Genomic DNA, 115343 nt, shown 5'->3' with positions numbered 1-115343 from the left:
CCGCCGGCACCGGGTGGCGGTACAAACGCGAAGCGTTCTCCCAGCTGAACTTGCGGATCACGTCGGGCGGGAGGTCGCCGATCTGCTCATGGATCGTCTCCTGGGTGTGCGGCCACGTCGAATCGCAGTGCGGGTAGTCAGCTTCCAGCATGATGTTGTCCACGCCGATGCGGTCCCGCTGGACGAACGACGACTTGTCCTCGACCGCGCAGAACCAGAAATTACGAATGAAAACCTCTGCGGGCGTCAAACTCTCACCCAGCGCCTGCCAGGTGCCATACATCTCGTGGTAGCTCAGCATATGGTCGAGCCGGTCCAGCAGACCGGCTACCCAGCCGATTCCGCCTTCCGACAAACAGATCTTCAGATCGGGGAACCTGCTGGGCAGTCCCGAGTACAACCAGTCGACCGCGGCCGAAATGGCGTAGGCGAAGAACAACACACCCTGGACGTCGGGCGGCGCGTCCGCGGTGGTGGACGGCGACGAACCCGAAGATCCGATGTGCAAATTCACCACAGTCCCGGTTTCCGCGCACGCAGCCATCATCGGGTCCCAATGCCCGGAATGAATACTCGGCAGTCCGAGCATTGCCGGGTTTTCGCTGAAAGTGATTGCGTGGAAGCCACGCTCGGCGTTCTCGTAGATCATGTTGGCGCCGACCTCGGGATCGAGCAGCCACGGCAACTGGCACGCGATGATCCGGTCCGGATACGAACCCGCCCAGACCTCAAGGTGCCAATCGTTCCATGCCCGCACCGAAGCCAGCGCGAGGTCGCGATCCTTGGTCACCTGCTGCAGCCGCTGGCCGGCAAAGCCCGGCAGGAACGACGGAAAGTTGAGTGAGGCGTAGATGCCGTTGAGATCCATGTCCTTGATGCGCGCATGGATATCCCAAGCGCCCCTGCGCATTTCGTCGAACCGAACCGGCTCGAAGCCGTACTCCGAAACCGGCCGCCCGACCACGGCGTTGAAGCCGACATTGGGCAGCTCCTGGCCGTCGTAGACCCACGTCTGTCCGCCCTCCCCGGTGTCCACGACCCTGGGGGCACGGTCGGCGAACTTTCGCGGCAGACGTCCGGTGAAGGTGTCCGGAGGTTCGACGATGTGGTCGTCGACGGAGATCACCGTGTAGCGGCGCCGCGCCCGCGGCGGATCGGGCAGGAAGGTGACCGAACGGTCCGCGCCGGTCTTGGCTGTGGTGAAGTTCAGGTTCGCGGCCAGCTCGTCAATCGATTTCATGGTCGGCAATCTCCCTCTGCTCGCGGTTCAGGTGAGCACATCGGGATCGGCTTTGATGGTCAGCCGCGCCGCCCCGGCCCAATAGACGTCGGCGGCACGTTCGACAAGCGACCTTTTCATCCCCGCCATGTCCGACCAATTCATCGCCACCGGCTCCTTGCCGGTCAGCATGACGTCATAGGCCAGCTTGCACACCCGCTCGATCGATGCCGCACGATAGACGGCTTCGGGCAGGTTGCGGCCGGTTGCGATAACGCCATGGTTGGCCAGGATTGTGAGGTTGGCGACGCCGATGCGGGCCGCGAGTTCGGCTGCGCGGGAAGCGCTGTCGATTTCGCCATCGTAGGTGTCGACCAGGCAGAGGTCGTCCAGGAACAGTGAACCGGTCTGATGCACCAACTCGGGCAGCCGGCCCAGGGCAGCAAGCACGCATACGTAGTACGGGTGATTGTGGATGACCACGCGGGCGTCATCGCGTACCCGGTGCAGTTCGGTGTGGATATGGATCGCCGGAGTGACGTCCCAACGACCACGAACGACGCGCGCGTCGCTGTCCACCACGCAGATGTCGGATGCGGTCAGTTCGGCCCACCACAGGCCCCATGGATTGACCAACATGTTCGTTTGCCCGTCGGGCTGCCAGGTGATGTGTCCGGCCATATTCTCCGCGAACCCGATCGCGGCGAGATGGCGGAAGGCCACTGCCAGCGCCTGCTCCTTCGACAGCTCGACTCCGATCGGCGGCACTAGCGATGGCGCCCACACCTCGAGGCCGCCTCGGCGTGCGTCAGGAGCTTTCACAATTGGCCTCCATCCTGTCTCGAATGTCTGCGCGCAGCGCGCCTTTGGCGACCTTGCCCCCGGACGATCGGGGTAGCTCGTCGACCACGATGAGTCGTTCGGGAAGCAGCTCCTTCGAAGTCCCCAGCGACAGCAGATGCTCGACGAGCTCCGCTAGGTTGATGGTGTGAGCGTCGACGACTTCGGCGTAGACGCAAACCTTTTCGCCGAACACTCGGTCCGGCATCGCGACCGCGGCAGCCACCGCGATCGCGGGATGCGTCGTGACCGCGTCCTCGACCTGTGCCGCGCTGATGTTCTTACCGCCGCGCAGGATGAAATCCGACGTTCGGCCGGTGACGCTCAGGTAGCCGTCGGCGTCGATCCGGCAGATATCGCCCATCCGCATCCACCCGTCGAGGGTGAACAGCTTGTCGTGGTCGGCACCGCCGAGGTAGCCGAGGCTGGTCGCCGGGCCGCGGCACACCGGCTGACCTTGCCCCGTCGCGGTGACGTCCGTGTCGCCGTCGAAGAGCCGGACCGACATCTCCGGCACGATCCGGCCGCTCGTGCGGAGGCGGCGCTCGCGGGAGTCATCCAGCGTGGTCGCGCTCAGCATTCCGGTCTCGTTGGAGCCGTAGAACTGCAGGATCTTGGCCCCAGTGAGTTCCTCGAATTCGGCGGCCGGCCGATACGGCAATGCCTCCCCGCCGGCGAATACGACACGCAACGAACTCAGGTCGAAATCCCGGGACGCACGGTCGGCCATCAACATCGTCAATTGCGTACTGACACAACATAGTACGGTCACCTGATGCCGAGTTATCGCCTCGCAGGCCGACCTCGCCGTGAACCTATCCAGGATCACCGCGGTGGCACCAAGGTAGATGGGGGTGGTATGGCTGGTCCAGATTCCGAAGCCGAACGGCATGGGTATGACGGGTAAGAAGATGTCGTCGCTGGTCAGTAGCCCGTTGGCGACGGCCTTCTGGTGAAAGTAGAACCAACGGGTCTGGGTGTGCACGACACATTTGGGCAACCCGGTGGTGCCCGAGGTGGAGTTGATCAGGAAGACATCGTCGGCGCCGAGCTGGGACTCGAGTGACGGCGCCCGGGGGTCGGCTTGAGTGTCCAGCCGCAGGACGCCTGCGTCGCGACTCAAGACTGATAGCGGCAGTTCGAGGTCGACAGCCACCTGCGTCGCGGCCGCGCTGCGCTGTTGATCGCTGATCAGGACCTTGGGCCGCGAACCGCGCAGGACCGCAGCGGCCTCTCGGGTACCGGCGCGCGCCCCGATGCCGACGACGACAGCGCCGCAGCGTTCGACCGCGACGAACAGCGCGTGGATGGCGGCGGAGTCGCCGTGCCAAACCGCTACCCGGTCGCCGCGCGCGACGCCAGACCCGGCCAGCTGTTGCGCCAGAGTGCTCGCCGCATAGTCGAATTCATTCCATGTCAGCAACATGCCCGGCTGGTCTACGTAGGCAGCCCGGCCGGGTGTGCGGGCGGCGTTGGCGCGTACCGCGTCGGACAGCGTGACGTCGGACCACCAGCCCTGCGCTCGATACCAGGCGGCGTCCTCGGCGGTGAAAGCCGGCGATCCCGCGGCCTCCAGTCCACCAACGCTCATCAACCGATGATAGGGAACGAGGTGACGGCATGCCCCCGCCGCAGCATATTGTCGGTCTGTGCTGATCGGTTTCGTGCTGGCCCTGGGCTGTTCGGTGTGCTACGGCACGGCTTCGGTATTGCAAGCCGTAGCGGCCCGATCGGTGCAAGGCGAGAGCAGGTCGGGTGTCGACGCTGCGTTGGTATTGCGCGCTGCCCGGCAATGGCGATACCTCGCCGGCATCGGTCTTGACGGCCTCGGATTTGTCCTGCAGGTGATAGCACTGCGCTTGGTACCGATCTATGTCGTCGCCGCTGCGCTCGCCGCTTCGATCGCGGTCACCGGCGTCGTGTCCGCGTGGGCCCTGTCTGCGCGACTGTCGCCGGCAGAGTGGACAGCGGTAGGCATTGTCTGTGTGAGCCTCGCCGTGCTCGCTTGCGCCGCCGGACCCGGGCACTTTCGGCGCGCACCGGCCGGCCTCGGCTGGGCCCTGTTGGGGGTGGTAGTCGCGATCCTCATCGCCGGTGTCGCCGCTGGTCGATTAAGTGATCGAGAGCGTGCGCTGGCCCTCGGCTTCGGCGCGGGCACCGGCTTCGGTGTGGTGGAAGTCGGCGTGCGCCTGATCGACGTTATCGCCCCGACCAAGGCCGCCTTTTACATCAATCCGGCCCTGTACGCCGCGATCGCAGGCGGCGCCATTGGATTTCTTTTGTTCACATCCGCGTTGCAGCGCGGATCCGTAACCACGACCGTCGCCGCGATGGTCGTCGGTGAAACTGTCGCACCGGCACTCGTCGGGGCGGTGTGGCTGGGTGACCGCGCACGCGAGGGGCTCGGCTGGCTGGTTGTGTTGGGATTTGCGATAGCGGTCGCCGGCACCCTGATGCTGGCCCGATTCGGGGAAGCGCCAACCCCCGCCGAAACAGACTGAGTGACGAGCCGGCTCAATCGTTGCCGCGCGGTGGCGGCTCCACCTCTACACCGCTCGACTCGTGCTCCGGGCCGGCGGCTGGGTGTTCGGCCGGAACACGCTCACGGAATCGAGTCGCCTCACCGTCGGTACGCGGCTCGGAACGCCGATCGTCGCTGCGGTACGGCCCGGGCTTTGGCCGGGGCTTGCCACCCGGGAAGGCCAATCGAAAGATGCTGCGGTGCACCGTGAACCATTGCTTGGAAAACCGGCCGGTGTTGTACGGCAGCTCGTAGCGTTCGCAGATGTCTTTGATCTTCGGGGCGATCTCCGAGTAGCGGCTGCTCGGCATGTCGGGATACAGGTGATGCTCGACTTGATAACCCAGATTGCCGCTGATGACGTGGAACAGCGGACTGCCCTCGATGTTGGCCGCACCGACGAGTTGTCGCAGATACCAGTCGCCACGCGTCTCGTTCTCGACTTCTTGTTCGGTGAACGTGTAGGTCTGGTCGGGGAAATGTCCGCAGAAGATGATGGCGTGCGCCCACACGTTGCGGATGACGTTGGCCGCGGCGTCGGCGGCCAGGGTGCGCAGATAGGTGCTTTCGACGCCGGGCAGTGTCCGGTCGAGGAACGTCGCCGCCGCCCCGACCCGCCCCCTGCCCGAAATCCTCCGGAGCCGCCTGCCGATACGCGACTCCGCCGGTTGCCCGAGCCGGCCGCGCGACACCAGCTGCACCAGCGCGAACGCGCCCGCACTGATCAGCGGCCAGCCCAGGTAGTCCTTGAAGATCTGCGAACGTGCCTTGCCACCAATACCTTTGAGGTCTTTGCGCACCTCCGACCACGGCTTCTCTCCGGCCCGGATGGCCTCGATGTCCATATCGTGGACGGCCACGCCCCACTCGAAGAGCGCCGTGAGGAGCAGGTTGTAGAGCGGTTGTCCAAGATAACGCGGATGCCACTTCTGGTTGGGATCGATCCGCATGATCTCGTAGCCGAGGTCTTTGTCCTTGCCCAGGATGTTGGTGTAGGTGTGGTGGATGTAATTGTGCGAGTGCTTCCACGCCTCCTTGGTCGACGCGGTGTCCCAGTCCCACACCGAAGAATGAATGTCAGGATCGTTCATCCAATCCCATTGGCCGTGCATGACGTTGTGGCCGATCTCCATGTTCTCCAAGATCTTGGCCATACCCAGGCACGCCGTGCCGAGGACCCATGCGGTTTTAGATCGCGATGCCAGCAATAACACCCGACCGACCACCACAATCTGCCGCTGCACCGAAATGACGGTTTTGATATAGCGACGGTCGCGCTCGCCGAGATCGGCGAACACCTCGTCGTGAATCGCGTCGAGTTCCTTCGCCAGCTTCTCCCGTTCTTGCTCGCCCAAATGAGCGAACGGGGATTCTGAGCGTTGCAAACTAGAAGTCACCCCAAATCCTTTCGTCACAGTTCGAGTTCGACGTCGCCTTCGGCGGTGTTGATACAGATCCGCACATCCTGCCCGGTAGGTTCGATGACGTCGCCGGAGCGCAAATCCCGCAGCTTGCCGGACTTCAGCGTGCCGACGCAGGTGTGGCAGATTCCGATGCGGCAGCCGAAGGCGAGGTTGAGACCGGCTTTCTCGCCGGCTTCCAAAATTGATGTGCCGCCGTCACATTCGACGGTCTTCTCGCTGTCCAGGAAGCAGATGTCGCCACCCTCACCGGTAGCGCCGTCACCACCGATCTTGGGCTGGAACCGTTCCATGTGCAGACGATCGCAATCGCCGTTGTTCTTCCAGTGCTCGGTCAGCGCATCGAGCATCTCCCCCGGCCCCGAACAGAAGGCCTCACGGTCGCGCCAGTCCGGGCAGACCTCGTCGAGGTCTGCCGGCTCAAGCCGGCCCCGCTCGGACGTCAGGCGCAGATCCAGCCGCAGCCCGTCGTGGCGGCGATCGAGGTCTTCGAGGACGGACAAAAACATGACCTGTTCGCGGGTCCGAGCCGAGTGGATGACGACGACGTCGTCCAGTTGGTCACGACGGTCGAGGCTGCGCAGCATGCTCATGATCGGTGTGATGCCGCTGCCGGCGCTGATGAACAACATCTTGGGTGGCAGCGGTTCGGGTAGCGTGAACACACCCTCGATTTCGCCGAGCCGCACCAAGTCACCGGACTGGATTTTCTGCACCAGATAGGGCGAGACCACGCCGCCGTCCACCTTTTTCGGGGTGACACTGATCAAGCCGTCTTCGGGCGATGGATCCGATGTCAGCGAATAGGCCCGCCAGTGGTAGACGCCGTCGATCACGACACCCAGGCGCACGTACTGACCGGGCTTGTGACCGGGCCACTCATACCCCGGCCGAATCAGAACGCTCGCCGCTTCAGAGCCTTGGGGCTCAACGCGATCGACCTTGCCGCGCAGCTCCTTCGTGGTCCAGAGCGGGTTGATCATCTCCAGGTAGTCGTCGGGCTGCAACGGGCTGAACAGCCGTCGCACGGCCCGCAGGAACAACCTGCGACCGCGTGGGACTTGGGGCTGCGCACCTCGCTCCGCCATAGTGCTATAGTACACAGTTGTTCACTCAATTCAACCGCAGCGATCAATCGCAGTGATCTATAAGCAAATCGAAATACGTTCTCACAGTTGAAATTGATACAGACGTTCACTCAAGTGAACTCGGCGGGGGCCGTCGGTTGAATATGCGCATGAATGCCGTCGACGACAACACCTATTGGCTTGCCCACCGGCGGCGCAGCGCAAACATCGACCCTCAGGTCACCCCCGCGGAGTTAGATGACCAGTGGTCAGCGGAGGGTCTTCAAGCCACCGGGCCTGTAGGTCCGGCCGCGAGCCGGCCGGGTCCACAACACGCCGCCTTGCGCATTGGCGCCGGCCTCGATCAGCCGACGTTTGAGGATTTTGTTGGTCGCCGTCACCGGTAGTTCGTCGTTGATCCGGACATAGCGCGGCCAGGCCTTTGGCGACAGGTCGGGTTGTGAAGCGAGGAAGTCCTCGAAGTCGGCGGCTTCCAAGCACGTCCCATCGCGCAGGACCAGGGCCGCCATCACCTGGTCCCCGACTCTGTCGTCGGGGACCGCATAGACCGCTGCCTGGCTGATCTGCGGCAGCCGCTCCAAAATGCGCTCCAGCGTCGCCGCGGCCATATTCTCGCCATCGACGCGCATCCAATCGGCGGTGCGACCCGCGAGGTAAATCCAGCCGGCAGCGTCGCGATAGGCCAGATCGCCGGACCAGTACATGCCGTGCCGCATCCGCTGGGCCGTTGCCGAGGGATCTTTGTAGTACCCGGTGAACGGCCCCGCGCCCTGGGTGTTGACGAGTTCGCCGACGGCTTCTTCGAAATTGGTCAGGGCGCCGTGTTCGTCGAACTGCGCGACCGCGCACTCGGTCAACATCTCCGGGTTGTAGATGCTCACTCCCGGGTAGGGCTTGCCAATCGACCCCGGAGGCGTGCCGTCCTCCCGCACGACGATCACCGCGAACTCGCTGGAGCCGAAACTGTCCACCACGCGGCATCCGAAACGCCTTGCGAATTCGGCGATATCGCGATCGGTCGCCTCGTTGCCGAACGCCACCCGGAGCGTATTCTTGGCGTCGTCGGGGCGTTCAGGGGTGTCGAGGATCAACGCGAGCGGTTTGCCGACGTAGTTCATGTACGTCACGTGATAGCGGCGTACGTCGTCGAGAAAACGTGACGGCGAGAACCGGGCCGGGACCATCGTCGCGCCGCTTCCAATGGCGACCGCCCAGCCTGCCGCAACGCCGTTGGAATGAAACAACGGCATCGACAGGTAGCAAACGTCGTCGGCGGTCACGTCGTACTGATAGATCAGGCTGGCACCGCACATGACAGCCATCCCGTGCGCGAACCGCACGGCCTTGGGATCGCCGCTGGTGCCGGAGGTGAAGATCATCATCAGCGTGTCGGGACCGGTGACCTCACGGTGCGCAACCAGCGGTGACGCCGTGGCCACCGCTTCGGTGTAACGCGCCTCGTCCACATTGAGCACCTGAATCCCGTTGAGCTCCAAGCTGTTCAGCAGAGACACGTGTTCGGTGTCGACGAGAAGGAGTTGACAGTCCGAGCGACGGAGGTCGGCGAGCAGTCCGGCTCCGCGCCGAGTGGTGTTGATGCCGCACAGCACATAGCCGCCCAGCGCCGCGGCGGCCATCGCGCGAAGCATCGCCGGGGAATTGGAGAGCAGCGCGCCGACGTGCAGCGGACGGGTTACGTCGGCGAGTCCGATCAGGGCGGCCGCTTCGGCCTCGGCCTCGGCGAGGTGTTCGCGCCAGGTCCAGGTGCGGTCGCCGTAGGCGATGGCAGGGGTGTCGTCGTCTCTGCGCTGCCGCAGTATCTGCTGAACGGTCTCCGGCACGGTCTCGCTTTCTGTCTACCTGGCCCTCGTCACTGGGTTGTCAGCACCAAGCCGGCATAGCCGCGCCGGGCTACCTCGTCGCAGTGGCGGCGGTAAGCGCCGAAGCCTCCCGCGTAGGGCATGAACATCCGTTTCTTGCCTTCGATATTGGCGCCCAGGTACCACGATGATGCCGCCCGGGGAAACAGCGTCTGCTCGGCGGCTGCTGCCACGTGGTCGGTCCATTCCCGGGCGGCGTCGAGGCGCGGTTCGACTTCGCTGACCCCGAGGCGGCGCGCGGTCACTATCAGGTCCATGACCCAGTCGACCTGAACCTCGGCGTGCAGCACCATGTTCGCCAGCACCGAAGGGGCGCCAGGTCCGCTGACACTGAACAGGTTTGCGAGGCCGGGCACCATCAGGCCCAGGAACGTCAGCGGGCCGTCGGCCCAGATGTCGCGTAATCGCTCTCCGCTCGGGCCGCTGGGGTCGATGCGGGTCAGGGCACCGGTCATCGCGTCGAAGCCGGTGGCGAAGATCAGTGCATCACACGGATAGCTGGTGCCGTAGGTTCTGACCCCCTCGGCGGTGATCGTCTCGATGGGCTCGCGGCGCAGGTTCACCAGCCGGACGTTGTCCCGGTTGAAGGTGGCGTAGTAACCGGCATCAGTGCAAATCCGTTTGGTGCCGATGGGGTGGTCGACCGGGATCAGATCGGCCGCTACGACTGGATCGTTGACGATTTCGCGAATCCGCTGCTCGGCGAACTCGCGAGCGATGTCGTTGGCTGCCAGATCGCTGGTCTGGTCGGGGAAGGTCTTGGCGAAAAGCACGCCGCCCTCCCGCCAGCGCCGCCACAATGCCTCTGTGCGCTCGGCGGGTTCGGTGTCGACGGCTTTCTTGTGATACGTACCGTGCGGAGTCCCCGCAGCCGCGTATGCCGATTTCCGCCGGCGTTCGGGATATTCCGCCTGAATCTGCCGTTGCTCCTCGGCCGACCATGGCCGGTTGGGCATGGGAATGCTGTAGTTCGCCGACCGCTGGAAGACCACCAGCGTCGCGGCCTGCTCGGCGACGATCGGAATCACTTGGATGCCAGACGAACCCGTGCCGATAACGCCGACGCGCTTGCCCCGCAGATCGGGATCCTCGCGCGGCCACGCCGCGGTGAAGTACACCTCGCCGGTGAAATCGTTGACGCCGGGAATGTCGGGGCGATTCAGGGCCGACAGGCAGCCCGTGGCGCACAACAGAAACCGCGCGGTATGGGTGTCACCCGCCGCGGTGCGAACACGCCAATGTGAGGAGTCCTGGTCGAACTCGGCGGCCACCACGTCGCAACCGAACCGGTAATGGCGGCGCAGGTCGTAGCGCTCGGCGACGTGCCGCAGGTAGGCCAGGATCTCCGGTTGCGCGGCGAACCGCTCGCTCCACTGCCAGCTCTGCTGCAGCGTTTCGTCGAATGAGTAAGAGTAGTCGACACTTTCGACGTCGCAGCGGGCGCCGGGATAGCGGTTCCAATACCAGGTTCCACCCACGTCGGGCGCCGCCTCGAGGGCGGTCACCGAAAGGCCCGCCGCCACCGCCCGGTGCACGGCGTAGAGTCCGGCGAACCCTGCGCCGATGACGATCACGTCGGTCGCCGACGTCACCGTGGCTCCAGGCTCGGAGACAGCAGCTGCCGCAAGTCGCGGCAGACCAGCTGCAGGGCCGACACTGCCGCGGGCAAGAGTTGAATGGTCATGAACCCGTGGAAGAGGCCGGGAAAATCACGGTGTATCACCCGCACCCCCGCGCTGCGCAACTGCCGTGCATAGCCGCACCCTTCGCTGTGCAACGTGTCCAGGCCGGCTGTGACGATCACCGCCGGTGGCAGCCCCGCATGGGATTCCGCGCGTGCCGGGGCCACCAGGTACGGCGGGTCGAAAAGCTCTTGCCCGCCTAGGTATTGGCGCCAGTACCAGATCATCGCCGCACGGGTGTTGACGTATCCACTGGCGTAGCGCTGATAGCTGTCGGTGTCGAACGAGGGGTCCATCGCGGGGTAGATGAGAAGTTGTGCGGCGGGTGCGCTGACTTCTCGTTCGCGGCAGAGAATGGCGGTGACCGCGGCGAGATTTCCGCCGGCGCTGTCGCCGCCGACCGCGATCCGCGCCGGATCGATCCCCAACTCGCGGGCGTTTTCCACCACCCAGCGAAACGCCGCGAAAGCGTCGAACGCCGCCGCGGGCGCGGGATGTTCGGGCGCAAGTCGATAGTCGATCGAAACCACGACGGTTTGGCTGCCGCGAGCCAGTGCCCGACAGAAGCCGTCGTGGGATTCGATGTCGCAGAAGACGAAACCTCCGCCATGGCAATACACGATCCCGGGGCGGTGTTCCGATGGGTCCCCGTGCGGGTAGTAGAACCGCGCCGGGATGTCGCCGGCGTCAGCTGGAATCGTGCGATCGACCGTGCAGCGAACATCTTCCAGGTTGGTTGCCGGAACCCGTCGCTCAGCCACTGCTGCGCGGGCCTGCGGGCCGGTCATGATTTCCACACGTGGAAATCCGGCATCCAGGTCACGCAGCATTGCCTGCACGGCATCGTCCATGTGCGCCTCCGACCGCACCATCGAGTCATTCCGGACGGTACTTCAGTAGGGTGATTCCGGCCTCGGGCAGATCGTAGAACACCGGCCTCACCCGCATTCCGACCCGGATGGCTTCGTGGCCTTCGGGATCGACACCGACCAATTCGGTGCTGATCCTGGGCCCGGCATCCCACTGCACCACCGCGAGTAACTGCGGCGTCGCGTCGGCCCAGGGTGGCCCGGTGGGCCGGCGAGCGATGGTGAAGGTGTACAGCGTTCCGGCACCATCGATTTCGCGCCATTCCAGGTCGTCGGCCAGCGTCCCGGGGGCCAGCGTTCGCGGGTAGAAGACGTAGCGCTGCAGCGAGGGCGAGTACTGCACCAGGATGCGGTGCTGCACCAGGCCGTCCCAGAATGGCCGCGAGACGGGCGTGGGTTCTGGAACAGGGCGGGGTTCGGTGCGGCTCACGGTCAGTCTCCCCGCATCAGCAGCGCCACCTGCTCGCTCATGATGCCGCCGTTTCCGGTCACGAACGCGGTGTGGCAGTCCCGAACCTGCGCGTCGCCCGCTCGACCCATGATCTGGCGGGCGCCGTCGACCACGTGGTGCATGCCGCCCGCCATCCCCGCCTGACCGAAAGACAGCTGTCCCCCGGCCGTGTTCACCGGAAAGTTGCCGCGATAAGTCAGGTCGTGTTCGTTAACCCAAGACATGCCTTGACCTTTGGTGCAGAAGCCGGCGTCCTCGAGGCTCATCAGCACGGTGATCGTGTAGCAGTCGTAGATCGAGGCGACGTCGACATCTGATCGGCTCAGGCCCGCCATCGCGAATGCTTTCTCCGCCGCCCGCGCGATCGGGGTGCGCAGCAGATCGTCCGCGTAGGTCGGGGTCTTGAACGCGATGTGCTCGCCGAACCCGGCGATCCACACCGGCCGGTGACGACCGCGACGCGCGATATCGGCGTTCGCAATCAGGACGCCGACTCCCCCATGTACCCGCATCACCGTTTCCAGCATGTGGATCGGGTCGGCGATCATCGGGCTGCCCAGCACGTCGTCGACGGTGATCGGGGTGCCGTGGAAAACCGCGCCCGGGTGCGCGCACGCGTTGGTGCGCTGGTCGACGGCGATCTTGGCGACCGCGGCGGGGTCATAGCCGAACTCCGCCGCGTACCGCTGTGCGATCTGCGCGTACGGCGCGTTCTGACCCACGTTGCCGTACGGGATTTCGAATTCCGCTTGGGGCGAACCGTAGTTGTTCGACGACGCCCCAAACCAATTCGGCGCGGAGGGCGGACGGTTTCCGGACTGGGGCACGGCGGAGGATCCGGGCACCACGGCCAGCACGGCGTCGCAGATGCCGAGTTCGACGGCGACAGCGGCCCGCCACACCATCCCCGCTGATGTCGCTCCACCCAGATCGACTCGCTCACCGAAATCCAAAGGCAGACCGAGATATTCAGCCAAGGTAGCCGGTGCGAACATCGTCGATTCGGCTATCCCGTGCGTCAGCAGTCCGTTGATACATGCCGGATCGACGCCGGCATCCTCGACGACCATCTTCGCCAGCAACGCGTATTGGTCGAGGGTGAACATCGGCGGTCGACTCGGGCGGCGTTCAGCGGGCAGCTCGGCGATGCCGACGATGGCCGCCTCACCACGTAAGCCGGTCACGACGGAGTTCCGCGCCGGGGCAGCTGGACGGTCGCCGTGCCCGGCATCAGCACGGTGGAGTCGCGGCGGCCGGCGATATCTAGATCGAGCAGTCCGGCCCCCGCGTCGGTGAGGCGCTTGCCGGTGACGATGCCGCCGAACAGGAGCTGCTGACCCGGATACGCGACCGCGCGGTTCTGCACCGAGAAGGAAACCAGGCGGCCGCGACCTCCGATCCACTCGCACACCGCACGGGCCAGTAGCGCCGCCTGAAGCGGACCCTGGACCAACACGTCGTCGTAGCCCTCGCTTTCAGCCCACTCTTTGTCGTAGTGAATCCGGTGACCGTTGTAGGTGGCGGCGCTGAAGAAGAACAGCTGGGTTTCGTCGACGGTCACGCTCAGGGTGGGAATCTGCTCGCCCACGCCGACATCCTCGTAAAACACCTGCGGTTCGGTCATTTGCGCCGCTCCTCCTCATCGCTACTCTCTGCATCGTCGCCGGCGCGCGTCATTACCGCCGCTCCTAGGGCCGCGCGATCATCGACGTCGACGCTTCGGCGATCAGCTCGCTGCGCTGGTTGCGATACACCGTATGCCAGGTAACGAGGACGAATCGTCCTGAGCGGCCCTGCTTTTCAACGATGGACTCGATGGTGCGGACCATCTCGATCTGATCTCGGTGATAGGCCGGCGAATGAAAGGTGAAACTCTCACCCCCGGCCATCCGTTTGGGAGCCCTCGGGAACGCGAGACTTCCCGAGGCCGCGCCGGAGGAACCGTCCGGCCGCAACCCGTCCAGCCGAGTGACACCGAGCACGGCATATTGCACGAACAGCGGCGGGCAGGTGATGTCCCGAAAGCCGTTGGCGCGGGCATAATCCGGATCAAACCATAGCGGGTTGTGGTCACCGACCGCCGCAGCCCACCGCTGCCAATCTCGTCGATTGACCTCGCCCGTCGCGGATGCGGCGACGGTGCCCACGCGGGACGCCGATTCGGCATCGATCAGGGACTGCTCAGTCGTCAATGCTCTCCTCCAGCCATGCCGCGGCGACGTCGGGCCCGCCGCCGATAGTCGAGCCGATGCGCGCTCTTTCGGACCACAAATGCAGATCGGTCTCGGTCACGTAGCCGATGCCGCCGTGCAGTTGATGGGCATCCAGGGTTGTCAGTCTGGCCGCGGTCGCCGCGTGCATGCGCGCGATGGCCGTTTCCCTGGTCGCCGTACGGCCACGCGCTATCCAGAAGACCGCCGAGTGTGCGGCCAATCGCGCTGCGGCCAAGGCGATGTGCATGTCTGCGACCAGATGCTGGGCCGCCTGGAACGACGCGATCGGCCGCCCGAACTGGTGGCGCAGTTTGATGTAGTCGACCGTGCGGTCAAGCACGGCCTGCCCCACCCCGACCAGGTCGAGTGATCCCAACGCCACCGCGGCGTTGGCCACCCGGCGCAGCGCCAACGGGGTGACCCGGTGGTCCACCAGCGCGTCGGATCCGACAACCACATCGTCGAATCGCACGGTGAATGCACGATGCCTACCGGCCATGGTGAGCGGCTCGATACTCACACCGGCGGCTCGCGTGTCGACGACGAAGACCGATGTGCCCTCCGGTGTCGCGGCGGATACCACGATGAGGTCGGCGAGGTCGGCGTCGGCGACATAGCCGACGACTCCGCTCACCCGCCAAGCACCGCTGGAGACAGGTTCGGCGCCCAGCACAGCCGAGACGACGGCGGCGTCGCGGGCGCTCCACAGTGCCGTCGTGCCGCGAGCCTCGCCGGTTGCCAGCGCCGGCAGCCACGCGGCGCGGGCATCGGCGGTGCCGAGTAGGTCGATCGCCAGTGCGGCCTGCACGGTGCTGTGCACCGTCGTCGGGCACAGCGCGCGGCCGGCCTCGGCGTAGAAGACGGCGAGCTCGTCAAGTGTGCCGCCAGATCCCCCGTACTCCTCGGCGATCGCGAGCCCGAACACGCCGGCGTCGGCGAGCGCCTTCCACAGCGCCGGAGTGCTCCGATCGGCGGCGGATTCATTCAGTGCCCGGATCAGGCTCACCGGACTCTCCGCGGCCAGCAGCGCACGCACACTCGCGCCGAACTCGCGTTGCACGGCGGTCGGTATGGCTCTCATCAGGCAGCGTCCATCTCAACGTCCATAAGTGGGCATCCCGTGGCCGCGCTGGGCAATGATGTCGCGCAACACCTCGTTGGTGCCGCCGCCGAACCGCATCAACGGCGCCGAGCGGTAGAGCCGTTCGAACTTGCCGCCCAGCGGCGCTTCTGCGCTGCGGTGTGCCAACAAGCCGTCCGGGCCGAGCAGATCGAGCGCGAGATCGGCGATGCGCTGACGAAGTTCACTGGTGAAGACCTTCTCGACGCTTACCTCCACGGTCGGGACGACGCCGGTGTCGAGAATCGAGGCTGCCTCGTAGCCCATCAACGTGGCCGCCTCCACGTCGGCCTCGGCCTGTGCCAGGCGGCGCCGAAGCACCGCGTTGCGAGCGGGCACCGTGCCGTCTCGCCGGGGGTGCACGGCGAGCTCACGCAAGTCGTCGACCGCCCGGCGCAGGTCGCCGGCGTTGGTCAGCGCCCCGCGTTCGAGATCGAGCGCTCCGGTGATGTACCTCCAGCCCCGGTTGACCTCGCCGATCAGGTTGGTCAGGGGCACCCGCACGTCGCGAAAATGCACCTCGTTGGTGCGATACCCCGACCACGCGTACAGCGGGCGGATCTCTACGCCCGGGCTGTCGACCGGGACGATGATCACCGAGATTCCGTGATGGCGCGTACTGGTCGGATCGGTGCGCACGCACAGCCATTCATGGGTGGCGCGCTGCGCCGCGCTATTCCAGATCTTGCTGCCGTTGATCACCCATTCCCGGCCGTCGCGCGTCGCCCGAGTGCGCAGGTTGGCCAAGTCGGTGCCGGCCTCAGGCTCGGAATACCCTACCGCGCAAACCATTTCACCTTTGGCGATCAGCGGCAGCCATTCGGATTTGTTCTGCTCGGTGCCGTGTCGCATGATCATCGGCGCCACCGAGGTGACCGTCAGGTCGGGTCCTGGCACTCCCCAATATTCGAACTCGCTCATCAGCAGGTGCTGATAGACAGCGCCAAGCCCTAAACCTCCGTATTCGGGCGGCCAGTTCAGTCCGAACCACCCTTTGTCGCCGATCTTGCGGCGAAATTGCGCGACCTCGCCGTCGGGAAATTCGAGATCATGCTCGGCAAGTTCGGCACGCAACTCCGCGGTCACGTTGGCATGGAGGAATTCGCGGACCTCGTCCAACCAGGCCCGTTGGCCGGCGTCGAGTTCGAAATCCATTCCGGCTCCCTTGCCGCGGCTGTCCGAACTTTTGGTGCAGAACGCTCGTACTAGTTGCTAACAGTTGCAAACCCTACTTGGCCGGGAAGACCATTGTCGGACGACGGAAGCTTGATGAATTCCGCCGGTGAGGCGCACGATGACCGAATGACCGAATCCGGTGCGGACCGTGTTGCGGTCTATTTCGATTTCGACAACATCGTCATTTCGCACTACGACCAGGTGCACGGCCGGAACGCGTTCCAACGGGACAAGGCCAAGGGCCTGGAGAATGAGCGGCTCGAGGCGGCGACCGTCGACCTCGGCGCCGTCATGGATTTCGCTTCCTCGTTCGGCACGCTGGTCCTCACCCGCGCGTACGCGGACTGGTCTACCGACGTCAATGCCCGGTATCACGGCCAGCTCGTGGGTCGCGCGGTGGATTTGGTCCAACTGTTTCCGGCGACCGTCTACGGCAAGAACGGGGCCGACATCCGCCTTGCCGTGGACGCCGTCGAAGACATGTTCCGGCTGCCCGACCTGACCCACGTCGTGATCGTCGGCGGCGACTCCGACTACATCGCCCTTGCCCAGCGCTGCAAACGGCTCGGCCGCTATGTGGTCGGCATCGGCGTGGCCGGTGCCAGCAGCCAGTCGCTGGCCGCCGCCTGCGACGAGTTCGTCACCTACGACACCCTGCCCGGAATACCCACCCAAAGCGCGCCGGTGCGCCAGCCCAAGAAGCGTGGCCGGCACGCGACCTCCGAACCCGAGGACGAGCCGCCGCCCCCGGATCCGCAAGCCGCGGCCACCAGCCTGCTCGAGCGTGCGCTGCGAATCAGTCAGGAGAAGGACGACGCCGACTGGCTGCACAACTCGGTGGTCAAGGCGCAGATGAAGCGGATGAACCCGTCGTTCAGCGAGAAGTCGCTGGGATTCAAGTCATTCAGCGATTTTCTGCGCTCGCGCAGCGACATCGTCGACCTCGACGAGAGCAGCACCACGCGTCTGGTGCGGCTGCATAGTGATGGAGAAACCCGATGATGACCGATTTACGCCGGCGCGCGTCCTGGCTCGCCGCGTCCCTGGTTGCTGCAGCGACGACGGCCTCGCCGGTCCCGGTCGCGTCCGCGCAGGCGTGCCCCGACATCGAGGTCATCTTCGCCCGCGGCACCGGCGAGCCACCCGGTGTCGGGGGGGTCGGAGGCGCATTCGTCAATGCAGTGCGCGGGCGGGCCGGCGGCAGATCCGTCGGCGAGTATGGCGTCAACTACCCGGCCAGCGGTGACTTCGGCAACCCCGGTTTCCGTGGGACCTTCAACGCCGGGGTCGGCGACGAACGCGGGCACATCCAATCCATGGCGGCCAGCTGCCCGAACACCAGAATGATCGTCGGAGGTTACTCCCAGGGCGCGGCCGTGACCGGCAACATGACGGCGGGCGGTGTATCGGCGGATGGGGCCAACCACGTCGCGGCCGTCGCGCTGTTCGGGAAACCGTCGCCGAATTGGTTGCGCACGTTCGGCTCGCCGCCGATCGTCATCGGCCCGCAGTTTGCTGGCAAGACCATCGACCTGTGCGCCCCCGGCGACAACATCTGCGACGGCGCTCCCGGCGGCCCGCCAGACCGACAGCACGGTGCGTATCCGTTCAACGGCATGGTCGGCCAGGCCGCGGATTTCGCCATCGGTCACCTGTGAGAAACCCGGAACCAACACCGGTGGCGCTGCTGGCCGACCGGGTCGCGGTGGTGACGGGCGGCGGAGGTGGCATCGGCGCGGCGACCGCGCGACTGTTCGCCCAGCACGGCGCCCGGGTGGTCGTCGCCGAGATCGACGCCGGACGTGGCCAGGCGATCGCCGACGAGATCGGCGGCTTGGCCGTCGCAGTCGATGTGCGGGAGTCCGAGCAGGTCAGCGCGTTGGCGCACACTGTGCTGGATCGCTACGGCCGGGTCGACGTGCTGGTCAACAACGTGGGGCATTGGCTGCGGCATCCGGGCAACTTCGTCGACACCGACCCGCAGCTGTGGGACGAGCTCTACCGGATCAACCTGCACCACGTATTCCTGGTGACCCGCGCGTTCCTGCCGGCGATGATCGGCCGACGCGCGGGAGCGATCGTCAACGTCTCGTCCGTCGAAGGGTTGCGCGGCTATCCGGAGGATCCGGTCTACGCCGCTTTCAAGGCGGCGGTCATCCACTTCACCCGCAGCCTCGCGGTCCAGGTGGGTCGCGATGGCGTGCGAATCAACGCGATCGGCCCAGACGTCACCGAGTCGCTGCAGGTGCCCTACTCGCAGTGGCTGTCGCCGGATGAGCAAGGGCAGTGGCCGCAATGGGTTCCGGTCGGACGGATGGGACTGCCGGAGGACCAGGCCCGGGTGATCCTGTTCCTGGCCTGCGAGCTGTCGGCCTTCGTGACCGGCCACACGATCCCGACCGACGGCGGTACCGGCGCCGCCGGCGGCTGGTTCCGCTCGGCGCGCCGGGCCGATCGGGAATGGACGAATCGGCCTGTCGCGCCGTGAGCCGACGCTGCTGGGCGCCAAGAAATTGCGGAGAATCTTTCAAGAGCAGCCCTGAACTGTGAAGTCGCCCGGGCAGAACCGGGGAATTGACATCACAGAGGGAGTCCAGCGCGCTCATGACTACCGTGCAATTGCCGGGGCACCAGCACCCGCCCGTTCCATATGTGGCACAACCCCATCGACACCCCTGGGAAATCGGACTTCTCGTCCTGGTCATCGCATCCAGCGTCGTGCTCTATCTGCTCGCTATCGCGGTGGTGATGTCGGGCCGTACGAGCACGCTGTGGCTTGGGATTCTGGCCTGGCCCGTGGTGGTGTATTTCGGCCGCGGCCTCACGTATGGCAGGCAGCGGGTGAGCGGCGTCAAGATGTCGCCCACCCAGTTCCCCGAGGGCTATTGGCTCGTCGTCGAGGCGGCCCAGCGGTTCGGCCTGCCCGAAGTACCCGACGCCTATGTCGTGCTGGGCAACGGCAAGATCAACGCCTTCGCGAGTGGACACGGCTTCCGCCGCTACGTGGCCGTTTACAGCGACCTGTTCGAGATCGGGGGCCAGGCCCGCGATCCCGAAGCGCTGGCATTCGTGATCGGCCACGAGGTGGGCCACATCGCTGCCGGCCACACGTCCTACTGGCGCCAACTGAGCCAGCTGGCGATGAGGATCCCACTCCTCGGCCAAACGCTGTCGCGGTCGATGGAGTACACGGCCGACAACTACGGGCACGCGTTTCGCCCGTCGGGAGCGGCCCGAGCCATCGGAGTCCTGAGCGCCGGAAAATATCTGCTCAGGCGGGTGGACTTCAACGGCATGGCCGACCGGGCCGCGACCGAGACCGGATTCTTCGTTTGGCTGGCCAACATGCTGGCATCGCATCCGGTGAACACTTGGCGGGCGGCGGCGCTGCGCAACCGCGCAGTCGCGGGTTCGCTGTTCTTCCGGCCCAGGCCGCTGGGACCCGCTCCGGTTGACCAGGGCTCCTGGATGCCCTGATCACGACATCGGAGCCGCGCCAATGGTGGGTGGTCAGTAGGGTGTCAGCCGACCAGCACTTACCATCCCATCAGTGACAACCACACCGGAACTGTTCTCGACCTACGGCCCCGGCGACGTTCGCATCGTGTGCGATCGCCTGGGCGATCCTGCGGCGCGAGCCGTGGTGTTCCTGCACGGGGGCGGGCAGACCCGCCGTTCGTGGGGCCGCGCGGCGGCAGCTGTTGCCGAGCGCGGCTGGCAGGCGGTCACCGTTGACCTGCGCGGGCACGGCGAATCGGACTGGTCTACCGACGGCGACTACCGCGTGGTGAGCTTCGCCAGCGACATCCAAGAGGTGCTGCGCCGTCTGCCGCCCAGGCCGGTGCTGGTCGGCGCGTCTTTGGGCGGATTCACTTCGATGCTCCTCGCAGGTGAGCTATCGCCCGGCATCGCCGGCGCGGTCGTCCTGGTAGACATCGTGCCCAACATGGACCCGTCCGGGGCGAGCCGCATTCACGCGTTCATGGCCGACCGGGTGGCCTCGGGATTCGACTCGTTGGACGAAGTCGCCGACATGATCGCCGAATACAACCCACATCGGCCGCGTCCCACTGATCTCGACGGCCTGCGCACCAACCTGCGCCGTCGCGGCGATCGCTGGTATTGGCACTGGGACCCGCAATTCATCAGTGGCACTTCGCCATTCCCGCCTATGGAGGTTACCGACACCGACCGCATGCACGCTGCCGTCGACGCAATTCTGCGCAACGGCGTGCCCATGCTCTTGGTACGAGGCCAGATGAGTGACCTCGTCAGTCAAGAGCGGGCCGACGAATTTCTCGAACGATTCCCCCAAGTCGAATTCGTCGATGTCCGCGGCGCGGGCCATATGGTCGCCGGGGACCGCAACGACATCTTCGCTCAGGCCGTCCTGGACTTCCTCTCCCGCCATGCGGACGCCGGCTGACCTTCCCGGACGCGGCATGGCAGGGTGGCATCCGTGATAGACACTTCTGGACGCAACCCGGTCTTCGAACAGAATCTTCGTGAAATCAGCACTCCGGCTGGCGTTTTGCGTTACTGCGACTGCGGGCCCGATTCCGCAGCACCGCCGGTGTTGCTGTTCCTGCACGGCTCGGGCCCCGGGGTCACGGGGTGGCGCAACTTCCGCGGCATCCTGCCGGCGTTCGCCGAGCATTTCCGTTGCCTGGTATTGGAATTCCCGGGCTTTGGCGTCAGCGACGACTTCGGCGGCCACCCGATGGTGACCGCGCAACGCACGGTGGTGCCGTTCCTGGACGCACTGAATGTGAACCGCGTCAGCATCGTCGGCAACTCGATGGGTGGCGGCGTGGGCATCAATTTCGCGATCCGCAATCCGGGCCGCCTCGATCGGCTGGTGACGATCGGCGGGGTCGGCACCAACATCTTCAGCCCCAGCCCCAGCGAAGGCATCCGACTGCTGCAGGAATTCACGGAGGACCCGACGCGGCAACGGCTTGTCGACTGGCTCAAGTCGATGGTGTACGACCAGTCGGTCATCACCGACGAATTGATCGAGGAGCGTTGGCAACTGGCTACCGACCCGGAAACATTGGCCGCCGCGCGCCGGATGTACGGAAAGGCGGCCTTCGCGGCGATGACGTCGGCGATGGAGGCCGCCGATACCCCGATGCCGTGGGCGGTGATGCACAAGGTGGCCGCGCCCACCCTGCTGACGTGGGGCCGTGACGACAGGGTAAGCCCGCCCGACATGGCGCTCATTCCGATGCGCACCATCCCCAACGCAGAACTCCACGTGTTCCCGAAATGCGGGCACTGGGCCATGATCGAGGCCAAAGAAGCGTTTGAGAGCACCGTTCTGGGTTTCCTGTTACGCAAATAGCACGAGCGCGCTTGCGCCTATTGCTCGTCCCGAGTGGCGTGCAGAATGTGCAGTTCGTGCAACTATGAATGTCATGATGAACCAGATCGGCCTGCGCGAGCGGCGTCGCCGTCAGACCAGCGCGGACATCCGCGGGGCGGCGGTGCGGCTGGCACAGGCGCGCGGCTGGGACAAGGTGACCATCGAGGAAATCTGCGTCCAGGCCGGAATCTCGACCCGCACGTTCTTCAACTACTTCCCCAACAAAGAGGCGGCGATCGCCTACGGCCCGTCGGACCTGCCCCCCGAGCTGGCCGCCGAATTCGTCGCCGCCGGACCCGCCCCCTATTCGGTGATCCTGGCCGAGCTGATCACGCTGGCCGCACACCATCTTCGCGACATGCCCCCGCAGCGCGAGCAGGCCGTTTGCATGCTGGACCTGGCAAAAACCACCCCGGCGGTGCTGGCGGCATTTCTGGCCGACCTGGAGCGCTTTCAGACCCAGCTGACCGATATCGTGGCCAAACGCCAGGGCATGCCATCCGATGACGAAATACCCGCGCTGATCTCCGCATTGGCGCTGACGGCGGTGCGCTCGGGCATCGAACGCTGGTCCAGCAGCGATCCCCAGGACGCCGACGACACGCCGATGCCCTATGTCGAGCGGGCCGCCGCGCTGGTCAACAGCATTTTCACGAAATGACGGCGTGACCGGAAACACATAAACTTGCATGGTGTGCAAAATATGCAGATCATGTACACATGGTCGGGCGGCGGCGGTTCTTCAGTGTGCCTCGGCGACACGAAGCATCTGCCGTTACCTCTCGAGCCAGATGGGGCTGGCTAGAGCCGTCCACACGCCTGACGTTCGACCGCGTTGAGCCGACAGCGCCAACACCATTCGTTGCCCCGCAACACTTCTCGACCCAGCAGTACATCACGACGACCGCGTTGGCATTTCGTGGCCGGGAAAGGATCGCGTAGGTACCGATGGCTAAGGTCTTGCGCAACGCCTGGCTGCCGCTGCTGATCGTTGCCGTGGTGGTGATCGGCGGCTTTGCGGTGGTACGGGTCAAGTCCTTCTACGGCGCCGACAACGCCGACACCCTGACCAGCGCAAAGGTTGACGACTCCAAACCGTTCAAACCCAAGGTCATCAAGTATGAGATCTTCGGCTCGGCGGCCCACGCGAATGTCAACTACCTGGATCTCAGCGCCGAGCCGCGGCGGTTGGACGGCGCGCCATTGCCCTGGACCTTGGTGCTCAGCACCACCGCGCCCTCGGTGTTTCCCAATATCTCGGCGCAAAGCGACGGTGATTACCTCGGTTGCCGCATCACCGTCGACGACGAAATCAAGGACGAGCAAACATCCACCGGCGTGCACGCCCTGACATCCTGCTTAGTGAAATCCGCATGAGCGCTCCCACTCAAGACGCGCCCACCGACGTCATCCCAGTCGCCAGGCATGCAGCGCGCCCGAAGATCGCACACTTCATCCGCACGTTCGCCGTGCCGATCATCCTTGGCTGGATCGCGCTCATCGCGGCGCTGAACGTCGTTGTGCCCCAGCTCGACGAGGTCGGGAAGATGCGCTCGGTCTCCATGAGTCCCGACGACGCGCAATCGGTGATCGCGACCAAACGCGTCGGCGAGGTGTTCAAGGAGTACAAGTCCAACAGCTCGGTGATGATCGTGCTGGAGGGCCAGAATGCGCTTGGCGCCGAGGCGCATGCCTACTACGACCAGATCGTCAAGAAGCTCGAGGCCGATACCAAACACGTTGAGCACGTTCAGGATTTCTGGAGCGATCCACTCACCGGGGCCGGCGCGCAGAGCAACGACGGCAAGGCGGCCTACGTTCAGGTCTACCTCGTCGGGAACATGGGTGAGACGAAGGCCAATGACTCGGTCGAGGCCGTCCAGACCATCGTGAAAGGCACCCCGGCCCCCAACGGGGTCAAGGCCTACGTCACCGGCCCTTCGGCGCTGGAAGCCGACCAGCATTTAGCCGGCGACCGCAGCCTGCAGATGATCGAGGCCGTGACGTTCCTGGTCATCATCGCAATGCTGCTGATGGTCTACCGGTCCATCGTCACGGTGCTGCTCACGTTGGCAATGGTCGTGTTCGAATTGGCCGCCGCCCGCGGCGCGGTCGCCTTCCTGGGCTATTACAAAATCATCGGACTGTCCACGTTCGCCTGCAACCTGCTGGTCACGTTGGCGATCGCGGCCGCCACTGATTACGCGATCTTCCTGATCGGCCGATATCAGGAAGCCAGGGCGGTCGGCGAATCGCGAGAAGACGCCTACTACACCATGTTTCACGGCACGGCACACGTCGTGCTCGGGTCGGGGTTGACCATCGCCGGTGCGACGTTCTGCCTGCACTTCACCAACCTGCCGTATTTCCAGACACTGGGAATCCCGCTTGCCATCGGCATGGTGGTCGTTGTGCTCGCCGCGTTGACGCTTGGCCCCGCAGTGATTTCGGTGGCATCGCGCTTCCGCCAGACACTCGAGCCCAGGCGCGCTCAGCGAATTCGCGGCTGGCGCAAGGTCGGCGCGCTCGTCGTCCGCTGGCCGGGCCCCGTCCTGGTGGTGACGATCGGAATTGCTCTGGTCGGTCTGCTTACTTTGCCCGGATACCGGACCAACTACAACGACCGCAACTACCTGCCCGCCGATCTGCCGGCGAACGCCGGCTACGCGGCCGCCGATCGGCACTTCTCGAAGGCCCGGATGAACCCCGAGCTGCTGATGATCGAAAGTGACCACGATCTGCGCAATTCATCGGACTTTCTGGTCATTGACAAGATCGCCAAAGCGATCTTCCGGGTCCCCGGGATCAGTCGCGTGCAGGCGATCACCCGGCCCCAGGGCACGCCGATCGAGCACACGTCGATTCCGTTCCAGATCAGCATGCAGGGCGTCAGCCAGCAGATGACGCAGAAGTACCAAGAAGATCAGATCGCTGACATGCAGCGCCAGTCCGACGAGATGCAGACGACGATCGACAGCATGGTCAAGATGCAGAGCATCACCAAACAGATGGCCGACGACATGCACGTGATGGTCGGCAAGATGCACGCCATGACGATCGACGTCGCCGAATTGCGCGATCACATGGCCGATTTCGAGGACTTCTTCCGGCCCATCCGCTCCTACTTCTACTGGGAGAAGCACTGCTTCGACATCCCGGTGTGCTGGTCGCTGCGCTCGGTCTTCGATGCCCTCGACGGCGTCGACACGATGACCGACGACATCCAGAGCCTGATGCCCATCATGGATCACCTCGACACGCTCATGCCGCAGATGGTGGCGCTGATGCCCGAAATGATCCAGAACATGAAGAACATGAAAACCATGATGCTGACCATGTATTCGACCCAGAAGGGTCTGCTGGAACAGCAGCAACGGGCACAGCGCGACTCCGCGGCCATGGGCAAAGCGTTCGACGCGTCGAAGAACGACGACTCGTTCTACCTGCCCCCGGAAACCTTCGATAACCCCGAATTCAAGCGGGGCATGAAGAACTTCCTCTCCCCCGACGGCCATGCCGTGCGCTTCATCATCAGCCACGACGGCGATCCGATGACACCAGAAGGCATTTCGCATATCGATGCGATCAAGAAGGCCACCTACGAGGCGCTCAAGGGCACCCCTATGGAGGGCTCCAAGATCTACCTCGGCGGGACCGCGGCGACCTTCAAAGACATGCAGGACGGCAGCAACTACGACCTGCTGATCGCCGGGATCGCCTCCATGTGCCTAATTTTCATCATCATGCTGATCATCACGCGTAGCGTGGTGGCCTCGGCTGTCATCGTGGGCACCGTATTGCTTTCCCTGGGTGCGTCTTTCGGGCTTTCGGTGCTGATCTGGCAGCACCTCATCGGCATCGAACTGCACTGGATGGTGCTGGCGATGTCGGTGATCATCCTGCTGGCCGTCGGCGCCGACTACAACCTGCTGTTGGTGTCCCGGTTCAAGGAGGAGATCCATGCCGGGCTGAACACCGGCATCATCCGGTCGATGGGTGGCACAGGTTCGGTGGTGACGTCGGCGGGGCTCGTGTTCGCCTTCACGATGATGACGATGGCGGTCAGCCAGCTGATCGTGATCGGGCAGGTCGGCACCACAATCGGGCTGGGTCTGCTGTTCGACACCCTGATCGTCCGATCGCTGATGACGCCGTCCATCGCCGCGTTGCTGGGCAAGTGGTTCTGGTGGCCGCAACGGGTTCGGCAGCGGCCGGTTCCTTCGCCGTGGCCTGATCCCGTGCAGCGGCCGGCTGAAAAGGCCGAATCCGTACCTACGGCTTGAACTTCTTGACCAGATCGAATCCCTTGTAGCCGGCAACGGCGACTTCGGCGCAGATGTCGTTGTACGTCGCGAATCCCCCGACGAACAACATGAAACCGCGCGGCTTTCCCGGGACGTTCGCGCCCATGTACCAGGAGTTCGCCTTGGTGAACAGGGTCGCCGCGGCCCGCTCGGCGCATTCCGCGCCCCATTCGTCGACGCTCTCCGCGGTGGCTTCGATTGCGGCGTAACCATGCTCGTCGAGGTAGGTGATGGCGTCCGCGATCCAGTTCACCTGTGCTTCCGCATGCAGCACCATGTTGGCCAGCACCGCCGGAGCTCCGGGACCCGAAATCATGAACATGTTCGGGAAGCCGTCGACACCCAATCCCAGATAGGTGCGCGGTCCGTGCGCCCAGTCGTCGCGCAGTCTAGCGCCGGCCCGGCCGACGATGTCGATCTTGGCCAGCGCTCCGGTCATCGCATCGAAACCCGTTGCCAGCACGATAGCGTCCAGATCGTAGTGCCTATCGGTGGTGTTGATGCCGGTGGCGTCCACGGACTTGATCGGAGTGCTGCGCACACTCACCAGTGAAACGTTGGGTTTGTTGAAGGTCTGAAAGTAGTTGCTGTCGGTGCAGATTCGCTTGGTGCCGATCGGGTGATCGTTCGGAATCAGTAATTCGGCTACCGCTGGGTCCTTGATGACGGCTCGGACTTTTTCTTCGTAGAACTTTCTGGCCTCTTCGTTGGCCGCCGGGTCGATCACCTGGTCCGGGAAGGTCTTGGAGAACAGCACACCGCCCAATTGCCAGCGGGTTTCGAACGCCGCGCGGCGTTCCTCCGGCGTGAACTCCAGCGTCGGCTTGGCGGCGGTGATGTGCGGCGACCCTCCGCCGCTGCGCCACGACAGTCGGCGCCGTTGGGCATACTGCGCCTTGATGTCGTCGAGTTCCTTGACAGACAAGGGTTTGTTGCCGGCCGGCACGCTGTAGTTGGGCGTGCGCTGGAAGACGTACAGATGTGCTGCCTGCTCGGCGATGATCGGAATCGACTGTATGCCAGACGATCCCGTGCCGATGACTGCCACCCGTTTACCCGTGAAGTCCACCGGCTCGTGCGGCCAGGCAGCCGTGTGGTAGATCTTGCCCGCGAAGGTGTCCAGGCCCGGGAAGTCCGGGGTCAGCGCGGCCGACAACGGGCCCGTCGCCATCAGGCAGAATCGCGCGGTGAGCCGTTTTCCACCGTCGGTGGACAGCGTCCAGCGCAGGGTCGTCTCGTCGAAGACCGCCGAGACCACGCGGGTGTTGAACGCGACGTCGCGGCGCAGGTCGAGTTTGTCGGCGACCCAGTTCAGGTATCTGAGGATTTCGGCTTGGGTGGCGTACTTCTCGGTCCAGTTCCACTCTTGCTGCAGCTCGTCGGAGAAGGAGTAGCAGTAGTCGACGCTTTCGACGTCACACCGCGCGCCGGGATAGCGGTTGTAGTACCAGGTGCCGCCCACCTCGGGCGCAGCCTCGAGCACCCGTACCCGCAGCCCTTGGCTGCGCAGTTTGTGCAGGGCATACAGGCCGGCGAACCCGGCGCCCACCACGACCACGTCCAACGGTGGATTTGAAACCTCGTCGCCGGCATTGCTCACAAGCACTCACCATAGGAGTTCTCTGATCGCGAGCCGTGCCCCGTCCCGGTGACCGGACGATCCGGTCCTGATTTCCCGGCCATTGGGCGCGCCGCCATGCCGCGAGCAGCCAATCAGCGACCATGCGCTCATGTCAGAGTTCATGCACGACGTCGAGGTTGACTTGGATGGCCAACGGCACCGGCTGCCCTGGCCGCCGGGCCAGAGCCTGGTCGACATGCTGATTGATGCCGGTATCGACGTGCCCCACTCGTGCCGGGAAGGCCGCTGCGGCTCGTGCGTGGCGACCGTGATCGAAGGAAACGTCGACATGCCGGCATGCGAAGTTCTCGAGCCCGAGGACCTGCGCGACGGCTTGATCCTCGCCTGTCAGGCTCGCCCGTTGAGCGGGTGGCTGCGTGTCGAATTCTGACCGGATTTCGCCCACTCACCGGGAGCGGTGGCAGGGCCGGAGGCGGACTGCGGTACACCATTAGGAAGCCCACACACGTAAGGACGACACCATGACCGAGCGGGTACTTGACCAGGTTGTAGCGATGGCCGACCAGCTGCGCGATCAGGCCCCGGAAGCAGAGCGGATCGGCCGGCTCACCGACGAGTCCGTCAAGATGATGAAAGGGGCCGGGCTGATCCGGCTTCTGCAAACCAAGCAGTACAGCGGGTTTGAAGCGCATCCCCGCGAGTTCGCGGAGACGGTGATGGCGACCGCGGCGCTGGACCCGGCCGCCGGCTGGATCGTCGGCGTGGTCGGAGTGCATCCCTACCAGTTGGCATACGCAGACCCGAAAGTTCCCGCCGAGGTCTGGGCCGACGACGTCGACACCTGGATGGCCTCGCCGTACGCGCCGCAAGGTGTGGCTACGCCTTTGGAAGGCGGGGACGGCGGCTATATCTTCAACGGGCGCTGGCAGTTCAGCTCGGGCACCGACCATTGCGACTGGATCATCCTGGGGGCGATGCTCGGCGACGCGAAGGGCGTTCCGCTGATGCCGCCGCAGATGCTGCACATGATCCTGCCGCGCAAGGACTACGAGATCGTCGAGGACTCGTGGAATGTGGTGGGGCTGCGCGGAACCGGCTCCAAGGACGTCATCGTCAAGGACGCGTTCGTCCCCGCCTATCGGACGATGGACGCGACGAAGGTCATGGACGGCACCGCGCAACGGGAGGCCGGCATGACCGAGCCGCTGTATCTGATGCCGTGGTCGACGATGTTCCCGCTGGGCATCTCGGCGGCCACCATCGGCATCGCCGAGGGGGCGCTGGCCGCGCACTTGGACTACCAGCGCGAGCGGGTCGGCGCTACCGGAACCGCGATCAAGGACGACCCTTACGTCATGCACGCCATCGGCGAGGCTGCTGCCGACATCAACGCCGCACGTCAAGAGCTGTTGGCCAACGCCGACCGCATCTATGACATCGTCGCGGCCGGCAAAGAGGTGTCATTCGCCGACCGGGCCGCGGGTCGTCGTACCCAGATACGCGCCGTCTGGCGCGCGGTGTCGGCCGTCGACGAGATCTTCGCCCGCTCCGGCGGCAACGCGGCCCGCATGGACAAGCCGCTACAACGGTATTGGCGGGACGTGCACGTCGGCCACCTGCACGCCATCCATGTGCCGGGCACCGTCTATCACGCGTCGGCACTGAGCTCGCTGGGCATCGATCCGCCGCAGGGTCCGCTGCGGGCCCTGATCTAAGGGTGGCCTGGTGTCAGACCTGAAAAGCCTTGGCTACATTACGATTTCGACGAACGACATCGAGCGTTGGCGGCAGTTCGCCTTCGGTGTGCTGGGTTTCGCGGAAGGCTCGCCCAATTTCAGGGGTGCCGACCCGTCGGCCCTGTACCTGCGGATGGACGAGCGGGCGGCCCGGATCATCGTCGTCCCCGGCGAGACCGACCGGGTGCGCACCGTCGGCTGGGAGGTGCGCGATCACGCTGCCCTGCAACGAGTCAAGGCGACTCTTGACGGCGCCGGAGTGGCTTTCAAGCAATTGTCCGTCGATGACGCCGAGGTGCGCCGCGTCGAAGAGGTGATCACCTTCGAGGACCCGGCCGGCATCACCGTCGAGGTTTTTCATGGTGCGGTGCTCGACCACAGCCCGGTGGTCACGCCGTTCGGCGCGAGATTCGTCACCGGCGATCAGGGGCTGGGACATGTGGTTTTGCCGGCCACCGATCCCGGCGGGCTGTTCGAGTTCTATACCGACGTACTTGGGTTCCGATCGCGCGGCGCTTTCCGGGTTCCGCTCCCGAAGGAGTTCGGCCCGGTGCGGGTCCGTTTCCTCGGCATCAATCAGCGGCACCACAGCCTGGCGATAGTCCCGGCCGCACATCAGCGCGACCCGCGGTTGGTCCACATCATGGTCGAGGTCGACACCCTCGACGCGGTGGGTCAGGCGCTGGACCGCGTCAACGCCGAAGGTTTCCAATTGTCGTCCACGCTGGGGCGCCACACCAACGACAAGATGGTGTCGTTCTATGTCCGCGCACCCGGCGACTGGGACATCGAGTTCGGCACCGACGGTATGCGAGTCGACGAAACCTATTACACCGCAGAGGAAATCACAGCGGACAGCTACTGGGGTCATCAATGGGTCGGTGAGATGCCCGCGGCAATGCGGCTGTAACTGGGCGGAAACTCGCGCCCGAGTGACACCCGGGAATCACAGCGAAAGCTATAGGCGCACAATGAAAGCCGTCACCGCACAGTGAACGCGCAGCATCGCGATCGAGAGCGCGGTGCCACCTCAGCGTAGATATCCGGCAAGCAGGTCGACGATCTCGTCTTCGAGCTGTTGCGGGTCCACCGGAGTCTCCGACGTGACGAGCCGGTGTACAAGCGATTCGATGGTTGCCACCACGATGCGCGCATTGAGCCTGCCGCCCGCGCGCACGTCGGATTGCTGTGCGAGCAGCCGGACTGCCGCGTCCACCGACAGTTGTTCTAATTCGTGCAGACGCGCGAGAAACGCCGGTGCGCGGGGCGCCTCTTCGAACAGCACCCGGTGCAGCCGGGGATTGTCCCGGTGATTGTCGATCGTCGCGCGCACGAACACCCGCAGGGTGTCTTCGAGCCCTTGCGGCAATCCCTGAGCCAGCCGCTCGCTGAGCAGACGAGCTCCGGTATCGACGTGGGCGTCCATCAGCCCCCGCAGGATGGCGTCCTTGTTCGGGAAATACTGATACAACGATCCGATCGATATTCCCGCCCGCTCGGCGATGCGATTGGTGGTTCCGGCGACGTAGCCGTGCTCTGCGAAAACGTGAGCCGCCGCATCCAGGATCCGTTGCCTGGTCTTCTCGGCACGTTCCTGTTTGGGCTGCTTGCGCGGCCGGAACCGATCCGTCGGGGCGATCGCGCGTCTCCTTCCAAAAGCGAGTAGTCAAGTGGGGCTGCGACCAGCAAAATTAGGGTACCCTAACCGCTGGCACAAGGAGGCCTCGTGCGAACGATCCACCTCGAAACCATCCTCCCCACCACCGCTGACCGAGTGTGGTCGGCAATGCTGTCACCGGTCACCTTCCTCTACGTGTGCAAGGGTCTATTCGGCTTTCCCGCCCTGGCCGGACGTTCGGAGCCGCTGCGCCTCGGCGAGCGCGGTACCGGATGGCTGGTCGCTTTCCACCTCATACCGGCCTACCGGCACACGATCGAGGTCATCGAGGTCGACGAGGCCACCAAGACAGTGCGCACGCACGAGCACGGCGGCATGCTCAAGGCCTGGAACCACACGCTGCACGCCGAAGCGCTCGATGAAGATTCCTGCCGCTACAGCGACACCATCGAGATAGACGCCGGCCCGGCCACCGTCATCGTGGCCGCTGTGGCCACCGGAATATTCCGCTACCGCCAACGGCGATGGCACAAGCTGGTGCGCCGGCATCTACTCGCCGAAGGGCCGGCGTACGCGAGCTGACCGCCGCGGCCGGCCCGCGTTACCGCCCCGGACGGGTGGTTTCTCAGTGAGATGCGTGACAATGCCGTCCCAGTGTGATACAAACTGTCATATTCCTATTAGGAATATAGCAGTCAGATACCCCAGTCTCTTGGAGGACCGATGTCAGGGACAACCGCCGCCGCCGTCGATTCAGGCACCCCTAGCGCAGTCATCGACCGGATCTCGCTGGTGCTGGACGCGTTCGAAGGGCCGGGACGGTTGACGCTGGCCCAGATCGTCCGTCGCACCGGGTTACCCCGTTCGTCGGCGCATCGAATGCTCGAGCGTCTGGTGCAGCTGCGCTGGCTGCGCCGAAACGGTCGCGACTACGAGCTCGGCATGCGCCTGGTGGAACTGGGCTCGCTGGCCGTGCATCAGGACCGCCTGGTGCGGGCCGCCCGGCCGCTGCTCGGTGAATTGCACCGCGCCACTGGGCTTGTGGTTCACCTCGCGGTCCTGGAGGGATCTGACGTCGTCTACCTGGACAAGGTCGGGGACCGGGTAGTGGGCTCGCTCCCCAGCCGGGTGGGTGGCCGTCAGCCCGCGCACTGTAGCGCGCTGGGCAAGGCGATGTTGGCCTACAGCGACGACGCCGAGGTGGACCTGCAGGTGCGCAAGACCAAGTACTCGATCTCTACCAACTCCCAACTGGCAGTCGAATTGGCTAAGGTCCGAGCGCACGGGGTGGCGTTCGAGCGCGAGGAGTCCCTACTCGGATTCGGTTGCGTTGCAGCCCCGATCGGCAGCCCGGGTGAGGCCGTCGCCGCGGTCTCGGTGTGCGGTCCGATGAGCCGGATGAAGTTCGATCAGCGGCTGACCGCCCCGGTTCGCATGACCGCAATGGGAATCTGGCGCAATGTGGAGGACGGCCCGCAGCGCGTGGCGCCCACCCTGCAACCGCTGCGGCCGCTGCTCCCCCATGGTCCGCGTCCTGCCCTGCAATACGCGTGAACGGCCGGGTCCCTACGCGCCGCAGTAGTAGTTGCTGGGAGAGTTGGCGTTGCAGTATGGGAACTGCTGTTCCTTGCCACGACTCAGTTTGAGCCCCTGCCCATTACCGACCAGCGTCACCGTCACGGGGTCCCCCACGACGGTGCTGTCGGGTGCCGAACTGGCCGTCACGGTACCGGTGGCGGTGTCACCAGACACCGAGGTCAGCGCGAAGTCCACGCTGCCGCCGGTGAACGTCTGATGGCCGTGGCCGTTGGCGTCGATAACCAGACCCTCCTTGTGAGCCTGCCAGCGCCCTACGAACGGTCCGATTCCTGCGACACCGGCGGGCGTAGTTGTCGCCGAAGTCGGAGCGGGCGGGGCGACGGTGGAGGGCGTCGAGATGGCCGACGGTTCCGGGCTGGAGGGCGCCACGACTGCGGGGGCCCGGGAAGCGCTGCCGGGTTTGCTCAGGAGATAGCCGGTAATGCCGGCCGCGCCGCCGACCAGCACGACGATCGCCGCGACTAGCAGCCAGGTCAGCCGTGCGGGTGGGTGCTGCGCCTTCGCCTGTTCAGCGGCCCGCGGGCGTGGCCGGTCTACCGGTCGGGGTGGCGCGACAGCCGACCAACTGCGCGAGTGTTGTTGTGTTCCAGTGAGAGTCGGGTAAGCCGGCCGAGCCGGCTCGGGCGGGGCGACGGCGGTGCCACGGCCGCGGGAGGGCGCGGCGCTGAGGGCGTGCCGGGCGGCGCTGGCCAGCTCATGGGCACTTTGATAGCGCTGGGCGGGATCCTTGGCCATGCCGGTCGCGATCACCTCGTCGAATCCGGCCGGTACCCCGGATCGGAGCTCGCTGGGCCGGGGTGGCTCGAGTGTGAGGTGACCGGCGATCTGCTGTTCCATGCTGTCGCCCGGGAAGGGGGGGTCGCCGGTCAGGCATTCATGCAACACGCACGCCAACGCATACACATCTGAACGGGCATCGGCCCGGCCGGCGGTGAAGCGTTCCGGGGCCATGTAGGCAAGGGTGCCCACCAGCATCCCGGTGTTCGTCAATTTGGTGGCCGACCCATCGTGGGCGATCCCGAAATCGATCAGGTAGACGAAGTCGTTGCCCGTCACCAGTGCGTTGGACGGTTTGATGTCGCGATGCACCAGTCCGGCGGCATGGGCGGCGTCCAGTGCGGCGGCCAGCTGCTCGATGACGTGCACGGCCCGCTGAGGACTCATCGGCCCATCTCGCTGCAGCAGCTCGTGCACGTCGATGCCCTTGACGATCGGCATCACCAAATACAGTTGGCCGTTGATCTCGCCGGTGTCGAAGATCGAGATGATGTGCGGTTCACTCAGCCGTGCCGCGGTGTGGGCTTCGCGGCGAAACCGCTCCCGATAGCCTGGTTCCTCGCCCAGCTCGACGGGCAACACCTTGACGGCGACATCGCGGCCGATGACGGTGTCGTGGGCCTGGTAAACCGTTCCCATGCCGCCCTGACCGATCACCGACTGCAGCCGGTACCGCCCGAATTCCAGCTCGTCCACAGACCGGCCTTCCCTCGCCTGCCTGGGCAAACATGCTACCGAGCGAGCGTCGGCGCGGGACCGGTTCCGCCGACACAGACTGCATTTCCCGGTGGCCGGGAGTCAAGGGCACTGCGAGCGTCGCCGGCCATATGGTCAACTGCATGGCTGACGGCGAGGTATTCGTGATCGACCGGGTGGTGACCCGGCCCGGGTGCGCCCGACGGTTCGTCGACGCCTACCTCGCGGAGTACGCGCCGGGCGCGCGCGACCGGGGAATGACCTTGCGCGACGTTCTGGTCAGTCCGCCTATCTGGTTCGACGATCAGGTGAACACCCTCACGATCACCTGGACGCTGCCGTCCCCGCAGGCGTGGTGGGAGATGACGCGGATAGGCCGGCTGGACCCGAAACTGGGCGAATGGTGGTCGCAGATAAGCGAATTGGTGCAGGAACGGTCGCGAACCTTCGCCGCAGTAGCCGAAGACGTGGACGGCCTGTGCGATGTATAGTGTCACCCGCTTGCTCGATGTGGCCGACGATGATCGCGGCCGACTGGTCACTGAGTTGCGTTGCGCCGCCGCCGAAACGGATGCACTGCGCTCCGTCGTCGGACGGACGCTGACCGGCTCGCGGAACGGCGGTGACATCCTTATGCACCTGCGCTTCAGCGAGGAGGACGGTTGGCGTTGCGCGGCAGACCAATTCGATACGCTGCTGGCCCGCCCTACCGTGACCCGCATCAACGGCGCAGCCTATTGGGGTGAACCGCGACGCTCCGGCGATACACCCGGCATCGTGTACCGTACGTTGCTGCTGCGGGTCCAGCCCGACGCGGACGAAGAAACGGTCACCCGCTTCGAACACGAGCTCTCGTCAATGCCGCACTATGTCTCGACAATCCGGGCGTGGCAGCTGAGCCGGGTCGTCGAACCCGTCGGAGACGTGCGCTGGACCCATGTGTTCGAGCAGGAGTTCTCCGACGCCGAAGGTCTGCTGGGGCCTTACCTGATGCATCCGATCCACTGGGCCGTGGTAGACCGCTGGTTCGACCCGGAAACCACCGACGTCATCGTCCGCGACCGCATCTGCCACAGCTTCTGTACGGTCGACCACCCGGTCCTATAAGGAGCAGACGCAAAAACACCCGAAATCACCGGTTTTAGGGAGCTTTTGCGTCTGGTCGCCTAGGAGATATTCGGGTTGGCGGAAGCCGGCGGTGCCAACGCTGGCAGCAACGTCTTTCCGTCCAGGCTGTGCACAGGCAATTGCCGCGACCAGGGATAGTGCAGGCTGAATGCCACCAGTCCGGTGCGCTCGGCGGCGGGCCGGTGACACATCGCCAGCACGGTCTCGGCCAGGTATTCCACCGGCTCGGTCGGAAAGCCCTCGGGAATCAGCTGCGCCGCGCCGGGTGTCCGGACGGCCGTCGAAGGGCCGACGCAATTGACCGCGATGTTGGCGTCGAGTAGCTCAGCGGCCACACCCTGGGTGAACCGGTGCAGCGCGGCCTTCATCGAGGCGTAGATCACGTCACCCGCGGTCTTGTTGTATTGCCGGTACGGCCTCGCCGGCGCGACGCCGGTGACCGAGCCGATATTCACGATCCATCCCGACCCCTGCTTACGCATCTGCGGCACAACGGCTTTCGTCAATACAAAGGGCGTACGCAGATAGTGCGACACGGTGCGATCAAACGTTTCCATGCTCATGTCCTGGATCAATGCGTAGTCGGCGAAGCCGGCATTGTTGACCAGGATGTCGAGCCGGCCGGTCCGGTCCAGCACCGCGTCGAGCAACCCGTCGCGCTGTTCGGGGTCCTCGAGGTCGGCCGTCACCCCAAAGGCGCGGCCACCGTCAGCCTCGATCAACCCCACCGTCTCGCCAATGGTCCCCGGCAGGATCGACGTCACTCCCGCCCGCACAGACGACGACGGAACATGTGACCGAGCCGTGACCGCCACCGTGGCACCCTCGGCCGCCAACCGTCGTGCGATCGCCCTGCCGATGCCCCGACTACTGCCGGTGACCAAAGCGGTTTTGCCGCAGAGTAATCCGGTCATCGGAGCTCGAAATGCGTTTCGATCGGAGCCCGATGACTGTGCCACATATCAACCAGACGATATGGGAATGCGGTCACGATCCGGCCCCCGCCCGACCGGTAGTAGGTATGTGCCGTCGGGGTATGGCACCAGACGGTGCCGGCCATTGTCGCGTCGATGTCGGCGACGTATTCGTCGTAGGCGCGTCGGCTAACCTCCATCACGGATGCCTTCCGCAGCGCCATCAACTGCAGGCATTCCATGACGTAGTGCACCATCACCTCGACACCGAAGTTATGGCCGGCGCCGTGCCCCGGGCTGTAATTCGGCGCGGACGAGATGAACATGTTCGGAAAACCGGGGACAGTCCCGCCGCGGTAGGCGCGCGGCCTGTCGCCCCACTCGTCCGCCAGCTTCCTGCCGTCGCGGCCCCGAACATCAACGGTCGAAAGGAAGTCCAGGTAATAGCCGGTCGCGTAGATGATGACGTCGAGGTCGACCTGGCGGCCGTCGCGCGTCACGATCCCCGCTTCGTTGACCCGGGCCGGCTCGCTGACCTCAACGTCTACGTGGTCGCGGGCCAACGCTGCGTAGTATCCACCGGGATCGCGGATGATCCGCTTGCCATACGGCGCAAAGTCCGGGGTGACCTTGCGGGCAAGCTCGCTGCCTGCCCCGAAAACGCGGTCTATGTAGTCCAGGCAGATCCGCAACAAGACGTCGTTGGCGGGCGAAATCGACAGATGCTCGGCCGCCCAACCGGCGTCACGCAGAATCACCGGGTAGTTGTTGTCCGCGGTCCCCCAAAACGACTTCAGCCGAACCCAATTGGCGTAATACGGCACCCGGGTGCCGAGCCAGCGCTGATAGTCGGGAACGTCGTCGGAAAGCCGCCGCCGCGGCGCCACCCAGTGCGGCTGACGCTGGAACACCGTCAGGTGCGCCAGCTGGTCCACGCACGCGTCGACGATCTGGACCGCGGTGCAGCCCGCTCCGATGATGCCGACCCGCTTGCCGGTCAGATCCAGCCCGGGATCCCATTGCGCCGAATGGATTTCCACTCCGGAGAACGTGCCGCGGCCAGGAAGCTCCGGCCAGCGCGGCCGGTTCAGGTAACCGGCCGCCGGGATCACCACATTGGCATAACTCACCTCGCGGGTGCCGTCGGGCCCGACTGCGTGGATTTGCCACTGCCGGCGTCGATCGTCCCACCACAACGCTTCGACCTCGGTGCCGAACCGGGTGCGCTCGCGCAGGCGGTTCTTGTCGGCCACGGACACCAGGTACGCCTGGTACTCCGCGCCGAGCGGGTAGTAACTCGACCAGTCGCCTTTGATGTCGCGTGACAGCGAGTAGTACGACGACGGGGTGTCCACCCCGATGCCCGGATAGGTGGTGGTGTACCAGGTGCCGCCGACCTCGTCGTTGCGGTCGAAAATCTGGCAGTCGATGCCGGCCTCGGCCAGCTCGAGCGCGGCGGTCAGTCCGGAGATGCCCGCACCGACGACCGCGACGCGGAAACCGTCCGGCAGCTTCGCGGTGCGCGGCAGTATGGGCTGCGACGGCCGAAATCCCCCCTGCTCCAACAGCAGTGGGAGATACTCGGCGCCGACGGCTCCCCCGAGTGCGACCGGCGCGATCCGCGCGAACAATTCGGGGTCGTCGCCGCCTGACGGAGGCCTACCCTGATCCAGCGCGCCGACTACGGCCTCGACCAGCGCTTCGGTCGTCTCGGGATCGGTGACACCGGCCTGCTCCGGCGGATCGGGCACATGAGTGATCTTTGATGCGAACCGGTCGACCACGGCATGGTCGCCGGTGAGTTGCGCCAATACGGCGACCAGCACGCCGGGGTCGGCCTGACGCAGATTGGCCCGTAGTTCGTCGGGATCCAGAGCCGCGCGGGTGCCCATGCCGGCGAGTATCGACGCCCGCCCGCGATTGCGGGTACACCCTGCCTACTCAGCGGGACACTTTGACTCGGGCCGAAGAGACGCGCCTAGGGCCGACACGGGCCGAGTCCCTACAGTTACCCGCATGAGCTTGCCCCTCGACATCACCATCAGCGGACCGACCCAGGTCTGGACGATAAACCTGCCCGAAGTCGGCAACGCGATCACTGGCAAAGACTTCATCGCCGCATTCGAGATCGCTGTCGACGACGCGAACGCCGACACCAGCGTCCGTGCGGTGATCTTGACCGGAACGGGCAAGATCTTCTCTGCCGGCGGCAACGTCAAGGAGATGGCCGACCAGGCCGGCATGTTCGGTCTGAGCCCACTGGACCAACGACACGCGTACGTCGACGGAATCCAGCGCGTCCCAAGGGCGCTGGGTCTCCTCGAAGTGCCGTTGATCGCGGCCGTCAATGGTGCCGCGATCGGGGCCGGCTGCGACCTGGCGATGATGTGTGACATCCGCATCGCTTCCGAACGCGCCTCGTTCGCCGAAAGCTTCGTCCAACTCGGCCTCATCCCCGGCGACGGCGGCACTTGGTTCTTGCCGCGGGCCATCGGCTATGAGCGCGCGGCCGAGATGACGTTCACCGGTGACCGCATCGATGCGGCCACGGCCCTGGACTGGGGTCTGGTCAGCCGAGTGGTGCCGCACGATGAATTACTTCCCGCAGCGCACGAACTCGCCGAGCGCATCGCCAAAAACCCCCCGCACGCATTGCGGATGGCCAAACGACTACTGCAAGAGTCGCGCAAGGGTTCTCTCGAATCGACGCTGGGCATGGCCGCGGCCATGCAATCGTTGGCCCACCGCGACCCTGAGCACCTGCAGCGCATCGCAAGATGGAAAACCCAGTGACGGCGCCTTCGCCGCTGCCGCGATTGGTGCCGCCCGCCAGTGTCGACGCCGCATCGACCCAAGCCCTGCGACTCGAGGTGCGGCAGTTCCTCGCCGAACAACTCGCTGCCGGTGCCTTCACGTCGACAGTCGATGCCTGGCTGTCGGGCTGGGACGAGAACTTCACCGCCGCACTGGCTGCGCGCGGCTGGCTGGGCATGACGGTGCCGGTGGAATACGGCGGTCATGGCCGCTCGTTCCTGGACCGGTTCGTGGTGACCGAGGAGCTCCTGGCGGCCGGGGCGCCCGTTTCGGCGCACTGGATCGCCGACCGCCAGATTGTGCCGTCGTTGCTCAAGTACGGCACCGAGGCTCAGAAGTCGGAGTTTCTGCCGCGAATTGTGCGGGGGGAATGCTTTTTCGCCATCGGCATGAGCGAGCCGGACTCGGGTTCCGATCTGGCCAGCGTGCGCACCCGAGCGATGCGGGTCGACGGTGGCTGGTCATTGTCAGGTACGAAAGTCTGGACATCTGGGGCACATCTCGCGCACGCGTTCATCGTGCTCGCCCGCACCGCGCCGGTCGACACCAGGGATCGGCACGCCGGGCTCAGCCAGTTCATCGTGAACCTGCGCGGGCCCGGCATCGAGATCCGCCCGATCGTCTCGATGAACGGCGCACATCACTTCAACGAGGTGATACTCGATCAGACTTTCGTGCCCGACACCATGGTGTTCGGCGAGATCGGCGAAGGCTGGCGGCAGGTGACATCAGAACTGAGCTTTGAACGCAGCGGGCCTGAGCGATTTCTGTCCACGTTCATGCTGCTCGCAGCGACAGCCGAAAGCATGGCCGTACAACGTATTTCGCATAATGCAGACCTGGGCCGCCTGGTGGCGCGCGTCGCGGCCCTGCATCGAATATCGTCGGCGGTTGCCGGCGCCCTGCAGCGACACGACCCCGAGGTCGGGGTTCCCGCCGCGGTGGTCAAGGTGCTCGGCACCACCACGGAGGGCGACATCGCCGAATTCGCCGCCCTCTACGGCGTCGTGGATTCCCCGTTCGCGGACCTGGTGGCGGCCGCGATAGACCAGCGCCCCGGTTTCACGCTGCGCGGTGGTACCAACGAGATACTCCGGGGCGTCATCGCCCGGGGACTGGGGCTGCGATGACAATCGCTCCGAACGGCGTCGACCCAGCCCTGGCCGAGATGATGGACGCCGTCTTCGCCGAGTATCGCGAGACGCATTCGCCCGCGCTGCCCTGTGAACTCGACACGACACTTTGGCGACGGTTGCAGGATCTCGGTCTGGTGCGGCTTACCGGCGAGGAGGAGGCCGGCGGCAGCGGAGCCAGTTGGTATGAAGCGGCCGAGCTGCTCAGCGCCGCGGTCCGCCATGGGGTACGACTTCCATTGGCCGAGCACGACTTGTTGGCCTGCTGGCTGCTGGATGCCAACGGCATGGATTGCGACGACGCGGTGCGAACGGTGTGTCTGCTCGACGACCGCGGCACGGCGAGCGCGGTGCCGTGGACGAGCGATGCCGAACGCGTCGTGGTGGTCTGGCGCGTTGATGGCCAGTACCGCGCGGCCGATGTCGAATCGGCGGCTCTCGACATCACCCGGAGCACCAACATGATCGGCGAACCGCGGGACACCGTCGTCGCCGAGCCCGCCACCCTGAACGGGATTCCCTTGGCCAGCTCCCTGGTCGCGCGGTTGCAGCTGAAGTCGGCGCTGGTGCGTTCCATTCAGGTCTGTGCCGCTCTCGACCGGACCCTACAGCTTTCGATCGAGCACGCGACGTCGCGCAACCAGTTCGGCCGTCCGCTCGCAAAGTTCCAGGCGGTACAGAACTTGATCGCGGATGCCGCCGCCGAAGCGGCCCTCGGGCGCGCCGCAACCGAGGCCGCGCTGACCGCGGCGGTCACCAGCGAATGGTCGGCGTCCAACCTCGATTTCCTTGTTGCCGTGGCACGTTCGTGCACGGGGCACGCCGCCTCGGTTGTGGTGCGCAATGCCCATCAGGTGCACGGCGCGATGGGCACGACTCGCGAGCACCGGCTGCACGAGTTCACCCGACCGGCACTCGCCTGGCGTTCGGAGTTCGGAACGGTCCGGTACTGGGACGATCGAGTCACCACCGCTGCTTTGCAGGCGGGGGCGACCGAGCTGTGGAGCCTGATCACCGACTGACGAAGCGGATGTTCCACTGACCGGACAGTCCCGGTGTGCGGCCGCCCGCAGCGGCGTTGACTCACCAACATGATCACGCTGCCGGATCTTCAGGAGTTCATCGCCGGATTCTGGTACCACTACGACGAGGCGCACTACGACGAGTTGGCCGCGCGCTGTGCGATGGACGTGACTTACGTCAGCCGCAGCGATTCCGGAACCAGCCCGTTCGAGGAACTGATGTCGCCCGACCTGCACGGCCGCGACGCCGTCATGGAGTGGCTGTCGCAGCACCGCGAACAGAGCCCCCACCCCTTGCGCCACCACGCCACCAACGTGCATCGCACCGGCGCCGACGGTGACGTCACGCATGTGCGCTTTTACCTATTCGTCAACCAAGTCGCGAACTTCGTGCCGTTCGCGGTGTCCAGCGGTGTGGCCAACGTAGATGTCCGGCGCGGACCCGACGGGCTGGAGTTGAGTCGGATGGAAGTCGTCCTCGACACCACCAACTCCGTCCTGCTGTCCGAGCTCACGGCCGACAGCGCCGCCGCAAACAAGCAATGACCACCATGCTGGACCCGGACGCCGCCGCGCGAATCGCATCATTCGGCGAGATTCTGCCGATGCGCCAGCGTGGTCTCGCTGCGGTGCGGGCAGCGATCGAGTCGGCGCCGTTGCCCGACGCCATGCCGGCCATGGCCGACGTCAGCGAGGACGTCATCCCCACATCGGCCGGGCCGTTGGCGATCCGGATCTACCGCCCCACAAGCGATTCCGGCCAGCCCGCGCTGGTGTACTTCCACGGCGGCGGACTTGTCATGGGATCCAACCACTCGTTCGAACCGTTGGCCCGCGAACTGGCAGCGGCATCGGCTGCTGCCGTCGTAGCCGTGGACTACCGGTTGGCACCTGAGGCCTCGCCGCCCGCACAGTTCGACGACTCCTACACCGCGACCGAGTGGGTATCGCGACAGGCGCCGCGCCTGGGGCTCGACTCCGGGCGGGTCGCGGTGGTAGGCGACAGCGCGGGCGGCTCGCTGGCAGCGGCGGTGGCATTGGCCGCGCGCGACCGTGGCGGACCGGCCATCTGCGCACAAGTGCTGCTCTACCCCGGCCTGGATCGCGACATGACCGCGCCGTCCATCGCCGCCCTTGCCGATGCACCGATGCTCGGCCGCGACGACATCGACTACCTGCACGCCCTGGCTGATGGCGAGTCCGGTCGGCCCAGCGACCCCTACCTCGTCCCGGCTTACGCCGCCGACCTCACCGGGCTGCCGCCGGCCATCGTGGTGACCGCGGGCTGCGACCCGATACGCGACTGGGGTGAGAGGTACGCGGCCAGGTTGCGCGATGCCGGCGTACAGACCACCACCACCCGCTACCCGGGTATGCACCACGGTTTTCTCATGCGGTCCGACGCGACCGCTCGCGGTCGGCTGGCCATCGCCGAGATCGGGGCGCTGCTGCGAGCGAAGTTCGCCCACCCCTTGCACTTTGACAGCGCACACGATCACATCAATCTTCTGAGATCAGATACGGGGAGGAACTGATGCTCACCAATGAGCGGCGGATGGAGCTTTCCCAGGTGTTGCGCCCGGCGGCACCGCCCCGCGAAATCGACAACGTCTATACCGAAGACCAACGCGAGCGCCTGCTGGATGTGGTGCGGACCGAGGGACCCTGGAAGCTGATCATCGCCCAGCACTTCGCGTCCGCCGACGAGTTGATCGCCACCATGAGCGGCCTCTTCCCCGACGGATTCACCCCTTCGCTGGACCTGTTCCTGACACCGACCTTCCGCGGCTACCTGGCCAACTACGGCGCCGCGCTCTACCCCGAATTGCACGACTGCTTCTACAACGCGCGGTTTCTTCAGATGGCCAAGAGCTACTGGAACGCCGAGTACGCCAAACCTCAGCTGATGCTGTTCAACATCAACGGTCCGTGCGCCAATCGTGATCCGGGACATCTGGATTCGCCGAGCTTCCGGGGTGTGCGCCACGAGAACGCGCCGACGTGGCTGACCAGCGTCATGGGTAAGTCCGGCCTGTTCGGCGACTACCTGATCAAAATGGCCCAGGTGATCACCTGGTTCTCACTGGACACCGGTAGCGGGTTCACCTTCTGGCCCGACGGGCCGCTGAAAGCACCGAAGCGGGTGCTGCCGCCGATCAACAACCGCGGGGTGGTGGTGCAGAACGAGATGATGGTGCATCGCGGTGAAGCCAATGGTCCACTGGACCAACAGATTCCGGCCGGCTTGACATTCGACACCGTGTTCGCCGGTGACCCCGACGATCGCGAGCACTGGCTGCTGAAGAACAGTGACGAGGTGATCGCCCGCCATCACACCGACGAGCTGCGGTTTCTGGTGCACTGGTCGGCCGAGGTGTTCTCGGACTTGGACGAACTCAAGAAGAACATGGATGGCTCCGCCGACCTGACCGTCGAGAAGGCTATCGACATCATGGTCGACGACGTGAACGCCAGGGGGATCAAGCTCGACATTCCCAGCGAACCGCTACACGACCCGGCGTTCATCAATGCGCTCAACGCCGCCTACGACATCGGCGGCCCATCCAGCTACCCCGAAGAGGCGCCGATCAGCGCATTCCAACTTGCATAGCGAAACGCCTTGGTGAGGTGCGGTTTTCAGCTACCCACCGCGCTGATTGTTTCGTCGACGATGCACAACTCCCCGCGCCGCACGGCGTCGCATATAGACTCGCTCAGCGCCGTGCACATCAGGAATACGCCCCGGCTGCCGGGCATTGGCATTTTCCGAGCCTCCCGGCGCTCGGCACAACGGGCCGTCGCGTCGGAATTCCACTGCACGTTGGTCTGATTCCAGGTGCTCTTACGCGCCAGCACGTTTGCCCCACAGTTGCGGCATACCACTGGCACCATGGGCATCTCGTCGAGCCGGTTGTCGACCCTGGCCGGCGACCCCATCACACCGAGCCCGCCCGAGCCGCCATGTTCGCTTCCACCTCTTTCATCCACGCCTCGTAGGGCCTCGTCGTATCCAGCTCAAACTCGAAGCGGTCCACCATATCTGGTTTCACATCTGCGGCGTCGACATAGAACTGCTGATACCACCGGCGCAGCTGGTACACCGGACCGTCTTCCTCCACCAGCAGCGGATTGTCGATGCGCGCCTTGTGCCGCCAGATTTGGACGTCTTGCTCGAAGCCCAGCTTGACGAAGTCGCCGAGGCTGATCGCGGTCTTCATGGCCTCCTCGGCGGGCAGCGTGTCCGACTTCTTGACGATGATTCCATATTGCAGCACAAAGGAATTCGAGTCGATCGGGTAGTGGCAATTGATCAGTATGGTTTTCGCATCACCCTGTTCGTAGTGATAGGTCAGGTCGTCGATCATGAAGGACGGCCCGTAGTACGACGCCACCGAGGTGGTACCGAGCATCTGAGATCCTTTGGGTCCACTCAGGTCAGGCCGGTTGCCCCCGTTCATGTATTGGGTGGCCACGTGCCCTTCGAAGATGTTCTTGAAATAGGTCGGCATCGAACCATGGATGTAGAAGAAGTGCGCCATGTCCACCACGTTGTCGATGATTTCTCGGCAGTTGGCATGTACGACGGTGGTGTACCAGTGCCAGTCGGTCCAGTCGTCGCTGGTGGCGCCTTCGATGCGCGGGATGGTGACCTCGGATGGCGGCGGCTTGCGCTCGGGGTCGTTCCAGATGAACAGCATGCCGTCCTGCTCTAGGGTGAGCCAGCTTGCGGTGCGGGCCAGTCGGGGCGTTCGCCGCGCGTAGGGCACTTGCTTGCATCTGCCGTCGCCGCCCCAGCGCCAGTCATGAAACGGGCAGGCGAGCTCGTTGCCCTTGACCTCGCCCTGCGACAGGTCGCCGCCCATGTGCCGGCAGTAGCTGTCGAGCACGTTGGTCCTGCCGTCTCCGCTGCGGAATACGACCAGCTTCTGGCCGAACGCATTGACCGAGTGCGGTTTGCCGTCTCCGAAATCCCGCACCAGACCCAGGCAATGCCAACCCCGGGCGAACCGCGTAGGGGCTGCCTGCGCTTCTATCTGCCGAATTTCCTGAACTTCGTCGGCATCGGACTGCGACTTCATAGGGGCCATTCAACTCCCATGGCCGTACCGGTGCAGCCGAAGTGTTCCACTCATCAGGACGCCACTTCGTACCGCGCGTATACGCGGCCTACCGTCGAAAGGCGTGACCGCCGGCAGTATGACGATCCCGGCTGGGCTGCCCGTGGCCGACACCAGCGTCGACCCGCTTGTGATCGGGTCGGGCACCGGCATGGCCGCAGCGCTGGCCGCCGATGAACTCGGACTGTCGGTGCTGATTGTGGAGAAGTCACCGCATGTGGGCGGCTCGACCGCCCGGTCCGGAGGCGCCCTGTGGCTGCCGGGGGGCCCGATACTGCGCGAGGCGGGCGCCGACGACACCGCTGAGCAGGGGGCCGCCTACCTTGATTCGGTGGTTGCCGGAACCGCGCCGCCACAGCGGTCGGCGGGATTTCTGACGCACGTGCCCGCGACGGTCGAAATGCTGCGCCGAACCACTCAGCTGCGGTTCCTCTGGGCCCGTGACTATTCCGACTACCACCCCGAAGAGCCGGGCGGCAGCGCCGCGGGCCGCACCTGCGAATGCCACCCGTTCGACACGTCGATGCTCGGCGCATACCGCACTCGGTTACAGCCCGGTGTCATGGAGGCCACTGTCCCGATACCGACGACGGGTGCCGACTACCGCTGGATGAACCTGGTAATGCGATTGCCGCGCAAGGGAATTCCCACCTTCGCCAAACGAATCGCACAGGGCGTGGGCGGTCGGCTGATCGGACGGCGCTACGCCGCAGGTGGCCAGGGCCTTGCGGCCGGGCTGTTCGCGGGTGTGCTGCGCGCCGGCATCCCGGTGTGGACAGAAACCACGCTGACGCGCCTCAGCTGTGATGGCGATCGGGTAACCGGTGCAGTCGTCGACCACGCCGGAAGGCAAGTCACCATCATCGCGCGCCGCGGGGTGGTGCTGGCCACCGGCGGTTTCGACCACAACATGGGCATGCGGTGGAAGTTCCAGTCCGAGTCGCTGGGCGCCAACCTGAGCCTGGGTGCGGCGGCCAACACCGGCGAGGGGATCCGCGCCGGGCAGGAGTTGGGCGCCGGCATCGATCTGATGGATCAGGCCTGGTGGTTCCCTGCCGTCGCACCAGTGCCCGGCAAGCCGCCCACGGTAATGCTGGCCGAACGATCCCTTCCGGGATCCCTGATCGTGGACCAGCACGGCCGTCGCTTCGTCAACGAGTCAACAGACTACATGTCCTTCGGTCAGCGGCTGCTCGAGCTGGAGCGCTGCGGCAGTCCGGTGGAAGCCATGTGGATCGTCTTCGACCAGCAATATCGCAACAGTTATGTCTTTGGCGCCGAACTGTTTCCACGGATGCGACTGCCACGCGGGTGGTACGACCGGGGTATCGCCAGTCGCGCGGACAGCCTCGCCGAGCTGGGCGCTTGCATGGGTGTCGACGTGCCGGAGTTCGTCGCAACCATGACCCGTTTCAACGAAAACGCGTCTGCCGGTGAGGATCCCGACTTCAACCGCGGCCGCAGTGCCTATGACCGTTACTATGGCGATCCGACGATAAGTCCCAATCCCAACCTGCGTCCGTTGCTCAAAGGTCCGTTCTACGCCGTGCGAATGGTGCTGTCCGATCTCGGCACATGCGGCGGGCTCAAGGCCGACGCACGCGGCCGCGTGCTGCGCGAGGACGGCAGCGTGATTGCCGGCCTGTACGCAATCGGCAACACCGCGGCCAACGCATTCGGCACGACGTACCCGGGAGCCGGGGCGACCATCGCCCAAGGACTGGTATACGGCTACATTGCGGCCCTGGACGCAGCCCACATGGTGATCGCGAACTAGTCAGCGGAGCGCTTAGCCTCGACCTGCTTCTCGACCTCTCGCCAATACCCCGGCGTAGGGCGCGGCTGCCCGTAACCTCCTTTGGCCGCCTTCTTCAAAACTGCGTCGGCCTCGTCGATGTCCTTCATGAGCTCCAACGCGAACTCACGCTCGGCCGCGTAGTACTTGGCCGCCCAGCGCAGCGCAATCACCGAGTAGGCCCAGGCGGGTTCGGCCTCGGCGCCGTCGGCGTCCTCGACCGCTTTCCGGTGCCGCGCTTCGGCGTAGGCCACATGCTCCTGCAGCAGTTCCTTGAGCCGAGTCGGATTGCTGAGATGACCGAACGTCACCCGCAGCAGCACGCTGTGCTTGAGTACCGGCGGATCCACCGGTGCTTCGTTGGTCCATTCGGCGACCGCGTCCATCCCGGCCGGCGTGATCTTGTAGAGCCGCCGGCTCCGGATTCCCTCGTCGCGCTCGACCCGAGATGTCACCAGGCCCAAGCTCTCCAGCTTCTTCAGCTCGGTGTAGATCTGGCTGTACGACGGACTCCAGTAGTAGAGGTCCACGCTCCAGTCGATCCATTTCTTCAGGTCGTAGCCGGAGACCTCCTCTTCGTAGGACATCATGCCCAGCAACGCCCAACTGGTGGCGGCAAGCGCCGACTTCACCGACTTCTCGCCGGTCGGGTCCACTCCGGGGGACATTTCGCCAGATTAACAACACGGAAGGTAAGTTGCGCATTTTCGACCGCTGGTTGGGACGCCGGGTTCCGACAGCTGTCCCTGCGCTCCACGCTTTGCGCAATGACCGCCGCCCCACCGACCGAGCTCCGCCACTGATCTATGGTGGCTGGCATGGTGGATCCGATTGCCGCGATGGCCGATTCGTCGCCGGAGTACGAGGCGCTGGCCAGCTCGGTGCGGCGCTTGATCGACGCGACGATCCGCACTGAGGTGAACCCGGAAACGGTCGCCACGGCCGCGGCCACGACGACAGCGTCACGACCCAGCTGAGCGCGGCGCTGCTGCCCGGATCGTTCGGGCAGCGTGTCGTCGACGACGGGCAGGGCCCAGCTGCGGGCAATGTCGTCATCGGCGTGCGAAACCCGTCTGCTCCCCCGCTCGTCATCCACCACGAGAGCGACGGATCGGTATGGACGGAGTTCGTCCTCGGCGCCGCCTATGAAGGTCCCCCCGGTCACGTGCACGGCGGCGTCTCCGCCATGATCCTCGATCATGTTCTGGGGGCCACCGCCCACAAACCGGGACTGCCGGCCTATACCGGGACGCTGACGCTGCGTTATCACCGGCCCACGCCGCTGCAGCGGCCCCTGCGCGCGGAAGCCTGGATCGAAAGTGTGGACGGGGTAAAGACTTTCGCTGCGGGAAAAGTCAGCGACATTGGCGGAGTGACGGTCTCGGCCGAAGGTGTGTTCATTCACCCACGGATTTGAGTCCGCGCCGGCGACGGTGCAGCACCGATCGCCACCACGCTGAGCCGGCACCCGTCCGGGCCCGCATGCCAGGCGTGATCGACACCGGTGACCACGACGCTGTCGCCGGGGGCCAGTGGGTGGACACCGTCGTCGAGAATCAATTCAATCGAGCCCCACAGCACGATGTCGTAATCGAGGGTGTCCGTGTGGTGCATGCTCAATGTCGTGCCCGGCGCGTACTCGATCGTCATCCAGTTGATCGCGCCCGGTGTGATACCCAGATCGAGCACGTTGGCGGCGCGCCCGCCGTCGGGTATGGACGGTGTGGCCGGCGTCCCGAAAAGCACCGAGTAGAGAACGCCGGGCATGCCGGCATCGCCCTGCAAAGTGACCTCGTGATTCTGCACCGCGCAGGAGCGCCCCGACGAATCGACACCCGTGATCAGCAAGCGCCCAGTCGTCCCGCTAGTCGCCGTCGCCACCCACACACTGTATTGCGCTACCCGTGCGCGACGGAAGTGGCTGTCGTGATGCCCAAGTACTGGTGGCCGTTCAACAGGGCTGTTCGACAGGCGGGCAGCAACTACGCAAATCATTTGGCCGAGAATAGATTTGGCGACTGATCCGGTGTAGTCAGGTAAAGCGTTGTGAGCAAAGAAGTTACGAAAGCGCCTTCGGGGAAGGACGGTGCTGTGCCCACCGGCTGGCAGTCGGTCCCGCGGCGGCCACGGTCGGCGTCGCTGAATGAAATTTGAATTTGACCAGTTCGCTGTACAAGTGCGACGCAGCTGTCCTAGCGTCGAGTTCACACCACGAATACAGATAGCGGCTTCCTAGTCGTTCGTGATACCCGCGCAGCGCGGGGGCGGAGGTTGCCGGAATTAATCGCCGATTCGTTTGGAGGAACCGGCTCAATGATCGACGATCATCAGCCGACAAGCATCGAGTACCTACGCTGTGAACTGCTCGACCGAGTCGACGCGCAACCCTTCGAGGACTGGTCCCCCGCCCTGTTGCGGGCCCTCATCGCCGTCTTCGACCTGAACGGCATCACTCCAACGGCCCCACGGAGCTTCCGGCCCTACATCGTCAAGTAACGGCTCGTCTCGCCACGACTATCGTCCTATGCGGCGGTGGAGTGAGGAGTCACGGTGGAGATGTGGGAACTGATCGCACGTGAGCAGATCCGCGACACGCTGGCGCGGTACAACTGGTCGGGCGATGCCGGGCGGCTCGACGACCTCACCCAGACATTCTGCGCGGACGGCGTCCTCGAGATCCGCGACGCGCAGCCTTTGTGCGGCAGGTCCGAGATCGCGGCGTTCCTCGGCGGTGTCACGGGCAACATCGCAACCGGCGCCGGCGTCAAGCCCGTCGTCCGGCACAACGTGTCCAACGTGCTGTTCACCGCCCTGACGCCGGAGCAAGCCCACGTCTCGTGCTACTTCACCGTCATCACCCATATCGGCCTCGACCATTTCGGCCGCTACCGCGACATCTTCGTGCCCGACGGCGACACCTGGCTGATCAAACAGCGCAAGGTGTCGACCGACTGGTCCGCACCCAACTCGGTCATGGCCGCGCAACCACCCGGCTGAGCCTTACCGCATCTGCAGCCCACGCTTGCGCACCCACAGCTGTGCCACGACGGTGCCCATCATCCAGACCACCATGGCAATGCCAAGATGCACAAAGCTTTTCGTATCGCGGCCGAGCACCGGCCCGATCGCCGAGGGTAGCTGCGTCCACAAGATGCGGTGCTCCACCCCGCCCATCGGGTCTGCGACGTAGTACACCGCGTAGGGCAGCGCCAGGGCCGACAGCCAGCCGACGATGCGGCGCCAATCGCGACGTTGCCGCCACCGCCGGACCAGCGGTTCCGCGCTCACCGGGTGCAGTACCGAGATGACGTTGCCGACGCCCAACCACGACACGATCGGCACCGCGACGTCGGGGATCGTGATGCCCAGGCGCGCCGGGTTTTCCAGCCACAGCGTCAGCCCGACGGCCACCGCCAGGGTGGGCAGCCCGACCAGGGCGAGCAGGGCCAAATTTTTGATCAGCAGGACCCGCCACACCGGTACGCCGTCTGACAGACCCTTCGTCACGCGGTAGTGATCGCCGCCCAGGGTGTTGGTGGTGGTGACGTCGGCGAGGATGAACGACGAGAAATAACTGCCGACCAGAACGACCCAATCCAAATGGTGATGGTGAATGTGGCGGGCGGGATGGGAGTGGGCGGAGGTCAACGGCTGCACCGCCAACCAGGCCACCGCGAGGAACAAGTTGGCCACCACCCCCGACAGCCAGGTGCGCGGCGGGTGAAACGCCCACCGGATCTCCGCCCCAACCGCCTGCCACAACGGCTTCTTCAGGTCTTTGGCGGCCCGCTCAGCCGAGGCGGGACGAGGGGACGACGCGCGCACACCGGCGCGCACCGCGGCGCGCAGGTGCTGGTGCATTGGCGTCTCGGACTCCGACATGTGCTCCCCGGCGATCTGATGGTGCGTGCGACCATACCTTGGTGCTGCACGTGGTTTCTGCGCCGCGCCCCGAGCCCGGTAGGCGCGAGATCGTGACATGAACCGCAGACGCGTTGTCATCGCGGGACTGGGAGACGCGGGAGTCCTCACCGCCATCCGGCTGGCCAAGCATGCTGACGTCGTCGGGATCTCGGTCAAGCCGGCGTTGGTCAGCGGCCAAGAACTCGGAATCCGGCTGGCCCGCCCGGCCGACTGGGCTCACGACAACTGGATTGCGTTCGACAGGTTCCGCCGCTTGGATCGGGTCCGGACGGTTCAGGCCACGCTGACCGGGCTGGACCTGAAGGCACGCACCGTCTTCGGTACTCGGGACGACGGCGCGACGATCGCCGAGCCCTACGATGTGCTGGTCATCTCGACGGGAGTCAGCAACGGTTTCTGGCGCCGGCCGACACTACAGTCCGCCGCAGATATCCGCGCCGACCTGCACGCTGCACACGACCGGGTGGCCGCCGCGAAATCGGTGATCGTCGTTGGTGGCGGCGCGGCTGCCGTCAGCAGCGCCGCCAATCTGGCGATCACATGGCCGCACAAGAAGATCGATCTCTACTTCCCGGGAGATCGTGCGCTCGCCGGTCATCACCCGCGCATCTGGCAACGCATCGAACGCCGACTGACGGACCTCGGCGTCGGCCTGCACCCCGGGCACCGCGCGGCGCTCGCCAACGGCTTCGCCGGCGACGAGATCACCGGCCAACCGGTCGAGTGGAGCACCGGGCAACCCGCGGCTGTCGCAGACGCCGTGCTTTGGGCGATAGGCAGGGTGCGACCCAATACCGGTTGGTTGCCGCCGGAGCTGCTTGACGAGCGCGGGTTCGTTCGGGTGACTCCTGAACTGACGGTGCCGGGTCACCGAGGCGTCTTCGCGATCGGGGACGTGGCGGCGACCGACCCGCTGCGCAGTTCGGCACGTAACCGGGGGGATGCGCTGCTGGCGCACAACGTTCGCGCCGAGTTCACGGGCCGCAAGCTGCGCGCTTATCGCGCGCCGGGGCGGCGATGGGGCTCGGTGCTCGGCATCCAGGCCGACGGGCTGGAGGTCTTTCTGCCCACCGGCCATGCGTTTCGATTCCCGCCCTGGTCGGTCAACCGGGTTGTGATGCCGATGATCGTCAGGTGGGGCATGTATCGGGGCGTGCGCGAAAACCACCCGCTGCGTTGATGCCCTGTCCGCCAGGCACGCCCATCACAACGCACGAAGAATGGCGGTACGGCCCTTGACATGAAGCTTCTCGAAGGTGGACTGGCGCAACTGTTGCATCCGTTCGCGCATCCTTTCACCCAGCTCGTCGAGCTTCTTCCGATCCAAATCGATTGGCGCGGGGCATAAGTCACGTTCTTCTTCGTCTGCGTGCGCATCCAGCACGGTGACGAAGGACAGCCACTCTTGCTGATAGTGCGACGCTGTCGGGGGCGTCCGCAACACCACCGCGAGCTGGTCCCACACTTGGCGGTGCTCGGCGTGTGCGATCGCGACCAAGTCACTCGCCGCGGAAACAGCCGGATAGAACAAGTCATCTTCTATGCGCATGTGAATGTCCAATTCCATCAACAGCTCGTCGAGCTGCCGCCTGCGTTCGGCGGACGCAGGCGGCAGCGCGGTGATGTCCTTGCACAATCCACGCAGCACCACGTGGTGCTCGGTCAGCACGTCATAGGCATTCATGACGAAGCACCGCGGATTTCGACCACGCCGTTGCGGATACGAGTGGGATAGGACGGCAGCGCCGCAGTGGCCGGTCCGCGTAACACCTTGCCCGACCCATAGGCGAAACAGGAACCGTGCCAAGGACATACGATTCGTCCCTGGTCAATCCAGCCGTCACACATCGGCGCCCCGAGATGCGGGCAGCGCGCGCCGACTGCCTCGACCCGTCCGCCATTCCGGAAAAGAACCACACCGACGCCGGCCACCTCGACCCGACGCGGCCGTCCGTCCAGCGCCGTCACCGGCAACACCGGCGTCCACGCTTCGCCGGTCAGCCGCGGCCCCGAACGATCGACGCCGGCACCCGACCCGTACACCAGCGCACCGCCCAAATAGCTACTGGCCAGCGTGATCCCGTAACCGACAGTGCTCCCGGCCATCCCACGGATGCGGCGGCCGCGGCGACGGTCTTGCCACGACTTCGCGTACAAGGCAGTGGCGACTACATTCGACACGCCGTGCACCAGGCCGATTCGCCTGGACTGCTCGTGCGTGTGCTGCCAATCCGTCACGCCGGTTACCATTGCCCCCAAGCTCGCGACGATGCCCACACCCAACGCATATTGCGACGCGTCCTGAAGTTCTTTCCGACTCGGCAAAGCACTTGCGGCATCCAGCACCAGGGTGGTCGCCGCCGCTCCCGTCGGCAGCGAGGCCAGCACCGGATGCAGCGGATGGCCGAGCCAGATCCCGTGCAACACATTGACGGCTCGCTCGCGATGTTTCCCCAGACATGCGAACGCCAGCGTCAGGATGTGTTCGAGGCGATAGCTCGGCCGATCCAGCCAGGTTTGGCTTCCGATCGTGTCCACCACCCGTGATCCGACCTCTCGGACCGAATTGTCGGCAGCGTTCGATAGCTCAGCCACAGTTCACTCCCTCTTGGAGTCACCGCCTTTATGGCGGAGATGCGTCATTGCGCGCCGACGCCACGCCGCCACGCGGAAAAGGAGGCATGCCCGTGATGAAAAGCTCCGTACCTCTTGGGGGCCATCTAGGTTGCACGAGGCGGCAGCGCACTCGGTTCAATTGCGGACCGCACGCAGCGCGCAAAACCTGCTACATCAGCAGTCCTGAGGTGGGATTATCTGGTGGTGACAGAGGACGACGCGGAGAGGCGGATTGCCGAGCTGGAGCGTCAGCTGGCCGAGCTGAAAGCGGCGCATCGTGAGCATCATCCCGGACCGTCGCGTCCTTCGACCGACGCACAGTCGGCCGGCGAGGACGGTAACGAACGGGCTCGCCGCCGCGCAGAAGCCCTGTGGGAAGGTTTGCGCACGGGTGCTCCTGCGGGACCCGACGGGCCTTCCCGTCCCGAGATAGCGCAGCTTCGAGAGGCCTTTATGCGTGCCGCGACCGATGCGGGCATGTCGCAGACGCAGATCGATGACGTGCTGCAGAACGGGCGGGTGACGATCAAAACGGGCCATTCCGTCGTGTATTCGGACCCAATCGGCCAGCAGCGCTTCAGCGGCGCCGCTGACGCCGCATCAACATCCGCCCACCGACAGACACTTGGCCGGCAGACGTGGGTCGGCTCCCAGCGGCCGCGGAGCAGATTCACCGGAGCCGATCGTTTGGGAGCCATCGTCGGAATAATCGGCGGGGCGATCGGCCTGTGCGTCGGAGGCACGGCTGCGCTGACTGCCATTTTCCCGTCGACGGCACTGTGGATGAGCGGAATCGTCTGCCGGAGCCCCTACCACCTGGTCGCCAGCACCTCGAGCTACAGCTACAAACCCGGTCAGTCGGGCACCAGCGTGAACTACCGTTGTATCAGTGCAGCGGGCTGGTACGACGTCAATGCCTTCGCGATCATCGGGTTGCAGTCCCTTCTTGCGGCGATCCTCCTCTGCGGCGTGGCAGTCGTCGTTCGCCAGATCCGGCGCAGGGCGCAATCCCGGTGAAATCCATTGCAAGTCAGGTGGTTACATGACCGAACGTATCGAGACCCAACGCACCATCGCGGCGCCCGCCGCCGAGATCTTCGCGGTGCTGTGCGACCCGCAGGGCCATGTCGCGATCGACTCGTCGGGGATGCTGCAGGACGCCGAAGGCGACCCCGTGCGTGCCGTAGGCGACAACTTCGTCGTCCACATGGATCGCGAGGCGCTAAACGACTTTCCGCAATTGGGTAAGTATGACGTCACGGTCGAGATCACCGATTTCGAGCCGGATCGGCTGATCGCGTGGACGATCCTCGGCCAGATCCGGCCCCAGATCGGGCACGTCTACGGCTACCGCCTGCAACCCACCGACGACGGCGCCGCCACGATCGTCACCTCGTTCTACGACTGGACGAACATCGACCCGAAGTGGCGCGACGCCGGAATCTTTCCCGTCTTGTCCGAGGGTGCGCTGCGGGCGACCCTGGGCATCCTCGACCGTACCGTGCGGCGCGGCTATCCGCGATGAGCCGGAGACAACTGTTTATCTGCGCGCCACGGCATGCCAAGCCAAATCGGCTATGGCCGAGCAGTATTCGTCGTCGATGATGTCGTTCGAGTAGAGGGCGCGAACATACATCGGCGCCATGACGATTTGCACAGCAGCCACCGGGTGCACTCCCGCGCGCAACTCGCCGCGCCTCCTCGCCCGATCCACGATCGCACGCAAGACGGCGAAACGCTGTCGCCAGAACATCATTCGGGTACCCTCGTCGTGCCGGCCCCGACCATCCATGACCAGCGCGCGCACCAATGTACGCCCGCCGTCGGTATTGACGTGTTCGGCCGCGCTGCGAGCCAGTGCCAGCAAGTCTCCCTGCAGCGAGCCCGTGTCGGTCACCGAACGCAATGTCTCGTTGTCCCCGAGCGCTGCATCGACAATCAGGCGCTGCCGATCTCCCCAGTAGCGGTACACCATTGCGGCGTCGAGGTGGTGCCGCTCTGCCATTGCCTCGACGCTGAACCGTTCGACACCCCAGCGGACCAACTCGTCGAAGACTGCCGGCATCACTCGCGCCCGGACATTCGCAGGAACGGACTGCACCGGTTCATCGGGTCGTTGCGGCGGCTGCATGCATGTGTCCTTACCCGAACCGATTTCGAATTAATCGTCTGGCGCGGACGCTTGAGGTCGCGTTTGCGAGCGGCAATTGCACAAACGAGACTAACGGATTTGTGCGGCAATTCATCTCATGGGCGCCGCACGCTTGAACGAGTCAGATGACGGCTAACTCCTCCAGAAGGCACAGCCGTCACATCGGTCACGCGTGCCTCGGCGGGGCTCGGCCGTCGATTTTGTAAATCGATATCGGCGGTGATATCGGATCGGACTACACGCCATAACCAGATTTCGAGGTGTGCAACCGGGAGGTGTGCCATCGACAGCACTGTCATCCCCAGGCGTCGCGCAGGTCTTTCTTGATCACTTTCCCGAACTGGTTGCGCGGCAGGTCGTCGACCAGCACGAGGCGCTCAGGGAATTTGTAGCGACTCAGCCCCCGCGAACGGCAGTGTTCCGCCAGGGATTTAATGACACCCCATCGGCCGAATGAGGTACCACCACTGCGCATACCCGCTCGCCGCTACCGCGGTCGGGAACGCCGATGACCGCGACGTCGGCGACCGCGGGATGGGCGATGAGAACGTTCTCCACCTCTAAAGCCGAGACGTTCTCCGCGTTGCGGATGATCGCATCTTTGATGCGACCCGTGACATGGACATTGCCATTCGCATCGATCAGCCCGAGATCGCCTGTGCGCAGCCAACCTTCGCTGTCGAATGCGTCGGCGTCAAGAGCGGCGTCTGCGTAGCCGAGGAAGCATTGGGGTCCTTTGAGGTGATCGTCGTTCAGCAGCGGCCGGTTCGGTTGGCGCGCAGCGGCTTCGGCGATCAAGGTCCAGAACGTCCTGCCGCCCGGTCGGCCGTGGACGGCGTCCTGCGTGGTCATCTAGGCGGCGACGGGGGAAGGAATCCGGAGTGGGCGATCGAGACGGACACACCACTGCCCACCGGGCCTATGTGGTCCACGAGGACGGCCGAGCCGGTGGCGATCCCGTCCTGGCTGTAGTGCGTTAGCGAGGCCAGCCCGATGTGGGGTCCTTCGGGCAGTCGACTCAGGGTGAGCGTGTAGTCGGCATTGATGAACTGCAGGCCGTTGGTTCCCCAGTTGGCGAGTGAGGCGGTGACATCGCCGGCCATCGCCGCGCGGGTGAACGCGCTGAGCGGTTCGGCGTCGATCAAGGGACGCGTTTCATGCAGCCAGGTGTATTTTCGTCCCGAACTGTCCAGCCAGCCCGGATCGGGATTCTGGATATCGACGCCCCAGCCGTAGGTTCGCATGAAGATCGAGGGATGAGCCCCGTCCCGCCCGGTCGGAAGCGGCGGCATTCGCACCGGCTCTGTCCACACGACGCCATCGGGCTGGGGTCCGCGCCGCAGGAACAGCGCGCTTGCCTGCGCTACCGGGACGTCGTGCTGGATGAGAACAGCCTCGACGAGCCGCAGGCGTCGTCGGGCGTGTTGGACCCGGGTGCGCACCTCGATCGGTTCCAGTGCGGTGGGGCGTGGCAGGTCGACCGTCAACCGCGCAGGTTGCAGCTCTGGATCGTCGACCACGCACTCGACTGCCCACGCCAACAGCCCGCCGACCACATGGCCGCTGATCGACGGCCCCCATCCCCCGCGTGCGATTCCGCTTGGCACGTAGAGGTTTTCGTCGCGCACGAAGTACGGCGCCGGCGCCGCGGCGGGCAGGTCGATATCTGCGGCAATGTTCGCTTCGGTCACTCCGCGCCCACCAAGCCGTCGCAGTCGCAACCGCGCAGGCCAACCTTCATGGAATGTCTCCTTTGAGGTGATCAACAGTAGACATTACAGTTCGCCTTTTGGTCGCGCGATCTCACCGTTCGGAGAGACGCAGACGCGTCTGGTCAGCCGGCGGTGGCCTCGCGCACGGCTCCGACGAGTGCGGCGAGGTCACGTTCCCGGTCGCCGGCAGGTAGCGGCCAATGCGTCATCCTGAGGTCGGTGACGCCGGCCTTCGCGAATGACGCCGCAGTCGCGGCGGCGGCAGCCAGATCGGGCCGTTCATCCGCGGTGGTCCGTATCCGCAGCGTGCCGCTGACACCGAAGCCCTGCGGGTCGCCGCCGGCGCGCTCAACCGCCGCACGCATCCTGGCGATCCCGCCGGCGACGTCGCGCGCGGCGGCGCCCCAAGGTATCCAGGCCGTTCCGAAGCGGGCCAGCCGGCGTGCGACAGCCCGGTTCACGGTCCCGCTCACCCAGATGGGTACCCCACCCGGCTGCACAGGTTTGGGCATCTGGTGTATGCGTTCGAAGCTGAGTTCAGGTGAGGCGTAGCTGACCTCGTTCTCCCGCCAGAGCCGCTGGCACACCTCGAGCGTCCGGTCCAGCACAGCGCCCCGGCTTTCGAAGTCGACCCCGGCCGCGTCGTATTCCTCACGCTGCCACCCGACACCGACCCCGATGTCGACCCGGCCGCCCGACAAAACATCCATCGTGGCCAGAATTTTGGCCAGTACCGCTGCCCGGCGCAGGGCGGCCAGCAGAATGTTCGTTCCCAGTCGGATGCGTTCGGTCCTGGCCGCCAGGTAGGTCAGCGTGGTCAGCGGTTCCAGCCAATGACCGTCGGGCCCGGTGGGTTGGCGACCGCCCTTGGTTCCGCCGGTTTTCGGGTCTCCGTAGGCATCCATGTTCATTCCGAAGGCAATGTGCTCCGACACCAACACGCGGTCAAAGCCGCAGCCTTCCAAGAGTTGCGCCCAGTCCGTCAGGTGATCCCAGTTGGGCGGCGCCTCGGCCGAAAACGAGGGAATCCCCATCGAAAGCTGCATTGCGGTCACCGGATCCTCTCGCCCACCGGCCGGTCCTCGGTTGCATCGACGGCGACGGTGCGTTGCGCTATCCGCCAGCGCCCGTCGCCGCCGAGTAGATACCGGTCGAGGTAACGGATGTGCATGACGTGATTGCGTCCCGGCTGTGTCTCACCGCCACCGAAATGGTTTGCCGTGCAATACACTTCGCCGACAGCGGACTTGCCCTCGACGACGAACAGGCCTTGGGCGACCAGGTGAGCCGTTCGTGGCCAACGCGAGACGATGTCGATGACCCGCTCGATTTCTTCGTGACCGGTCATTACCGAGGCTTCACGCCCGGCTCGTTCCACCCGCAAGGTCGCGTCCGGGGTGAACACCGAAAGCAGCGCGGCGCGGTCCCGGCGATCGACCGCTGCCGCATACCGGCGGGACAGCGCCTCGAGTTCACTGTGGGGAACTGCCAACGAGAGATCCATGTGCTTCCACTGCCGGCCGATCAAAGACCCGTCGACCATACCGCCTGTCGACTCGCCGATTCGGGCTCGGGTGAGACGCCCGCGTCAGCGCTAGTCGCCGATGCGAACGAATTTCACGTCGACGTCGGTACTACCGCAGCCCGCTGCCCCCGTCAGCTCCTCATGACCGTGCCCAGTGATCAGAGCGACCGGATCCTGGAGCGGTTGCGGCAACGGGAACGGCACGACGATTCTCACGTGCGTCGTGCCACCTTTTGCGCACGGGGCGTCGAACTCGCGGTCGTAGAACCAGTTTCCGGCGCCGAACACCATCGCCATGGCAGCGGCCGGGGGTCTGTGGAAAAGGCTCATGCACCGATCGCCGGCGCGCAGGCAGGTCGTTTCGACGACATAGTCGTTCTGCTCTTTGAAGCCGTTGGGCTGGACACTCGATTGGTGATATCGGCCGTGCAGAGCTTCTGCAGGCGACACCACCCGCGCCGGCAGAGTGCCCGGGCTCGGAAGGGTGCTGACATCCACATCCCCGGTGCGGGTGAAGGTCACCGTGCGCTTGTTGGCGCAGCCCTTCGTCATCGTCTGAGTGGCTTCGCCGACAAAGGTGCCGTCCGGACGTGTTCGCAGTGTGAAGGCCTCCCAGACCTCGCCTTCGAGTGGGCCGCAGGTGCTGGAGCCCACGCTGACGGCCAGCCAATTTCCGTCGACCTGATCCAGCACCATCGCCGGCACCTGCATGGTTTCCCCGTCAAGACGGGACGCCGTCGCCATGCACCCGGCGTTGCCGCACACCGAGCGGAATGCCCACGTTTCGGTTGTCGGCCCCACACCTTTGGCGGGTTCACCTTCCACGTTGCTGATTCGGCCGAAATCGGCCCGGTATATTCCGGTGAACGGACCGGTGTTGGACGCAGGCGTGGGCGACGCGGTGATCTTGGTGGGCGCAGTGAGGTTGGCCAGATTGTGTTGGCGGCTCAGCTTTGTACCCCCGAACACGCCGCCTGCGATGAGCATCGCGGCCACCGCCCCTATCAGCAGACCGCGCCGCGGCGCCCGCCTCCTTCGTTCCGGTTGCGGCACGGCGGGCGCGGCTGCGCCCAATCGGGGATTCGTGGCTTTGGCGCGATACGGAATCTGGTCGGCGTACGCGAAATCGGGGTGCAGGCGTCGGTCGAGTTGCTCGGTGAATTCTCGGCAGCTGCCGAACCGGTCCGAGCGGTCCTTGGCCATCGCGATGGCGAACACCGGGTCCAGCGCGGCCAGCTCGGGCCGATAGATACCGGGGGAAGGCACCGGAGCATTCACGTGGCGGCTGATCACCACCGCCGGGTTGGCATCGCCATACGGCGGAACCCCGGTCAGCAAGTGAAAGGCGGTACACGCCAACGCATATTGGTCGGCCCGCCCGTCGATCGCCTCGCCCCGCAGCTGCTCCGGGGCGGCATACCACACCGTTCCCACCGTTATGTTTGTCTCGGTCAATCCTGCGGCGTCGTCCATGAGCCGAGCGATGCCGAAATCAGCCAGATACACTTGCCGCCCTTGTGCGTCATCATCGGTCAATAAGATGTTGGCCGGCTTGACATCTCGGTGCAGAAGCCCACGGTAGTGGGCATAGTCGAGTGCCAAGCCTATCGCGGTGATAATCGGCAGCGCTTCGCTCAACGGCATCCCGGCGGGGTAGTCCTCGCTCAACAGGCGTGCGGCGTCTGTGCCGGCGACGTACTCCATCGAGATCCAAAACTGGCCGTCGGCTTCGCCGCGATCATGAATTCCCACGATGTGCGGATGCGACAGCCCGGCCGCCAGTTCGGCCTCGCGGTCAAAACGGCCCCGAAACTCCGGATCGGCTGTCAGATGCGCCGGCAACACCTTCAGCGCTTCCTCACGCGGCAACCGCGGGTGCGTAGCCAAATACACTGCGCCCATCTCGCCCGCGCCCAACACCCTCGAAATCCGGTAACCCGCGAACACGTGACCGACCTTCAATTTCGGAGCTGATCCGTGAAGCCCGTCATCGGAGGTATCAGGCACCAAGACTCCTATCTGAATTGCTCTCCAACACAGCGGAATTGGGTATTGGACGCAGGGCGAGCCAGTGAATCCTGCCGACGGTCAGCGCCCTAACAGACCGCAATAGTGTCCGACGGGACAGTTTCCAGTCCCGTATACGGCGGACGGTTCGCCGGTGCCTGCGCCAAATCCTGCCGCCAGTACACCGGCTGCCAGCAGAACCCCGGCGATGATCTGCTTCAGGCTGTGCATGGTGCTCACTTTGCGGTCCTGTCGAATGCATCCCTGCCGGGGCCGATCACCGTGACCGACAACAGATACGCTGCCGCACAACGCTTGCCACATCATCGCGGAATTCATGTGAAATTCTTGCGTCCCGCGTGGCACCACCGATTCGGCCAAAGCCCTCCCGTGCAGGACGGCATGGGCTTAGCGTTTAGCAGCATGAGGCGTGGTTACGCGCGCGCACTGGCCACTTTCGCCGCTACGGTAGTCGCGACGCTGTTTGTCGCGCCCGTCGGTTCCGCCGACCCGGCTGTCCAGCCGAAGGACGGCGCCCCGTGCGATGCGGCCGGCCCGGATTCGCAAACGTTTGCAAAGCCTCGATCCGGTACGGCAGAGCCCGAGGTCCTGTTGTGTGTCGGGTTTCAAGGCCGGCGATGGCAGCAGATCGACCGCTTGCAGCGACCGGTGCACAGCTTCTACACGTATGGCCCGACTGAAACGCTGTACTCCGGCGACGTCAATTTGGGCGATTGGTGGGACGGCGTCGGGTCGACGACAGACGCGATATGCGTTGAGGAACAATCATTCTCCGATGGACGGCCATCCGAGATCAGGACCAACAACGTCGGGCAGTACTTCGGTTTCAAGCTGTCACCCGAGATGGCCAGCCTGAGCCTGAAAGGCAACTGCCGCTGGGTGATATCGCCGTGCAACGGCAAACCGGGACCGTGCACGGCGGGTTACGCCCGGCCGGCAATCGGCAACCGGGAGCGCGATACCTGATTTCACCGCGGCGTCGGCCGCACGATGGTTTAGTGTGCCGAGCAGACGCAACTTGTCGGAGGTCTTGGGACGTTGATGCTCGTCGACGATTACCTGCGGATCCTTCACTTCGATCGGCGGCTGCCGCTCAACGTCGACCTCGGCCCGGTGCACATCCACCTCTTCTCCCGGTCTGTGTTCTTCATGTGGGTGACCGTCGCGGTTTTGGCGATCGCCGGAATTGCGGTGCTGATATCGCGCAAACGGGAATTGATTCAGCGGTGGACGAGCTGGATGATGATCGCGCCGGCTGTCGGGATCCCAATCTGGTTGGGCCACGGCACCACTGCCGTGCTAGCCGCTGCACTCGCGGTGGTCGCGGTGACCGAGTACGAGCGCCTGGTGAAGCTCGGCAAGGTGGACCTCGGCTTGCTGCTCGGCTTGGCGGTGCTGTATTCACTTGCGGCCTGGCTGCGTCCATCCCTGCTGAGTCTCGCGCCGATCGTCGTGCTGGCGTGTGCACTGCCCTCGGTGATCAGCGGCGACGTCGAACACGGTGGCCGGCGCACGACGTTCACCGCGTTCGGATCGGTCTGGATCTGCTGGTCCCTGGCGCACCTGGTGGTGTTGTGGTCGGACGCGTATCTAGTGTGCTTCGCTGCGGCTGCCGCTGACGTCGCCGCCTGGTGTGGCGGAAAAGGGTTGCGCAGCTTGGGCTGGGCTCGCCGCCCGTTGTCACCGCTGAGTCCCAACAAGACTGTCGGCGGGTTGATCGGCGCGATCATCGGGGCGTTTCTGGTGCTTACGTTACTGGGCACCATCTCAATCGGTTTGCTCATCGCGGTCGGGCTCGGCGGCGTGCTGGGTGACCTCGTCGAATCGATGGTGAAGCGGCAAGCCCAGGTCAAGGACGCCGGATCGTGGCTGCCGGGTTTCGGAGGCCTGCTCGACCGCATTGACTCGCTCCTGCTTGTCCTTCCGCTGGCGTATCTCCTCGGCTGAAATGATCGACGTGCCTGGCGAATCCGGTCCCCGTCCATCGCGGGTCTGGGCGGCGCTCGCCGGCCTGGTCTCCGGTCGGTACGGCCTGCCGTTAGCGTTTCTCTGGGGCTATGCCGAGGCGCTGAGCTGGTTCATCGTCGCCGAGATGGCGCTGGCCTTGTTTGCCGTCGCCGTGCCGCGGCGCGTGATGCCGTTGGCCGCGGCGGTGATCGCCGGTTCGGTGCTCGGCGTGCTGACCAATGCGTATCTGACGTCTCGCGGTGTCCTATTGCCCGCACCCCTGACGACCGGGCGGATGGCCGCGACCGCTTTTGGCCAGTTCGCCGAAGGGCCCAGCGCGATAATGCATCAGGCGCTGTCGGGGATACCTGTCAAGGTGTACGCGCGCGCCGCCGGTCAGCACGGCGTCGAGCTCTGGCGGCTGGCTGGCTGGACGCTGCTAGAGCGTGGCCTGCGAATCTCGACAGTGGGATTGGTGCTGTGGCTGCTGTCCAGCGTCTTCCATCGGTGGTTGCGACGCTGCTACGGCGTCTACCTGATCATCACTGGCGTGGTTTTCACCGCCGCACTCTCCGCAGTGATCGCCGCCTGGTCGTAGCCGCTGTCACGCTGCCAGCGCGTATCGATGAGAAGGCTCCGGCAGATGATCTCCACGCAAAACCATGACCCGTTCGCGCAACTGCGATCCCGAGACGGTGTTCGGGTCGACGGGCTCGCCGATGCGAACCTGCATCGGGGCGGGTGAGATGAAGTTGCTGCCTTTGGGCAGCACGTCGGCGGTGCCAAGCACAGCGACCGGAACGATCGGCACACCGCAGTCGCGTGCCAATCGCAAAGCGCCGGAACGGAACTCACCGATGCTGCCGTTCTTCGAGCGCGTCCCCTCCGGGTAGATGACGACGGTGCGTCCGGCCATCAGCGCCGGACGCGCCGCAGCCAACAATTCGGCGTAGGTGCCACGGCCCGAGCGCCGCACCGGGAGCACGCCGGCCACCGTGGACGCCACGAAACGGCGCACCGGAACCTCGAACCAGTAGTCCGCCGCCGCAGCGAACACCGGCTGCGCAGCCGGCGGTAAGGCGGCCAGCAGCGCCGCGGTGTCGGCGTGCGAGGAGTGATTGGCCACCACCACACAGCCACCGCCTGAGCGCCAACGCCCGGTCACGGCCAACCCGCCCGAAACGGCGGCCACCGACCGCCACAGCCAATGCCGCAGCACACTGGAGATCCTGGTCGCGGTCATGATGCGCGGACCTCGCCCAACGGCTCGGCGGCGACAGTGTCTTGTTGCGGCTGCTGCCCGGCCAGCTCACGGCGGGCGGCCCGCAGTCGCAGCACCGTGGTGATGAGCGAGCCGTTCACCAGTTGCGTGCAAACCACCGGCAGGACAACCGGAAATGCGGTGGCTATCAGCACGAAAAGGCAACGCTCGGTCTTGCCCAGCGGGCCGCCGTTGCGCCGCTGCGCGCCCGCGCCGGCCGCGGCGAGCGACGCGAAGGTGGGCAGCGTGGCGGCTAGTGCGGCAGCCATCACCATGAACACTGGCCAGGACAAGAAGTGCAGGCCCGGGCCTTGCTGACGGGCAGCCCAGACCGCGAGTCCGGCGAAGGTCAGGAAGTCGGATGCGCGGTCACCTATCTCGTTGACCACAAATCCCCACGGCCGGCTGACCCCGCGGGCTCGGGCAACCGCGCCGTCGAGATTGGCGCCTGCCAGGCGCAGCGCGAGAAACAGCGCCGCAAGCGGCCACCATCCCAGTGCTACGGCCACCCCGGCCGCGCCCGCCGCCACCACCCCGGTGACGGTGCAGACATCTGGCGAAACTTGATGCGTCACTGCGACGTTGACGATCGGTGTCAGCCGACGGGTGTACCACGGCTTGAGCGCGTACAGGCCCAACCACTTCCGTGGGGCGGTTGGCGCGATAGGAAGTGGCGCTACCTCGGCGACGGTGTTGATTCGGGGAAGCGTGAGCGCGCGGGAACCCGTCGTCAAGCAGCCGCGGTGCGCGACGCGAGGCTCGGCTGCGGCCGGTGTGTGCAGGCTCGGCTTGTGAAGCGTCAAGACGCTGTCGCGGGTGGCGCTCACTGTGATTTCCTTTCGACTCGTCTAAGCCGGTTGGGCCCGGTGGGGGGTTTGTCTGCGGGCAAGTGGACCCCGTGCCTGCCGCTACCGGTCCCAACTTCCGGATCGCGTAGGTGGTGGCGAGTCGTCCGCCGTGTCCCAGCGCAGATAGATTGCGATGCCCGGCTTGCCGCCTGCTCGCGAAACTCTTGCGAAATCCTTGCGGCACGACCGCAGCTCACGCGGCGACGTCGTGGAAGGGCGAAAGGCATGCAATCAGCATGCGGGCCCGCGGGCCGCTGCGGATGAGTAGGACTACGCGTCTTGCCCGGTTCGGGCCAAGCGACAACCCCGTGGCAGCGCGGCCGTCACCGGGCCGTTTCGGTGACGCGCCTCAGTCGCTCACGGGTTCTGACGGCACCTTGTTGGGTTCGTCTGTGACAGGCGCGGCATGTTCCTCGTCCTCCGCAATGGACGCGGCCTCACCACGCGCCAGCATCACCGTGGAGACGATCACCAGCACAGTTATCGCTATCAGCAAAGCCCACTCTGGGCCACTTTCGAGTTGCAGCGACTCCTTGAGGACGGCGATACCCAATATCACAGCCACTATGGGCTTTGCGACGGTGATCGTCGGCAGGGAGGCGGTCAGCGAGCCGGCGCGGAAGGCCGATTGCTGGAAGATCATTCCGGAGACTCCGGCGAGGATCCAGACAGGGAACTCCCAGGTGTGCAGCAAGTGGTGGCCGCCGTGATGAATCACTTGCGTAATGCCCTTGGTAAGTACGACGAACAACGCCAGCGACGATCCCGACACCGCCCCCAGCAGCACTGCCGACGCCGGACGGCCTTTGAGAACGCGGGCCCCAAGCACACACAGCACCAACGCCGGACCCATCACCATGGCCACGATGAGCCAGTCGCCCACGGCGCCCCGTTTCTCGCCGGCCGTGGGATCTCCCACCTTGATGAGCAGCGCCAACGCCGCGGCAAGTATTACCGCCCACACCCACTCCGATCGGGTGATGGGATGGTTGGTCACTCTCGCGTAGATGGGCATGGCGAACAGCAACACCGTCACCTGCAGGCAGGTGACCAGCATGACCGAGCCGTAGTCCAGGGCTATGGCAATGAATATGTAGCTGGCTACGTCCCCGAGGCCGCCCAGCCACCAGCGGCGATTGCGCACCAGCATGCTGAACAGCGTCAGGTGGCCGACTTCTCCCTCGGTGACCGTATGAGCGGACCGCTGGCGGACCACGCTTCCGATTGCGGCCGACAGCGCGGCGAGCAGGGCCAAGATTCCAGGAATAATCTCCTGCTTCAACACGGTTGCCCTCCTCGCCGAGCCCTGATGTGGCGCAGTACACCCCGCCGCTTACCAGCGGTTTCTTTTGCGATGACTCTAGTCTCCGAGAGACCGCCAAGAGGGCTTCCGCCGAAAGTCCCGAAAGCTGGTTCGGCAGTCGGCCCACCCTTAAAGCGGAAACTTGGTACCCGTCATCTGCTCGGACCGCTCCCAGAGTTCGGCGGCGGTGGATGCGCGCTTGGCCAGCCACGTCCTCCAGACCGGCCGGCTGCGGCCCCAGAGTCCGAATCGCGGGCCCACGAACGTATTGCCGGGAAGATCCTGCGACACCGCAAACAACGTCTGGCGGGCGCCGAAGTCGGCGTCGCTGGAAACGACCCGATCAACGGCCAGCACCAGGCCGTCCCGCACCCTGCTGCCGGAGCGGCCCTGCAAATTTGTGTGCGACCAGCCGGGGTGGGCGGCCAGGGCGCGCAGCGGCGAACCGGCGGCATCCAGGCGGCGTTGCAACTCACTGGTGAACAAAAGGTTGGCCAGCTTCGACTGGCCATAGGCCAGGAATCCCGAGTACGGCCGGGACTGCCAGTGCAGGTCTTTGAAGCTGATGTAGCCGATCATGTGCAACAGCGAGGACACCGTCACCACCCGGTCTGTCAGCCTGGGCAGCAGCAAGTTGGTCAACGCGAAATGACCGAGATGATTGGTACCCAGGTGACTCTCGAAGCCGTCGACGGTGAGGGCGTGCGGGACGGCCATGATGCCGGCGTTGTTGACCAGGACGTCGACATCGTCGATGGCGTCGGCGAAGCGCCGCACCGAGGACAGATCCTGCAGGTCGAGCTGACGCACCTCGACGTCCCCGGTCATGCGTTCGGCCGCGGCCTCGCCCTTTCCGGTATCACGCACGGCAAGGACCACGCGAGCACCGACCCTGGCCAACTCACGCGCGGTCACCTCGCCCAGTCCCCCGTTGGCGCCGGTGATTATCGCCGTGCGTCCGGCGAACGAGGGCAGGTCTGCCGCAGTCCATTCAGGCATGGCAGTCACAGTAGTGGGAGCTTCGTTCGGCGGGATATGTGCTCGAGCAGATCGAAGAGTTGCCCCTTATCCAGCGGACCTCGCGGTAGGGTGCTGGAAATACCGCGGAAGCCCACCCGGACACCCAAGTCTTTTCTCGAGGAGAACTCAATTGGGACGCGATCTACCCCGCCCTGTCAGCCCTTCTGAACGTGGGTGACCGCGGATGTACATAGGCGTCATCTTCAATCCGCACGCCCGCAGGAATATCGCTGCTCCTGGGCGCAGCCGCGAGCTGCAAAACATTCTCGGCAAGTACGGCGAGGTGCACGAAACCCACTCCGCCGACGACGTCCGCAAGGTCCTGGGGGAGCTGTTACCGCGGATCACCCACTTGGTGAGCGACGGCGGCGACGGATCGCTGAACTGGCTGGTCAACGACACCGAGCACTGCGTCGCCGATCCGCACGACTGGCCCACGTTCGTGCCCAGCATGGGCGGCAGTGTCAACGCCATCGGACGTAAGGCGGGAGTGAAGGGGCGGCCCAAGGAGATCCTGCGGGAACTCGCGCTGGCCGCGCAGGCGGATCGGCCCCCACCGGAAATGCGCCTCGACACTCTGACACTCGACGGCGAAACCAAGGACGGCGAGAAGTTTCATCGCCTGTGCTTCGGGCTCGCGGCCGGAGGCGTCGGCAACCGGTTCTACGACAGGTACTACGACAACCACACTCACGGCCGGGCAGACGTCGTCAAGGTGATCGCACGCTCGGCCCGCGACTACGTGCAAAACAAGATCCAGCCCAGCCACGCGATCACCCCGAACTATGCGACCAAACTGTTCATACCGACGCAGGCACGCGTGGTAATCGACGGCGACGAGGTCCCCACCCGGGAACACAGGTTTCTCAACGCCGGCGCTATCGACCTGGTTATCGGTGGCGGGTTCCGGCTTTTCCCGAAGGCGGCCGAGCCTGGACTGCTGCATTTCCAGGCCGGGAACCTGCGGCCCTCGAGGATCATCGCGCAAATGCCCAAAGCGCTCCGCAGCGGCAAGATCCGCGGTGGTTTCGAGTTACGCGACGTCAACGGACGCGAGATGATCATCGAAATCGAGGGCGACGACGAGCCACTGTCGCCGATCGTCGACGGCGAGCGCTTCTTCGACATCGTGCGGCTGGTGGCTCGCGCCGGACCACTCATCCGCGTCGCGCGGGTGGAACCTTCCGTCGCCGCGCTCGCGTAGGGCACCGAGCGGGAGACCGCATCCAGACCGAGCAGTTCCGAGAACTGTCGCAGGTCAAAGCCGCCGAACTCGGCAGCTTGGCGTCAGTACGTCAGTACGTCAGTATCAGGCTCGCAGCCGCTGGGGCTGCTCGGGCGGTCCGGAGGCTGGGACGTGCAAGGGTCCGAGACTCGTTGCTACAGCACCGTCCCGCAACCAGGTATCAAGCGTCTATCCCCCACAGATCTTGTTTGCCAGTACGCGCCTGCCGCTGGCAGCCAAAATGGCCGGACATCGTTTGTCCGACCGTCGTGCCGCCGGTTTCATTAAATACTGAGATACGGAGGATCGTATGTCAGTATCTCCGGAGCTGGCGGGTTTACCAGGCAAAACAGGGTGCCGATTGAGTACTGAGATACTGACAATAGTGACTACTGAAAAACTGAGTCCGCGTTCGCGAACACGGTACGGCAGGATATAAATAGCGAGCGATTACTCGTTTAGTTGGGTTAGCTGTGAAATTCATATGTAGCGCAAAAAATTTCTTCCGATATCTTTGCTTGAGCTTCGTCGGCGGCTACTATCGGTCATCAACAGCACTTGCGACGGGGGAAGTGCTCAGTGATCGCGGTCTGAGGGCCGACCACCGACGTGAAACGGAGCGACTCCAATGGAGACTCTTATTGACTTCCTGCACATGTGGGAAAAGCAGCAACCAGACAAAGTCCTCTACCGGTTCGTCGATGTCGACGGACGAGAGCTTGAGCAATACACCTACCAGAGCTTCGCCGAGAGGACCCGCGAACTTGCTGCCTACCTGTCCACCGAGGTCGGCCTCGAGCCCGGAGAGCGGGCGCTGCTCGTCTACCCACCGGGCCTGGAAATGGTGGCGGCTCTGATCGCCTGCGCCCGCATCGGGGTCGTCGCGGTACCGGTCAGCCCTCCCCTTCCCATGGCCTTCGAAGCCGGCCTGGCCAAGCTCAGCTTCATCGCGCGGGACAGCCAGGCCAAGGCCGTGCTGTCGACCAAGGAATTGGAGTACAACTACCGGCTGATGGTGGGTCACCTCGATGGGATCCAAGCTTGGTCAGATGCCCAGCGCCTTCCGGAGCTCCCCTGGTTCGCGACGGACGCCACCCGGGAGTTCGGCGGGCCGCTGGTGGCGGACACGCCTAACCCGATCCTGTTCCTGCAGTACACATCTGGCTCCACCAGCGACCCCAAGGGGGTGATGGTGAGTCACGCCAACGTCATCGCCAACGCCCGCGCCTTCACGGGCGGCGAGGTGAGCGTCAGTTGGCTACCCCAGCACCACGACATGGGCCTGATCTCCGCTTACTTCTTCGTCTTGCTGATCGGCGGGACGAATCACGGCATGTCACCGGAGGACTTCCTCAAGAAGCCGGCGACCTGGCTCCGGCTCATCAGTGAGGTGCGTGCAACGCACTCACCGTGCCCCAACTTCGCACTCGAGTACTGCCTGCGCGAGGACAAGCTGCCCACCTCGGACCTGGCCGGCCTCGACTTGAGCAGCCTCGACTCGTTCGTCACCGGGGCAGAGCCACTGCGCGCCAAGACCTTTATCCGCTTCCGTGAACGCTTCGCTCCCTACGGACTGAAGCCTGAGGCGGTGACCGGTGCTTACGGCCTGGCGGAAAACACGCTGATCGTCACCCTCCGCGGACGCCAGATTCTGGCCGTCAACAAACGAGCGCTGCAACAGAACGTCGCGCGAGTCGAGAAGACATTGCCGGAGAACAACAATCAGGCCCTGCTGGTGAGTTCCGGCAAGCCCCTTCCCGAGAACATCGTCCGGATCGTCGATCCCGAAACCCGGCAGGCTCTGAACGAGGGCCAGGTCGGTGAGGTTTGGGTGGACGGACCGTCCAAGGCAGACGGCTACTGGCATCGTCCGGACGCCACCGCCGAGTTGTTCGGCGCCCACATCGCCGGCGACGAAGGGCACACCTACCTGCGTACCGGTGACCTCGGTTTCATGTACGAGGGTGAGCTGTTCGTTTGCGGCCGGACCAAGGACCTGATCATCGTGCGGGGCGTCAACTGCTACCCCGCCGACATCGAGGCCGTCGTGGAACGAGCGGCGCCGGAAATCCGGCACGGCTGCGTCGCCGCCTTCTCAGTCGAGAACGAGGAGCAGGAGGCGCTGGTTGTGGTCGCCGAGGTGCGTGATGAGAACACGCTTCCGGACACCAAAACCCTGGCGCGGGCGATCCGCAAGCACTGCCACATCGAACCGCACACCATCGCGTTGCTGCCGGCGCGCAGCATCCCCAAGACCACGTCGGGGAAGATCAGGCGCCGGGAGACCCGGCAGCTCTGGCTGGACGGCAAGCTCTCCGCGGTGGCGACCTGGGTCGGTCACCGGGCCACCAACGAAGCGCTGGATGCCAGCGCGGGACCCATGGAGCGCTTCCGCCACCTCATCGACAGCTACGACCTGACCGGTCAGGAGGACTGCTCCTTCGCCGACCTCGGCATCGACTCGCTGAGCCTGGCCGAGCTGCGCAACGACCTGCAAGCCCTACTCGAAGAGCACGGCGCGGCAGAGCTGGCCGAAGAGGTCAACACGCGGCTGCTGCAGCGGCTGACCGTCGCCGAGTTCTTCCGCCTGGTAAGCCAATTCGGCGATCAGGACGGGCAACCGCTCGAGACTGTGCGGCAGGCGCTGGTCCAGATTTCCGCGGAGTACGAGGCCTACGAGACCAGGCAGATGCGCGCCGACGCCCAACTGCCGCTGCCGGCGCTTCCAGAAGCCCGGCCGGAGGTGGTGAGCGACGTCCTGGTCACCGGCGTCACCGGGTTCCTGGGGCCGTTCCTGCTGAGCAGCCTGCTCACGCAGACGTCCTACACCTTGCACACGCTGATGCGCGCCACGGATACAGACCACGGTCTGGACCGCATCGTCGCCTCGCTGCGGCGGGCTCAGCTCTGGTCTGCGGAGCTGGAAGCCGAGGTCCGGGCTCGGGTGCGGGTGATCTGCGGCGACCTGGCCGAGCCGCACCTCGGCATCGGCGAAGCGGCATTCCAGCACCTGGCGGAGAACATCGACGCCATCGTCCACAACGGCGCCCTGGTCAACTACGTGCGGACCTACGACGCCCTGCGGCCCGCCAATGTGGGCGGCACCTGGGAGCTGCTGCGCCTGGCCATGACGTCCCACCGCAAGGCGTTCCACCTGGTCTCCAGCACCTTTATCTACGGGTGGAGCACCTTGCCGGTGGTCGGTGAGTGGGATGCGAACGAAGTGATGAGCGGTCTGGACTTCGGCTACTCGCAGACCAAGTGGGTCGCCGAGCAGCTGGTGCTGGAAGCCCAGCGTCAAGGACTCGACGTGCGGATCTACCGGCCTTCGCTCATCTCCCCGACCAGCGCGGGCTTCGGAAGCAGCGAGGACATCCTGGTCCGCCTGACGGCGTTCATGATTCAGCACGGCGTGGCCGTCGAAGCGTTCAACCAGATCAGTCTGCTGCCGGCGGACCTGGTCGCCGATCACATCGTCGAGCTGATGGAAACGGACCTGCCGGATGAGGTGGGCACCGTCTTCAACATCACCGCCGACGACTACTACGGCCTGATGGATGTCACCCGGCTGTTGTCCGAGCGGCACGGCTATCACTTCGAGTACCACGACATTCCGTCGTTCACCGAGCAGGTGAACCGGCTGGCCGGACCTGGCGATCCGCTTTATCCGCTGGTCGATTTCCTCACCCGTTCGGCCAGCAAGATCACGGCAATGCGGGACAAGCGCTACGACAACACCCAGTACCGGCGCGCGCGCTCGCTGGCCAAGGTCCGGCTCAGCGAGCCGGCCCTGGGACAGACTGTCGACGATCTGCTTCGGTTCGTGCGGAGCGAAGGTCTGATCAGCGAGGCGGAAACCGAGACCCGATGCAGTGCCTAGGCACACTCCGGTGTCGTAAAGCGATATTCTGCGAAAGGGTTCACCATGTTCACCGTCGATGACCAGGCAACTGGCCGGCATGACGAGTCGCTCGACCACGAGCGACTTGTCCTGCAGGCGCGCGACGTCGACTTCGATTGGGCCAAGCTGCCTTTCCACTATGTGCCCAACGAGGTCATGGCCACGCATTTCTGCAATGTCCTGCACCTGCTGCTGCCCGCCGGCGAGGAGTTCATCGCAGCGATATTCAAAGAGGCGCTGCCCCTGATCAAGGACGATCAGCTGCGGCTCGACGTCCAGGGCTTCATTGCCCAGGAAGCCATGCATTCGCAGGCGCACTCGGGGGTGCTGGACCACTTCGCCGCCAGGGGAATCGACCTGACGCCGTTCATCGACCAGGTCACCTGGATGTTCCAGAAGCTGCTCGGAGACCGGCCGCGGTGGAGCCGGCGGCGGCGGCAGAGCTGGTTGCTCGAGCGGGTGTCGATGGTGGCGGCCCTCGAGCACTACACCGCCATCCTGGGTGAGTGGATTCTCGACACGCCGCAACTCGACGCCGCCGGCGCCGATCCGGTGATGCTGGACCTGCTGCGCTGGCACGGTGCCGAGGAGGTCGAGCACAAAGCCGTCGCTTTCGACACCATGAAGCATCTGCGCGCCGGGTACTGGCGGCAGGTGCGCACCCAGCTGCTGATAACGCCGGCGCTGGCGCTGCTGTGGGTCCGCGGCGTGCGCTTCATGTATTCGGTCGACCCGCACTTGCCACCGGGGACCAAGGCGCGCTGGCGTGACTACCTGTCCGCGGCACGCCGGGGCTTGCTGCCCGGGCCGACGCAGTTCCTGCCGGTCATCAGCGCCTACTACAAGCCCGGTTTTCACCCGTCCCAGCTGGGCGGCGTGGGACGCGCGGTCGACTACCTGGCGCGATCGCCTGCAGCGCGCGCATCTCACTGAACGCAGCGCGGACGACTCATGACCACCATCGAGGCCGCTGCTAAAACCGTGCCCGCGTCGGACGGCGTGAACTTGGCGGTTCACGCCTACACCGAAATCGACAACCGGCGGCCGACCATCCTTGCGGTCCACGGCTACCCGGACAACCATCACGTCTGGGACGGTGTGGCACGGGAACTCAGCCAGCAACATGACGGCAAGTACAACTTCGTTGCGTTTGACGTGCGCGGTGCCGGCGAATCGTCAACGCCCGCAGAACGATCCGGCTACCGACTCCCCCAGCTGGTCGCCGATATCGGCGCGGTGATCGACAGCCTCGGCGTCGACGCGGTGCACCTGCTGGCTCATGACTGGGGCTCCATCCAGGCCTGGGCGGCGGTCACCGACGATTCGGTGATGGGCAAGGTCGCATCATTCACGTCGATCTCCGGCCCGCACCTGAACTATGCCGGCAAGTTCCTGCGGTCAGCGCGTACCCCGCGAGCCGTAACCGACGTGGTGAAGCAATTTTTCGCCTCGTCATACATCTGGTTCATCCTGAGCCCGGTCGTTCCCGAGCTGGCGGCCCGCACCGGGGCAGGCGCGAAAATATTTGAGACAGTTGAACATATCGGCCAGACCAGCACCCGCACCCAGCGCCGTGCCGACTACCGGTCGACCCGTGACTACCTCAACGGGCTCAACCTGTATCGCGCCAACATGCCCGCGCCCATGCTGAAGCCGCCGGCGCGGCTACCGCAGACCACCGTCCCGGTGCAGGTGCTGGCAGCGCGTCAGGACTATTTCGTCTCGCCCGCCCTGCAACGGTTCACCGGCTCGATCCCGGCCCGCAGCAGGGTTCTCCCGATCGAAGGCGGGCACTGGGTGGTGGCCTCGCGTCCCGACGTCATCGCACGGCTCACCGCCGAGTGGATCGACCTCGTCATCGAGGGCGGGGCTACGGTTGCCGAGTCGGTCGTCGCCAGCGGCCCTCGTGACGTGCGGGGCAAATTGGCCCTGGTCACCGGGTCAGGCGCCGGGATCGGCCGGGCCACCGCGGTGGAGTTGGCCCGCCAGGGTGCCGCCACCGTCCTGGTGGTCGACCGCGATCTGGCCGGCGTCGAAGGCACCGCCGATGCCGTCCGCGCTGCCGGCGCCGAGGCGGCGGTCTACCCGGTCGACGTCAGCGACGAAGCGGCGATGAATACCCTTGCGGCACAAGTGCTCAGCAAGCACGGTGTGGTCGACATCCTGGTGAACAACGCTGGCATGGGGTTGGCGGGCCGGTTTTTTGAGACCACGCCGGAGCAGTGGGACGCGATCATGGACGTCAACGTGCGCGGCGTCATCCACGCCAGTCGGGCGTTCGGTGCGCAGATGGTCGAACGGGGCCAAGGCGGAACGATCATCAACCTGTCGTCGGGCGCGGCGTATGTGCCGTTCAAATCGGCCGTCGCGTACGTCACGACGAAGGCGGCGGTGCTCGCGTTCAGCGAATCGTTGCGTGCCGATCTCGCCGACGAGGGCATCACCGTCACGGCGGTATGCCCAGGATTCGTCAACACGAATTTCGCCAAAAGCATGATCTATGCGGGTATGACCGCCGAGGAGCAGGAGCACGCCCGCGAGCAGGCCGACGCGGCGTACCGGCGTCGCAACTACACGCCGGAAGCCACCGCCAAGGCGATTGTCAAAGCAGTCCGGACCGGCCCAGCGGTGTTGCCGGTTACGCCCGAGTCCCGAGTCGGCTATGCGGCACGCCGCATCAGTCCGTCGTCCATTCGCCTGTTCGCGCGACTAGACATTAGACAGAGATAGCGAGAACCCCTGTGTCACAGACTATTTGGGAAAGCAGACCAGCCGACTTGTACGGCCGCCGCTCGCGCGACCGCTTTTTCACCGCATTGACCGGCGCCGGCACCCTTTTCGGCAGCTTTGCATCCTTGTCCCGGTGGAATCCGTCGCGGATAGTGCCGGTGCAGCGAAACAGCATCGCCGTGGTCACCAAGCGCGAACTGGTCGCGCCCGACGTGGTCGCCTTGACCCTGGCCGACCCCGACGGCGCCTTGCTGCCGTCCTGGACACCCGGCGCGCACATCGACGTTCGACTGCCCTCGGGGCGCCGCCGGCAGTACTCGCTGTGCGGTTCACCCGGGCGGCGCACCGACTACCGCATCGCCGTGCGCCGGATCGCCGATGGCGGCGGCGGTTCCATCGAGATGCACGAAACCTTCGACCTCGGCGACACGCTAGTGTTCGAAGGTCCCCGCAACGCGTTTTATCTCGTCACGGACGAGCAGGAGCTGTTGTTCGTGATCGGCGGCATCGGGGTGACCCCGATCCTGCCCATGATGCAACTGGCTCAGCAGCGCGGAATGCGTTGGCGTGCAGTGTATGCCGGTCGCAGCCGCCAGTACATGCCGCTGCTGGACGAAGTGGTTGCAGTGGCGCCGGACCGGGTCACCGTGTGGGCCGACGACGAGCGAGGCCGGATGCCCGCGGCGGCGGACCTGCTTGCCGATGCCGGGCCGACGACGGCGGTGTACGTGTGCGGCCCGACCGCCCTGCTGGAGGCGGTGCGCACTGCCCGCGACGAGCAAGCCGATGCGCCGCTGCACTATGAACGCTTCGGGCCGCCGCCAGTCGTCGACGGTGTGCCGTTCGAGTTGGAACTCGCGCGCTCGAAGCGGGTGCTCAGCGTGCCGGCGAACCGGTCGGCGCTGGGCGTGATGCTCGACGGCGACCCGACCACGCCGTATTCGTGCCAGCAAGGCTTCTGCGGGACCTGCAAGGTCAAAGTGCTTGGCGGCGAAGTCGATCGCCGGGGGCGGGCTGCGGAAGATCAGGACGAAATGCTGGTTTGCGTGTCGCGGGCGAAAAGCGGTCGCGTCGTGATCGACGCCTGATCGATCCGTGCGTCGTCACATTCCGGTCAGCGTCAGCCGCCGCCGAGCACTTCAACTGGCAGGTGGCGCAAGCCTGGCGGCCGTCGTCGGCGGCTGCGCGTCGACGAAACCCGGCACGGCGCCGAGCGTGACCCCCAGCCCCACTCCGGTCACCGCTGCGCCCAGCACCACCGTCCCTGCGCCAAGCCCGACTCGGGTCTTCCCCACGACGAGCAGCGCGGGCATGCTGCTGTGCCGCGATTCCTGGGGAGCCCGTCCCGCCCGGCCCGGCGGCAAGCCGCACACCCTCACCCGGATGACCATCCACCACTCCGGGGTCGTCCTCGGCGACAATCGCAAGGCGCCGGGCCGCCTGCGCCAGCACCAGCGTTACCACCAAGACCAGCTCGGTTGGATCGACATCGCTTACCACGTAAGCGTCGACCGCAACGGCGACATCTACGAGTTGCGGACGCCGACGTTGGCCGGCGACACCGCAACCGACTACGACACGACCGGCCACTTCCTCGTGCTCTGCGAAGGGGATTTCGACGTAGAGGAGATAACCGAAGCTCAACTCAACGGAGCCGCTTTGGTATTCGCGTGGGCCGCACAAACGTTCGGCTTGGCGAGCGACACCCTGGCCGGCCACCGCGACGTCGCGCCGACCACCTCCTGCCCGGGGGCGAACCTCTACTCCCATCTCATGTCCGGAGATCTCAAACACCGCATCGACGCCCTGCTGGCCGCAGGCAACGTGAGCCTGCAGAAAATCTGTGGTCCCGACGCGGCGGCCGTCGTCGCTGATATCGAAGCAGGCCGCTGACGGGAACGGGCTACCCTGATCCGGTGACCGAGCGAGTCCCCGGCGGAGTCGTACACAAGCTGCCCACCGACCTGCGCAAGGCGTTGATCGCCAACACCACGGCACTTACCGCCTGGAAGGACATCACGCCGTTGGCGCGCAACGAGTTCATCTGCTGGGTCGAGGATGCCAAGCAGGATACGACTCGAGCGCGCCGCATCCGCCGGACCCAGGAGGAGCTCGAAGAGGGCAAGCGCCGGCCCTGCTGCTGGCCGGGATGCAAGCACCGCGAGCGCACCGGCCGCTAAAAATTGCAACCAAGCTATAACAAACGCCGCCCCACCCGCCCCACAGGACACTAAAGTGCTGTTCGTGCGCAGAGACTTGTTGGCCAATGGGCGGGGCCGGTGGCTGGCCATCGCGGCCTCACTCGTCGTCTCTGCCGGCATGATCTATGCCCAGGACGCAAAACCCGCCTGCTGCGCTCAGGCTCCGGCGGCAGCACCGCCAAGCCAGGCCAGCCCGGCAGCCGGGCCGGCCGGCGCACCGTCGGGCGCGCCGCACACCGCCAGCCCTGAAGAGGTGCAAGCGCTGGCCGCGTTGGCGGCGACCGCTCCCACCAGTGCCACGGACTTCCAATTCGCGTTGCCCGCCGGCCGCGCACCGGAAGGTGGCTTGCAGATCCACACCATCTGGGCGGCGCGGGTGATCAGCGTGCTGTTTCCGCAGATCTCCACCATCGGCGGCTTTCGGCAGGACCCCCTGCCGTGGCATCCCAACGGGCTGGCCATCGACGTGATGATCCCTAACCACGGCAGCCCCGAGGGCATTGAACTCGGCAACCAGATCGCCGGGTACGCCCTGGCGAATGCCAAGCGATGGGGCGTCAACCACGTGATCTGGCGGCAGAAGATCTACCCGGGTGTCGGCGCGGGAAGTTGGACGGCCGACTACGGCAACGAGACCGCCAACCACTACGACCACGTCCATATCGCCACTGACGGCGGCGGATACCCGTCCGGACACGAGGTTTACTACATCAATTCCATGCGGCTTTCCGCGCCGAATTGACCTCTTCATCGACGCATTCCTATCGGGCACTGCAGGCCTATAGGCTGGTGCTTTCGAAGCTTGTGCTTCGTGGGAGGTAACGACATGCCTGCACCGTCAGCCGAGGTCTTCGATCGCCTGCGGCAGTTGTCCGCGATCAAAGACATCAGCGCACGCCCGTCCAAGACGATCGACGAGGTCTTCACCGGCAAGCCGCTGACCACAATCCCGGTCGGCACCGCTGAGGACGTCGAGGCCGCATTCGCCGAAGCCCGCGCGGCGCAAACCGACTGGGCTAAACGCCCGGTCACCGAGCGGATTGAGGTCGTGCGCCGCTATCGCGACCTGGTCGTCGAGAATCGCGAGTTCCTGATGGACCTGCTGCAGGCCGAGGCGGGCAAGGCCCGGTGGGCGGCGCAGGAGGAGATCGTCGATCTGATGGCCAACGCGAACTATTACGTACGCGTTGCCGCCGACCTGCTCAAGCCGCGTAAGGTGCAGCCACTGCTGCCGGCGATCGGCAAGACCACGGTGGGCTATCAGCCCAAAGGCGTGGTCGGAGTGATCTCGCCGTGGAACTACCCGATGACGCTCACGGCGTCCGACTCGGTGCCTGCATTGCTCGCGGGCAACGCGGTGGTGCTCAAACCGGACAGCCAGACACCGTACTGTGCGCTGGCTTGTGCCGAACTGCTGTACCGGGCCGGGCTGCCGCGCGCCCTGTACGCGATCGTGCCCGGACCGGGTTCGGTGGTCGGCACCGCAATCACCGAAAACTGCGACTATTTGATGTTCACCGGCTCGTCGGCCACCGGCAGCCATCTCGCGGAGCAGTGTGGACGTCGGCTGATCGGTTTCTCGGCCGAACTGGGCGGCAAGAATGCGATGATCGTGACGCGCGGCGCCAACCTCGGCAAGGTCGCCAAAGCGGCTACCCGCGCGTGCTTTTCGAACGCGGGCCAGCTGTGCATCTCGATCGAGCGGATCTATGTCGAGAAGGACGTCGCCGACGATTTTGCGCGCAGGTTCGGCGATGCTGTGCGAAACATGAAGCTGGGCACCGCTTATGACTTCTCCGTCGACATGGGCAGTTTGATTTCCCCAGGACAGCTCAAAGCCGTGTCGGAACATGTCGACGACGCAACGGCCAAAGGCGCCAAGGTCATTGCGGGCGGCAAAGCCAGACCGGACATCGGTCCGCTGTTCTACGAGCCGACCGTGCTGACCGATGTCACCCCGGAAATGGAGTGCGCCGCCAAGGAAACGTTCGGACCGCTCGTCTCGATCTACCCGGTCGCCGACGTGGACGAGGCCGTAGAGAAAGCCAACGACACCGAGTACGGGCTCAATGCCAGCGTGTGGGCCGGCTCCCCCGCCGAGGGCGAGAAGATCGCAGCCCAGTTGCGGTCGGGAACGGTGAACGTCAACGAGGGCTACGCGTTCGCATGGGGCAGCCTCAGCGCGCCGATGGGCGGCATGGGAATTTCGGGGGTCGGGCGCAGACACGGCCCCGAGGGCCTGTTGAAGTACACCGAATCGCAGACGATCGCGACCGCGCGCGTGTTCAACCTCGATGCGCCCCTTGGGATTCCGACGACGGTGTGGCAGAAGTCGCTGCTGCCCATCGTGCGGACGGTGATGAAGCTTCCCGGCAGGACGTGACGTACGACGACAGGCTATTCAGGCCAGGCGTTGTTGAGGATCATGTCGACGAAGTCGTCGCGCACGAATGCGGGGTCGTAGTGCGCGAGCACGTCGGCGTTCATGGTTCCGAAGGTGGTGTGGGGACGGTGCTTCATGCCGTGGTTGAAGGCGGCCAGGATGCGACGTTTGAAGTCCGGGCGGGGGTGGGCAGTGGTGACGGCCGCGAGGGCTTCCGAGGAGAGCTCCTCACGGCCGATGCCGACCACGTCGGTCTCGACACCTGCGTTGACCAAGGCGATTTCGGGTTCCAGGAATTGCGGCACGCCTGGGGTGGTGTGCAACGCGATGCTCAGCCATACCGTGCGGGCATTGGCGGGATCGACGCCGCGCTGTAACAGGAAGTCTCGCGCCGCGTTGGCACCGTCGACTTCGAAGCGCAGTTTGGACGTGCGGTAGCGCTCAGTTAGGCCCAGGTCGTGGAACATCGCCGCGACGTAGAGCAGCTCGAGATCTGGTTGCAGCCCCAGGCGCCGGCCCCGCAGCGCGCCGAACAGAAACACCCGGCGGGAATGATCGAACAGCAGGTCGTCTTCGGCGTCACGAATGAATTCGGTCGCCTCGCGTACCAGTGCGGTGTCGGGGATTACGACGTCGGCGATTGTCTGAAGTGACTGAGTGGCCATGACAACTCTCCTCGGTTGTGAACTCCAACAACAATGCGCCCTTACAGCGATGCGCATGCACGGCGATTGAGCCCTCTTGTCCACAAAAAGCGACACAATGGCTCTGTGGCGGAAGCCGATGCGCGTTCTCGGGTGGTCGTGATCGTCGTCTTCGACGAGGTGACGCTGCTGGATGTCGCAGGACCGGCTGAGGTCTTCACCGAAGCCAACCGCTTCGGCGGTAACTATGAGATCAGGATCGCGTCGGTGGACGGGCGCGATGTGACGACCTCGATCGGTACTCGGTTGGGCGTCACGCACAGCATTTCGTCGATAGAATCCGCCGATACCGTCCTGGTCGCCGGCAGTGACAACTTGCCCGCCCGGGCGATCGACCCCGCGCTGATCGAGGCGGTCAAATCGCTGGCGGGTCGCACCCGGCGTCTGGGATCCATTTGTACCGGGTCGTTTATCATCGCGCAGGCCGGCCTGCTGAGCGGCCGGCGCGCCACCACACATTGGCGAGAGAGCCGATCGCTTGCCCGGGCATTCCCCGATATCACCGTCGAGCCCGATGCGCTGTTCGTCCGCGACGGCGATGTCTTCACCTCGGCCGGGATCTCGTCGGGAATCGACCTGGCGCTCGCACTGGTCGAACAGGACTGCGGCACCGAACTCGTGCGCGACGTGGCTCGCTGGTTGGTCGTCTACCTCAAACGCGCGGGTGGGCAATCGCAATTCTCGGTCCTGGTCGAGGCCAATCCACCGCCGCAGTCTGCGCTCCGCGTTGTCACCGATGCGATTGCAGCCGACCCGGGTGCCGACCACAGCGTCAAAAACCTTGCCGCCCGCGCCTCGTTGAGTACGCGTCAGTTGACGCGGCTGTTTCGATCCGAGCTGGGTACCACGCCGGCCGGTTACGTCGAGATGGTCCGGATCGATGCCGCCCGCGCCGCGCTCGACGCCGGCCGCAGCGTGAGCGACACCGCGTGCCTCGTGGGCTTCGGCAGCACCGAAACCCTCCGAAGGGCATTCGTCGACCACCTCGGGGTATCACCGAAGGCCTATCGCGACAGATTTCGCAGCGCCGTCCGCAGCTGATTTCGACGGCCATTTGCCTGCGTGGCCACTTTGATCTTTCTGCCCGATGGGCATCCTGGACGGTATGCATACGATTGACGGTGTTCGCGATCCGGCCGCGAGTTTTCCGCTCAGCACCGCAGTGGACGATGTAGACGAGCGTCATCAGGCCAACCGTGCTGTCGCGGTCAGTGCGGTCGGACTGGCGCTGACCGGTCTCATCGAGTTGGCGGTCGCCCTTGTGTCTGGGTCGGTGGCGCTGCTCGGCGATGCGCTGCACAACTTGTCGGATGTCTCGACGAGCGGCCTGGTGTTCGTCGGGTTTCGGGCATCCCGCAAAACCCCCACCGAGCGATACCCCTACGGATACGAACGCGCCGAAGATCTCGCCGGAATAGGTGTGGCGCTGGTGATTTGGGCCAGCGCACTCTTCGCCTGTCTTGAAAGTGTCAGCAAGCTGCTCCGCCATGGAGGCACCGCTCATCTGGGCTGGGGCATCACCGCGGCGGCGGTGGGCATCGTAGGAGATCAGCTCGTGGCCCGCTACAAGATGGCGGTAGGGCGACAGATCCGCTCGGCAACCATGATGGCTGACGCCAAGCATTCGTGGCTAGATGCGTTGTCGTCGGCCGGGGCAATGCTGGGGCTCGTCGGCGTAGCACTCGGCTGGGGCTGGGCTGACGCGATCGCCGGACTCGTCGTCACCGGATTCATCCTGCACGTGGGCTGGGAGGTGACCGCGGATATCGCTCACCGCATCCTCGATGGCGTAGCCCCCGAAATCATTACCACCGCAGAAAGCGTCGCCATCGGGGTTCCCGGTGTCAGGCACGCACATGCCCGGGCCCGCTGGACCGGACGGACCCTGCGCGTCGAGATGGAAGGCTTCCTCGATCCCGGGACCACGCTCGCAGCGGCCGATCAGATCGGTCGCAGCGTAGCTTCGGCATTGGCTCCGCACATCCCAGAGATGCAGAGCTTCACCTGGACTGCACGAGCCGCATAAAGCCACCCGCGCGAGCAACCCGGCAGAAACTCGGCGTCAAGGCACGACTCGGGCCGGTCTGGGCACGGTGATGAAGCCGCCAAGCGGGGACCTGATCAACGCCGGACGCACGCATCTAAACTCTCACTGCCCCAATGTCTTTGACGCTCACTGACTCCCTTGTTCCGTGCGGACGCAAGACGATTCGACAGCTACAGGACGCAATTGCCACGACCTACTACATTGCGTAGTATGTGCTCTATCCCACCGCGCACAAGGAGGTGCCACGTGAGGTGGAGTTTTGCCCAGATCGGCCTGCTGATTATCTGTGTTTTGCACGTCATCCAGGCAGTTGTCGGCTTCATCTTGGAACCCAGCTTCGCCACCGGGCCCGGCGCGCCGACCGTCCAACTGCTCGGTATGGACTACAACGGTTGGCACGCCATCGCCGGTCTGGCGTTATTCGGCCCGGGGCTGGTGTTCGCGCTGCGCAAGTCCTGGGCGGTGATGTACCTCATGCTCGCCGCGATAGCCGGTGCGCTACCAGGTATTTGGGCCTTCTTCTCGCATCAGGTCGCCGTCGTCCTCACCTTTCCCAACAACACCACCGATGCGGTGGTGCACTTGGTTACCGCAGCAGTGATGATCGCGGTGGCAACCGTACAGATCCGCCTGGACGGCGGACTTCGCAACTCGCTCGCCGACCTGCGCAAAACGGTGCGCCAATCTGACAAGTCCCCCGGCAGCTAGGCCACGACCCGGGTCCGTTACATTCCGCGTAGACGATCGTCGAGAAGACCGCGGGACGGAACCCGAATTTAATCCGATGACTTGTCGGAGTCTTCGGACTCGTCGGACTCGTCGGACTTGTCAGAATCGTCGGAGTCGTCGGACTCATCTGAATCATCTGACTCGTCTGAATCATCCGACTCATCGGACTCGTCCGAGTCATCGGACTCGTCGGACTTGTCGGACTTGTCGGAATCCTTCGAATCCTCAGACTTATCGGAATCGTCGGACTCGTCGGATCTCTCGGATTCTTTGGACTCGTCGGCTTTGTCTGCGTACTTCGTCAGGAGCTCAGCCAGGTCGCGGGCCTCCTCAGGTGTCAACGAATCGTCGAACACCCGCTTGTTGCTGTCAGAGATTCGCTCAAGATAGACCGCATTGTCCTTGGCGCCGACGTCCCAGCGGCCGCCCTCCTCGCTAACCATTCGATGCCCGCCTCCCAAATAGTGACTGATCCCAACAATGAAGCGCCCGCCGGCGCTAGTGAGTTGTTTACCCACTTCTGCTGTGGGGCAATGGTCATGATTTCGCGGGTGTTCGTCCGCCACGCATGTGTCGCGACGTCGCCTGTAGCGGGGCTTTGCTGATCACCTGGCATCAAGCGCGAACATCCCGCTTGAGCCGCCCTGCATAACCCCCACTAAGCCCGACTCGGCTTAGTCTCGGCGCAGGGAGAGGGCTCCCCGGCAATCATGGCCGCGGCCAAGCTGCTACGAACGGACAGAGTCGTGGCTTCCATTGGTGCGCTTAGTCCGGCAAAGAAGGTGGCGCGGAAGGCCGCGATGAAGACCGCCGTCGCCCCGACGATGAGCGGGCCGAAGAGGAGCGGGTGGCGTGCCATGGGCTCTGCGAGGTAGCGGCAACACAACAGCAGGACTGCCAAGAACGTCGCACCGAAGGCGACCAATCCCATCCGCGACCAGATCCGGCCGCGTAACGGTTCGCGCAAGGTCGCCTCCACGGTCAGGCACAACACCGCGCCCGCCACCAAGTCGACGCCGTAGTGGTAGCCGAAGCCCAGTGTCGCTGCGACGGTGCATACCAGCCATAGCGTGCCGCCCACGCGAAGCCAGCGCGGTCCATTACGGGAGTGGATGAAAACGGTCAGCGCCCACGCCGTATGCATCGACGGCATGCAGTTACGCGGAGTTTGGCCGTCGAAGGCCACGGCTCGCGGCGACAGATCAACCGGTGGCAAAGAGTGTGGCCAGTAGTCGCAGATTTGAAAGCCCCCGCCCGCGTCGCCGAACGCAAACTCGGGACCGACAACGGGAAACAACACGTAGATCACCGGCCCGATCAGTGCGAGCAGCAGGAAGGTCGGCACCAGAAAATGCCGCGGCCAACCGCTCGTGCGGACGTTGCGCAGCTGGTAGATCGTAACCAGCATTGCCGCGACAGGCAGTTCGATGTACACCCAGTGCAGCGCGCCGCTGAGAACCGGGCCGGCTGCGTGGACGAGCCGCCCGAACAGCCAGGAGGGTTGTGCGAGCGCGTGATCGGCTAGGAGCGCATATTCGTCGAAGACCTTTGGCCGAACGATCGCGGTGATCCGCAACCAGCTATCGCCGACTTTTGTCGCGACTATCACCAAAAGGCCGAAGGCGATTCCGGGCAAGGCGGGAGTGATTTCGGCGTTCGCCCGGCGCCGCATTGCCACCAGCGCCAATCCGGTGAGCACGATCAGCGGCCCGTTGCCGAACGTCAACGCACCGCCGCGCAGCAGTCTCTCCGCAGCGAAAACAACGTCGAGGACCACGGCTAAGGACAGTGCGACGATCCGCCACCGGTTGGGCAATCCGGCCATGGCCATGCCTAAACCGACCCACGGAACGGTTGCCGACTTCGGGGTGGCGACGTAATCGCTGATCAGGCTGTGCAGCGGACCCTGAAATCCGGACCTATTCGCCGTGAATTGCGACCCGACGAGCAATATGACTATCAATGCGGCGGCGATCGTCGGCCAGGTGCGGGTCAGTTGGACGCGCACCGACGTCGGTCGCACATCGCCGATGAACACCCGGAGAATTTTAGGTGCCCAATGGACGTCAGAGGCGTTAAACCCTCAGGACGCACATCACAGTTTGTCGACAGAAGCTCCAGTTCCGCCGAAACTACCGCCGTACAGGGGCCCTTAGCTGCACATGTGGCATGTATAGCTAACGTGAATTACGTTGCACAACAGCGACTTTGGTAACGCTTAGCGTCAGCAGGGGTCGCCGTCTGGGGTGTAGTAGGGCACGCCTTCCACCGTGTAGCACGGCGGCTGACCGGCGGCGGCCTGCGCGGCCGCCTCTTCGTCGGCGGCGACGGCTACCCTCGCCCCTGGATTAGTGCAGCCGCCGACTGAGACGTGGCGCCCACCCACGTCGCCGCACACATCGGCCTGCGCCGCTGGTGTCGGCGACAACACCGCACCGGATGCCAGCAAAACGCCCGCGAGGATAACTTTGAACATCAAGTGAGTGTATGCCCGCTCACCATTCTCAGAGAGGCAATTGGCGAGTGCGACGACACAGCCTCTGAAGTGGTGCTATCCCGGCCCGCAGAACCCCGGGGGAGGCGGCCGGCCTGAATCCTGATTACAGAGGCCTGATTCTGAGTGCGGATGGGTTGGTGTTGGGGTGGGGGTGTTTCCGGGGTCTGCATTGGCCACGGCGGCGCTCAGCCCCATAACAGCCATCCCCAACCCGGCGGCGAGAACGGTTCTGGCGGCCAACCTTGTCAGCTTGAGCCGAGCGGTCTGGTGGAGGTGATCGGTCATGGTCATGAGGTTCCCTTGTGTGATCGCAGCGCCGCGCGGGCCTTCAGGCTATTGCGGAGGGCCGGCAAATGTCGTGCTTTCGTGGAATTTGCGCTGGTCGCGATATCGAGAGCAAAAGACTTCGAGTTGCGTACCAACCAGGGTCAGAGTGTCCGGTTTCCCGCCGAACAACCCGACAAGTGCCGAAGCACCCGGTTAGATCAGAATGGGATTTCCGACCCACGCCGACAAGCCTGAGCATCGCTGGACGGCTTCGAAGCCTGAGCTCCACCCTTCGCACCGACCACGGGCACGCCACCGGCGTCCGAGAACGCTCAACCGCTGACGTCTCGACCGGGCGGGCTTCGAGAAAGACGTGTGCTTCACAGAACTCCATTGCGCTCCTGAAGCCCCCGCGAGCTCACCCAGCACGCCTCATGAATAGTTATGCGCAACATTGAGGTATCGTTCCCTCGCGTCTGTCGAACTGTTGCGGCGGACGAACGGGCTGTGGCGCAGCTTGGTAGCGCACTACACTGGGGGTGTAGGGGTCGCAGGTTCAAATCCTGTCAGCCCGACCATTTCACGGGCCAGCGGCGTTGGACCGACCAACAGCTCGCCGCTGCGATCGCATCTGCCACGAGCTGGGCTCAGGTCGCACAGGAGCTCGGGCTGGCCGGCGGATCAAGTACGACGACGATACGCGGACACGCGGTACGGCTCGGCCTCGACACCACACACCTTGCCTGGCCGCGACAGCCGCAGATGCCAATCACCATGATGCGTCCGCAACGCTCCAATCTGGCGAGGGCGGGCCTGCTCATGGCAGCGGCATGGTTCGAGCTGTGTGGCCATTCCGTCTCCTGGCCGCTTGAGCCTTGCCGCTATGACCTCGTCGTGTGGATTGGTGCGGCGCCCCAGCGCGTCCAAGTCAAGACGACCACGGTGCAGCAAGGGGGTGCGTGGACCGCATGGATCTCCAATTCCGGCAAGGAACGCGCGACATATGGCCCCGACGAGATCGACTACTTCTTCGTTGTCGACGGTGACTACGGCTACTACCTGATCCCGATGGCCGCCGTCGGCGGTCTGACGGCGATCCGGCTCGCCGCGTATTCGGAGTACCGGCTGCCCGCTGCTGCACCGGTCGGCGGCCTTCCCGACCAGGACTGCGCTAACGCCGCTTGGCTGACCGCTTCTCACGCACCCGCACGTTGATCCGGATCGGGCTGCCCTCGAAGCCGAACGTCTCGCGCAGCCGCCGTTCCAGGAACCGGCGATAGCCCGCCTCCAAGAAGCCGCTGGTGAACAGCACGAACGTCGGCGGTCGGGCGGCGGCCTGGGTGGCGAACAGAACGCGCGGTTGCTTGCCGCCACGCACCGGCGGCGGCGTGGCCGCCACTACTTCTTTGATCCACGTATTCAACGGGCCGGTCGCAATCCTGGTGTCCCATGAGGCCAGCGCACTCTCCATGGCGGGCACCAGCTTTTGCACCGCCCGCCCCGTCTTGGCGGAGACGTTGACCCGCTGCGCCCAGCGCACCTGGACCAGTTCGCGATCGATCTCACGTTCCAGCAGTTCGCGGCGGTCCTCATCGACCAGATCCCACTTGTTGTACGCCAGCACCAGCGCACGCCCGGCCTCGATAACCATCGACAGCACCCGCAGATCCTGCTCGGTAATCTGCTGCGACGCGTCGATGAGGACGATCACCACCTCGGCGAGATCGATCGCCCCGTGGGTACGCACCGATGCGTAGAACTCGTGTCCGCTGGCGTGACCCACCTTGCGGCGCAGGCCGGCGGTGTCGACGAATCGCCAGACCTTGCCGCCCAATCCGATCAACGAATCCACCGGATCGACCGTCGTCCCCGCGACTTCGTGCACCACCGATCGCTCGTCACCGGCCAGCTTGTTCAGCAAAGAACTCTTGCCCACGTTGGGCTTTCCTACCAGCGCCACCCGCCGGGGACCGCCGCCACCCGCCGCCGATTCAGCCACCTCCGGCAACACGGCCAGCACCTTGTCGAGCAGGTCGGCAACGCCGCGACCGTGCATCGCACTGATCGCGTGCGGCTCCCCCAGACCCAGCAACCACAACGCCGCCGCGTCAGCTTCGCCCTTCTCGCTGTCAACCTTGTTGGCCGCCAAGAAGACTGGCTTGCCCGAGCGGAGCAGGATTCGGGCCGCGTCCTCGTCGGCGGCGGTAGCCCCGACGGTGGCATCGACCACCAAGATCACCGCGTCCGCGGTACGCATGGCCACCGATGCCTGTTCGGCCACCAGCTGTTGCAAACCCTTGGCGTCAGGCTCCCACCCGCCGGTGTCCTGCACGACGAACCGCCGGCCGGTCCACAACGCGTCGTAGGAGACCCGATCCCGAGTCACGCCGGGGACATCCTGCACCACGGCCTCCCGGCGGCCCAGGATCCGGTTCACCAGTGTCGACTTGCCGACGTTCGGCCTACCGACGACCGCCACCACCGGAGCGGGACCAACCTCGGCGTCCTCGGAACCGCTTAGCTCCCAGTCGCTTTCGTCGGCCCAGGTGCCGTCCTGACTCACCGCACCGCTCCGCTTCGCTGCGTCACCAACTCCAGCAGGTGATCGATCACTTCGGCCTCGGTCATGTCGCTGGTGTCGACGATCACCGCATCGGATGCTGCGCGCAGCGGCGACACCGCTCGTGTGGAGTCCAGATGATCGCGCCGACGCACATCGGTCAGCACGCCGTCGTAGTCGTCGGCAAGCCCGGCAGCGACATTCTGGTCGTTGCGGCGCCGGGCCCGTGTCTCGGCCGACGCGGTCAGAAAGATCTTCACCGGCGCATCGGGCAGCACGACGGTGCCAATGTCGCGACCCTCGACCACCACACTGCCCGGCCCGTCGGCCAGCTGGCGCTGCAGCTCGACCAGCCGACTGCGCACTGCGGGAACCGAGGACACCGCAGAAACCGCCCTGGTGACGTCGTCGCCGCGGATTTCCGACGAAACATCCTCTCCGGCAAGGTAACAGCGGTCCCCGTCGGGCTCGCGATCGAGCGATAGTGGCACATCCCCGACACGCTCCCCGACCGCCTCGGCGTCGGCAGGGTCGATGCCGGCGCGCAGCACTGCCAGCGTCACGATCCGGTACATCGCCCCGGTATCCAGATAACGCGCTCCCAGTGCACGCGCTAATGCCCTTGACACAGAGGACTTTCCGGTTCCCGCCGGACCGTCGATTGCCACGACCACGTCACTCACAGGCCAACCGCTTTGTAGAGTTGCCCGATCTCGTCATGACGCAGAGCCCGGATGCTGCCCGGACGCTGCTTGCCCAATGACACCGCGCCGATTTCGGTGCGCACCAGCGACTCCACCGGAAAGCCCGCCGCCGCCAGCAGGCGGCGCACAATACGATTGCGCCCCTCGTGCAACGTCAAGCGCACCAACGTCTTTCCCGGGATGGCGTCCACGACCGCGAAATCGTCGACGCGCGCCAGGCCGTCGTCCAACTCGATGCCCCCTCGCAATTTCTTGCCCAGCCCGCGAGGCACCGACCCCGCCACCGTCGCCAGATACGTCTTGGGCACCTCATGGGAGGGGTGCATAAGTCGGTGTGCGAGCTCGCCGTCATTGGTCAGCAGGATCAGTCCCTCGGTGTCTGCATCCAGCCGTCCGACGTGAAACAGCTTCTTGGTGCCCCGCACCCGGCGCTCGACCAGGTCGCCGATGCATGGCCGGCCACGATCATCCGACATGGTCGAATGCATCCCGCGCGGCTTGTTGAGCGCGAGGTACACCAGCGACTCGTCGACCACCACCCTGGCCCCGTCGACGCGGATCACCGAAAGATCCGGATCGACCCGCGTACCCAGCTCGGTCACCAACTGGCCGTCCACCTCGACGCGACCGTCGACGATCAGCTTCTCGGCCGCCCGCCGTGACGCAATCCCAGCCTGGGACAACACCTTTTGCAGGCGTACGCCGTCGGATTCGGCCATCAGTCCTGGTCCACGTCGAACGCTATTGTCTCTGGAGCCTGGCCGCCGTTGAGTTTGATGAAACGTGGCTCGCTGTCCAGGGATTCGCTCAAATCATCGATGGTGTCGACGTCCGGAAGCAGCGGTGCGATGTCGGGCAGCTCGGTCAGCGACGACAACCCCAGGCGCTCCAGAAACAGTTCCGTCGTGACGAACGTCGCCGCCCCGGTGTCGGCGTCTGAACCCGCTTCGGTGATCAGGCCGCGGGCCAGCAGCGTCCGCATGACGGCGTCCACATTGACACCACGAACCGCGCTCACCCGCGCACGCGTCACGGGCTGGCGGTAGGCGACAACGGCCAGCGTCTCCAGCGCGGCCCGGGTCAGCTTGGATCGCGCGCCGTCCAGCAACAGCTTCTCCACGTACGGGGCGAACCGGGCGCGCGTGTACATCCGCCAGCCCTCGCCGGTTTTCCGCAGGTCGATGCCACTGTCGCGGCCGGTGTACTCGTCGGCCATCTGTTGCAGCCGGGCGGAGATCCGGTAGACGGGCTGCTCGGTGGCCGCCGCCAGCGCCTCAGCGGTCACCGGAGTGTCCACCACCAGCAGCAACGCTTCCAGCACCGAGCCAAGCTCCTCGGGATCGAGCACTTCAACTTCGGTGGGCTCGGCGATCTCCGGGAGGCCCAGGTCCAGATCAGGTGGCTGGTCGGTCATGATTCGTCTCGCACTTCGCTGGTCGGCCGTTCCCCGGTCCACGAAACCTGGAGCAAGCCAAGCGGCTCGGACTGCTCGAATGCTACCGCCCTGGATCGATACAACTCGAGCAGCGCCAAAAACCGCCCGACGACCTCGATGGGCGCCCCGCAGTCCGCGACCAGCTCGGAAAACGACGCCCAATGTCCGCTGCCCCGCGATTGCAGCATCCGCAGCAAGTGCTGGGCCTGTTCGGCAACTGAGATCTTCACCTCGTGCAGATGTTCGGTGCCCACCGTCGGGACCGGCCGCGGGACGAACGCGATCGCCGCGATCTGGGCGAACCGTTCGGCGTCGACGCCGAGCATCACCTCGGGAAGTAAGTCGGCGAACCGGTCTTCCAACGACACGGCGCGCGGATAGCTGCGCAATGCGGCGGCCTCGAGCTCGGCGAACATCTGCGCGACGTGCTTGAACGCCCGGTATTGCAACAGCCGCGCGAAGAGCAGATCGCGCACCTCGAGCAGAGCGAGATCCTCTTCGTCGTCGATCTGGCCGGCCGGCAGCAGGCGGGCGGCTTTGAGATCGAGCAGGGTCGCTGCGACCACCAGGAACGCGGTGGTCTCCTCCAAGCCCAGTTGGGAGCCGATCTGGCGGGTGTAGGCGATGAAGTCGTCGGTGACCTGGTGCAGCGCGACCTCGGTGACGTCGAGCCGATGGGCGAAGATCAGCTGCAGCAGCAGATCGAACGGGCCCTCGAAGTTGGTCAGCCGGACCTGAAAGCCGCTCTGCTGTGCCGCCTCGCCGTTCGCACCGGTCTGCGGGGCGTTCACGCGCCGAATCGGTGGATGAATTCGCGGGCCAGCGAACGGTACGCGATTGCCCCACCCGACTTCGGCGCCCACGTCGTGATGGGTTCGCCCGCGACGCTGGTCTCGGGGAAACGCACCGTCCGGGTGATCACGGTGTCGAAAACCAGATCACCGAACCGTTCCACCACCCGGGCCATCACCTCGCGCGAATTCACCGTGCGCGGGTCGTAGCGGGTGATCAGGATGCCGCTGATGTCCAGCTTCGGGTTGAGCCGGTCGCGCACCTTGTCGACGGTGTCGGTGAGCAGCGCCAGACCGCGCAGCGAGAAGAACTCGCACTCGGTGGGGATCACGACGCCGTCGGAGCAGGCCAGCCCGTTGACGGTGAGCAGGCCAAGTGACGGTTGGCAGTCGATCAAGACGTAGTCATAGCGGTCCAGCACCGGGTGCAGCGCGCGAGCCAGCGTCTGCTCCCGGCCCACCTCGTTGACCAGCTGGATCTCGGCGGCCGACAGGTCGATATTGCTCGGCACCAAATCCATGTTCTTGACCCGGGTGTGAATCAGCACATTGTCGATCGATACCCGTGGCTCCACCAGCAGGTTGTGAATCGTCTGGTCCAGTTCGTAGTGCGGCACACCCAGGCCCGCCGAGAGTGCGCCCTGCGGGTCCAGGTCCACCAGCAGCACCCGGCGGCCGTACTCCGCGATGGCCGCGCCCAGGTTGATGGTCGAGGTGGTTTTCCCGACGCCGCCCTTCTGGTTGCACATCGCCACGACCTTGGCCGGGCCGTGCGAGGTGCGCGGCCCGGGCTCCGGGATCGCCCGCGGCGGTCGCCCGGTCAGGCCGATCTCGGGAGCGCTGTCGGGGTGGTCGGTCATACCCTGCCGCTCGTGGTCCAACGCGTGAACATCGCAGGAAGTCTAACGGGTCGGTACGCCTGCGCCGGGCGACCCGCAGGCAATTCAACCAGCGAGTACTCGTGAGGAGGTGCGCGACGGCGACAGCCTCGTGGGTGCACACGCCGACCGCGTGCGGGTGCGCAGCAGTTTGGTTCCGATGACAGCGACCAGATACATCACCAGCAGACGAAAAACCTGCATGGTCACCACCATCGGACCGGCTCTCGAGTCCGCCGCCGTTGCCAGCACCGCGTAGATCCCGCCCGGCGTGGTCGCGAGATATGCCTGTGGAAAAGAACCCTTGGCCCAGTACGACACCAGCACCGCCAACCCGACACATCCGCCAATTGTCATGCCGATGAAAGCGCAGGTCAGCGGCAGCAGCCGGACAAAATGCCGGATGGCGCCGCGGGTGAAGGAGCCGCCGGCTTGCCAACCGATCACGACGTAGGCGGCCGTATTGACCATGGACGGCACCCCGAGGACAAGGGCGCCCTGCGCGGCGATGGCGATCGGCAGCCCGGCGAGCATCGGGCCCAGCAGGAATGGTGCCGGCCAGTTCAGTTTCAGAGCGGCGTACCCGGCGGCGGTAATGACCGCTGCTGCCGACGCCGAGCTGAACACCGACACCCTGCCCTCGGCTAGGTGCGGCACGCCGGACGGCGTTCCGACGAGACCGAGGACGGCGGGGAGGGTCAACGTGACCACCACCAGTCGCAGGTATTGCGATAGCGCCACGTAGCGGTGGTCCACTGGCAAATCGGGCGCCATTGTCGATATGCCGCTTGCACCGCCGGCCAGCGTGGACAGCAGCGCGGTCGCCGGCGACAGCGTCCTGGCGACCCGAACCAGAATCAGAGTGCACAACAAGCAGACGATCAGCGTGACACCCGAACACACCGCCGCCATACCCAGATAGCGGACCACCGTCGACGCGGCCTCTCCAGCCAGTGGCGCGGTGGCCAGCAACCCGATGCAGCCCTGCGCCGGACGTAGCAGAGCGCGGGCTGGGATCAGCTGACGGCCGGTCAGCACCGCGACAACCCCGGCGCTTATCAATGCGCCGATCAGCCATCCCGACGGCACCCGTAGCTCCGAGAGCAGCCAGCCCAGCGCTGCGGTCAGCAACAGCGTGCACGCCCCGGCCCGCATTCAACCCGTCCGGTCGCTCAGATCGGCAAACACATAGCCGTCGAACAACTTTCGTGCGGTGCTGCGCACCGCCGCCCGCAGTCCGAAGCCTCCACCGGGAGGAATGATTTCGATGCTCATCAGGCCCGCAGGATGCTCGACCACAAATTCACCGGCCCGGAAAGGCTGTTCGAGTTGTCTGGCGACCACCGTATCGCCGACCGCGGCCGCTGTTGCAAGACAGATAGCTCCGGACACCGCGTGGCCGGGATGGCAGCTGTCCGGCACGAAATATCGCGAGCGAATATGCCCGCGAACCGATTTGGACACCAGCATGACCTTCGGCACCACGCACCCTCGGGAATCGCCCAAGCCCATCGCCAACGCCGCTCGCAGCCGCACGTATTCCAGCCGCTCCAGCAGAGCTCGATCATTGTTGAGCTGGCGCGGTGATGCGTCACCGGCGATCCCGAACCCGTCGGCTTCGGCGATCACCGCGCACACTCCGGCGTCGATCGCCGTAATCCGTACTCCTTGAACGAGGTCGACGGGTCTTCCGGTGGGGAACAGCATTCCTGTCCGCCCGCCGCAGAAGTCGTCGAAGACCATGTCGATCGGCGCGGCATGCCCGATGCGCCCATCGGGTGTCGGCACCGAAACGTCCACCACAGCACCGGTATTCACCAAATGCACCCGCATCGCGGTGTTTCCGTCGGCGGGCGCGACGAGGCCCCGTTCGATCGCGAACGGTCCGACCCCGGTGAGCAGATTCCCGCACGTCGGCGTCCAGTCCACCCGCGATGTCGCGACAGCAACCTGAGCGAACAGATAATCGACGTCGCAATCCTCGCGGCTTGACGGGCCGACGATCGCCACCTTGCTGGTCGTCGAGGTGCCGCCGCCGAGTCCGTCGACCTGCCGGCCGTCCGGCGACCCCATGAGGGCCGGAAGCAGCAGATCCGGGTGCAAGCCGGTTCCATCCAGATCCGCCCTTAGTAGGTAGACCCCTCTGGACGTACCGCCACGCATCATCATGGCGCGCAGGGAAATCACCACATCTCTTTACGGGCTCTGGCCCCGGGCGTGCATTCACCGATCCACAAGACTTGACAAACGCCGCAACGCCTATCGTTGGTGTCCATGAGTCTGAAGCGACGGATTCCACTACTCCGCTGGTCCGTGTGGCGGATGGCCCCCGCTATCCGCAATATCAACACCACCGGCCAGATCGGCGACGGGCGCGAAGCGGCGGCGGTCGACTACGTCCTGCGGCACGCCACTGCCGGCGACGTCGACGACGTCCTGTCCACCCTGGACAAGTTCGCCTACGAAGAGTCGATGCTGATCAACATCGGTGATGAAAAAGGGCTGCTGCTCGACGCCGCGGTACACAAAGCCGCTCCGAAGCTGGCACTCGAGCTGGGCACCTACTGTGGTTACGGCGCGCTTCGGATCGCCCGCGCCGCACCGGACGCCAAGGTGTACTCGGTGGAACTTGCCGAGGCCAACGCCACCAATGCCCGTCGAATCTGGGAGCATGCCGGGGTCGGGGACCGGGTCACATGTGTGGTCGGCACCGTCGGCGACGGCGGGCGAACCTTGGACGTGCTTGCCAATGAATACGGATTCACCACTGAGGCACTGGATTTCGTGTTCCTCGACCACGACAAAGACGCCTATTTGACCGACCTGCTCAGCATCCTTGACCGAGGCTGGTTGCACGCGGGCTCGATTGTGGTTGCCGACAACGTCCGGGTGCCCGGCGCCCCCAAGTACCGGGAGTACATGCGTAAGCAGCAGGGCGAGCACTGGCAGACCATCGAGCACAAGACTCATATGGAGTACCAGAGCCTGGTGTCCGACCTGGTCCTCGAGTCGGAGTACTTGGGCTGACGCGGCTACTGAGCCCGCGGGTGGGCCCCGGCCCACACTTCGCGCAGCGCGTGCACGGTCACCAGGGTGTAGATCTGCGTGGTCGTCACCGACGCGTGCCCGAGCAGCTCCTGCACCACGCGCACGTCGGCGCCGCCCTCGAGCAGGTGGGTGGCGAAGGAGTGACGCAGCATGTGTGGCGAGACACCCGAGGTGATCCCGGCCTGCTCGGCGGCTTCTTGCAGAACCTGCCATGCGCTTTGCCGCGACAACCGCCCGCCGCGCGCATTGAGGAAGATCGCCGGGGTACCACGCCCGCGGCGCGCCAACTCCGGACGCCCTCGCACCAGATAGGCGTCCAGCGCTTGCACGGCGGGACGTCCCACCGGCACCAACCGCTGTTTGCCGCCCTTGCCGTGCAGCAGCACGGACCTGGCCTCGGTATCGATGTCGTCGACGTCGAGGCCAACGGCCTCCGAGATCCGCGCTCCGGTGGAGTACAGCAGCTCGAGCAGCGCCCTGTTGCGTAACGTCAGCGGACCGTCGGCAGGGCTGTCCCCGCCCGCGCCTTCCAGCAGCGCCAGCACTTCGTCGATGGTCAGGCTCTTCGGCAGCCGACGGCCCGGTGTCGGCGGCCGGACGGCGCGCGCCACGTCCAGTTCGGCCAGCCCTTCGGCGGCGGCGAACCGATGCAAACCGCGCACCGCGACCAGCGCCCGGGCCGCCGACACCGCGGACAGCGCCGCCGCCCCGGAATCGGGATCCCCACGGCGCAATGCCACCAGGAATTCGCTGACGTCGGTCTCGCCGACCTTGGCCAGATCGTGAATCCCGCGCTCCGCCAAGTGCTTCGAGTAACGACGCAGGTCGCGGCGATACGAGCTCAGTGTGTTGGCCGCCACACCCCGCTCGATGGTCAAATGGTCCAGGTAACCCTGCACTTGCGATTCGAGCGGCAGCGTCGTCCCCGTCGTCACGTTCTGGCCTGCCGGGCCGCGAACGTCGTCGGCTTGTCGGTCCATGGGCTGTCCAGTTGACGCGCCTTCGCGAAACCGGTCGTCACGGCATATGCGGCCAAAATGCCCGCAACCGCAATGGCATTGACGACTTCGCCGCTGAGCACCTTGCGCGCGGCCTCGGCAAGGGGATACCACTGCAACGTCATGTCGGCTTCTTCGTCATGCGCCTCGGGCCGATCGACCTGGGTGAGCCCGGTGGCCAGGTAGACCCGCACCGACTCGTCGCTGAACCCTGGTGTCGAGTCGAGATCGACAAGCACCCGCCAGGTCGAGGCCTCCAAGCCGGCTTCCTCTTTGAGCTCTCGGGCGGCGGTGAGATACGGCGCCTCGCCGTGCACGTCGAGCAGTCCGGCCGGCAACTCCCACAGCCGGCGACCGAACGCGTGCCGGTACTGGTAGATCATTGGGATGTTGCCATTGTCATCGAGCGCCACCACGGCCACCGCGCCGAAGTGCTCGACGACCTCCCTGGTGACAATTTTGCCGCCCGGCATGCGAACCTGGTCTCGGCGTAACGCGAATATCTTTCCGGTGTGCAGAGTTTCGGACGACGTCGTCTCGAAAACGTGCTCAGCCACGGGTGGCAGGTTCGGGTAACGGCTGTGCGACACCGTCTCGATGCTGATTGCCGTTGGACGCTTGCTCCGGGACTTCTGGGATATCGACGGGCAGCAATTCGGCGTTCTTGTATTCGATTGCCGCTGCGACGAACGCGACGAACAGCGGGTGCGGCCGGGTGGGTCGGCTCTTCAACTCTGGGTGTGCCTGGGTGCCGACGATGAACGGATGCACGTCCGGCGAGTATTCGACGAACTCGACGAGATGCCCGTCGGGGGACGTGCCCGAAATCCTCAGGCCTCCTTCGGCGATCCGCTCGCGGTAGGCGTTGTTGACCTCGTAGCGGTGCCGATGCCGCTCGGAAACCTGGGTCGCCCCATAGGCTTGCGCCACAATCGAGTCCGGTTCCAGCACCGCCGGATAGGATCCCAGCCGCATGGTACCGCCCAGATCCGCCTCGCCCGCCACGATCTGCGTCTGATCGGCCATCGTCGAGATCACGGGATCTGGTGTGGCCGGTTCGAATTCGGCCGAATTGGCCTCGGTAAGCCCGATCGCGCGGGCGGCCTCGATGACGATGCACTGCAGGCCCAGACAAAGCCCCAGTACGGGCAGCCCGTGCGTTCGGGCATACCGAATGGCGCCGATCTTGCCCTCGATCCCCCGGATGCCGAACCCGCCGGGCACCAACACACCGTGCACGTCGGCCAGTGCCGCCGCGGCCTCACTTGGCGTCTCGCAGTCGTCGGAAGCCACCCAGCGCATCTCTACTTTCGCGTGGTGCTTGAACCCGCCGGCGCGCAATGCCTCGGTGACCGACAGGTAGGCGTCGGAAAGCTCAACATATTTGCCTACCAAGGCAATTCGGACATTGTCATGCGGCTCGTGAACCCGTCTCAGCAGGTCGTCCCATTCGGTCCAGTCCACGTCCCGGAACGGCAGGTTGAGCCTTCGCACCACATAGGCGTCCAGTTCTTCGCGATGCAGCACCTTGGGGATGTCATAGATCGACGGTGCATCCGGGGTGGAGATGACGCCGTCGATGTCGACGTCGCACATCAGTGCGATCTTGTCCTTCAGCGCTTCGGGAACGTTTCGGTCGCTGCGCAGGATGAGCGCATCCGGTGTGATACCGATGCTGCGCAACGCTGCCACCGAGTGTTGGGTGGGCTTGGTCTTGAGTTCGCCCGATGGAGCCAGGAAGGGCACCAGCGACACATGGAGGAAGAAAACGTTCTCCCGGCCGAGGTCGTGCCGAACCTGTCGTGCCGCCTCCAGAAAGGGCTGAGACTCGATATCACCCACGGTGCCGCCGATTTCGGTGATGACGACGTCGGGCCGGTTACCGTCCGCATCCGGTTCGGCCATCGCCAGGATGCGTCGCTTGATCTCGTCGGTGATGTGCGGAATGACCTGGACGGTGTCGCCGAGGTATTCGCCACGACGTTCCTTGGCGATGACCGTCGAATACACTTGCCCGGTAGTGACATTCGCCGAACCGGACAGATCGCGATCCAGGAACCGCTCATAATGCCCGACATCGAGGTCGGTCTCGGCGCCGTCCTCGGTGACGAAGACCTCCCCGTGCTGGAACGGGTTCATGGTGCCCGGGTCGACGTTGAGGTACGGGTCGAGCTTCTGCATCGTCACATGCAAGCCGCGGGCAGTCAGCAACTGGCCGAGGCTACTGGCGGTCAGACCCTTGCCGAGCGAGGAAGCTACCCCACCGCTGACGAAGAGGTGCTTGGTGGCGGTTTGCGGGTGCTTTCGCACAGGCGACCTCCGTGAAGACGGGCAGGGCTTTGGTTTGCCTGGGGACATACCAGCTGGGCCTGCCGACCACGGAATCCCACCCTAACACCCGCGACGCGGCGCCGCGGCGTACACGCCCGGGCGCGGGGAATGCCCTGCTGACGGCGCCCTAGTTCGGCACGCTGACGGACGTAGCCCCGTGCCCGGTGCCGTACTGCCCGGTGTGGCCGCCGTTGATCAGTTCGTGCAGGCCCAGAATCGCGGTGATGCGTCCCGCCTCGGAATCGACGTCGTCGACGGTGCTGATCGCGCTGGCCATGCCGCCGTCTGCGCGGGTCACCGAAACCGCTGCGGTCCCGGTCGCCGAACCGTCCCGGCCGGCGAGCAGCGTGCCAGACCCGTGCGGCGCCAGCGCGGCCGCAAACCGGGCGACGCTGGCCCCCTGATTGCCCGCATCCGGAGGCAGACCGCCCCCGGTGATGACGATCGCGGCGTTAGCCGCCCCGAAGTGGTCGCTGGGCTGATAGGTGATGAAGCCGGTGTCGCGTAGCGCCGCCAGGACCGTGGCACGCTGGGTCTCGTCGATCGCCGGCGCGGACGGGTTGGCGTTGAGCAACAACGCGATGCCCAGCAGGTCGCCGGCCTGCGAACCCTGATCGACCAGCTTTGTGCTCAACTGTGTACCGGCCGGCAGGATCGACGAGTTCACGACGGTAAGCAGTTTTTCCGCCGAGTTGGCCTCGACGAATTCCTGGGTCAGCGACACGGTCCCGACGACGGTACCGCCAGCCTGAGCAACGTTTCTCGACACCGCGGCGATGTCGTCGTCTTTGGCGTCCGGGGTGCGGAAAAGGACTATCGACTTGCCCGCCAGCGCGTCGCGCATCATCCGGCCGGCCAGCTGGCGATCGAAGTTGTTTGCCGCACTGAGCTTTTGGGTCAGCGCATTCTTCTGGTCGTTGAGGCCGTTGATTTGCGTGTGCAGGTCGCGCTTCTCGTCACGCAGGCTGGACAACAGGGTGTCCGACAGGAAGCCGGAACCCAGCACCACCCCGATGGCCAGCGCCAGGAAGACCGCGGCCAGCGAGATCGCATGTTGGCGTAACGAGATCATGAAATTGCACGTCCTAAGACACCAGGTGCTGCACCCAGAAGGAGGAGCGGTTCCAATAATCGACAACGAAATGCAGCACGGTCGCATCGGTGCGTGACACCCACAGGGCGACGATGACGGCGATCAGCATCGTCAGCGCCAGCAGCGCGATGGCTCCCCCGGACATGTGGTTGCGGTACAGCGTGGCAACGGCCCTGGCATCCACCAGCTTCTCCCCTACCCGCAGCCGGGTGAGGAAGGTCGACGGGTTGCTCTGGGTCCGCGTCCGGTCGAAGAAGGTCTCGATGTTGGCCGTGTGACCGGCGGTGACGAGCAGCGCTGCGCCGTGATGATCGGCCAGCAGCAAGGCCAGGTCGACTGCCGAGCCGGCGGCCGGGAATGTCATCGCTCCGACACCCAGGTCCTGAATTCGCTCCAGGCCGGGCGCGTGGCCGTCGGCGTCGGCGGGCAACACCACCTGCGCACCGGACTTCAGGGCGTCGGTGCTGATCTGGTCGGGATCGCCGACGATGATTTGCGGCCGATAACCCGCCTTGCGCAATACGTCCGCACCGGTTCCGACACCGACCAGCACCGGTTGGTACTCCTTGATGAACGGCTTGAGGGCTCTGAGGTCGTCGGCGGCGGTGGGCTCGTCGGCGACGATGACCACGTGCCGGCGGCGCAGGTCGACATCGATGTCGGGGATGCCGATGCCGTCGATCAGCAGCGGGCTTTCGCTCTTGATGAACTCGATCGTGTTGCCGGCGAACGCCTCCAAATGGGCGGCCAGTCCACCTTTGGCCTCTCGCATCAGGTCGGCGATGTCGTGGTCGGTGCGCTGGGTGCCGCGGACCAGGCGGCGGTCACCGGCATAGACCCCGCCCTCGTGCAGGCGGATCTTGGCGCCGTCCTTGACCTTCTTGAAGACCTCCGGACCGGTCTCGTCGATCAGGGTGACCCCGTTGTTGACCAGTACCTCCGGGCCCAAGTTGGGATAGCGGCCGGAAACCGACGGCGATGCGTTGACGACGGCGGCGATGTCGGCTTCGACGAGCGCATCGGCGGTGATGCGGTCCAGGTCCAGGATGTCGAGGACCACGATGTCGCCGGGGCAGACCCTGCGCAGCAACCGGTCGATGTTCCTATCCACCCGAGCGGTACCGACAATGCCCGGCCGGGTGGTGTTACGAGTCAGAAGTGTGGACATCCTCATGGGGTGCGATTCTGTCCGTCAAGCACGGGCGTGGCGTGGAGGCGCGCCGTAACATCTGCCTCAGAAGTTATCTAGTGTCACATCCGTAACAGTTTCATTTCGACGAGGGTGCGCAAATGTACGCATCTGATGGGGTTACGGCGTACATTTGCGCACGCTCGCGGCTAGGAGAGAGCGTCGTTCTGGGCGGTGTCGAGTAATTCGCGGGCATGCGCGCGGCCGCTGTCCGACTCGCCGAGCCCGGCCATCATCCGGGCCAGCTCAGCAACCCGGTCGTCGTCGGTCACTCGCTGCACGCCGCTGGCGCCCTTGGGCCCGGCGTGCACGACCAGGTGCACGTCGGCATACGCAGCGACCTGCGGCAAGTGAGTGACCACGATGACCTGATGCGTGCGGGCCAGCCGCGCCAGTCGCCGCCCGATCTGCACCGCCGCCCGGCCGCCGACACCGGCGTCGACCTCGTCGAACACCATCGTGGTACCTGTCGCGGACGCGGCCAGCACCACTTCCAGGGCCAGCATCACCCGGGATAGCTCGCCGCCGGACGCGCTCTTGGCCAGCGGCAGCACGGTCATGCCGCGGTGTGCGGCAAAGCCGAACTCAACTTGGTCCACCCCGTCGCCGCCGGCCCGAACCACGTCGCCGGAGCCCAACATCAGGGCGGCCTGGTCGTCGGGCTCAACCGGATCGGTGACGACGGCAATGGTGAATTCGGCGTCACCCATCGCCAGTGCGGACAGCTCCGCGGTCACCTCCTTGGCCAGCCGCTTGGCGGCTTTGCGGCGCGTCTTGCTCAGATCGTCTGCGGCTCGGGCTAATTCGCGTGCCAGCTCGTCAACCCGACGTTCCAGTACCGCCAACCCCTCCTCGGAGACGTCGAGTTGGGCCAGTCTTTCGCGCGCCTGGCCCGCCCACTGCAGCACCCCGTCGATGTCCGCAGCGTATTTGCGGGTCAGCGAGCGCAGCTCGGCTTGACGGGCCAACTTGGATTCGAGCGCGCTGGCGTCGGTCGGCAGCGCTTCCAGATAGTCGCCGAGTTCGCGGTTCGCCTCGACGATCACGGTCAGCGCCTCCCCGATTTGCTCGGCGAGCGCCCGCAGCGTCGCGTCATCGGTCGATTCCAGCGCAGCCCTTGCCCGCCCCAGCCGGTCGGTTGCCCCGAACTCGTCGTCGGACAGCGCCGCGCGCGCACCATTTGCAGCCTCGCGCAGCGTGTCCAATTCGGACAGCCGGATGATGTCGGCAACCAGCGCGTCGTCCTCTCCAGGCTCCGGGTCGACGGTGTCGATCTCGTTGAGCGCGAACTTCAGCCTGTCGGCCTCCTGCGCGAGTTCTCGCGCCCGGCTGCGACGGTCGCTGAGATCGCGCCGCGCCGTCAGCCAGGCATCGCGCAGCTTGCGATAACGCTCGACCGCCGGCCCTGCGCCTGCGAAACGGTCCAACGCACCGCGTTGCTCCTCGGGCCGCATCAACCGCAGCTGGTCGTTCTGCCCGTGCAGCGTCAGCAGTTCGGTGGTGAAACCGCTCAGCGACTTGGCCGGCACACTGCGGCCGCCCAGATACGCGCGCGACGGTCCGTCGCGGCTGACCGAGCGCAGCGCGATCACGCTGCCGTCCTCGTCGCGCTCGGCGCCCGACGAGTCCAGGATCCGGTCCAGCTGAGCTGTTACGGCGTCGTCGAGATCGGTTGTGGTGAACCGACCTTCGACGACGGCGCGGTCGGCTCCCGAGCGGACCCGAGTGGCGTCCGCGCGGGCACCGCCGAGCAGGTGCAGCCCCGTCACCACCATGGTCTTGCCGGTGCCGGTCTCGCCGGTCAGGACAGTCAGGCCGCGGTCGAACTCGGCCGTCGCGACGCTGATGGCGCCCAGCGACTCGATGCGGATCTCAGTGAGCATTTACTTCCCGCGCCAGCCGGTCACCGGCAACCGGAACTTGCGCACCAAGCGGTCGGTGAACGGCGCGCTGTCCAGGCGTGCCCATTTGACCGGTGTGCCGCAGCGGGTCACCTCGAGTCGGCCGCCGGCGGGTATCACCATTTCTCGCCGGCCGTCGCAGAACACCAGGGCGTCGTGGCCGGTCGCTTCGGTCTCGATCGCGATGCAGGCATCGGGGCTGGTGACCATCGGCCTGCCGAACAGCGCGTGAGCGTTGTTGGGTACCACCAGGATCGCTTCCAGGTCGGGCCACAACACCGGCCCGCCCGCCGAGAACGCGTAGGCGGTGGATCCGGTCGGCGTGGATATCAGTACCCCGTCGCAGCCGAACGTCGACACTGGACGGCCGTCGATTTCGACTACCACCCCGAGCACGCCCCACCGCGGCCCCTTCTCCAGGCTGGCCTCATTCAGCGCCCAGCCCTCCTCGATGACCCGCCCCTCGTGGCGCACGACGACATCGAGCGTCAGCCGCTCCTCCACCCGGTAGTCGCGCGCGATGACGTGTTCCAGCACCCGATCGATGGCCTCGGCCTCGGCTTCGGCCAAAAAACCGATCCGGCCCAAATTGACGCCCAACACCGGTATGCCCGCGTTGCGGGCCAGCTCGGCCGCGCGCAAGAACGTGCCGTCACCGCCGAGCACCACCACCAGCTCGCAGCCCTCGGCGGCGTGCGGGTCGGCGTCGACCACCTGGATGTCGACGCCCAGCGCGCGCATATCGTCAGGAGCCAGGTGCAGCGATCCCCGGTCAACGGCCTCCGCGGACAACACGCGCAGCCCAATTCCTTTGTCGCCCAATACTTTCTCGACACGACGTGCGGTATCGGTGGCTTCGTCGCGCCCGGTGTGCACGATCAGCAGCACGGTACGTTCAGCGGTCATCTCGGGCCCCCTTCGATGGCCCGGCGGACCGCATCCGCGAGTCCGTCGCCAACCAGTGCGCGATCGGTTTGGACGCGCAGCCACAGGAAATATTCGACATTGCCCGACGGACCCGGTAGCGGGCTGGGCGCCACACCGACGGTGTGCCAACCCAGCTCCGCGGCGCGCCGCGCCACGCCCAGCACCGCGCCAGCTCGCGATCCCGAGTCGCGGACCACCCCGCCGGAACCGACCTGGCCCTTCCCCACCTCAAACTGCGGCTTCACCATGGGAACGATATCCGCGGTAGGCAAAGCGCATCCAGCCAGCGCGGGCAACACCGCGGCCAGCGAGATGAACGACAGGTCCGCCACCACCAGGTCAACCTGACCGCCGATCGCCACGGGCGTCAGGTCGCGGACGTTGGTGCGCTCCACGACCGCCACCCGCGGATCGCTGCGCAGCGACCAGGCCAGCTGCCCGTACCCGACGTCTACGGCGACCACCTCGGCGGCCCCGCGGTCCAGCAGCACCTCGGTGAATCCGCCCGTCGACGCACCGGCGTCCAGGCAGCGCCGGCCGTCGACGGCGATGCCGAAATCGTCCAGCGCGCCGATCAGTTTGTGCGCTCCCCGCGACACCCAGGCGCGTTCGCCATCGTCCTCGACCGTCAGGGTGGCGGTGACCGCGACGGCGGTCCCCGGCTTGACCGCGGGCAGGCCGTCGATGCTCACCTTGCCGGCACCGATCAGCTCCGCGGCCTGCTGACGGGACCGCGCCAGGCCACGGCGGACCAGTTCGGCGTCGACGCGAGCACGCCGAGGCACGCGCGCACTCAGCCCTTCTCCGCCGACTCCAGAGCCCGCAACAGCACGTCGTGCGCCTCGGAAAGACGACGCGCGATCTCTTCGAGCTCGGCGAGAGATGGCCCCTTCTCGTCGTCGGCCGGATGGGCGGGATCGGGCAACTGGGCCATCAGCGCCTCGATTTCGGCGCGGATCTGGTCGGGATCGATAGTCATTGCGCTCCTACGCTAGTCACCGGCTAGTCGGTCTGCACCAGGGACCAGCGGCGCAACGCGTCGCGGGCGCGGTCGTCGCCGGCCTCAATTTCCACCGATCGGTCTGCTTCCCACACCGCGCTGGCCACCGCACGCACGATCGACAAGCCGTCACCGTCCCGGTCGCCGTCCGCGCTGACCGTCACCGCGTGGTCGCCGACGTCGACGCGCCAGTCCGGCTGCGGCCCTACCGCGAGCAGCTTGGCCTCCTCGTGCAGACAGCGCAGATCCTGGCCGATATAGGTGGGCCGGTGGTCAGGCTCAGCGAAGACCGCGTCGCGCGCATTGTTGACCCCGGTCAGCACCATCAGGCTGGGCAGCCCCGCCGCGTTGGCCCCTTCGATGTCGGTATCCAATCTGTCCCCGATCACCAGCGGCGCGTGGAAGTCGCCGCGGCCCACTGCATCGGTCATCAGTTGTGGCCCTGGCTTGCCCGCTACCTGGGGTTCGGCACCCGTGGCGGTGCGCAGCGCGGCCACCAACGACCCGTTACCGGGCAGCAAGCCGCGTTCGGTGGGCAGAGTCGGGTCGACGTTGGCCGCCACCCAAACGGCGCCGGCCCGGATCGCCAGCGCCGCCTCGGCCAATTCGGACCAGCCGATGGTGGTGGACAGCCCCTGCACAACAGCATCGGGTCGGTCCTCGAAGCGCCGCACCGGGCACAGGCCGACGGCGGTGATCTCGTCGGCCAATGTCTCGGTGCCCACGACCAGGACCCGGGAACCCGCCGACAACTGACCCGCCAGCAGGTGCGCGGCGCTTTGCGCACTGGTGACGACGTCGTCGCCGGAGGCGGAGAACCCGAGTTCGCGCAGGTGCGCCGCGACCTCCCCGGCGCTGCGCGATGCGTTGTTAGTGACGAACAGCTTGCGGCTGTGTATCTCGGCCAACGACTGCACCGCGCCGTCGGTGGGCTGACGGCCGCGAAACACCGTGCCGTCGAGGTCGATCAGTAGGCAGTCGTATTCCTGCGCAATGCTTTTCGTCACCCGAGCTCGCCGACCCGCTCTTCGGCGTCGGTGACGCCGTCGACGTCGGCGCTGGCGGCACGCAGAAACCATTGCAGCGCTTCGTCTTTGCGGTCTAGCGCCAGCAATGTGTCGGCGTACGCGTAGAACAGCCGCGCGGCCGTCGAGCCGGTGCGGGCGGGGTCCAGCTGCGGAGTGGACAGCACGGTCAGCGCCTGTTCCAGCTGTCCCAGGTCCGCGCGGGCACCGGCGGCCACGATGCGCAACTCGTCGGCGTCGTCACCGGTGAGCTCGGCCGCTTCGGGTCCGCGGGCCAGTTCGATGGCTCGCTGCGGTCGCCCGAGCCCGCGTTCGCAATCGGCGATCAGGGCCAGCAGTGGGGACTTGCTGCCCATTCTGCGGGCAGCCCGCAATTCGGCCAGCGCCTGTGCCCAGTCGCCGCAGTGGTAGGCAGCAATTCCGACGGCTTCGCGGATCGCCGCGATCCTGGTGGCCCTGGCCCGCGCCGCGCGTGCGTGGCTCAGGGCGGCTTCCGGGTCGTCGTCGATCAGCTCGCCGGCGGCAACCAGGTGAGAGGCGACCACCTCGGCGGTGGCACGGCCCAAGGTGCTCAATTCGCGCCGGATTTCCGGTGCCAGTTGCCTTGCGTCCACGCCCGGTGGCAACGGCGGGCCGTCCTCAACGGCGCGGTCGCCGTTAGCAGGAGTGCTCTGCGGTTGGACTGGGCGCGCCCGACCCGGACCCGACCAGGCTTTCGCTTGCGGTCGTCGCTCACTATGTCTGTCGTCACCCACTTCGTCAAGGTTACGGACAGCCCAGCCGCGCCGCGCTACAGCCTTTCTATCCCGGCGATATTGCGCTTGCCCCGGCGAAGTACCAGCCAGCGGCCATGCAGGAAGTCCGACGGCTGCGGGGTCCATTCGTCGCTCTGGACGCGGAGGTTGTTGACCGACACACCGCCTTCGCCGATCGTGCGACGCGCCGCTTTCCGGCTTTCGGACAGGCCGCTGGCCACCAGCAGGTCGACGATTCCGTCGGGACTGCCGGGCTTGAGCTCGGCGACGGTCGTCTCGCGCAATGCCGCGCCCAGCGTCTCCTCGTCGAGGCGGCTTAGCTCGCCCTGGCCGAACAGCGCGCGGCTGGCATGCTCGACGGCTGCGGTGGCGGCCTCGCCGTGTACCAGCACGGTGAGTTCAGCGGCGAGTCGGCGCTGGGCCGCACGCTGTTGGGGGCGCTCGGCGGTGGCCTGCTCCAGCTCGGCCAACTCATCGGACGACAGGAAGGTGAACCACCGCAGGTAGCGGATCACGTCAGCATCCGCGGTGTTGACGAAGTACTGGTACCAGGCGTACGGGCTGGTCATCTGCGGGTCCAGCCACAAGCTGCCGCCGCCGGTGGATTTCCCGAACTTCGAGCCGTCGGCGGCGGTCACCAGCGGGACGGTGAGTGCATGCACCGCCGCGCCCAGCTTCTGGCGGACCAGGCGCACACCGGCGATGATGTTGCCCCACTGGTCGGAGCCGCCGATCTGCAGCGTGCAGCCGTACCGCCGGTGCAGTTCCACGTAGTCGTTGGCCTGCAGCAGCATGTAGCTGAACTCGGTGTAGGAGATGCCCTCGCCGTCCAGGCGGCGCCGGATCGTGTCGCGATCCAGCATCACGTTGACCGAAAAGTGCTTTCCGATGTCACGCAGGAACTCGATGGTGGACATGGCCCGCGTCCACTCGAGGTTGTTCTCGACGATCGCGCCGGTGGCTGATTCGTCGAAGTCGACGAAGCGCTTGAGCTGTCCGCGGATCCGGTCGGTCCATTCGGCGACGGTGGCCGCCTCGTTGAGGGTGCGTTCGCCGATCTCCCGCGGATCACCGATCATGCCGGTGGCGCCGCCGGCCAGCACGATGGGACGGTGACCGGCCCGCTGGAACCGGCGCAACGCCAGTAGCGGCACCAGATGCCCGGCATGCAGGCTGGGCGCCGTGGGATCGAAGCCGGCGTAGACCGTCATCGGCCCGCGCTGCGCTTCAGCTGTCAGCGCTTCGAGGTCGGTGGATTGCGCGATCAGCCCGCGCCAGCCCAGCTCGTCGACGATCCCGGAAGTCTCAGACATCGCGCAGAACTCTAGTCGCTGGCGCCTGCGGCCGGCGCTCGCGGACTTCGCCGGTAGGCCGATACCTCGGGCCGGCCCGCGAGCCACAACCGCCACGGCCGGTCGGCGGCCTGACTGATCCCGACGCGCGGGCCGGCCACCGCCGCGACCGGCTCGTTGAGCTCGAGGGTTACCGGACTGGCCGGATCAAACACGTCGATCCCGTTGTCGTCCATGGTGATTCCCAATGCTGAGCACAGGTTGCCCGGCCCGCGGGCGAGTGCGGCCGTCCGAATCAGTTCGCCGCGCCGGGAGCGGGCGACGTCGAGGCCGTCCTCGATGGCGCAGGCCCGCAGCAGCACCGCGGCGGCGGTGCCGTCGGGTCCGCAGGCGACATTGGCGCAGACGTGGATGCCGTGGCTGCGGTAGGTGTAGAGCCGCCCGGGTGGCCCGAACATAACCGCGTTGCGGCCGTTGGGGCCGCGATATGAGTGGGCCGCGGCGTCCGGCCAGGGCCCGTCGGGAACCCCGCCGTAGGCCTCGACTTCGACGACGGTGGCACGCACACCCCGCCCGGCGATGGTGGCGCCGAGCAATCGATGTGCGGCAGCCACCGGGTCGACGTCCAGTTGCACAGCGCTCACCGGTCAGATTGTGCCCGGCCCTTGACAACGCTCTGCCAGAGGGCGATTATTCATCATATGATGACTTCATCGCACGATGAATTATTTCGAGCCGAGGCTGATTCCGCGGTCAGCATCAAGCACCTGAGGGTGATTCGCGGGAAACGGCCCGCGCTGCACGACTTCTCGGTCGACATCGCGCGCGGCACCATCACCGGTCTGCTCGGCCCGTCGGGCTGCGGCAAAAGCACGCTGATCCGCAGCATCGTCGGCACTCAGATCGTCGCGTCAGGCAGCGTCACCGTGCTCGGCCGCCCCGCCGGCTCCGCGGACCTGCGCCACCGGGTCGGCTACCTGCCACAGGACCCGACCATCTACCCCGACCTGCGGATCGTCGACAACGTCCGCTACTTCGCGTCGCTCTACGGATTCGACGCCGACGCCGCCGACGAGGCCATCGATCGGGTGGGCCTGACCGATCACCGAACCGCATTGTGCCGCAACCTGTCCGGCGGTCAGCGCACCCGCGTGTCGCTGGCCTGCGCACTGGTCTGCCAACCCGAGCTGCTGGTGCTCGACGAACCCACCGTGGGCCTGGATCCCGTGCTGCGCGTGGACCTTTGGAAGCAGTTCACCGACCTCGCCGAGGGCGGAACCACCCTGCTGGTCTCCAGCCACGTGATGGACGAGGCCGACCACTGCGGCGACCTGCTGCTGATGCGCGAGGGCCACCTCGTCGCCCACACCACCCCGACCCAGCTACGAGAGGACACAGGATGCACGTCACTGGAGGAAGCGTTTCTGTCCATCATCCGGCGCAGCACCGAACTCCAAGCCGGGTAGGGCTTGTCGGACAACTGAAGCCGTACGCGGCCACCACGACGCGGATCCTGCGTCAGCTGGCCGGCGATCACCGCAGCGTCGCGATGATCCTGGTGGTACCCCTCGTGGTCATCACGTTGATGTACTTCATGTTCGAAAACGCCCCACACCGGCCCGGCGCCCCGACGCCGTTCAACAATGCCTGCCTGATCCTGCTGGGCCTCTTTCCGCTGTTCGTGATGTTCATCATCACGTCGATAACCATGCAGCGGGAACGGGCCTCGGGAACCCTGGAGCGCATTCTGACCACACCGTTGCGCCGGCCCGACCTGCTGCTCGCCTATGGCACCGCGTTCTCGGTCGCCGCGGCCGCACAAGCCAGCCTGGCTTGCGTGTTCTCGTTTTGGCTACTGGACTTCACCACCGCCGGCAGTCCCATCTGGGTGTTCGTGATAGCGATCGTCAACGCGATCCTGGGCGTGGGGCTGGGACTACTCTGCAGCGCCTTCGCCCGCACCGAGTTTCAGGCCGTGCAATTCATCCCGCTGGTGATGGTGCCCCAACTGCTGTTGGCCGGGGTGATCGCCCCACGCAGCACAATGCCACACTGGCTGCAATGGATCAGCAACGCGATGCCGGCCAGCTACGCGCTGGAAGCCCTGCAACAGGTGGGCGCACATCCGGAACTGACCTACATCGCCGTTCGCGACATCGTCGTGGTGCTGGCATTTGCCCTCGCGTCGCTGTGCCTGGCGGCCGCGACGCTGCGCAGACGGACACCGTAACGCGTTGACTACCAAAGCAACTCGCAGGCGACCCGGCCGCCCCGCCGGCAATTCGGACACTCGCGACCGCATCCTGGCCAGCGCACGGGAGCTGTTTGCGCACAACGGAATCGACCGAACCTCGGTACGAGCCGTGGCTGCCCGGGCGGGTGTGGATGCTGCGCTGGTGCACCACTACTTCGGAACCAAGCAACAGCTTTTCGCCGCCGCCATCCACCTGCCGATCGATCCGATGGAAGTGATCGGGCCGATGCGGGAAACCCCGGTCGAGGAACTCGGCTACAAGCTGCCGTCGTTGTTGTTGCCGTTGTGGGATTCCGAACTGGGCGCCGGCCTGATCGCGACGTTACGGTCGCTGATCTCGGGCTCCGAGGTCAGTCTGGCACGCTCGTTCCTGCAGGAGGTCATCAGCGTGGAAGTCGGTTCACGCGTTGACAATCCGCCGGGAACGGGCAAGATCCGTGCGCAATTCGTCGCATCCCAGTTGATGGGCGTGGTGATGGCGCGCTACATCGTGAAGATCGAGCCGTTCGCGTCGCTGCCGGCCGACCAGATCGTGCAGACCATCGCGCCGAATCTGCAGCGTTACCTCACCGGGGATCTACCGGACGGCCTCGCGCGATGAGCCGGGCGTGCTCGTCGTCGTCGACGTCCCGCGCTTCGTCCACCAGCAGCACCGGGATGTCGTCCTCGACCCGATAGGCGCGTCGCAGCCGCGGGTTGTAGAGCACTGCACCGTGACCGTCGTCGCTGAGCACCAGCGGGCCCCGGTCAGCCGGGCACACCAGGATGTTCAGCAGCGAATCGTCAAGCATCGCTTCGCCGATGGTCCCCGATCAGCTCTGACCGTGCCGCCGGAGTCAGCCGCCGGAACTCTTTGCCGTCCGCGTCGAAGAACCACGTCTGGCGTCCCGCTTTGGGAATGCCGGCCGCCCGCAGAGCGCTGACGTCGGGACGGTAGGTGGTGAGGCTGAGCGGCAAGTCCGGCACCACGTGCACGATGTCGGGTCCGCGCCCGACGGGCATGTGGGCAATGGCTTCGGTCAAACCGGCCGCTGTGATGGTGGCGCCCGGCAAGAGGGCTACCGCCGCAACCGCCACCTGTTTGGTCCCCACCGACACGCTGTACGTCGCCGCGAGGTCGACGCCGTTGATGCAGCCAAGTGCGTCGGTGACCAGCTCTGGATAGACGATGCCCCGCTTGCTGTGGATCACCGAACCGCGCCTGCCGGCCAGCCAGTAGTCGCCGTCTTCGTCGCGGCGGAACAGATACTCGGTCGATATCCAGGTATCAGCGGGTGCGAAGACACCGCGCTTGACCGACGCGGTCGGATCGATCGGGCCGTTGGACTGCGCGAGCAGGACACCGATCTGGTTGACGTCGGCGACCTGTACGAAACCGCGGTCGTCCTCCAGGATCAGGTCGTGTTCGGCGTCGTAGGCGCCGAGCTCGACGCGGCCGGCACCCGGCAACGGACGCCCCTTGCTGCCGATCTTGGCGCCTGAGACGTTGGCCAATACCGCCTGCCCGTCGGTGGTGGCGAAGAACTCGACGACGTGAGCAGGCGCGAATGCCTCGACCACCCGCTGCCACAATCCGGTCGGCATCCCGGAGCCGATAAACAGCCGCACGGGATGGTTGCCCTGTAGCACGAACGCCGGATCGTCGACGACCTCGCGCAGCATGGCCCACGTGTACGAGACAACCGTGACGCCGTATTGCCGTATCTCTTGGACGAACCGGTCCGGGTGCAGTCCACGCGACAGCGCGATGCGGGTGCCGCCGACGACTGCGCCGCCCAGGTTGACCAACAGCGCCGATTCGTGGTGCAGCGGCGTCAAGCAGTAGACGGTGTCCTTACGGTCCAGCGAGGCCGTCGATGCGGTTCCGAACGCGGACACCGCCCAGCGGTAGTTTGTGATCTGCTTGGCTACCAGCTCGCCGCTGGCGGTGGTAAAGGCGATGGCCGCCAGGTCCCGCGCCAACCCTGGGTTGGGCCGGTACCAGGCCGGGAGTTCGACGGCGTCGGGGTCGATCTTCTCCATGTCGATGACGTCCGCGTCCTCGGGAAGGTCCAGATCGCGCGACTCGCCACCACCCAGCACCAGAACCTGTCCCGGTTGTTGACGGGCGGCATCGAGATTGGTGGGGTCGGTCAGGATCTCGGTGACTCCCCCGAGCCGGATCGTCGCGGCCAGGTCGGCGTCGGGCCGCATTACCACGGCGACGGCCCCAAGCCGGGACAGCGCGGCGATCGCGACCAGCGCACTGGGCCGCGTCTCCATCAGCACGCCGACCCGGTCGCCTTGCCGCACCCCGACCTCGATCAGACCGCGAACCACGTTGTTGATACGCCGATTGACGGCCTCGTAGGTGTGCACGCGTCCGTCGAACAACAGGAATTCGCCCTGTGGGGCCTCGTGTGCCTGCTCGTCGATGATGCGGCCCAACGAGATTCGGGTGTGGTCGTTGAGCTGTCCCAGCCGGGCCAGTCGCGGCAACGTCCGGGCCGTCTCCACGGCGAGGGTCCGCATCGATTTGTTGGCCGCGACCACCGCCTCGGCCGTACCGCGGGCCAGCGCCAGCGCCGCTTCGGACACTTCGCCCAAACCGTGGGCGAGCCGGGAGCTGAATGCGACTCCGCTGTCGTTGTGCTCTTCCGGCTGGTCGGCCATCAGGTCGATGTTGTCCGGCTTGTCGCCGCCGTCGGACACCCATCGCACCCACTGCGCTACCGTCGGCCAGCTTTCCTTGGCCGCCCTGGATCCCACGACCAGACCGAAATGCCCTGTGCGGATTGAATATTCGAATACCTCGGCATTGGGTGCGGCTCGGCGGATGCCGCGCACCGAAGCCGGCTGGCCGATGTCGTCGACCTCGCCGACGAACGCCAGTACCGGGCAGGTGATGTCGGTGAGGGTCACCATCTGCCCGTTGATGGCGAAACCACCGGTCATCATTCGGTTGTGGGCGATGAATTGCTTGAGCAGCTCGGAGATCGCCGGGCCGGACCAGGCGATCCAGCCTTCGCGCTCGAGGAACCTGCGCTGCTGTTCGCGCGGCAGCAGCGCCTCGCGATCGTGCAGCTGACGCACGAAGTCGACCCGGGCCTTGGCGGTCTTGAGCGGGTCCATCATCTGAAAACCGGTACGCGCCATCCAGCTTGGGATACTCAAGCGGTTGAAGACGTGATCGGCCATAAAATCTGCAATGGCGGGAGCCATGTTCGCCGGCAAGCCCATAGGCAGCGCCGCGAGCGTGTCCACCGGGGAGCCGAACGTGACGATGCTGGCGAGGTTCTTCGAACGGCGATATGCCGCGACCTGATAGCACCACATTCCGCCCTGCGAATATCCGACCAGGTGAATGTCTCGGCCGGTGGCGTCCCTGACCGTGCCGATCGCCTGACTGAGTGCCACGATGTGGTCGGCCAGGTTCCGCCGCATGCCGCCCTCGACCTTGTCCGGCGAGCCGAAGTCGATGACCCAGGGATCAAGCCCGTTGGCGTGCAGGATCCCCACCGCGCCGTCCTGGCGGGTGACGTCCCACATGTCCGCCGACATCATCATCGGGTGCACCATCAGCACCGGTGGGCCTACCGGCGCCTTCCCCGGCCGGCTGTCCGGCGGAAAGTACCGCTTGAGCTTGTACATCGGCACGCTCTCGACGATCTGGCACGGCGATGGGACGCTGCCAGTTTCCAAGCCCCCCAATCGAAGGACTTCCAAACCGTTCTGTGCCGTTGCAACCAAACGCTCGACGGGTCGTGTGACAACCGACAAATTGAGATCCACTACTGCTCCTGGTGCTCCCTGCAGTCCTAGACAGCGTGGTCATCATGGCACATCTGCGGGTCCCGCGGTTTTCGTCCGACCGGGTGCAGGACGCCGGGTGACGCGGGTTTGCTCTCGGGGCGTTTGTGCCGTTTCGGCTTAGACTTCTGCGGTGTTCTCGGAGACGCGCTATGCGCTGAACGGGGATTTGCGCGTCGCGTATCGCACGACACGTCCAGGTCCTCGCGACATCGTCGTCGTCACGGGATGGTTCACAAATAGCGAGATCTTCCCGGAACTGCCGTCCGTCCAGGGCTGGGTCGAGGCGATGACATCGCTGGGGCGACTGATCTTCTTCGACCAGCCGGGTACTGGCGCATCCGATCCCGTCACCGTGAGTGCGCCGCCGACGCTGGAGCAATGGGCCGACAGCATCACCGCGGTCCTCGACGATCTGGGCAGCAGCGAAGCGGTCCTTCTCGTGTTCGGCGGCGCCTTGTCGCCAGCGGCCCTGTTTGCGGCAACTCATCCGTCGCGCACCACCGCCCTGGTCGTGCTCGAAGGCTATGCGGATCCGATGACGGAGCGCAGGGATGGGCTTGACTCGAAGCAAGTTCTTGCGGACATGGTCGACGGGTGGGGAACCGGCGAATTCCAACATGTGATCAATCCGGACATGCCCTGGAACGAGGAGATCCGGGCAAGCTGGGCACGACAAGAGCGGCTGGCAGCCAGCCCAGGGACGGTAGCGCTCATGCTGCCTCTGGTAGCCGAGTTGAACGTGCGGGCCGTCTTCCCGGCAATCCGCGTGCCTACGCTAGTCGTCCAGCACACCGAGGACCCGTTCATCCCGCCTGAGTGGGGTAAGTATGTCGCCGGTCAGGTCCCCGACGCCAAATACGTTGACGTGCCGGGTCGCAACATGTATCACTTCGTCGAACCCTGGCGGGCGTCCTTCGAGAAGATCTACGAGTTCCTCACCGGCCACCAGCCCGAGGTTGCCGATGATCGGGTTCTCGCCACGGTGTTGTTCACCGACATTGTGGATTCGACGCGGCGGGCTGCGCAGGTGGGTGATCGGGACTGGCATGCCTTGCTGGACGCGCACGATGCGGTGGTGCGCGCGCAGTTGGGTCGGTTTCGGGGTGGTGAGGTCAACACCTCGGGGGACGGTTTTTTGGCGGTGTTCGACGGTCCGCAGCGCGCGATCCGTTGTGCGGTGGCGATTCGCGATGCGGTGCAGGCGTTGGGTCTGCAGGTGCGCGCGGGGTTGCACACCGGTGAGTGCGAGGTCCGCGGCGACGATATTGG

The 115343-nt window shown here is 65.5% G+C and carries 113 protein-coding genes, 1 tRNA gene and 2 pseudogenes (1 of these 116 running past the window's edge); 52 read left to right on the top strand and 64 right to left on the bottom strand.

Going from position 1 to position 115343, the window contains the following annotated elements; translation table 11 throughout:
* The 3 genes in view from A9W99_RS14450 to A9W99_RS14440 are tightly spaced (at most 27 nt apart) and all read right to left on the bottom strand, a layout consistent with a single transcriptional unit that may run on beyond the window.
* Positions 1-1240, bottom strand: the 5' portion of a protein-coding gene (locus tag A9W99_RS14450) for an amidohydrolase family protein (RefSeq protein ID WP_067378781.1). 29 nt of this gene lie to the left of the window's left edge; the window shows 1240 of its 1269 coding nt (coding positions 1-1240); it begins with the start codon at positions 1238-1240; its stop codon lies beyond the left edge, outside the window.
* A 27-nt stretch (positions 1241-1267) separates the two neighbouring features.
* Complete coding sequence (locus A9W99_RS14445; RefSeq protein ID WP_067378778.1) at positions 1268-2041, bottom strand: class II aldolase/adducin family protein; 774 nt, start codon at positions 2039-2041, stop codon at positions 1268-1270.
* Positions 2028-3650: a class I adenylate-forming enzyme family protein gene (locus tag A9W99_RS14440; protein WP_067378774.1), complete on the bottom strand. Its 1623-nt coding sequence runs from the start codon at positions 3648-3650 to the stop codon at positions 2028-2030. Before A9W99_RS14440 ends, A9W99_RS14445 begins: the two co-directional genes overlap by 14 nt.
* 58 nt (positions 3651-3708) lie before the next feature.
* Between A9W99_RS14440 and A9W99_RS14435 the strand changes: the two genes are divergently transcribed.
* Entirely contained in the window at positions 3709-4560 is an 852-nt protein-coding gene (locus A9W99_RS14435) for a DMT family transporter (RefSeq protein ID WP_067378771.1), read from the top strand.
* A gap of 13 nt (positions 4561-4573) precedes the next feature.
* Here A9W99_RS14435 and A9W99_RS14430 read toward each other — a convergent pair whose 3' ends face one another.
* From A9W99_RS14430 to A9W99_RS14380, 11 genes are all read right to left on the bottom strand, one after another.
* Positions 4574-5977 carry an acyl-CoA desaturase gene (locus tag A9W99_RS14430; protein WP_067378768.1) on the bottom strand — a complete coding sequence of 468 codons (1404 nt, stop codon included), beginning with the start codon at positions 5975-5977 and terminating at the stop codon, positions 4574-4576.
* A gap of 14 nt (positions 5978-5991) precedes the next feature.
* Positions 5992-7089, bottom strand: coding sequence for a ferredoxin reductase (locus A9W99_RS14425; protein ID WP_067378766.1), 1098 nt, complete (start codon positions 7087-7089; stop codon positions 5992-5994).
* A 248-nt stretch (positions 7090-7337) separates the two neighbouring features.
* A complete protein-coding gene (gene fadD1, locus A9W99_RS14420) occupies positions 7338-8930 on the bottom strand; it encodes a fatty-acid--CoA ligase FadD1 (protein ID WP_067378763.1) in 1593 nt (530 codons plus the stop codon).
* Positions 8931-8959: 29 nt separating this feature from the next.
* Positions 8960-10561 (bottom strand): NAD(P)/FAD-dependent oxidoreductase, encoded by a 1602-nt coding sequence (locus tag A9W99_RS14415; RefSeq protein ID WP_067378761.1) that lies wholly within the window; start codon positions 10559-10561, stop codon positions 8960-8962.
* On the bottom strand, positions 10558-11502 hold the full coding sequence (locus A9W99_RS14410; RefSeq protein ID WP_067378870.1) for an alpha/beta hydrolase: 945 nt from the start codon (positions 11500-11502) through the stop codon (positions 10558-10560). Before A9W99_RS14410 ends, A9W99_RS14415 begins: the two co-directional genes overlap by 4 nt.
* 25 nt (positions 11503-11527) lie before the next feature.
* Complete coding sequence (locus tag A9W99_RS14405; protein ID WP_067378759.1) at positions 11528-11950, bottom strand: Zn-ribbon domain-containing OB-fold protein; 423 nt, start codon at positions 11948-11950, stop codon at positions 11528-11530.
* Between the two features lie 2 nt (positions 11951-11952).
* Positions 11953-13155, bottom strand: coding sequence for a thiolase family protein (locus A9W99_RS14400; RefSeq protein ID WP_067378756.1), 1203 nt, complete (start codon positions 13153-13155; stop codon positions 11953-11955).
* Positions 13152-13595, bottom strand: a complete 444-nt coding sequence (locus A9W99_RS14395) for a MaoC family dehydratase (RefSeq protein WP_067378752.1) — start codon at positions 13593-13595, stop codon at positions 13152-13154. Before A9W99_RS14395 ends, A9W99_RS14400 begins: the two co-directional genes overlap by 4 nt.
* Before the next feature lie 64 nt (positions 13596-13659).
* A complete protein-coding gene (locus A9W99_RS14390) occupies positions 13660-14145 on the bottom strand; it encodes a MaoC family dehydratase N-terminal domain-containing protein (protein WP_082929997.1) in 486 nt (161 codons plus the stop codon).
* A 7-nt stretch (positions 14146-14152) separates the two neighbouring features.
* On the bottom strand, positions 14153-15265 hold the full coding sequence (locus tag A9W99_RS14385) for an acyl-CoA dehydrogenase family protein (RefSeq protein ID WP_067378746.1): 1113 nt from the start codon (positions 15263-15265) through the stop codon (positions 14153-14155).
* 15 nt (positions 15266-15280) lie between these two features.
* Entirely contained in the window at positions 15281-16459 is a 1179-nt protein-coding gene (locus tag A9W99_RS14380) for an acyl-CoA dehydrogenase family protein (RefSeq protein WP_067378743.1), read from the bottom strand.
* A 147-nt stretch (positions 16460-16606) separates the two neighbouring features.
* Here A9W99_RS14380 and A9W99_RS14375 point away from each other — a divergent pair, with 147 nt between their 5' ends.
* The 9 genes from A9W99_RS14375 to A9W99_RS14335 all read left to right on the top strand — a co-directional run bounded on the left by A9W99_RS14375 (position 16607) and on the right by A9W99_RS14335 (position 26128).
* Positions 16607-17482: an NYN domain-containing protein gene (locus A9W99_RS14375; protein WP_067236685.1), complete on the top strand. Its 876-nt coding sequence runs from the start codon at positions 16607-16609 to the stop codon at positions 17480-17482.
* Positions 17482-18138, top strand: a complete 657-nt coding sequence (locus A9W99_RS14370; RefSeq protein ID WP_067378740.1) for a cutinase family protein — start codon at positions 17482-17484, stop codon at positions 18136-18138. Before A9W99_RS14375 ends, A9W99_RS14370 begins: the two co-directional genes overlap by 1 nt.
* Positions 18135-18968, top strand: coding sequence for an SDR family NAD(P)-dependent oxidoreductase (locus A9W99_RS14365; RefSeq protein WP_067378737.1), 834 nt, complete (start codon positions 18135-18137; stop codon positions 18966-18968). The genes A9W99_RS14370 and A9W99_RS14365 overlap by 4 nt, the downstream gene beginning before the upstream one ends.
* Before the next feature lie 116 nt (positions 18969-19084).
* Positions 19085-19957 (top strand): M48 family metallopeptidase, encoded by an 873-nt coding sequence (locus A9W99_RS14360; RefSeq protein WP_067378733.1) that lies wholly within the window; start codon positions 19085-19087, stop codon positions 19955-19957.
* Positions 19958-20030: 73 nt separating this feature from the next.
* Positions 20031-20906: an alpha/beta fold hydrolase gene (locus A9W99_RS14355; protein WP_216639727.1), complete on the top strand. Its 876-nt coding sequence runs from the start codon at positions 20031-20033 to the stop codon at positions 20904-20906.
* Between the two features lie 33 nt (positions 20907-20939).
* Positions 20940-21824, top strand: coding sequence for an alpha/beta fold hydrolase (locus A9W99_RS14350; RefSeq protein ID WP_067378865.1), 885 nt, complete (start codon positions 20940-20942; stop codon positions 21822-21824).
* A 73-nt stretch (positions 21825-21897) separates the two neighbouring features.
* Positions 21898-22506 (top strand): TetR family transcriptional regulator, encoded by a 609-nt coding sequence (locus A9W99_RS14345; protein ID WP_067378862.1) that lies wholly within the window; start codon positions 21898-21900, stop codon positions 22504-22506.
* 287 nt (positions 22507-22793) lie between these two features.
* Entirely contained in the window at positions 22794-23222 is a 429-nt protein-coding gene (locus tag A9W99_RS14340) for an MmpS family transport accessory protein (protein ID WP_172828875.1), read from the top strand.
* Positions 23219-26128, top strand: coding sequence for an RND family transporter (locus A9W99_RS14335; RefSeq protein ID WP_067378730.1), 2910 nt, complete (start codon positions 23219-23221; stop codon positions 26126-26128). Before A9W99_RS14340 ends, A9W99_RS14335 begins: the two co-directional genes overlap by 4 nt.
* Here the strand turns inward: A9W99_RS14335 and A9W99_RS14330 are convergent.
* Positions 26118-27749 carry an NAD(P)/FAD-dependent oxidoreductase gene (locus A9W99_RS14330; protein ID WP_067378727.1) on the bottom strand — a complete coding sequence of 544 codons (1632 nt, stop codon included), beginning with the start codon at positions 27747-27749 and terminating at the stop codon, positions 26118-26120. The genes A9W99_RS14335 and A9W99_RS14330 overlap by 11 nt on opposite strands.
* A gap of 130 nt (positions 27750-27879) precedes the next feature.
* Between A9W99_RS14330 and A9W99_RS14325 the strand changes: the two genes are divergently transcribed.
* The 3 genes from A9W99_RS14325 to bphC all read left to right on the top strand — a co-directional run bounded on the left by A9W99_RS14325 (position 27880) and on the right by bphC (position 30377).
* Positions 27880-28161, top strand: coding sequence for a 2Fe-2S iron-sulfur cluster binding domain-containing protein (locus tag A9W99_RS14325; RefSeq protein ID WP_067378724.1), 282 nt, complete (start codon positions 27880-27882; stop codon positions 28159-28161).
* A 91-nt stretch (positions 28162-28252) separates the two neighbouring features.
* Positions 28253-29446, top strand: a complete 1194-nt coding sequence (locus A9W99_RS14320) for an acyl-CoA dehydrogenase family protein (protein ID WP_067378721.1) — start codon at positions 28253-28255, stop codon at positions 29444-29446.
* A 10-nt stretch (positions 29447-29456) separates the two neighbouring features.
* The gene (gene bphC / locus A9W99_RS14315) at positions 29457-30377 is read left to right on the top strand and encodes a biphenyl-2,3-diol 1,2-dioxygenase (RefSeq protein WP_067378719.1); all 921 of its coding nucleotides are present in this window, start codon (positions 29457-29459) and stop codon (positions 30375-30377) included.
* A gap of 120 nt (positions 30378-30497) precedes the next feature.
* Here the strand turns inward: bphC and A9W99_RS14310 are convergent, their stop codons facing one another.
* Complete coding sequence (locus A9W99_RS14310) at positions 30498-31106, bottom strand: TetR/AcrR family transcriptional regulator (RefSeq protein WP_067378716.1); 609 nt, start codon at positions 31104-31106, stop codon at positions 30498-30500.
* A gap of 87 nt (positions 31107-31193) precedes the next feature.
* Here A9W99_RS14310 and A9W99_RS14305 point away from each other — a divergent pair, with 87 nt between their 5' ends.
* A complete protein-coding gene (locus A9W99_RS14305; protein ID WP_067378713.1) occupies positions 31194-31667 on the top strand; it encodes a hypothetical protein in 474 nt (157 codons plus the stop codon).
* A 141-nt stretch (positions 31668-31808) separates the two neighbouring features.
* Positions 31809-32639, top strand: coding sequence for an IclR family transcriptional regulator (locus A9W99_RS14300; protein WP_067378710.1), 831 nt, complete (start codon positions 31809-31811; stop codon positions 32637-32639).
* A gap of 12 nt (positions 32640-32651) precedes the next feature.
* On the opposite strand, the gene A9W99_RS26965 is transcribed toward A9W99_RS14300, so the two are convergent.
* Positions 32652-34157: a serine/threonine-protein kinase gene (locus tag A9W99_RS26965; protein WP_067378709.1), complete on the bottom strand. Its 1506-nt coding sequence runs from the start codon at positions 34155-34157 to the stop codon at positions 32652-32654.
* A 143-nt stretch (positions 34158-34300) separates the two neighbouring features.
* On the opposite strand from A9W99_RS26965, the gene A9W99_RS14290 reads away from it, so the two are divergent.
* A complete protein-coding gene (locus A9W99_RS14290; RefSeq protein ID WP_067378856.1) occupies positions 34301-34648 on the top strand; it encodes a hypothetical protein in 348 nt (115 codons plus the stop codon).
* Positions 34641-35264, top strand: a complete 624-nt coding sequence (locus tag A9W99_RS14285; protein WP_067378706.1) for a Dabb family protein — start codon at positions 34641-34643, stop codon at positions 35262-35264. Before A9W99_RS14290 ends, A9W99_RS14285 begins: the two co-directional genes overlap by 8 nt.
* Positions 35265-35323: 59 nt before the next feature.
* Here A9W99_RS14285 and A9W99_RS14280 read toward each other — a convergent pair whose 3' ends face one another.
* Both A9W99_RS14280 and A9W99_RS14275 read right to left on the bottom strand, forming a co-directional pair.
* A complete protein-coding gene (locus tag A9W99_RS14280) occupies positions 35324-36199 on the bottom strand; it encodes an SDR family NAD(P)-dependent oxidoreductase (protein ID WP_067378703.1) in 876 nt (291 codons plus the stop codon).
* A complete protein-coding gene (locus tag A9W99_RS14275) occupies positions 36196-38091 on the bottom strand; it encodes an NAD(P)/FAD-dependent oxidoreductase (protein WP_067378700.1) in 1896 nt (631 codons plus the stop codon). The genes A9W99_RS14280 and A9W99_RS14275 overlap by 4 nt, the downstream gene beginning before the upstream one ends.
* Positions 38092-38215: 124 nt before the next feature.
* On the opposite strand from A9W99_RS14275, the gene A9W99_RS14270 reads away from it, so the two are divergent.
* The 6 genes from A9W99_RS14270 to A9W99_RS14245 all read left to right on the top strand — a co-directional run bounded on the left by A9W99_RS14270 (position 38216) and on the right by A9W99_RS14245 (position 43779).
* Positions 38216-38992 (top strand): crotonase/enoyl-CoA hydratase family protein, encoded by a 777-nt coding sequence (locus tag A9W99_RS14270; RefSeq protein WP_067378697.1) that lies wholly within the window; start codon positions 38216-38218, stop codon positions 38990-38992.
* Positions 38989-40143, top strand: coding sequence for an acyl-CoA dehydrogenase family protein (locus A9W99_RS14265; RefSeq protein ID WP_371514961.1), 1155 nt, complete (start codon positions 38989-38991; stop codon positions 40141-40143). Before A9W99_RS14270 ends, A9W99_RS14265 begins: the two co-directional genes overlap by 4 nt.
* On the top strand, positions 40140-41168 hold the full coding sequence (locus A9W99_RS14260; RefSeq protein WP_067378690.1) for an acyl-CoA dehydrogenase family protein: 1029 nt from the start codon (positions 40140-40142) through the stop codon (positions 41166-41168). Before A9W99_RS14265 ends, A9W99_RS14260 begins: the two co-directional genes overlap by 4 nt.
* A gap of 69 nt (positions 41169-41237) precedes the next feature.
* The gene (locus A9W99_RS14255) at positions 41238-41714 is read left to right on the top strand and encodes a nuclear transport factor 2 family protein (RefSeq protein ID WP_067378687.1); all 477 of its coding nucleotides are present in this window, start codon (positions 41238-41240) and stop codon (positions 41712-41714) included.
* Positions 41711-42703, top strand: a complete 993-nt coding sequence (locus tag A9W99_RS14250; protein ID WP_067378684.1) for an alpha/beta hydrolase — start codon at positions 41711-41713, stop codon at positions 42701-42703. The genes A9W99_RS14255 and A9W99_RS14250 overlap by 4 nt, the downstream gene beginning before the upstream one ends.
* On the top strand, positions 42703-43779 hold the full coding sequence (locus A9W99_RS14245; protein WP_067378681.1) for a hypothetical protein: 1077 nt from the start codon (positions 42703-42705) through the stop codon (positions 43777-43779). The genes A9W99_RS14250 and A9W99_RS14245 overlap by 1 nt, the downstream gene beginning before the upstream one ends.
* A gap of 26 nt (positions 43780-43805) precedes the next feature.
* Here A9W99_RS14245 and A9W99_RS14240 read toward each other — a convergent pair whose 3' ends face one another.
* Both A9W99_RS14240 and A9W99_RS14235 read right to left on the bottom strand, forming a co-directional pair.
* Positions 43806-44105, bottom strand: a complete 300-nt coding sequence (locus tag A9W99_RS14240) for a ferredoxin (RefSeq protein WP_067378678.1) — start codon at positions 44103-44105, stop codon at positions 43806-43808.
* On the bottom strand, positions 44105-45247 hold the full coding sequence (locus tag A9W99_RS14235; protein ID WP_067378675.1) for a Rieske 2Fe-2S domain-containing protein: 1143 nt from the start codon (positions 45245-45247) through the stop codon (positions 44105-44107). Before A9W99_RS14235 ends, A9W99_RS14240 begins: the two co-directional genes overlap by 1 nt.
* A gap of 103 nt (positions 45248-45350) precedes the next feature.
* Here A9W99_RS14235 and A9W99_RS14230 point away from each other — a divergent pair, with 103 nt between their 5' ends.
* A complete protein-coding gene (locus tag A9W99_RS14230) occupies positions 45351-47063 on the top strand; it encodes a 3-ketosteroid-delta-1-dehydrogenase (RefSeq protein ID WP_172828874.1) in 1713 nt (570 codons plus the stop codon).
* On the opposite strand, the gene A9W99_RS14225 is transcribed toward A9W99_RS14230, so the two are convergent.
* The gene (locus tag A9W99_RS14225) at positions 47060-47749 is read right to left on the bottom strand and encodes a PadR family transcriptional regulator (RefSeq protein ID WP_067378670.1); all 690 of its coding nucleotides are present in this window, start codon (positions 47747-47749) and stop codon (positions 47060-47062) included. The genes A9W99_RS14230 and A9W99_RS14225 overlap by 4 nt on opposite strands.
* Before the next feature lie 150 nt (positions 47750-47899).
* On the opposite strand from A9W99_RS14225, the pseudogene A9W99_RS14220 reads away from it, so the two are divergent.
* A pseudogene (locus A9W99_RS14220) lies at positions 47900-48498 on the top strand (PaaI family thioesterase).
* Here A9W99_RS14220 and A9W99_RS14215 read toward each other — a convergent pair.
* Entirely contained in the window at positions 48483-48962 is a 480-nt protein-coding gene (locus A9W99_RS14215) for a cupin domain-containing protein (protein ID WP_067378850.1), read from the bottom strand. The pseudogene A9W99_RS14220 and the gene A9W99_RS14215 sit on opposite strands and share 16 nt — an antisense overlap.
* A gap of 432 nt (positions 48963-49394) precedes the next feature.
* On the opposite strand from A9W99_RS14215, the gene A9W99_RS14210 reads away from it, so the two are divergent.
* Together A9W99_RS14210 and A9W99_RS14205 are read left to right on the top strand one after the other, a co-directional pair.
* Complete coding sequence (locus tag A9W99_RS14210) at positions 49395-49577, top strand: hypothetical protein (protein WP_067378668.1); 183 nt, start codon at positions 49395-49397, stop codon at positions 49575-49577.
* Positions 49578-49631: 54 nt separating this feature from the next.
* Complete coding sequence (locus A9W99_RS14205; protein WP_067378665.1) at positions 49632-50078, top strand: nuclear transport factor 2 family protein; 447 nt, start codon at positions 49632-49634, stop codon at positions 50076-50078.
* A 3-nt stretch (positions 50079-50081) separates the two neighbouring features.
* Here A9W99_RS14205 and A9W99_RS14200 read toward each other — a convergent pair whose 3' ends face one another.
* A complete protein-coding gene (locus A9W99_RS14200; protein WP_253869854.1) occupies positions 50082-50963 on the bottom strand; it encodes a hypothetical protein in 882 nt (293 codons plus the stop codon).
* 97 nt (positions 50964-51060) lie between these two features.
* Between A9W99_RS14200 and A9W99_RS14195 the strand changes: the two genes are divergently transcribed.
* Positions 51061-52185, top strand: coding sequence for an FAD-dependent oxidoreductase (locus A9W99_RS14195; protein WP_067378662.1), 1125 nt, complete (start codon positions 51061-51063; stop codon positions 52183-52185).
* Between the two features lie 24 nt (positions 52186-52209).
* Here the strand turns inward: A9W99_RS14195 and A9W99_RS14190 are convergent, their stop codons facing one another.
* Both A9W99_RS14190 and A9W99_RS14185 read right to left on the bottom strand, forming a co-directional pair.
* Positions 52210-52689 (bottom strand): hemerythrin domain-containing protein, encoded by a 480-nt coding sequence (locus A9W99_RS14190; protein ID WP_067378659.1) that lies wholly within the window; start codon positions 52687-52689, stop codon positions 52210-52212.
* Entirely contained in the window at positions 52686-53516 is an 831-nt protein-coding gene (locus tag A9W99_RS14185; protein ID WP_253869861.1) for a Rieske 2Fe-2S domain-containing protein, read from the bottom strand. The genes A9W99_RS14190 and A9W99_RS14185 overlap by 4 nt, the downstream gene beginning before the upstream one ends.
* 309 nt (positions 53517-53825) lie before the next feature.
* Between A9W99_RS14185 and A9W99_RS14180 the strand changes: the two genes are divergently transcribed.
* Positions 53826-54638 carry a hypothetical protein gene (locus tag A9W99_RS14180; RefSeq protein ID WP_156623099.1) on the top strand — a complete coding sequence of 271 codons (813 nt, stop codon included), beginning with the start codon at positions 53826-53828 and terminating at the stop codon, positions 54636-54638.
* A gap of 25 nt (positions 54639-54663) precedes the next feature.
* Positions 54664-55146 carry an SRPBCC family protein gene (locus tag A9W99_RS14175; RefSeq protein ID WP_067378649.1) on the top strand — a complete coding sequence of 161 codons (483 nt, stop codon included), beginning with the start codon at positions 54664-54666 and terminating at the stop codon, positions 55144-55146.
* Between the two features lie 15 nt (positions 55147-55161).
* Here the strand turns inward: A9W99_RS14175 and A9W99_RS14170 are convergent, their stop codons facing one another.
* The 6 genes and pseudogenes from A9W99_RS14170 to A9W99_RS27610 form a co-directional block, all read right to left on the bottom strand.
* On the bottom strand, positions 55162-55752 hold the full coding sequence (locus A9W99_RS14170; protein WP_067378647.1) for a TetR-like C-terminal domain-containing protein: 591 nt from the start codon (positions 55750-55752) through the stop codon (positions 55162-55164).
* Positions 55753-56068: 316 nt separating this feature from the next.
* Positions 56069-56514: pseudogene (locus tag A9W99_RS14165) on the bottom strand (class I adenylate-forming enzyme family protein); the annotation flags it as partial.
* A 107-nt stretch (positions 56515-56621) separates the two neighbouring features.
* Positions 56622-57401, bottom strand: coding sequence for an acyl-CoA thioesterase domain-containing protein (locus A9W99_RS14160; RefSeq protein WP_067378844.1), 780 nt, complete (start codon positions 57399-57401; stop codon positions 56622-56624).
* A gap of 206 nt (positions 57402-57607) precedes the next feature.
* Entirely contained in the window at positions 57608-58540 is a 933-nt protein-coding gene (locus A9W99_RS14155; RefSeq protein ID WP_067378640.1) for a TIGR03619 family F420-dependent LLM class oxidoreductase, read from the bottom strand.
* Complete coding sequence (locus tag A9W99_RS14150; protein WP_253869851.1) at positions 58537-58977, bottom strand: nuclear transport factor 2 family protein; 441 nt, start codon at positions 58975-58977, stop codon at positions 58537-58539. The genes A9W99_RS14155 and A9W99_RS14150 overlap by 4 nt, the downstream gene beginning before the upstream one ends.
* Positions 58978-59079: 102 nt before the next feature.
* The gene (locus A9W99_RS27610) at positions 59080-61017 is read right to left on the bottom strand and encodes a serine/threonine-protein kinase (protein ID WP_156623098.1); all 1938 of its coding nucleotides are present in this window, start codon (positions 61015-61017) and stop codon (positions 59080-59082) included.
* Between the two features lie 423 nt (positions 61018-61440).
* Here A9W99_RS27610 and A9W99_RS26605 point away from each other — a divergent pair, with 423 nt between their 5' ends.
* From A9W99_RS26605 to A9W99_RS14130, 3 genes are all read left to right on the top strand, one after another.
* Positions 61441-62004, top strand: a complete 564-nt coding sequence (locus A9W99_RS26605) for a hypothetical protein (protein ID WP_156623097.1) — start codon at positions 61441-61443, stop codon at positions 62002-62004.
* A 75-nt stretch (positions 62005-62079) separates the two neighbouring features.
* Positions 62080-62985: a phosphatidate cytidylyltransferase gene (locus A9W99_RS14135; protein WP_067378633.1), complete on the top strand. Its 906-nt coding sequence runs from the start codon at positions 62080-62082 to the stop codon at positions 62983-62985.
* 1 nt (position 62986) lies between these two features.
* Entirely contained in the window at positions 62987-63583 is a 597-nt protein-coding gene (locus A9W99_RS14130; RefSeq protein ID WP_067378631.1) for a hypothetical protein, read from the top strand.
* 6 nt (positions 63584-63589) lie between these two features.
* Here A9W99_RS14130 and A9W99_RS14125 read toward each other — a convergent pair whose 3' ends face one another.
* From A9W99_RS14125 to A9W99_RS14110, 4 genes are all read right to left on the bottom strand, one after another.
* Entirely contained in the window at positions 63590-64228 is a 639-nt protein-coding gene (locus tag A9W99_RS14125) for a lysophospholipid acyltransferase family protein (RefSeq protein ID WP_067378626.1), read from the bottom strand.
* Positions 64225-65073 carry a CDP-alcohol phosphatidyltransferase family protein gene (locus tag A9W99_RS14120; protein WP_253869849.1) on the bottom strand — a complete coding sequence of 283 codons (849 nt, stop codon included), beginning with the start codon at positions 65071-65073 and terminating at the stop codon, positions 64225-64227. The genes A9W99_RS14125 and A9W99_RS14120 overlap by 4 nt, the downstream gene beginning before the upstream one ends.
* A gap of 370 nt (positions 65074-65443) precedes the next feature.
* A complete protein-coding gene (locus A9W99_RS14115; protein WP_067378834.1) occupies positions 65444-66376 on the bottom strand; it encodes a DMT family transporter in 933 nt (310 codons plus the stop codon).
* 150 nt (positions 66377-66526) lie between these two features.
* Positions 66527-67396 (bottom strand): oxidoreductase, encoded by an 870-nt coding sequence (locus A9W99_RS14110; RefSeq protein ID WP_067378622.1) that lies wholly within the window; start codon positions 67394-67396, stop codon positions 66527-66529.
* A 205-nt stretch (positions 67397-67601) separates the two neighbouring features.
* On the opposite strand from A9W99_RS14110, the gene A9W99_RS14105 reads away from it, so the two are divergent.
* The 5 genes from A9W99_RS14105 to A9W99_RS14085 all read left to right on the top strand — a co-directional run bounded on the left by A9W99_RS14105 (position 67602) and on the right by A9W99_RS14085 (position 76361).
* Positions 67602-68621 (top strand): diacylglycerol kinase family protein, encoded by a 1020-nt coding sequence (locus A9W99_RS14105; RefSeq protein WP_067378619.1) that lies wholly within the window; start codon positions 67602-67604, stop codon positions 68619-68621.
* Between the two features lie 649 nt (positions 68622-69270).
* Positions 69271-72522: a thioester reductase domain-containing protein gene (locus A9W99_RS14100; protein WP_067378617.1), complete on the top strand. Its 3252-nt coding sequence runs from the start codon at positions 69271-69273 to the stop codon at positions 72520-72522.
* A gap of 45 nt (positions 72523-72567) precedes the next feature.
* Positions 72568-73476, top strand: coding sequence for a metal-dependent hydrolase (locus A9W99_RS14095; RefSeq protein WP_067378614.1), 909 nt, complete (start codon positions 72568-72570; stop codon positions 73474-73476).
* Between the two features lie 18 nt (positions 73477-73494).
* Positions 73495-75273 (top strand): SDR family oxidoreductase, encoded by a 1779-nt coding sequence (locus tag A9W99_RS14090; protein WP_067378612.1) that lies wholly within the window; start codon positions 73495-73497, stop codon positions 75271-75273.
* Positions 75274-75284: 11 nt separating this feature from the next.
* The gene (locus A9W99_RS14085; protein ID WP_067378608.1) at positions 75285-76361 is read left to right on the top strand and encodes a PDR/VanB family oxidoreductase; all 1077 of its coding nucleotides are present in this window, start codon (positions 75285-75287) and stop codon (positions 76359-76361) included.
* A gap of 51 nt (positions 76362-76412) precedes the next feature.
* Here A9W99_RS14085 and A9W99_RS26600 read toward each other — a convergent pair whose 3' ends face one another.
* Positions 76413-76664, bottom strand: coding sequence for a hypothetical protein (locus tag A9W99_RS26600; RefSeq protein WP_156623096.1), 252 nt, complete (start codon positions 76662-76664; stop codon positions 76413-76415).
* Here A9W99_RS26600 and A9W99_RS14080 point away from each other — a divergent pair.
* The 4 genes from A9W99_RS14080 to A9W99_RS14065 all read left to right on the top strand — a co-directional run bounded on the left by A9W99_RS14080 (position 76657) and on the right by A9W99_RS14065 (position 79857).
* Positions 76657-77166: a peptidoglycan recognition family protein gene (locus A9W99_RS14080; protein ID WP_082929995.1), complete on the top strand. Its 510-nt coding sequence runs from the start codon at positions 76657-76659 to the stop codon at positions 77164-77166. The two genes, A9W99_RS26600 and A9W99_RS14080, sit on opposite strands and share 8 nt — an antisense overlap.
* A gap of 23 nt (positions 77167-77189) precedes the next feature.
* A complete protein-coding gene (locus tag A9W99_RS14075) occupies positions 77190-77453 on the top strand; it encodes a YdeI/OmpD-associated family protein (protein ID WP_067378606.1) in 264 nt (87 codons plus the stop codon).
* 55 nt (positions 77454-77508) lie between these two features.
* Positions 77509-78216, top strand: a complete 708-nt coding sequence (locus A9W99_RS14070) for a glycoside hydrolase (protein ID WP_371514960.1) — start codon at positions 77509-77511, stop codon at positions 78214-78216.
* Positions 78217-78300: 84 nt separating this feature from the next.
* Positions 78301-79857 (top strand): succinic semialdehyde dehydrogenase, encoded by a 1557-nt coding sequence (locus tag A9W99_RS14065; RefSeq protein WP_067378602.1) that lies wholly within the window; start codon positions 78301-78303, stop codon positions 79855-79857.
* A gap of 14 nt (positions 79858-79871) precedes the next feature.
* Here A9W99_RS14065 and A9W99_RS14060 read toward each other — a convergent pair whose 3' ends face one another.
* A complete protein-coding gene (locus A9W99_RS14060) occupies positions 79872-80522 on the bottom strand; it encodes an HD domain-containing protein (protein WP_067378599.1) in 651 nt (216 codons plus the stop codon).
* A 105-nt stretch (positions 80523-80627) separates the two neighbouring features.
* Here A9W99_RS14060 and A9W99_RS14055 point away from each other — a divergent pair, with 105 nt between their 5' ends.
* From A9W99_RS14055 to A9W99_RS14045, 3 genes are all read left to right on the top strand, one after another.
* Positions 80628-81602, top strand: a complete 975-nt coding sequence (locus tag A9W99_RS14055) for a GlxA family transcriptional regulator (RefSeq protein WP_253869843.1) — start codon at positions 80628-80630, stop codon at positions 81600-81602.
* Positions 81603-81666: 64 nt separating this feature from the next.
* A complete protein-coding gene (locus A9W99_RS14050) occupies positions 81667-82587 on the top strand; it encodes a cation diffusion facilitator family transporter (protein ID WP_067378823.1) in 921 nt (306 codons plus the stop codon).
* 267 nt (positions 82588-82854) lie between these two features.
* A complete protein-coding gene (locus A9W99_RS14045) occupies positions 82855-83316 on the top strand; it encodes a DUF4383 domain-containing protein (protein ID WP_067378595.1) in 462 nt (153 codons plus the stop codon).
* A 68-nt stretch (positions 83317-83384) separates the two neighbouring features.
* Here the strand turns inward: A9W99_RS14045 and A9W99_RS14040 are convergent, their stop codons facing one another.
* The 3 genes from A9W99_RS14040 to A9W99_RS14030 form a co-directional block, all read right to left on the bottom strand.
* A complete protein-coding gene (locus A9W99_RS14040) occupies positions 83385-83780 on the bottom strand; it encodes a hypothetical protein (protein ID WP_067378592.1) in 396 nt (131 codons plus the stop codon).
* Positions 83781-83995: 215 nt separating this feature from the next.
* Positions 83996-85375, bottom strand: a complete 1380-nt coding sequence (locus tag A9W99_RS14035; RefSeq protein WP_082929993.1) for a phosphatase PAP2 family protein — start codon at positions 85373-85375, stop codon at positions 83996-83998.
* Positions 85376-85561: 186 nt separating this feature from the next.
* Positions 85562-85813, bottom strand: coding sequence for a hypothetical protein (locus A9W99_RS14030; protein ID WP_067378820.1), 252 nt, complete (start codon positions 85811-85813; stop codon positions 85562-85564).
* A 789-nt stretch (positions 85814-86602) separates the two neighbouring features.
* Here A9W99_RS14030 and A9W99_RS14025 point away from each other — a divergent pair.
* Positions 86603-86679: transfer RNA gene (locus tag A9W99_RS14025), tRNA-Pro, on the top strand.
* A gap of 184 nt (positions 86680-86863) precedes the next feature.
* Positions 86864-87316, top strand: coding sequence for a group I intron-associated PD-(D/E)XK endonuclease (locus tag A9W99_RS14020; RefSeq protein ID WP_067378587.1), 453 nt, complete (start codon positions 86864-86866; stop codon positions 87314-87316).
* Here A9W99_RS14020 and der read toward each other — a convergent pair.
* The 8 genes from der to A9W99_RS13980 all read right to left on the bottom strand — a co-directional run bounded on the left by der (position 87273) and on the right by A9W99_RS13980 (position 94656).
* Complete coding sequence (gene der / locus A9W99_RS14015) at positions 87273-88664, bottom strand: ribosome biogenesis GTPase Der (protein ID WP_067378584.1); 1392 nt, start codon at positions 88662-88664, stop codon at positions 87273-87275. The genes A9W99_RS14020 and der overlap by 44 nt on opposite strands.
* On the bottom strand, positions 88661-89344 hold the full coding sequence (cmk, locus tag A9W99_RS14010; RefSeq protein WP_067378580.1) for a (d)CMP kinase: 684 nt from the start codon (positions 89342-89344) through the stop codon (positions 88661-88663). The genes der and cmk overlap by 4 nt, the downstream gene beginning before the upstream one ends.
* Positions 89341-90084 carry a pseudouridine synthase gene (locus tag A9W99_RS14005; RefSeq protein WP_067378578.1) on the bottom strand — a complete coding sequence of 248 codons (744 nt, stop codon included), beginning with the start codon at positions 90082-90084 and terminating at the stop codon, positions 89341-89343. Before A9W99_RS14005 ends, cmk begins: the two co-directional genes overlap by 4 nt.
* The gene (gene scpB / locus A9W99_RS14000) at positions 90084-90779 is read right to left on the bottom strand and encodes an SMC-Scp complex subunit ScpB (RefSeq protein ID WP_067378575.1); all 696 of its coding nucleotides are present in this window, start codon (positions 90777-90779) and stop codon (positions 90084-90086) included. Before scpB ends, A9W99_RS14005 begins: the two co-directional genes overlap by 1 nt.
* Entirely contained in the window at positions 90776-91600 is an 825-nt protein-coding gene (locus tag A9W99_RS13995; protein WP_172828876.1) for a segregation/condensation protein A, read from the bottom strand. The genes scpB and A9W99_RS13995 overlap by 4 nt, the downstream gene beginning before the upstream one ends.
* Positions 91588-92451, bottom strand: coding sequence for a ParA family protein (locus A9W99_RS13990; RefSeq protein WP_067378569.1), 864 nt, complete (start codon positions 92449-92451; stop codon positions 91588-91590). The genes A9W99_RS13995 and A9W99_RS13990 overlap by 13 nt, the downstream gene beginning before the upstream one ends.
* An 84-nt stretch (positions 92452-92535) precedes the next feature.
* Positions 92536-93624 carry an AbrB family transcriptional regulator gene (locus A9W99_RS13985; protein ID WP_067378566.1) on the bottom strand — a complete coding sequence of 363 codons (1089 nt, stop codon included), beginning with the start codon at positions 93622-93624 and terminating at the stop codon, positions 92536-92538.
* Positions 93625-94656 carry a PrpF domain-containing protein gene (locus A9W99_RS13980; protein WP_253869840.1) on the bottom strand — a complete coding sequence of 344 codons (1032 nt, stop codon included), beginning with the start codon at positions 94654-94656 and terminating at the stop codon, positions 93625-93627.
* 87 nt (positions 94657-94743) lie between these two features.
* Between A9W99_RS13980 and A9W99_RS13975 the strand changes: the two genes are divergently transcribed.
* Positions 94744-95496, top strand: coding sequence for an O-methyltransferase (locus tag A9W99_RS13975; RefSeq protein ID WP_067378563.1), 753 nt, complete (start codon positions 94744-94746; stop codon positions 95494-95496).
* Positions 95497-95501: 5 nt separating this feature from the next.
* On the opposite strand, the gene xerD is transcribed toward A9W99_RS13975, so the two are convergent.
* From xerD to A9W99_RS13910, 13 genes are all read right to left on the bottom strand, one after another.
* On the bottom strand, positions 95502-96497 hold the full coding sequence (gene xerD, locus A9W99_RS13970; RefSeq protein WP_067378559.1) for a site-specific tyrosine recombinase XerD: 996 nt from the start codon (positions 96495-96497) through the stop codon (positions 95502-95504).
* Positions 96449-97072 (bottom strand): NUDIX hydrolase, encoded by a 624-nt coding sequence (locus tag A9W99_RS13965; RefSeq protein WP_067378557.1) that lies wholly within the window; start codon positions 97070-97072, stop codon positions 96449-96451. The genes xerD and A9W99_RS13965 overlap by 49 nt, the downstream gene beginning before the upstream one ends.
* Positions 97065-98825 carry a CTP synthase gene (locus A9W99_RS13960; protein ID WP_067378554.1) on the bottom strand — a complete coding sequence of 587 codons (1761 nt, stop codon included), beginning with the start codon at positions 98823-98825 and terminating at the stop codon, positions 97065-97067. Before A9W99_RS13960 ends, A9W99_RS13965 begins: the two co-directional genes overlap by 8 nt.
* Before the next feature lie 148 nt (positions 98826-98973).
* Positions 98974-99918, bottom strand: coding sequence for a copper transporter (locus A9W99_RS13955; RefSeq protein ID WP_067378552.1), 945 nt, complete (start codon positions 99916-99918; stop codon positions 98974-98976).
* 13 nt (positions 99919-99931) lie between these two features.
* Positions 99932-101113 (bottom strand): putative cytokinetic ring protein SteA, encoded by a 1182-nt coding sequence (gene steA / locus A9W99_RS13950; protein WP_067378549.1) that lies wholly within the window; start codon positions 101111-101113, stop codon positions 99932-99934.
* Between the two features lie 164 nt (positions 101114-101277).
* Complete coding sequence (recN, locus tag A9W99_RS13945; protein WP_067378546.1) at positions 101278-103011, bottom strand: DNA repair protein RecN; 1734 nt, start codon at positions 103009-103011, stop codon at positions 101278-101280.
* Positions 103012-103935, bottom strand: coding sequence for an NAD kinase (locus A9W99_RS13940; protein ID WP_067378545.1), 924 nt, complete (start codon positions 103933-103935; stop codon positions 103012-103014).
* The gene (locus A9W99_RS13935) at positions 103932-104741 is read right to left on the bottom strand and encodes a TlyA family RNA methyltransferase (protein ID WP_067378543.1); all 810 of its coding nucleotides are present in this window, start codon (positions 104739-104741) and stop codon (positions 103932-103934) included. The genes A9W99_RS13940 and A9W99_RS13935 overlap by 4 nt, the downstream gene beginning before the upstream one ends.
* Positions 104742-104749: 8 nt before the next feature.
* Positions 104750-104935 (bottom strand): hypothetical protein, encoded by a 186-nt coding sequence (locus tag A9W99_RS13930; protein ID WP_067378541.1) that lies wholly within the window; start codon positions 104933-104935, stop codon positions 104750-104752.
* 23 nt (positions 104936-104958) lie between these two features.
* The gene (locus tag A9W99_RS13925) at positions 104959-105963 is read right to left on the bottom strand and encodes an HAD-IIA family hydrolase (protein ID WP_067378537.1); all 1005 of its coding nucleotides are present in this window, start codon (positions 105961-105963) and stop codon (positions 104959-104961) included.
* Positions 105960-106736 carry a hypothetical protein gene (locus A9W99_RS13920; RefSeq protein ID WP_082929991.1) on the bottom strand — a complete coding sequence of 259 codons (777 nt, stop codon included), beginning with the start codon at positions 106734-106736 and terminating at the stop codon, positions 105960-105962. Before A9W99_RS13920 ends, A9W99_RS13925 begins: the two co-directional genes overlap by 4 nt.
* Before the next feature lie 35 nt (positions 106737-106771).
* Positions 106772-108049 (bottom strand): tyrosine--tRNA ligase, encoded by a 1278-nt coding sequence (gene tyrS / locus A9W99_RS13915; protein WP_067378533.1) that lies wholly within the window; start codon positions 108047-108049, stop codon positions 106772-106774.
* A gap of 11 nt (positions 108050-108060) precedes the next feature.
* Positions 108061-108672, bottom strand: a complete 612-nt coding sequence (locus tag A9W99_RS13910; RefSeq protein WP_067378531.1) for a DNA-3-methyladenine glycosylase — start codon at positions 108670-108672, stop codon at positions 108061-108063.
* A gap of 57 nt (positions 108673-108729) precedes the next feature.
* On the opposite strand from A9W99_RS13910, the gene A9W99_RS13905 reads away from it, so the two are divergent.
* From A9W99_RS13905 to A9W99_RS13895, 3 genes are read left to right on the top strand one after another with little or no spacing between them, the layout of a single operon-like run.
* Positions 108730-109494 (top strand): ABC transporter ATP-binding protein, encoded by a 765-nt coding sequence (locus tag A9W99_RS13905; RefSeq protein ID WP_067378528.1) that lies wholly within the window; start codon positions 108730-108732, stop codon positions 109492-109494.
* Positions 109428-110258: an ABC transporter permease gene (locus A9W99_RS13900; RefSeq protein WP_082929990.1), complete on the top strand. Its 831-nt coding sequence runs from the start codon at positions 109428-109430 to the stop codon at positions 110256-110258. Before A9W99_RS13905 ends, A9W99_RS13900 begins: the two co-directional genes overlap by 67 nt.
* Positions 110259-110262: 4 nt before the next feature.
* Complete coding sequence (locus A9W99_RS13895) at positions 110263-110883, top strand: TetR family transcriptional regulator (RefSeq protein ID WP_067378520.1); 621 nt, start codon at positions 110263-110265, stop codon at positions 110881-110883.
* Here the strand turns inward: A9W99_RS13895 and A9W99_RS13890 are convergent.
* The gene (locus A9W99_RS13890) at positions 110849-111073 is read right to left on the bottom strand and encodes a Trm112 family protein (protein ID WP_067378517.1); all 225 of its coding nucleotides are present in this window, start codon (positions 111071-111073) and stop codon (positions 110849-110851) included. The genes A9W99_RS13895 and A9W99_RS13890 overlap by 35 nt on opposite strands.
* Positions 111066-114077, bottom strand: a complete 3012-nt coding sequence (locus A9W99_RS13885; protein WP_156623094.1) for an acyl-CoA synthetase — start codon at positions 114075-114077, stop codon at positions 111066-111068. Before A9W99_RS13885 ends, A9W99_RS13890 begins: the two co-directional genes overlap by 8 nt.
* Positions 114078-114204: 127 nt before the next feature.
* Here A9W99_RS13885 and A9W99_RS13880 point away from each other — a divergent pair.
* On the top strand, positions 114205-115343 hold a 1139-nt coding region (locus tag A9W99_RS13880), incomplete at its 3' end, for an adenylate/guanylate cyclase domain-containing protein (RefSeq protein ID WP_067378512.1).

It is taken from the genome of Mycobacterium sp. 1164966.3 (assembly GCF_001665395.1).
Lineage (GTDB): Bacteria > Actinomycetota > Actinomycetes > Mycobacteriales > Mycobacteriaceae > Mycobacterium.
The sequence above is the reverse complement of the archived record's forward strand: the minus strand, read 5'-3'. Positions and strand labels throughout refer to the sequence as shown.

What these genes read in the sequence shown, in the direction of transcription:
- A9W99_RS14440 (WP_067378774.1), bottom strand. Translation starts at nt 3,650, where the DNA reads ATGAGCGTTGGTGGACTGGAGGCCGCGGGATCGCCGGCTTTCACCGCC.
- A9W99_RS14425 (WP_067378766.1), bottom strand. Translation starts at nt 7,089, where the DNA reads ATGGCGGAGCGAGGTGCGCAGCCCCAAGTCCCACGCGGTCGCAGGTTG.
- A9W99_RS14410 (WP_067378870.1), bottom strand. Translation starts at nt 11,502, where the DNA reads ATGGACGATGCCGTGCAGGCAATGCTGCGTGACCTGGATGCCGGATTT.
- A9W99_RS14395 (WP_067378752.1), bottom strand. Translation starts at nt 13,595, where the DNA reads ATGACCGAACCGCAGGTGTTTTACGAGGATGTCGGCGTGGGCGAGCAG.
- A9W99_RS14385 (WP_067378746.1), bottom strand. Translation starts at nt 15,265, where the DNA reads ATGAGAGCCATACCGACCGCCGTGCAACGCGAGTTCGGCGCGAGTGTG.
- A9W99_RS14380 (WP_067378743.1), bottom strand. Translation starts at nt 16,459, where the DNA reads ATGGATTTCGAACTCGACGCCGGCCAACGGGCCTGGTTGGACGAGGTC.
- A9W99_RS14375 (WP_067236685.1), top strand. Translation starts at nt 16,607, where the DNA reads ATGACCGAATCCGGTGCGGACCGTGTTGCGGTCTATTTCGATTTCGAC.
- A9W99_RS14370 (WP_067378740.1), top strand. Translation starts at nt 17,482, where the DNA reads ATGACCGATTTACGCCGGCGCGCGTCCTGGCTCGCCGCGTCCCTGGTT.
- A9W99_RS14360 (WP_067378733.1), top strand. Translation starts at nt 19,085, where the DNA reads ATGACTACCGTGCAATTGCCGGGGCACCAGCACCCGCCCGTTCCATAT.
- A9W99_RS14345 (WP_067378862.1), top strand. Translation starts at nt 21,898, where the DNA reads ATGATGAACCAGATCGGCCTGCGCGAGCGGCGTCGCCGTCAGACCAGC.
- A9W99_RS14340 (WP_172828875.1), top strand. Translation starts at nt 22,794, where the DNA reads ATGGCTAAGGTCTTGCGCAACGCCTGGCTGCCGCTGCTGATCGTTGCC.
- A9W99_RS14335 (WP_067378730.1), top strand. Translation starts at nt 23,219, where the DNA reads ATGAGCGCTCCCACTCAAGACGCGCCCACCGACGTCATCCCAGTCGCC.
- A9W99_RS14325 (WP_067378724.1), top strand. Translation starts at nt 27,880, where the DNA reads ATGTCAGAGTTCATGCACGACGTCGAGGTTGACTTGGATGGCCAACGG.
- A9W99_RS14320 (WP_067378721.1), top strand. Translation starts at nt 28,253, where the DNA reads ATGACCGAGCGGGTACTTGACCAGGTTGTAGCGATGGCCGACCAGCTG.
- A9W99_RS14300 (WP_067378710.1), top strand. Translation starts at nt 31,809, where the DNA reads ATGTCAGGGACAACCGCCGCCGCCGTCGATTCAGGCACCCCTAGCGCA.
- A9W99_RS14290 (WP_067378856.1), top strand. Translation starts at nt 34,301, where the DNA reads ATGGCTGACGGCGAGGTATTCGTGATCGACCGGGTGGTGACCCGGCCC.
- A9W99_RS14285 (WP_067378706.1), top strand. Translation starts at nt 34,641, where the DNA reads ATGTATAGTGTCACCCGCTTGCTCGATGTGGCCGACGATGATCGCGGC.
- A9W99_RS14280 (WP_067378703.1), bottom strand. Translation starts at nt 36,199, where the DNA reads ATGACCGGATTACTCTGCGGCAAAACCGCTTTGGTCACCGGCAGTAGT.
- A9W99_RS14275 (WP_067378700.1), bottom strand. Translation starts at nt 38,091, where the DNA reads ATGGGCACCCGCGCGGCTCTGGATCCCGACGAACTACGGGCCAATCTG.
- A9W99_RS14270 (WP_067378697.1), top strand. Translation starts at nt 38,216, where the DNA reads ATGAGCTTGCCCCTCGACATCACCATCAGCGGACCGACCCAGGTCTGG.
- A9W99_RS14260 (WP_067378690.1), top strand. Translation starts at nt 40,140, where the DNA reads ATGACAATCGCTCCGAACGGCGTCGACCCAGCCCTGGCCGAGATGATG.
- A9W99_RS14255 (WP_067378687.1), top strand. Translation starts at nt 41,238, where the DNA reads ATGATCACGCTGCCGGATCTTCAGGAGTTCATCGCCGGATTCTGGTAC.
- A9W99_RS14250 (WP_067378684.1), top strand. Translation starts at nt 41,711, where the DNA reads ATGACCACCATGCTGGACCCGGACGCCGCCGCGCGAATCGCATCATTC.
- A9W99_RS14245 (WP_067378681.1), top strand. Translation starts at nt 42,703, where the DNA reads ATGCTCACCAATGAGCGGCGGATGGAGCTTTCCCAGGTGTTGCGCCCG.
- A9W99_RS14240 (WP_067378678.1), bottom strand. Translation starts at nt 44,105, where the DNA reads ATGGGGTCGCCGGCCAGGGTCGACAACCGGCTCGACGAGATGCCCATG.
- A9W99_RS14235 (WP_067378675.1), bottom strand. Translation starts at nt 45,247, where the DNA reads ATGAAGTCGCAGTCCGATGCCGACGAAGTTCAGGAAATTCGGCAGATA.
- A9W99_RS14225 (WP_067378670.1), bottom strand. Translation starts at nt 47,749, where the DNA reads ATGTCCCCCGGAGTGGACCCGACCGGCGAGAAGTCGGTGAAGTCGGCG.
- A9W99_RS14210 (WP_067378668.1), top strand. Translation starts at nt 49,395, where the DNA reads ATGATCGACGATCATCAGCCGACAAGCATCGAGTACCTACGCTGTGAA.
- A9W99_RS14200 (WP_253869854.1), bottom strand. Translation starts at nt 50,963, where the DNA reads ATGTCGGAGTCCGAGACGCCAATGCACCAGCACCTGCGCGCCGCGGTG.
- A9W99_RS14195 (WP_067378662.1), top strand. Translation starts at nt 51,061, where the DNA reads ATGAACCGCAGACGCGTTGTCATCGCGGGACTGGGAGACGCGGGAGTC.
- A9W99_RS14190 (WP_067378659.1), bottom strand. Translation starts at nt 52,689, where the DNA reads ATGAATGCCTATGACGTGCTGACCGAGCACCACGTGGTGCTGCGTGGA.
- A9W99_RS14175 (WP_067378649.1), top strand. Translation starts at nt 54,664, where the DNA reads ATGACCGAACGTATCGAGACCCAACGCACCATCGCGGCGCCCGCCGCC.
- A9W99_RS14170 (WP_067378647.1), bottom strand. Translation starts at nt 55,752, where the DNA reads ATGCAGCCGCCGCAACGACCCGATGAACCGGTGCAGTCCGTTCCTGCG.
- A9W99_RS26605 (WP_156623097.1), top strand. Translation starts at nt 61,441, where the DNA reads ATGAGGCGTGGTTACGCGCGCGCACTGGCCACTTTCGCCGCTACGGTA.
- A9W99_RS14135 (WP_067378633.1), top strand. Translation starts at nt 62,080, where the DNA reads ATGCTCGTCGACGATTACCTGCGGATCCTTCACTTCGATCGGCGGCTG.
- A9W99_RS14130 (WP_067378631.1), top strand. Translation starts at nt 62,987, where the DNA reads ATGATCGACGTGCCTGGCGAATCCGGTCCCCGTCCATCGCGGGTCTGG.
- A9W99_RS14125 (WP_067378626.1), bottom strand. Translation starts at nt 64,228, where the DNA reads ATGACCGCGACCAGGATCTCCAGTGTGCTGCGGCATTGGCTGTGGCGG.
- A9W99_RS14110 (WP_067378622.1), bottom strand. Translation starts at nt 67,396, where the DNA reads ATGCCTGAATGGACTGCGGCAGACCTGCCCTCGTTCGCCGGACGCACG.
- A9W99_RS14105 (WP_067378619.1), top strand. Translation starts at nt 67,602, where the DNA reads ATGTACATAGGCGTCATCTTCAATCCGCACGCCCGCAGGAATATCGCT.
- A9W99_RS14100 (WP_067378617.1), top strand. Translation starts at nt 69,271, where the DNA reads ATGGAGACTCTTATTGACTTCCTGCACATGTGGGAAAAGCAGCAACCA.
- A9W99_RS14095 (WP_067378614.1), top strand. Translation starts at nt 72,568, where the DNA reads ATGTTCACCGTCGATGACCAGGCAACTGGCCGGCATGACGAGTCGCTC.
- A9W99_RS14090 (WP_067378612.1), top strand. Translation starts at nt 73,495, where the DNA reads ATGACCACCATCGAGGCCGCTGCTAAAACCGTGCCCGCGTCGGACGGC.
- A9W99_RS14080 (WP_082929995.1), top strand. Translation starts at nt 76,657, where the DNA reads ATGACCATCCACCACTCCGGGGTCGTCCTCGGCGACAATCGCAAGGCG.
- A9W99_RS26600 (WP_156623096.1), bottom strand. Translation starts at nt 76,664, where the DNA reads ATGGTCATCCGGGTGAGGGTGTGCGGCTTGCCGCCGGGCCGGGCGGGA.
- A9W99_RS14065 (WP_067378602.1), top strand. Translation starts at nt 78,301, where the DNA reads ATGCCTGCACCGTCAGCCGAGGTCTTCGATCGCCTGCGGCAGTTGTCC.
- A9W99_RS14060 (WP_067378599.1), bottom strand. Translation starts at nt 80,522, where the DNA reads ATGGCCACTCAGTCACTTCAGACAATCGCCGACGTCGTAATCCCCGAC.
- A9W99_RS14050 (WP_067378823.1), top strand. Translation starts at nt 81,667, where the DNA reads ATGCATACGATTGACGGTGTTCGCGATCCGGCCGCGAGTTTTCCGCTC.
- A9W99_RS14040 (WP_067378592.1), bottom strand. Translation starts at nt 83,780, where the DNA reads ATGGTTAGCGAGGAGGGCGGCCGCTGGGACGTCGGCGCCAAGGACAAT.
- A9W99_RS14030 (WP_067378820.1), bottom strand. Translation starts at nt 85,813, where the DNA reads ATGTTCAAAGTTATCCTCGCGGGCGTTTTGCTGGCATCCGGTGCGGTG.
- A9W99_RS14020 (WP_067378587.1), top strand. Translation starts at nt 86,864, where the DNA reads ATGCCAATCACCATGATGCGTCCGCAACGCTCCAATCTGGCGAGGGCG.
- A9W99_RS14005 (WP_067378578.1), bottom strand. Translation starts at nt 90,084, where the DNA reads ATGGCCGAATCCGACGGCGTACGCCTGCAAAAGGTGTTGTCCCAGGCT.
- scpB (WP_067378575.1), bottom strand. Translation starts at nt 90,779, where the DNA reads ATGACCGACCAGCCACCTGATCTGGACCTGGGCCTCCCGGAGATCGCC.
- A9W99_RS13990 (WP_067378569.1), bottom strand. Translation starts at nt 92,451, where the DNA reads ATGACCGACCACCCCGACAGCGCTCCCGAGATCGGCCTGACCGGGCGA.
- A9W99_RS13985 (WP_067378566.1), bottom strand. Translation starts at nt 93,624, where the DNA reads ATGCGGGCCGGGGCGTGCACGCTGTTGCTGACCGCAGCGCTGGGCTGG.
- A9W99_RS13975 (WP_067378563.1), top strand. Translation starts at nt 94,744, where the DNA reads ATGAGTCTGAAGCGACGGATTCCACTACTCCGCTGGTCCGTGTGGCGG.
- xerD (WP_067378559.1), bottom strand. Translation starts at nt 96,497, where the DNA reads ATGGACCGACAAGCCGACGACGTTCGCGGCCCGGCAGGCCAGAACGTG.
- A9W99_RS13955 (WP_067378552.1), bottom strand. Translation starts at nt 99,918, where the DNA reads ATGATCTCGTTACGCCAACATGCGATCTCGCTGGCCGCGGTCTTCCTG.
- steA (WP_067378549.1), bottom strand. Translation starts at nt 101,113, where the DNA reads ATGAGGATGTCCACACTTCTGACTCGTAACACCACCCGGCCGGGCATT.
- recN (WP_067378546.1), bottom strand. Translation starts at nt 103,011, where the DNA reads ATGCTCACTGAGATCCGCATCGAGTCGCTGGGCGCCATCAGCGTCGCG.
- A9W99_RS13940 (WP_067378545.1), bottom strand. Translation starts at nt 103,935, where the DNA reads ATGACCGCTGAACGTACCGTGCTGCTGATCGTGCACACCGGGCGCGAC.
- A9W99_RS13930 (WP_067378541.1), bottom strand. Translation starts at nt 104,935, where the DNA reads ATGACTATCGATCCCGACCAGATCCGCGCCGAAATCGAGGCGCTGATG.
- tyrS (WP_067378533.1), bottom strand. Translation starts at nt 108,049, where the DNA reads ATGTCTGAGACTTCCGGGATCGTCGACGAGCTGGGCTGGCGCGGGCTG.
- A9W99_RS13905 (WP_067378528.1), top strand. Translation starts at nt 108,730, where the DNA reads ATGATGACTTCATCGCACGATGAATTATTTCGAGCCGAGGCTGATTCC.
- A9W99_RS13900 (WP_082929990.1), top strand. Translation starts at nt 109,428, where the DNA reads ATGCACGTCACTGGAGGAAGCGTTTCTGTCCATCATCCGGCGCAGCAC.
- A9W99_RS13890 (WP_067378517.1), bottom strand. Translation starts at nt 111,073, where the DNA reads ATGCTTGACGATTCGCTGCTGAACATCCTGGTGTGCCCGGCTGACCGG.